Origin of the sequence: Vitiosangium sp. GDMCC 1.1324 (genome assembly GCF_003044305.1) — a bacterium.
GTDB lineage: Bacteria > Myxococcota > Myxococcia > Myxococcales > Myxococcaceae > Archangium.
The window spans coordinates 110589-225931 of the sequence record NZ_PZOX01000019.1 but is presented as its reverse complement, the minus strand read 5'-3'; the positions used below and the strand labels follow the sequence as shown (position 1 = coordinate 225931).

75 protein-coding genes, 1 tRNA gene and 2 pseudogenes (2 of these 78 cut by a window edge) are annotated in these 115343 nt (G+C 67.2%); 30 read left to right on the top strand and 48 right to left on the bottom strand.

The features are described from left to right. The 6 genes from DAT35_RS41620 to DAT35_RS41595 form a co-directional block, all read left to right on the top strand. Positions 1 to 1011, top strand: partial view of a 6-phosphofructokinase gene (locus tag DAT35_RS41620; protein WP_108074854.1) — the 3' portion only. The gene continues 87 nt to the left of window position 1, outside the view; 1011 of the gene's 1098 nt are visible here — the last part of the coding sequence; its start codon lies beyond the left edge, outside the window; it ends in the stop codon at positions 1009 to 1011. Positions 1012 to 1168: 157 nt separating this feature from the next. Then, on the top strand, positions 1169 to 2761 hold the full coding sequence (locus DAT35_RS41615; RefSeq protein WP_108074853.1) for an efflux transporter outer membrane subunit: 1593 nt from the start codon (positions 1169 to 1171) through the stop codon (positions 2759 to 2761). Between the two features lie 10 nt (positions 2762 to 2771). Then, the gene (locus DAT35_RS41610) at positions 2772 to 3809 is read left to right on the top strand and encodes an HlyD family secretion protein (RefSeq protein WP_108074852.1); all 1038 of its coding nucleotides are present in this window, start codon (positions 2772 to 2774) and stop codon (positions 3807 to 3809) included. Positions 3810 to 3833: 24 nt separating this feature from the next. Then, positions 3834 to 6635 carry a ribosome-associated ATPase/putative transporter RbbA gene (gene rbbA / locus DAT35_RS41605; protein ID WP_108074851.1) on the top strand — a complete coding sequence of 934 codons (2802 nt, stop codon included), beginning with the start codon at positions 3834 to 3836 and terminating at the stop codon, positions 6633 to 6635. A gap of 2 nt (positions 6636 to 6637) precedes the next feature. Then, a complete protein-coding gene (locus tag DAT35_RS41600; protein ID WP_108074850.1) occupies positions 6638 to 7762 on the top strand; it encodes an ABC transporter permease in 1125 nt (374 codons plus the stop codon). 156 nt (positions 7763 to 7918) lie between these two features. Then, positions 7919 to 9613 carry a S8 family serine peptidase gene (locus DAT35_RS41595; protein ID WP_108074849.1) on the top strand — a complete coding sequence of 565 codons (1695 nt, stop codon included), beginning with the start codon at positions 7919 to 7921 and terminating at the stop codon, positions 9611 to 9613. Between the two features lie 8 nt (positions 9614 to 9621). On the opposite strand, the gene DAT35_RS41590 is transcribed toward DAT35_RS41595, so the two are convergent. After that, a complete protein-coding gene (locus DAT35_RS41590; protein WP_233262019.1) occupies positions 9622 to 10818 on the bottom strand; it encodes an amidohydrolase family protein in 1197 nt (398 codons plus the stop codon). Between the two features lie 127 nt (positions 10819 to 10945). Here DAT35_RS41590 and DAT35_RS41585 point away from each other — a divergent pair, with 127 nt between their 5' ends. Genes DAT35_RS41585 through DAT35_RS41555 form a run of 7 tightly spaced genes read left to right on the top strand, consistent with a single transcriptional unit; the run spans position 10946 to position 24368 of the window. Further along, a complete protein-coding gene (locus DAT35_RS41585) occupies positions 10946 to 11368 on the top strand; it encodes a hypothetical protein (RefSeq protein ID WP_108074847.1) in 423 nt (140 codons plus the stop codon). Positions 11369 to 11395: 27 nt separating this feature from the next. Continuing rightward, the gene (locus tag DAT35_RS41580; RefSeq protein ID WP_369946322.1) at positions 11396 to 13630 is read left to right on the top strand and encodes a TOMM precursor leader peptide-binding protein; all 2235 of its coding nucleotides are present in this window, start codon (positions 11396 to 11398) and stop codon (positions 13628 to 13630) included. 14 nt (positions 13631 to 13644) lie between these two features. Next, on the top strand, positions 13645 to 15045 hold the full coding sequence (locus tag DAT35_RS41575; protein WP_108074845.1) for a SagB family peptide dehydrogenase: 1401 nt from the start codon (positions 13645 to 13647) through the stop codon (positions 15043 to 15045). Between the two features lie 35 nt (positions 15046 to 15080). Next, positions 15081 to 18938 (top strand): serine/threonine-protein kinase PknK, encoded by a 3858-nt coding sequence (locus DAT35_RS41570; protein WP_108074844.1) that lies wholly within the window; start codon positions 15081 to 15083, stop codon positions 18936 to 18938. After that, positions 18935 to 21781 (top strand): type 2 lanthipeptide synthetase LanM, encoded by a 2847-nt coding sequence (gene lanM / locus DAT35_RS41565; protein WP_108074843.1) that lies wholly within the window; start codon positions 18935 to 18937, stop codon positions 21779 to 21781. The genes DAT35_RS41570 and lanM overlap by 4 nt, the downstream gene beginning before the upstream one ends. A gap of 15 nt (positions 21782 to 21796) precedes the next feature. Further along, complete coding sequence (locus tag DAT35_RS41560; RefSeq protein WP_108074842.1) at positions 21797 to 23020, top strand: YcaO-like family protein; 1224 nt, start codon at positions 21797 to 21799, stop codon at positions 23018 to 23020. 31 nt (positions 23021 to 23051) lie between these two features. After that, entirely contained in the window at positions 23052 to 24368 is a 1317-nt protein-coding gene (locus tag DAT35_RS41555) for a TfuA-like protein (RefSeq protein WP_108074841.1), read from the top strand. 2 nt (positions 24369 to 24370) lie between these two features. On the opposite strand, the gene DAT35_RS41550 is transcribed toward DAT35_RS41555, so the two are convergent. From DAT35_RS41550 to DAT35_RS41470, 18 genes are all read right to left on the bottom strand, one after another. Next, positions 24371 to 25630, bottom strand: coding sequence for an NAD(P)/FAD-dependent oxidoreductase (locus tag DAT35_RS41550; RefSeq protein ID WP_199243157.1), 1260 nt, complete (start codon positions 25628 to 25630; stop codon positions 24371 to 24373). Positions 25631 to 25685: 55 nt separating this feature from the next. Beyond that, the gene (locus DAT35_RS41545; protein WP_108074839.1) at positions 25686 to 28280 is read right to left on the bottom strand and encodes a contractile injection system tape measure protein; all 2595 of its coding nucleotides are present in this window, start codon (positions 28278 to 28280) and stop codon (positions 25686 to 25688) included. After that, the gene (locus DAT35_RS41540) at positions 28277 to 29818 is read right to left on the bottom strand and encodes a hypothetical protein (RefSeq protein ID WP_108074838.1); all 1542 of its coding nucleotides are present in this window, start codon (positions 29816 to 29818) and stop codon (positions 28277 to 28279) included. Before DAT35_RS41540 ends, DAT35_RS41545 begins: the two co-directional genes overlap by 4 nt. A gap of 4 nt (positions 29819 to 29822) precedes the next feature. Further along, the gene (locus DAT35_RS41535) at positions 29823 to 31808 is read right to left on the bottom strand and encodes a hypothetical protein (RefSeq protein WP_108074837.1); all 1986 of its coding nucleotides are present in this window, start codon (positions 31806 to 31808) and stop codon (positions 29823 to 29825) included. A 16-nt stretch (positions 31809 to 31824) separates the two neighbouring features. Then, a complete protein-coding gene (locus DAT35_RS41530) occupies positions 31825 to 34359 on the bottom strand; it encodes a tail fiber domain-containing protein (protein WP_108074836.1) in 2535 nt (844 codons plus the stop codon). A 28-nt stretch (positions 34360 to 34387) separates the two neighbouring features. Next, the gene (locus tag DAT35_RS41525; RefSeq protein ID WP_108074835.1) at positions 34388 to 38437 is read right to left on the bottom strand and encodes a baseplate J/gp47 family protein; all 4050 of its coding nucleotides are present in this window, start codon (positions 38435 to 38437) and stop codon (positions 34388 to 34390) included. A gap of 24 nt (positions 38438 to 38461) precedes the next feature. Then, a complete protein-coding gene (locus tag DAT35_RS41520) occupies positions 38462 to 38896 on the bottom strand; it encodes a hypothetical protein (protein WP_108074834.1) in 435 nt (144 codons plus the stop codon). Positions 38897 to 38904: 8 nt separating this feature from the next. Beyond that, on the bottom strand, positions 38905 to 39321 hold the full coding sequence (locus DAT35_RS41515) for a GPW/gp25 family protein (RefSeq protein WP_108074833.1): 417 nt from the start codon (positions 39319 to 39321) through the stop codon (positions 38905 to 38907). After that, positions 39311 to 39496, bottom strand: a complete 186-nt coding sequence (locus DAT35_RS41510; protein WP_108074832.1) for a hypothetical protein — start codon at positions 39494 to 39496, stop codon at positions 39311 to 39313. The genes DAT35_RS41515 and DAT35_RS41510 overlap by 11 nt, the downstream gene beginning before the upstream one ends. Continuing rightward, positions 39493 to 41133 carry a type VI secretion system tip protein VgrG gene (gene vgrG, locus DAT35_RS41505; RefSeq protein ID WP_108074831.1) on the bottom strand — a complete coding sequence of 547 codons (1641 nt, stop codon included), beginning with the start codon at positions 41131 to 41133 and terminating at the stop codon, positions 39493 to 39495. Before vgrG ends, DAT35_RS41510 begins: the two co-directional genes overlap by 4 nt. Before the next feature lie 5 nt (positions 41134 to 41138). Beyond that, positions 41139 to 41834, bottom strand: a complete 696-nt coding sequence (locus tag DAT35_RS41500) for a hypothetical protein (RefSeq protein ID WP_199243156.1) — start codon at positions 41832 to 41834, stop codon at positions 41139 to 41141. Positions 41835 to 41836: 2 nt separating this feature from the next. Beyond that, complete coding sequence (locus tag DAT35_RS60190; RefSeq protein WP_199243155.1) at positions 41837 to 42007, bottom strand: DUF5908 family protein; 171 nt, start codon at positions 42005 to 42007, stop codon at positions 41837 to 41839. Between the two features lie 2 nt (positions 42008 to 42009). Continuing rightward, complete coding sequence (locus tag DAT35_RS41495) at positions 42010 to 42483, bottom strand: phage tail protein (protein ID WP_199243154.1); 474 nt, start codon at positions 42481 to 42483, stop codon at positions 42010 to 42012. A gap of 91 nt (positions 42484 to 42574) precedes the next feature. Beyond that, entirely contained in the window at positions 42575 to 43024 is a 450-nt protein-coding gene (locus tag DAT35_RS41490; RefSeq protein WP_108074829.1) for a phage tail protein, read from the bottom strand. Positions 43025 to 43035: 11 nt separating this feature from the next. Continuing rightward, positions 43036 to 43509 carry a phage tail protein gene (locus tag DAT35_RS41485; protein ID WP_108074828.1) on the bottom strand — a complete coding sequence of 158 codons (474 nt, stop codon included), beginning with the start codon at positions 43507 to 43509 and terminating at the stop codon, positions 43036 to 43038. Between the two features lie 46 nt (positions 43510 to 43555). Continuing rightward, entirely contained in the window at positions 43556 to 45184 is a 1629-nt protein-coding gene (locus DAT35_RS41480; protein WP_108074827.1) for a phage tail sheath C-terminal domain-containing protein, read from the bottom strand. A 12-nt stretch (positions 45185 to 45196) separates the two neighbouring features. After that, positions 45197 to 46045, bottom strand: a complete 849-nt coding sequence (locus tag DAT35_RS41475) for a hypothetical protein (RefSeq protein WP_108074826.1) — start codon at positions 46043 to 46045, stop codon at positions 45197 to 45199. Continuing rightward, the gene (locus DAT35_RS41470) at positions 46042 to 46656 is read right to left on the bottom strand and encodes a DUF4255 domain-containing protein (RefSeq protein ID WP_158502109.1); all 615 of its coding nucleotides are present in this window, start codon (positions 46654 to 46656) and stop codon (positions 46042 to 46044) included. Before DAT35_RS41470 ends, DAT35_RS41475 begins: the two co-directional genes overlap by 4 nt. Positions 46657 to 47094: 438 nt before the next feature. Between DAT35_RS41470 and DAT35_RS41465 the strand changes: the two genes are divergently transcribed. The 3 genes from DAT35_RS41465 to DAT35_RS58470 are packed head-to-tail and all read left to right on the top strand — an operon-like array spanning position 47095 to position 50180. Further along, positions 47095 to 48447, top strand: a complete 1353-nt coding sequence (locus DAT35_RS41465; RefSeq protein ID WP_108074824.1) for an ATP-binding protein — start codon at positions 47095 to 47097, stop codon at positions 48445 to 48447. Between the two features lie 27 nt (positions 48448 to 48474). Further along, entirely contained in the window at positions 48475 to 49869 is a 1395-nt protein-coding gene (locus DAT35_RS41460; protein WP_108074823.1) for a DUF4157 domain-containing protein, read from the top strand. Then, on the top strand, positions 49866 to 50180 hold the full coding sequence (locus DAT35_RS58470; protein ID WP_146210096.1) for a hypothetical protein: 315 nt from the start codon (positions 49866 to 49868) through the stop codon (positions 50178 to 50180). Before DAT35_RS41460 ends, DAT35_RS58470 begins: the two co-directional genes overlap by 4 nt. A gap of 1 nt (position 50181) precedes the next feature. Here the strand turns inward: DAT35_RS58470 and DAT35_RS41450 are convergent, their stop codons facing one another. Both DAT35_RS41450 and DAT35_RS41445 read right to left on the bottom strand, forming a co-directional pair. After that, the gene (locus tag DAT35_RS41450; RefSeq protein WP_108074821.1) at positions 50182 to 50805 is read right to left on the bottom strand and encodes a hypothetical protein; all 624 of its coding nucleotides are present in this window, start codon (positions 50803 to 50805) and stop codon (positions 50182 to 50184) included. Then, positions 50802 to 55379, bottom strand: coding sequence for a DUF4157 domain-containing protein (locus DAT35_RS41445; protein ID WP_108074820.1), 4578 nt, complete (start codon positions 55377 to 55379; stop codon positions 50802 to 50804). Before DAT35_RS41445 ends, DAT35_RS41450 begins: the two co-directional genes overlap by 4 nt. 170 nt (positions 55380 to 55549) lie before the next feature. Here DAT35_RS41445 and DAT35_RS41440 point away from each other — a divergent pair, with 170 nt between their 5' ends. Then, on the top strand, positions 55550 to 62746 hold the full coding sequence (locus DAT35_RS41440) for a DUF4157 domain-containing protein (RefSeq protein ID WP_108074819.1): 7197 nt from the start codon (positions 55550 to 55552) through the stop codon (positions 62744 to 62746). Between the two features lie 8 nt (positions 62747 to 62754). Further along, a complete protein-coding gene (locus DAT35_RS41435; RefSeq protein WP_108074818.1) occupies positions 62755 to 63435 on the top strand; it encodes a hypothetical protein in 681 nt (226 codons plus the stop codon). Between the two features lie 126 nt (positions 63436 to 63561). On the opposite strand, the gene DAT35_RS41430 is transcribed toward DAT35_RS41435, so the two are convergent. The 3 genes from DAT35_RS41430 to DAT35_RS41420 are packed head-to-tail and all read right to left on the bottom strand — an operon-like array spanning position 63562 to position 69223. Next, on the bottom strand, positions 63562 to 64998 hold the full coding sequence (locus DAT35_RS41430) for an efflux transporter outer membrane subunit (protein ID WP_108074817.1): 1437 nt from the start codon (positions 64996 to 64998) through the stop codon (positions 63562 to 63564). Continuing rightward, positions 64991 to 68143, bottom strand: a complete 3153-nt coding sequence (locus DAT35_RS41425; protein ID WP_108074816.1) for an efflux RND transporter permease subunit — start codon at positions 68141 to 68143, stop codon at positions 64991 to 64993. The genes DAT35_RS41430 and DAT35_RS41425 overlap by 8 nt, the downstream gene beginning before the upstream one ends. 30 nt (positions 68144 to 68173) lie before the next feature. Continuing rightward, entirely contained in the window at positions 68174 to 69223 is a 1050-nt protein-coding gene (locus tag DAT35_RS41420) for an efflux RND transporter periplasmic adaptor subunit (RefSeq protein WP_304466082.1), read from the bottom strand. 370 nt (positions 69224 to 69593) lie between these two features. Here DAT35_RS41420 and DAT35_RS41415 point away from each other — a divergent pair, with 370 nt between their 5' ends. Together DAT35_RS41415 and DAT35_RS41410 are read left to right on the top strand one after the other, a co-directional pair. Beyond that, the gene (locus DAT35_RS41415) at positions 69594 to 70211 is read left to right on the top strand and encodes a TetR/AcrR family transcriptional regulator (protein ID WP_108074814.1); all 618 of its coding nucleotides are present in this window, start codon (positions 69594 to 69596) and stop codon (positions 70209 to 70211) included. 132 nt (positions 70212 to 70343) lie between these two features. Then, a pseudogene (locus tag DAT35_RS41410) lies at positions 70344 to 71509 on the top strand (IS3 family transposase); the annotation flags it as partial. A gap of 112 nt (positions 71510 to 71621) precedes the next feature. Here DAT35_RS41410 and drmC read toward each other — a convergent pair. From drmC to DAT35_RS41350, 11 genes are all read right to left on the bottom strand, one after another. Then, entirely contained in the window at positions 71622 to 72383 is a 762-nt protein-coding gene (drmC, locus tag DAT35_RS41405) for a DISARM system phospholipase D-like protein DrmC (protein ID WP_108074813.1), read from the bottom strand. Next, positions 72383 to 74224 carry a DUF1998 domain-containing protein gene (drmB, locus tag DAT35_RS41400; protein WP_108074812.1) on the bottom strand — a complete coding sequence of 614 codons (1842 nt, stop codon included), beginning with the start codon at positions 74222 to 74224 and terminating at the stop codon, positions 72383 to 72385. The genes drmC and drmB overlap by 1 nt, the downstream gene beginning before the upstream one ends. Beyond that, positions 74221 to 78231, bottom strand: coding sequence for a DISARM system helicase DrmA (drmA, locus tag DAT35_RS41395; RefSeq protein ID WP_108074811.1), 4011 nt, complete (start codon positions 78229 to 78231; stop codon positions 74221 to 74223). Before drmA ends, drmB begins: the two co-directional genes overlap by 4 nt. A gap of 18 nt (positions 78232 to 78249) precedes the next feature. After that, positions 78250 to 79200 (bottom strand): O-methyltransferase, encoded by a 951-nt coding sequence (locus DAT35_RS41390; protein ID WP_146210095.1) that lies wholly within the window; start codon positions 79198 to 79200, stop codon positions 78250 to 78252. Positions 79201 to 79202: 2 nt separating this feature from the next. Beyond that, the gene (locus tag DAT35_RS41385) at positions 79203 to 80660 is read right to left on the bottom strand and encodes an ATP-binding protein (protein WP_108074809.1); all 1458 of its coding nucleotides are present in this window, start codon (positions 80658 to 80660) and stop codon (positions 79203 to 79205) included. Further along, positions 80657 to 84820: a type IIL restriction-modification enzyme MmeI gene (locus DAT35_RS41380; protein ID WP_108074808.1), complete on the bottom strand. Its 4164-nt coding sequence runs from the start codon at positions 84818 to 84820 to the stop codon at positions 80657 to 80659. The genes DAT35_RS41385 and DAT35_RS41380 overlap by 4 nt, the downstream gene beginning before the upstream one ends. Next, positions 84817 to 88005, bottom strand: a complete 3189-nt coding sequence (gene drmD, locus DAT35_RS41375) for a DISARM system SNF2-like helicase DrmD (RefSeq protein ID WP_233262017.1) — start codon at positions 88003 to 88005, stop codon at positions 84817 to 84819. Before drmD ends, DAT35_RS41380 begins: the two co-directional genes overlap by 4 nt. After that, a complete protein-coding gene (locus DAT35_RS41370; protein WP_108074806.1) occupies positions 87924 to 88364 on the bottom strand; it encodes a very short patch repair endonuclease in 441 nt (146 codons plus the stop codon). The genes drmD and DAT35_RS41370 overlap by 82 nt, the downstream gene beginning before the upstream one ends. Beyond that, complete coding sequence (locus DAT35_RS41365; RefSeq protein ID WP_108074805.1) at positions 88343 to 89536, bottom strand: DNA cytosine methyltransferase; 1194 nt, start codon at positions 89534 to 89536, stop codon at positions 88343 to 88345. The genes DAT35_RS41370 and DAT35_RS41365 overlap by 22 nt, the downstream gene beginning before the upstream one ends. Before the next feature lie 13 nt (positions 89537 to 89549). Then, positions 89550 to 89744 carry a helix-turn-helix domain-containing protein gene (locus tag DAT35_RS41360; RefSeq protein ID WP_108074804.1) on the bottom strand — a complete coding sequence of 65 codons (195 nt, stop codon included), beginning with the start codon at positions 89742 to 89744 and terminating at the stop codon, positions 89550 to 89552. A gap of 428 nt (positions 89745 to 90172) precedes the next feature. Beyond that, the gene (locus DAT35_RS41350; protein ID WP_108074802.1) at positions 90173 to 90424 is read right to left on the bottom strand and encodes a hypothetical protein; all 252 of its coding nucleotides are present in this window, start codon (positions 90422 to 90424) and stop codon (positions 90173 to 90175) included. Between the two features lie 167 nt (positions 90425 to 90591). On the opposite strand from DAT35_RS41350, the pseudogene DAT35_RS41345 reads away from it, so the two are divergent. The 3 genes and pseudogenes from DAT35_RS41345 to DAT35_RS41335 form a co-directional block, all read left to right on the top strand. Beyond that, positions 90592 to 91757, top strand: a pseudogene (locus DAT35_RS41345) (IS3 family transposase); the annotation flags it as partial. Positions 91758 to 91992: 235 nt separating this feature from the next. Then, on the top strand, positions 91993 to 92376 hold the full coding sequence (locus DAT35_RS41340; RefSeq protein WP_199243153.1) for a helix-turn-helix domain-containing protein: 384 nt from the start codon (positions 91993 to 91995) through the stop codon (positions 92374 to 92376). Next, complete coding sequence (locus DAT35_RS41335; RefSeq protein WP_108074800.1) at positions 92376 to 93560, top strand: tyrosine-type recombinase/integrase; 1185 nt, start codon at positions 92376 to 92378, stop codon at positions 93558 to 93560. Before DAT35_RS41340 ends, DAT35_RS41335 begins: the two co-directional genes overlap by 1 nt. Before the next feature lie 76 nt (positions 93561 to 93636). Here the strand turns inward: DAT35_RS41335 and DAT35_RS41330 are convergent. The 6 genes from DAT35_RS41330 to DAT35_RS41305 all read right to left on the bottom strand — a co-directional run bounded on the left by DAT35_RS41330 (position 93637) and on the right by DAT35_RS41305 (position 100358). Then, positions 93637 to 93718, bottom strand: a tRNA-Leu gene (locus DAT35_RS41330). A gap of 94 nt (positions 93719 to 93812) precedes the next feature. Further along, on the bottom strand, positions 93813 to 94280 hold the full coding sequence (gene secG / locus DAT35_RS41325) for a preprotein translocase subunit SecG (protein ID WP_108074799.1): 468 nt from the start codon (positions 94278 to 94280) through the stop codon (positions 93813 to 93815). Between the two features lie 81 nt (positions 94281 to 94361). Beyond that, complete coding sequence (gene tpiA, locus DAT35_RS41320; RefSeq protein WP_108074798.1) at positions 94362 to 95135, bottom strand: triose-phosphate isomerase; 774 nt, start codon at positions 95133 to 95135, stop codon at positions 94362 to 94364. Positions 95136 to 95169: 34 nt separating this feature from the next. Next, a complete protein-coding gene (gene pgk / locus DAT35_RS41315; protein WP_108074797.1) occupies positions 95170 to 96357 on the bottom strand; it encodes a phosphoglycerate kinase in 1188 nt (395 codons plus the stop codon). 40 nt (positions 96358 to 96397) lie between these two features. Then, entirely contained in the window at positions 96398 to 97408 is a 1011-nt protein-coding gene (gap, locus tag DAT35_RS41310; RefSeq protein WP_108074796.1) for a type I glyceraldehyde-3-phosphate dehydrogenase, read from the bottom strand. Between the two features lie 106 nt (positions 97409 to 97514). Beyond that, the gene (locus DAT35_RS41305; RefSeq protein ID WP_233262016.1) at positions 97515 to 100358 is read right to left on the bottom strand and encodes an N-acetylmuramoyl-L-alanine amidase; all 2844 of its coding nucleotides are present in this window, start codon (positions 100356 to 100358) and stop codon (positions 97515 to 97517) included. A gap of 84 nt (positions 100359 to 100442) precedes the next feature. On the opposite strand from DAT35_RS41305, the gene DAT35_RS41300 reads away from it, so the two are divergent. After that, positions 100443 to 101120, top strand: coding sequence for a diacylglycerol kinase family protein (locus tag DAT35_RS41300; RefSeq protein ID WP_108074795.1), 678 nt, complete (start codon positions 100443 to 100445; stop codon positions 101118 to 101120). 133 nt (positions 101121 to 101253) lie between these two features. Here the strand turns inward: DAT35_RS41300 and DAT35_RS41295 are convergent, their stop codons facing one another. Further along, a complete protein-coding gene (locus DAT35_RS41295) occupies positions 101254 to 101454 on the bottom strand; it encodes a hypothetical protein (RefSeq protein WP_108074895.1) in 201 nt (66 codons plus the stop codon). 325 nt (positions 101455 to 101779) lie between these two features. On the opposite strand from DAT35_RS41295, the gene DAT35_RS41290 reads away from it, so the two are divergent. The 3 genes from DAT35_RS41290 (at position 101780) to DAT35_RS41280 (ending at position 105046) form a co-directional block, all read left to right on the top strand. Then, positions 101780 to 103375, top strand: a complete 1596-nt coding sequence (locus DAT35_RS41290) for an NAD(P)/FAD-dependent oxidoreductase (protein ID WP_108074794.1) — start codon at positions 101780 to 101782, stop codon at positions 103373 to 103375. A gap of 19 nt (positions 103376 to 103394) precedes the next feature. Next, complete coding sequence (locus DAT35_RS41285) at positions 103395 to 103766, top strand: hypothetical protein (protein WP_108074793.1); 372 nt, start codon at positions 103395 to 103397, stop codon at positions 103764 to 103766. Positions 103767 to 103906: 140 nt separating this feature from the next. Then, the gene (locus tag DAT35_RS41280) at positions 103907 to 105046 is read left to right on the top strand and encodes a class I SAM-dependent rRNA methyltransferase (RefSeq protein ID WP_199243152.1); all 1140 of its coding nucleotides are present in this window, start codon (positions 103907 to 103909) and stop codon (positions 105044 to 105046) included. 4 nt (positions 105047 to 105050) lie between these two features. Here DAT35_RS41280 and DAT35_RS41275 read toward each other — a convergent pair whose 3' ends face one another. Next, on the bottom strand, positions 105051 to 105665 hold the full coding sequence (locus DAT35_RS41275; protein ID WP_108074791.1) for an START domain-containing protein: 615 nt from the start codon (positions 105663 to 105665) through the stop codon (positions 105051 to 105053). Between the two features lie 45 nt (positions 105666 to 105710). On the opposite strand from DAT35_RS41275, the gene DAT35_RS41270 reads away from it, so the two are divergent. Both DAT35_RS41270 and DAT35_RS41265 read left to right on the top strand, forming a co-directional pair. Next, positions 105711 to 107207 (top strand): 3'-5' exoribonuclease YhaM family protein, encoded by a 1497-nt coding sequence (locus tag DAT35_RS41270; RefSeq protein WP_199243151.1) that lies wholly within the window; start codon positions 105711 to 105713, stop codon positions 107205 to 107207. 1 nt (position 107208) lies between these two features. Beyond that, entirely contained in the window at positions 107209 to 109176 is a 1968-nt protein-coding gene (locus DAT35_RS41265) for an HD domain-containing phosphohydrolase (protein ID WP_108074789.1), read from the top strand. A gap of 6 nt (positions 109177 to 109182) precedes the next feature. On the opposite strand, the gene DAT35_RS41260 is transcribed toward DAT35_RS41265, so the two are convergent. From DAT35_RS41260 to metG, 3 genes are read right to left on the bottom strand one after another with little or no spacing between them, the layout of a single operon-like run. Further along, positions 109183 to 109956: a TatD family hydrolase gene (locus DAT35_RS41260; RefSeq protein WP_108074788.1), complete on the bottom strand. Its 774-nt coding sequence runs from the start codon at positions 109954 to 109956 to the stop codon at positions 109183 to 109185. After that, a complete protein-coding gene (locus tag DAT35_RS41255) occupies positions 109953 to 110933 on the bottom strand; it encodes a HEAT repeat domain-containing protein (protein WP_108074894.1) in 981 nt (326 codons plus the stop codon). The genes DAT35_RS41260 and DAT35_RS41255 overlap by 4 nt, the downstream gene beginning before the upstream one ends. A 2-nt stretch (positions 110934 to 110935) precedes the next feature. Then, entirely contained in the window at positions 110936 to 113050 is a 2115-nt protein-coding gene (metG, locus tag DAT35_RS41250) for a methionine--tRNA ligase (protein ID WP_108074787.1), read from the bottom strand. Positions 113051 to 113165: 115 nt separating this feature from the next. On the opposite strand from metG, the gene DAT35_RS41245 reads away from it, so the two are divergent. Next, positions 113166 to 113981 carry an NRDE family protein gene (locus DAT35_RS41245; RefSeq protein ID WP_108074786.1) on the top strand — a complete coding sequence of 272 codons (816 nt, stop codon included), beginning with the start codon at positions 113166 to 113168 and terminating at the stop codon, positions 113979 to 113981. 65 nt (positions 113982 to 114046) lie between these two features. On the opposite strand, the gene DAT35_RS41240 is transcribed toward DAT35_RS41245, so the two are convergent. Continuing rightward, entirely contained in the window at positions 114047 to 114397 is a 351-nt protein-coding gene (locus DAT35_RS41240) for a DUF1428 domain-containing protein (protein WP_108074785.1), read from the bottom strand. A 275-nt stretch (positions 114398 to 114672) separates the two neighbouring features. After that, on the bottom strand, positions 114673 to 115343 hold the 3' portion of the coding sequence (locus DAT35_RS41235; protein WP_158502108.1) for a CYTH domain-containing protein. It continues 160 nt past the right edge of the window; the window shows 671 of its 831 coding nt (coding positions 161-831); its start codon lies beyond the right edge, outside the window; its stop codon occupies positions 114673 to 114675.

The following is a 115343-nucleotide window of genomic DNA, read 5'->3' as shown; positions in this document are numbered from 1 at the left end:
ACCCTGGCCGCGATTGAACGCGGCTGGGAGGTCTACGGCGTCCGCCACGCCTACCTCGGCCTCCTCGATACCAGCGAGCTCACCCCACTGACCCGCGAGTCCGTGCGCGGTATCACGCACCTGGGCGGCAGCATCCTGGGTACCGCCAGCAAGGGCAACCCCTTCGAGTACCCCATCCAGACACCGGAGGGCGTCCGGATCACCGATGTCTCCGATAAGGTGGTCGAGAACTTCCGCGCCAGGCAATTCGACGCACTCATCTGCATCGGCGGAGACGGCTCGATGCGCCTCGCGCAGAAGCTCATCCAGAAGGGCATCCCCATCGTGGGAGTGCCGAAGACGATCGACAACGACATCTCGGGCACGGTGGCAACGTTCGGCTTCGACACCGCGGTGAGCACGGCAACCGACGCCATTGACAAGCTGCACTCCACCGCCGAGTCGCACGAGCGCGTGATGGTCGTCGAAGTGATGGGCCGGTACGCGGGCTGGATTGCGCTGGCCTCGGGCGTCGCCGGGACCGCCGATGTCATCCTGATGCCGGAGATCCCCTTCGACCTCGACAAGGTCTGCGAGAAGGTCATGCAGCGCGAGCGTGCCGGCCGCCACTTCTCCATCGTGGTGGTGGCCGAGGGCGCCAAACCCAAGGGTGGAGAGTTGATGGTTCGCGGCCCCAAGATGGCCGGCCGTGATGTCCTGCTCGGCGGTGTCGGCCAGTACGTCGCCGACGAAATCGCGCACAGGACGGGCAAGCAGACGCGGAGCCTGGTGCTCGGGCACCTGCAGCGCGGCGGCGGCCCCACGACCTTCGATCGCCTCATCGCCTTGCGCTTCGGCGCCGCGGCGGTGCGCACCCTCGCGGAGGGTCAGGTCAACGTGATGGTCGTGCTCGACCCTCCGACGGTGAGGACCATCCCCCTCGCCTCGGCCATCGAACGGATGAGGGCCGTGCCGCTCGACAGCGACACCGTGCTCACCGCGCGCGCGTTGGGAATCAACCTGGGCGACTGAGCTCTTGTACGACGGACGATATCCCTCTCGTCCGTCAGACGGAGATCCCTATACCGGAGCAAACACCGTGGGCCGGATTGTGGCGTGATTCGGCGAGTCGCACTTCCTCTCCCGCTCCGACACACCCAGATTACCGCCCTACATTGAGGTGGTTCGAATGCGGGAGACAAACAGCACCAGGCAAGGGATGCGTCCAGGGCTTCCGCCCCTGGTCGGCGCATTGCCGCTGCTCGGCGTCCTATCGGCGCTCTCCGGGTGCACGGTAGGTCCCAATTTCACGAAACCCACGGCGACGGCGCCTCAAGAGTGGCGCACCCACAATGACCCGCAGCTCTCGACGCAGGCCGCGGTCAACAGCGAGTGGTGGAAGACGTTCGACGATCCAGTACTCGACCGCCTGGTCGAGCTCTCCTACCGGCAGAACCTGCCGCTGCAGATCGCAGGTCTGAGGATTGTGGAGGCCCGCGCCCAGTTGGGCATCGTCACCGGTCAGCAGTTTCCCCAATTGCAGGTGGCCACCGGCAGCGCAACCGCGGTGGGGCTCAGCGAGCACGCCGCCAATACCTCCGGCATCGATCGTCGCTATCTGGATTATCAGCTGGGTTTCGACGCGATATGGGAACTGGACTTCTGGGGCAAGTACCGGCGAGGAGTAGAGGCGGGAACCGCCAACCTGCTCGCATCGGTGGCGGATTACCAGTCCGCCCTCGTCTCGCTCACGGCGGAAGTCGCGCGAGTCTACGTCGTGGTCCGGACGTACGAAGTACTCATCGAGCAAGCCCAGCAGAACGTCAGACTTCAGGAGGAGGGACTCCAGATCGCCGAGTCGCGTTTCCGCAATGGTGCCACTTCGGAGCTCGATGCGACCCAGGCCGCGACTCTGTTGGAGAGCACCCGGGCCTCCATTCCCAAGCTGCAGATCGGGCTGGACCAGGCCCGCAACGCCTTGAGCACGCTCCTGGGCCAGCCACCGGGCGCCGTCGAGGCATTGTTGGCGGGACCCAAGCAGATTCCGCTGGCGCCCGCGCAGGTGGCCGTCGGCATGCCGGCCGAGCTGCTGCGGCGGCGTCCGGATGTCCGCAGCGCCGAACTGTTTGCCGCCGCCCAGTGTGCCCGCATTGGTATCGCCGAAGCGGAGCTCTATCCGAGCTTCACGCTCACGGGCACCATCGGGCTCGAGGCGAGCACCAGCGGCTCTCCCTCCGCCAATCTCTTTTCTCTCGGCAGCCTGGTCTATTCCGCTGGCGCTCGGATCATCTGGCCCTTCCTGAACTACGGCCGCCTGAAGAACGGTGTGCGTGTCGAGGACGCGCGGTTCCAGCAATTGCTCGTCAACTACCGCAACACGGTACTCAGGGCGGCCCAGGATGTGGAGGACGCACTGACGGGCTTCGTCAATTCCCAGAAGGCCGGGGCGTTCGAGCAAGCCTCCGTCAAGGCCGCCCAGCGGTCGGTGGAGATTGCCCTGGTGCAGTACAGAGAAGGCGCCGTGGATTACCAACGCGTGCTGGATGCGCAACGTTCGCTCCTGCAAGAGCAGACCAACCTGACCCAGACGAACTCATCCATCGCCACGAACCTGGTCGCCCTATACAAGGCCCTGGGCGGGGGCTGGGAGGTGAGCCAGGGCCAGCCGATCGTCCCGGAACAGATGCAACACGAGATGGACGATCGGACCGACTGGGGCGACATGCTGTCCAAGCCGCGGAAACCAGAAACAACGAAGAGCCCCACACCGGAGAATCACTAGGGAGCCCGCCATGCCCAAGAAGATCCCAAAGAAGACGTTCAAGTGGATCATTGGGTTGATCGCCCTCGCGGTCATCGCGTTCGTCGGCTTCCGGATTTGGAAGACGAAGCAATCCGCGCTGCCGGAGGGGATCGTCTCGGGCAACGGCCGCATCGAGGCGAAGCTCGTCGACATCGCCGCCAAGGAGCCCCTGCGCGTGAAGGAAGTCCGCGTGAACGAAGGCGACCTCGTCAAGCCAGACCAGGTGCTGGTGCGGTTGGACACCACCACGCTGGAGGCCAACCTGAAAGAAGCCAACGAGAGCGTCGCGGCCGCGCAGGAACGCATGGCGGCGGCCAACGCGACGATCGCCAAGCAGCAGGCCGACATTGCGCTCGCCACCACCGAGCTCGAACGCTCCCGAAAGTTGGTCAAGGAAGGTGCCGGCTCGCAGCGAGAGTTGGACGTTCGAACGAGGACGCTGGCGACAACCAAGGCCAGCCTGGACGAAGCGGAGGCAGCGCTGAAGACCGCCTTCCAGGAGGTCGAAGTCGCGCGAGCCAACGCGGCGACGATCAAGACGCGCATCGCCGATGCGACGCTCAAGTCTCCCGTGGTTGGCAGAGTGCTCTACCGTCTCGCCGAGCCCGGCGAGGTTCTCGCGCCCGGCGGCAAGGCGCTGACGCTCGTGAACCTGGAAGACGTCTACATGGAGATATTTGTCGCGGCCAACGAGGCCGCCAGCATGAAGATCGGCTCCGAAGCGCGAATCACCGTCGACTACGAGCCCAACCGCGCGCTCCCCGCGTTTGTCAGCTTCGTGTCCCCGGAAGCGCAATTCACTCCCAAGCAGGTCGAGACGAAGAGCGAGCGAGAAAAGCTGATGTTCCGGGTGAAGATCCAGATCCCCAAGGAGCTGGCCAGCCGCTACGTCGAGCAAATCAAAACGGGCATCCGCGGCGTCGGTTATGTCAAGGTGGACCCATCCGCCGCCTGGCCGGCCAAACTGCAGAATCTCGTCTCGCCCCCACCCCAATCCGAGTCTGGACCCCAGTCTGGCTCCCGGTAGTTCGTGACCAGGGAGAGCTCATCCATGGTCGCATCTGCGTCTCCAGAATCGTCGGACAGGTTCGGCGGCAAGCCAGTCGTTTCCATCAAGGCCGTGACGCACCGCTATGGGAGCGTCGTCGCGCTCGACAGCATCTCGCTCGATATTCCCAGCGGCATCATGGTGGGCGTCGTGGGTCCTGATGGCGTCGGCAAGTCGACGCTCCTGGCCCTGGTCGCTGGCTCCAAGAAGATGCAGCAGGGAACGGTGACCGTCCTGGATGGGGACATCGCCGACGTCCGGCACCGGCGCGCGGTGGGCCCTCGGATCGCGTACATGCCCCAGGGACTGGGCAAGAACCTCTACCTGGAGCTCAGCGTCCACGACAATGTCGATTTCATGGCCCGGCTCTTCGGGCTGTCAGCCGAGGAACGGGAGGTCCGCATCAAGGAGCTGCTCCAGGCCACGGGACTGAGCAGATTCGCGGATCGCCCCGCTGGCAAGCTCTCGGGCGGAATGAAGCAGAAGGTGGGGCTCTGCGGCGCGTTGGTCCACGACCCGGATCTTCTCATTCTCGACGAGCCCACCACGGGCGTCGATCCGCTCTCCAGGCGGCAATTCTGGACCCTCATTGACGAGATTCGCGCGGGCCGCCCCGGAATGAGCGTCGTCATCTCCACGGCCTACATGGACGAGGCGCAGCAGTGGGACTGGATCGTGGCAATGGACGCGGGACGCGTGCTGTCGACCGGGACCCCCGCGGAGCTGATGGAGCGGACGGGGACGAAGGATCTGGAGAAATGCTTCATCGCGCTGCTACCCGAGGAGAAGCGCAAGGGCCATAAGGAGCTCACCATCCCGCCCCGTCCACCGAGCAGGGGGGACCTGGCCATCGAAGCGCACGGTCTGACCCGCCGCTTCGGCACCTTCACGGCCGTCGACCACGTCACCCTGTCGATCGAGCGCGGAGAGATCTTCGGCTTCCTGGGCTCCAACGGATGCGGCAAGTCCACGACCATGAAGATGCTGACCGGGCTTCTGCCTCCCACGGAAGGGACGGCGAAACTCTTCGGCAGCTCCGTCGAGGCCGGAAGCATGGAGGTGCGCAAGAACCTCGGATACATGACGCAGGCGTTCTCGCTCTACGGCGAGCTGAGCGTCCAACAGAACCTGGTCCTGCATGCCCGGCTCTACCATCTCCCTCCCGAGAAGGCGAAGGCGCGCATCGAGGAGTTGGTAGAAAGATTCGGACTGGGCGCGCATGTGGACGCGTTGGCCGAGGATCTGCCAATGGGTTTGCGCCAGCGGCTTTCGCTGGCCGTCGCGGTCCTCCACGAGCCGCAGATCCTGATCCTGGACGAACCCACGTCGGGAGTCGATCCGGTGGCCCGGGACAGCTTCTGGGAGCTGCTCATCGACCTGTCGCGCAAGCAGGGCGTCACCATCTTCGTGACGACGCACTTCATGAACGAAGGCATGCGCTGCGACCGCATCTCCCTCATGAACGCGGGAAAGGTGTTGGCGTGTGATACACCCCAGAAGCTGATCGAGGCACGGAATGCCGACAGCCTGGAGACCGCCTTCATCGCCTACATGGAAGACGCTGCTGCCGCCGACGCCGCGCCAAGCGCCGAAAGCAAGGAGCAGACTCCCGCCCAGGCGCCCGCGGCCGGAAAGCCCGCGCCCCCGCCAGCGCACCCGGACCGGGCCTCACTCCGGCTGCGTATCGGCCGGATGCTCGCATACACCCACAATGAGACCATGCAGATCCTTCGCGACCCGATCCGACTGGCCTTTGCCTTCATCGGGTCGGCGCTCCTGATGCTCGTTTTTGGCTTCGGAATCACGACCGACGTCGAACACATTCGCTATACCACGCTCGACCTCGACCAGTCGCCCGAGAGCCGCGCGTATCTCGAGCAGTTCGCCGCGGCGAACCGCTATTTTGCTCAGACTCCGCCAGCCCTATCCGCCGACGAGGCGCTCAAGCGGCTCCAGTCAGATGAGTCCTCGGTGGTGCTGGAGATTCCGCCTCGTTTCGGTCTGGATTTCCGCCGGGGCTCCGGGCCCGAGGTGCTGGCACAGGTGGATGGCGCCATGACCTTCCGTGGCGATACCGTCGAGCAATATGTCCAGGGAGTGCACAACGAGTTGCTGCAGGATCCCGCCAGCGGTCTTCAGACGGCCAATCCTCAAAAGTATACGGCCAATCTCCAAGAACGCTTCATGTACAATCCGACGTTCGAAAGTGTCTACTCCATCGTGCCGAGTGTCCCGGCACTGCTGCTGCTGCTGATACCGGCGATTCTCATGACGGTCAGCATCGTGCGCGAAAAGGAACTGGGCTCGATCATCAACTTCTATGTCACGCCCACGGGGAAGCTGGAGTACCTGATCGGAAAACAGCTGCCCTACATCGCCATCGGCATGGCCAACTTCATCATCCTGACCGCCCTGGCGCTGATCGTCTTCCGTGTTCCAATCAAGGGCAACTTCTTGATGTTGCTGATCTGCACGCTGTTCTACGTCGCGGCGACGACCGGTATTGGAATGGTGACCTCGACGTTTACCGGCAGCCAGGTCGCGGCCGTTTTCGTCACGGCGATTCTCACCATTGTGCCGACCATTCAGTTCTCTGGTTTGTTGCAGCCCGTCTCCACACTGCAGGGTGGCGCCGCTGTCGTCGGTTCGATCTGGCCGGCCTCCTACTATATGCACTCCAGTCTGGGCGCATTTACGAAGGGGCTTGGGGCTGGCCTCATGCTGAGGGATATCGCCTTCCTGGCCGCTTGTGTCCCCATTCTCCTGGGGATCAGTATCATCGGCTTGAGAAAGCAGGAGAAATAGGGGTGAAATCGCTGCTGAACATCCTGTGGCTTGGGCTCAAGGAGCTTCGCAGCCTTCTGAGCGACATCGTGATGGTCGTGTTCGTCATCTATGCGTTCACCCTGGCCATCTATGTGCAGGCGACAGGGACCTCGAGCGAAGTGAACAACGCGTCGATCGCTTTCGTGGACGAGGACGGGTCCGCGTTGTCCAAGGAACTGTTCAACGCCTTCTATCCGCCCCGTTTCAAGCTGCCCGAGTTGATCTCCGCCGGGGACGTCCAAGGCGACATGGATAGAGGCCGGTTCATGTTCGTCGTCGTGATTCCGCCCCGCTTCGAGCACGACCTTCGCGCGGGGCGCAACCCGGATCTCCAGGTGAACATCGACGCGACCGCCATGCAGCAGGCGGGCATTGGTGCCGGCTACATCCGGAACATCATCACCGACCGGGTCAGCTCCTTCCTCAAGCGCACGGAGGAGTCGGGGCCAAAGCCAATCAATCTGGTCATCCGCAAGATGTTCAACCCCAATGGCATCTCCTCCTGGTTCAAGAGCGTCGTCGCCATCATCAATCAGATCACCCTGCTGACGGTGGTTCTGACGGGCGCCGCGGTCATCCGCGAACGCGAACACGGAACGTTGGAGCACCTGCTCGTGATGCCGCTGACCTCCTTCGAGATCGCGATGGCGAAGGTATGGGCCAACGGCCTCGTGATTCTCGTCGCGACCGCGGCTTCGCTGCTCCTGGTCGTGGACATGGTGCTGAAGGTGCCGTTCGCCGGCTCGGTGGTGCTGTGGTTCGTCGGTGTCGTGCTCTATCTGTTCTTCGCCACGGCACTCGGGATCTTCCTGGGGACGATTTCACGGTCGATGGCGCAGTTCGCGCTGTTGATCATCCTCGTGGTCCTCGTGCTGATGCTTCTTTCGGGGGGGAGCACGCCCGTCGAGAGTCAGCCGAAATGGCTGCAGTACCTCACATATCTCTTGCCTGCCCGGCAGTTCGTCAGCTTTTCGCAGGTCATCATCTATCGCGGAGGGGGGCTGAGTGCGGTCTGGCGTCAGTTCCTGATGGTGAGCGCGGTGGGTGTTGGGTTCTTCGTCTACAGTCTGGCGCTCTTCCGGAAGTCCATCGCGGTGACCAAATAGGCCGCTCGGCCTGGCCCTCCGCCCTCCCCGCGGCGAGGCCCTGCCGCGCCTCCTGGTGGGAATCCCCGTTGGGGTGATAGCGTCCGGCTCCCGCGTGGATGTTTGAAAATGGGAGAGGCGCGAAGTTCCACGCAGTGCGCCCCCGGGGAAATCCGAATGGTCGCCGAGAAGAGGCCCTCACGCGTGCGCACGGGCACGACGAATGCCGTGAGGCGTGTGCCCAAGGCCGCAGCCAACACGCTCGTCCAGGAGTCGTCCCCCATCAATGTCACGCTGGTGTTGCGCCGACGCGCACCACTGCCGTCCGTCGAGTCACTGGGCAAGCGGCTCCCGGCGAAGCGGCGCCACCTGTCCGCCCAGGAGGTTGCCTCCCGGTTCGGTGCCCTGCCCGAGGACCTGGACCGATTGCGGACGTTGGTGGCCACCGAGCCCGACGTGCAGCTGAGCCACGTCAACCTGCCCGGTAGCGCCGTGCAGCTGGTGGGGCCGGCCCCCGCCCTCGGCCGCATCCGCAAGAAGCTCGGGAACCGGGTGCGGGGAGGCTTCGGGCTCGATGCGCTCTCCTCGGACTCCCCCTCCTCCCCTCCGACGAGCGAGGGCTCCCCACCCCGCCCGCGCTCGGTCCGTCCCATCATGCTGTTCGACCTGCAGCACGGCCGTAGGTTCACCGCCCCCGAGGTCGCCAGGCTGTACGAGTTCCCGCCCTACGACGGGGAAGGCCAATGCATCGGGCTGATCGAGCTCGGAGGCGGCTTCCTGAGCCAAGACATGGTGGTGTACTTCAAGGATCTCGGCATCCCCCTTCCCCGTATCACCTGCGTGGGCGACAACCACCGCAGCCTCATCCCCTTCGCCAACGTGGAAGTCACCATGGACGTGCAGATCGTCGGAGCGATCTGCCCCAAGGCGAACATCGTCGTCTACAACTCCCAGGACGTCTCCATCCAGGGCTACTTCAACGCCCTCTCCATGGCCCTGACGGACGAGGAGAACCGGCCCTCGGTCCTCTCGGTGAGCTGGTCGTTCCCGGAGATCGAGGGGCTGGGACCCACGCCCGAGGAGGCCCACCTCGTCGAGGAGCTGCTCACCATCGCGGCCCTCATGGGCATCACCGTCTGCTCGTCCAATGGCGATCAGGGCGGCAGCATTCCCCTCGTCCCGCCGTATGCGATGCCCGACCCGAACGGCTACACCACGGGCTTTCTCTCACCGGCCGCCAGCTTCGCGGCGAGCAGCCCGCTCGTGCTGGCGTGTGGCGGCACCTCCCTGGAGAACGTGAAGGGCCGCCGCATCCTGAACGAGATCGTCTGGAACCGGCTCTCCGAGCGCCTGAACTTCACGGCGGGCTTCATGAACGGGCCCTACTCCATGGCCACCGGCGGCGGCATCAGCCATCTGTTCGGGATCCCCAGGTACCAGCGGCTGGCAGACGTCCCTCCCGCCGTCAGCCGCTCCTGGGACAATTTCAAGCTCAGTCCTCCCCGGCTCTTCCCGGGGCGCGGCACTCCCGACGTCGCCGCCAACTCGGACCTGAACACGGGCTACAGGTTCTACTACCAGGGCCAATGGAACGTGGGAGGTGGCACCAGCGCCGCCGCGCCCATGTGGGCCGCGTTGATCCTCCTCATCAACCAGGGCCTGTCCCAGCGCAACGGCCGAGAGATCCGCACGGGGTGGCTCAACCCGCTGCTCTACCACCTCCGGCTCGCCAGGAAGCAGGACGTCGTGCGCACCATCACCCAGGGGAACAACGGGGCCTACTCGGCCCACCCGGACGCCGCCTGGAACGCCTGCACCGGGTTGGGCTCTCCGCGCGGCATGAACCTGGCCCGCGCGCTGGGAGCGCTCTGAGTCGTGGCTCACCCGTCGATGCCGTAGAAGCGACAGCCGTTGTCCCAGAGGACACGCCGCGCCACCCGGGGGGACAGCCGCCGCGCGAGGAGGGTGGCGTCGCTGTCCACCTGGGACGCATGATCCAGGTGGGGGAAGTCCGAGCCGTAGATGACGCACCCCTCACCGTAGGTGTCGATGATCTGCTCGATGGCCGGCTCCGTCGGCTCGCAGGCGATGAAGCACTGCCGGCGGAAGTAGTCCGACGGGCGCATCCGCACGTGCTCCCGCACGTCCCAGCCGTTGTGCTCGTACTCGTTGTCGAGGTGCCACAACCAGAAAGGCAGCCAGCCACTGCCCCCTTCCAGGAAGGCCACGCGCAGCCGGGGGTGACGCTCCAACACGCCCCCCTCGATGAGCGACAGCAGGGCGAACATCTGCTCCACCGGGTGGGCGGTGGCATGGAGCGCGAAGTGCGATCGGAAGCGGTCATCCCCCGCGGTGGGCAGCCGCGAGTGGGGGCCGCCATGCAGGCCCACCGCGATCCCCAACTCCTCGCACCGCGTCCAGAAGCGCTCGTGTACGGGATCGCCGAGCAGGCGCCCTCCCTGCGGATTCGGACGCAGCGTCACCGCCTTCCAGCCCCAGCTGGCGACGCGCTCCAGCTCGGCCACCATCGCCTCCGGATCATGCCGGCAGAGCGCCCCCACCGGGACGAGCACTCCCTCGCCCCGGACGCAGTAGTCGCGCAGCCAGTCGTTGTAGGCGCGCATCAGCGCCACCGCGAGCCGGGGCTCCATTCCGTCCACCGCCAGCACCAGCAACCCGATGGACGGGTAGAGGAAAGCCCGCTCCACTCCCATCCCGCGCAGCGTCTCGACATAGGCCGGGGCGCTGAACCCCTCCGCCAGCAGCGGTAGCTGACGGATGAAGGACTCGAGCGAGGCCTGTTGCCAGGCCCGCCGCATCACCGGAGTCATGAGCAGTTCCCCGCCCAACTCCAGTTGCGTCAACTCGGGGCCAGCGTTCGCCAGCGCCCGGTCCACCACGTCCGGGGCGATCCCCTCCCGCTGACAGGCCAGATACAAACGGGCCCGCCGGCTCGTCGTGGTCGCCCAGTCTTCCTTCGGCTCCTCCCGCTGCCGGTACGTGGGAGCCAGGGACCGGAGCGCGGGCTCGAGGTATCTCGCCCAAAGGTCATGCGGCTCGTTGACATGAACATCCACGTCCACAATACGAAATCGCCTGGTCATTGCTCGAACACCGCCCTGGCGAGTCGCTCGCCCAAGTCAATTTACTCATCCGGATGATGCTGGTAGAAACCCCAAAAAGTTGCGGGAGGGGTGTCAGATCATGGCGGCCAAGTCCAAGCGACCAGCGAAGAAGTCGGCCAAGAAGCAGCGGACCGCTGCACCGGCCAGGAACACCCGGAAGCCAGCAGCCCGGAAGAAGCAGCCGGCCGCCCCCCGTCGGCAGACCGCGCTGGCGCAAGCCGAGCACTCCGTGGATCAGTGGGTGGAGATGTGGCCCAAGCTGGTGGCACGGGCGTGGTCGGATGAGCAGTTCATGACACGGCTGGTACGCGAGCCCGACCAGGTCGCCCGCGAGCTCAACCTGCCCGTCTTCAGGAACTTTCATATCGATGTCTCCGTGGGCACCCAGCCGCCCACCCTCGTGCTCAACATCCCGCCCAAACCCAGCGACCTGACGGACCCGGAGAACGTGGCCAAGGACGCGGTCGAGCGGAAGACCTGCAGCAACACCTGCACCTATTGAGTCACGTCGCCGGGCCGGGAGGTCAGCATCCTGCGTGTCCCCATCCTCAAGGCGCACCTGAGGGTCGAGCACGTCGAGCCCCAGGGCGTGTTCCTCGTCAGCGAGGACGAGCTGTTATGGCTGGGCGGGGCCATCTATAGCGACCTGCTCCCCCTGCTGCGGCAGGAGCGCCGACGCACGGCGGAGGAGCTCGTCGCGGCGCTGGCCCCTCGGCACGAGGCGGCCCGGGTGTACTACGCACTGGATCGGCTCGAGCAGAGCGGCTGTCTGGCGGAGCTGGAGCCCGGCGAGCCACCGGCCCGCGCCGCCCTCTGGCATTCGCTGGGGACGGACCCTCGCCGGGCCGAGGCCCTGCTGGCGGAGGCAGAGGTAGAGGTGCTCGGACTGGGGGATGTGCCCCTCGAGCCGGTGCGCGAGGCGCTGCGCGCGGAGGGCCTCCGGGTGAATGGGCGCGGAGGTTCCCTTCGGGTGGTGGTGGTGGACGACTACCTGCGCGAACCGCTGGCCGCGCTCAACGCGGAGGCGCTGCGCTCCTCACGCCCCTGGGTGCTGCTGCGGCCCATCGGCCGGGTCGTCTGGTTGGGGCCCCGCTTCGTCCCCGGCCACTCCGCATGCTGGGGGTGTCTGGCCCAGCGGCTGCGCCACAACCGCCCGCTCGAGGCGCTCCTGCGGCAGCGGCGCTCCGGCGCGGAGGTGCTCTCCGTTCCCCAGGTTGCCTCCGAGGGCTCGGTGCGCGCGGCGGCCCACCTGCTGGCCTCCGCGGTGGCCCGGGGGCTGGCCACGGGCGAGGACGGGCTCCGTGACACCCTGGTGACCGTGGACGCCTTCGGCTTCCAGATGGAGCGCCACGCGGTGGTACGCCGCCCTCAGTGTCCCGTCTGCGGAGAGCCGGGGATGGTGGCCACGCACCAGGAGCGCCCGCCACGCCTGGAGTCCCGCCGGAAGGTGTTCCTCGCCGATGGGGGCCACCGCCTCGTTCCCCCAGAGGAGACGGTGCGGCGCTACCAGCACCACGTCAGTCCGCTCACCGGCGTCGTCCAACGGCTGGAGCAGCTCCCCGGCCACGGCGAGCCCACCCCCGTGGTGGACAGCGGGCCCAACCTGTCGCGCTCCGGGGGAAGTCTCCAGTTCTTCCGGCGGATGCTCCGGGGCCGCAGCGCCGGCAAGGGGATGACGCTCGTCCAGGCGCGCGCCAGCGGCCTGGGTGAGGCCCTCGAGCGCTACTGCGGTCTCTTCCAGGGTGACGAGGCCCGGCGCCCCGGCACGTACCGCGGCCTGGGCGACGAGGCGATCCACCCGCATGGACTGATGGGCTTCAGCGAGCGGCAGTACCGACAGCGAGAGCACTCCAACCCCACCTGCGCCCCACGCGCGTGGGTGCCCCACCCATTCGATGAGAAGCGGCAGGTGGAATGGTCCCCCGCATGGTCCCTCACCCATGGCGTCCGGCGGTGGGTGCCCACGGCGTTCTGCTACTACGGCTACGTCCAGGAGGGGCCCGTCTTCTGTGTGGCGGACTCCAACGGGTGCGCCGCCGGCAACGGGCTCGAGGAGGCCATCCTGCAAGGCTTCCTCGAGCTGGCCGAGCGCGATGCGGTGGCCCTCTGGTGGTACAACCGAGCGCGCCGGCCCCAGGTGGACCTCGAGCGCTTCGACGAGCCCTACTTCCGCCAGCTCTCGCGCCACTATCGGGCGCTCGGGCGGGAGCTGTGGGTCCTGGAGCTCACCACGGATCTCGACATCCCCACCTTCGCGGCCGTCTCCCGGGAACTGGCGGGACCGCGCGAACGCCTCATCTTCGGCTTCGGCGCCCACCTGGAGCCCCGGCTGGGCATCGCGCGGGCGCTCTCGGAGATGAACCAGTTCCTGCCGCACCTCGCCCCCGAGGCCGCGAACGCCCCCGTGGACCCCGAGCTCACCCGATGGCTCGAGACCTCCACCCTGGCCGCTCACCCCTACCTCGCCCCGGACGGGAGCCCGCCCCGGGTCATCGGCGCGCACCACGCCCGGTGGAGCGAGGATCTGCGAGAGGACGTGGAGTCCTGCGTCGAGAAGGCACGGCGGCTCGGCCTGGAGACCCTGGTGGTGGACCAGACGCGGCCCGACGTGGGGTTGTCGGTCGTCAAGGTCATCGTCCCCGGGCTGCGCCACATGTGGCCGCGCTTCGGCCCTGGCCGGCTGTATGACGTACCCGTGCGGCTGGGTTGGATCGCTCGGCCTACCCCGGAGGAAGAGCTCAACCCCCTGGACGTCTTCTTCTGAGGGTGGAGGGCCCCATGTCACCGCGTGCTCCCAAAACCCGACTCCTGCTCACCCTCGCGCCCGGCGCCAGCACCCACGAGCCCTCCCTGGGGCGACTCCCCAAGGCGGTGTCCCGGGCGTTGAAGCGGCTGGCCTCCGGTGGTGTTACCGAGGAGACCCTGGAGCGGATTGCGCTGGAGGGGGGTGTGGAAGCGGCGGCGCGGCTACACGTGGTGCTCGCGCGGCTGTCCCAACGGGGTCTCCTCCACTTCGTGGTGCGGGGCAAGACGGGAGAGCTGGCTCGGCTCACTCCCACCCGTCCCCTCCTCGCATTCGCTCCGTGCGCGCCCTCCCCCAAACGCCTGCTGCGCCTGTCCCGCTTCGCCCTCCTGCGCAGGGACGGGGACGGACTCGTGCTGGAGAGCCCGCGAGCCCACGCCCGGGTCGCCCTCGCCGGTCCGGCACTCCCCCTGGTGGCCGCGCTGGCAGCGCCCCTCACCTCCCGCGAGGCCGCGGCCCGTCTTCCCTCGCCAGAGCGCCCGGCCGCCAGGAGCCTGGTGGACATCCTCTTCCGCGCCGGGCTGCTCGTGGAGACGGAAGAGGATGGATCCACCATCGAGGAGCGCGACCCCGGGCTCGCCCTCTGGGAGTTCCATGATCTGCTGTTCCACACCCGGACCCGCCGCCCGTCGCCCGGCCAACCCCACGGGGCCACCTACCGCCTCGCGGACACGGTGGCCCCACTCCCGGTGGTGGCCCCTGTCACCGGCCCGTTGGTGGCACTGCGCCGGCCGGACCTGGAGCGACTGCGCCGGGAGGATCCACCCCTGGCCGAGGTGATGGAGCGCCGCCGCTCCATCCGTGAGTCAGGGGACGATCCGCTCACGCTGGACCAGCTCTCCGAGCTGCTCTACCGCTGCGCCCGTCTGCGCGAGGTGCTCCCCGGAGAGCGCGACCCCGTCTCCCGCCGCCCCCATCCGTCCGGCGGCGCCCGCTACCCGCTGGAGCTCTACCTCACCGTGAGCGCCTGCCACGGCCTGGAGCCAGGCCTGTATCGCTATGAGCCGGCCAGCCACCAGTTGGAGCGACGCAGCGGGATGACGCGCGCAGTGGAAGAGTTGCTCGACGCCCACCGACCCGGCGCCAACACGCCCCAGGTGCTCCTCACCCTGGCGGCCCGCTTCCCGCGGGTCTCCTGGAAGTACCAATCGATCGCCTACGCCCTGGTGCTCAAGGAGGCCGGGGTGCTGCTCCAGTCCCTGTCGTTGGCGGCCACGGCCCTGGGGCTCGCCGCCTGCGTGCTGGGCCACGGAGATGTCGAGGCCTTCGAACGGGCCGCGGGCACCGACGGCCACGTGGAGTCCTCTGTAGCGGAGCTGGCGTTGGGCAGCCTCCCCACGAGAGGTCCGCTGGGAAACCCGGGGGCGCACACGTAGTATCCGGCTCCATCGAAGCAGCAGCGGAGGGAACGATGGATTCCAGCAAGCACAAGACCAGTTCCATCTCCGGACAGGGCCTCGCCCCGGAGGAGACCATCCCCCCGGGGACCCTGCTCGGGCGCTACGAGGTGCTCCGGCACGTGGGCGCTGGCGGCATGGGAGTCGTCTACCAGGCGCGCGACACCGAGCGCGGCAACGTCGTGGCCCTCAAGACACTGCATCGCATCGAGCCCGGTGCCCTGCTGCGGTTGAAGAACGAGTTCCGCCACATCGCCAACGTCTCCCACCGCAACCTCGTCTCCCTGCACGAGCTGTTCTCCGTGGATGACCAGTGGTTCTTCACCATGGAGTACGTCGAGGGAGAAAACCTCTGGAGCGTGCTGCAGCGGGGCGGGCCGGTGTTGGACGCCGCTCGCGCCCAGGAGGCCTCCTCCGGTGCCACGGTCACCGTGGGCTCGCACGGCACGTCCGGCAGGCCCAGTACCACCGACGCCACCGTCACCTCGGCCCTCCAGGACACGCCGCCGCCGGTGCAGGCCACCTCGGTGAGCGCCCCCTCCCGTGAGCTGTGGATTCCCCAGCCGCGGCTGCCCATCGACGAGCTCCGGCGCATCTTCCAGGAGCTGGCGCTGGGCATCCAGGCGCTCCATTCCGCCCGGAAGCTCCACTGCGACATCAAACCGCGCAACGTGATGGTGGCCCAGGACGGGCGGGTGGTGCTGCTGGACTTCGGGCTCTCGAGCGACCGGGCGCAGCCCTCCGCGGCCGAGCTGGCCGGCACACCGGCGTACATCTCGCCCGAGCAGGTGCTGGGACAGCCCGCCTCCGAGTCCAGCGACTGGTACGCCTTCGGGGTGATGCTCTATGAGGCTCTCACGGGCCGGCGGGCCTTCGTCAGCGCCCGCTCCCTGCTGGACAAGTCTCACCTGGAGCGGCCCGCGTTCCCCACCTCGCCCAACGTGCCCGAGCCACTGCGCGAGCTCTGCCTGGAACTGCTCGTGCGCGACCCGGAGGCACGCCCCGACGGCGCCACGGTGCTGGCACGCCTGGGAGTCGCCGCCACGGCCCCGGAGGCGCGCTGGGAGCGGAGCGAGGCGTTGGTCGGCCGCGAGCCCCACCTCGCCGTCCTGCACGAGTCCTGGCGGTCCATGCGCGAGGGACGCATGGTGGTGGTCCACGTCCATGGCCTCTCGGGCATGGGAAAGACAGCGCTGGTGCACCGCTTCGTCGAGGAGCTGGGGCAACGCGAGCGCGCCGTGGTGCTGAGCGGCCGCTGCTACGAGCGCGAGGCGGTGCCCTACAAGGCCTTCGACACCCTGGTGGATTCGCTCACGCACCACCTGCGCTCCCTGCCCTGGCAGGACGTGAAGGCGCTGCTGCCCGCGGATGCCTCGGAGCTCGTGCGCATCTTCCCGGTGCTCCACCGGGTGGAGGCCTTTGCCCAGCTCGAGCCCAGCCGGCTCGAGTCGGTGCGGGACCGGACCGAGCTGCGGCGGCGCGCGTTCCGGGCCTTCAAGCTGCTGCTGGCCCGGCTCGCGCAGCGCGCGCCGCTCGCCCTGTATATCGACGACCTGCAGTGGGGCGACGACGACAGCATCGCGGCCCTGGGCGAGCTGCTGGAGCCCCAGGACGCGCCGGCGCTGCTGCTGGTGTGCGGCTACCGCACCGGTGAAGGGGCGGCGGTGCGCCTGCTGGCCGACCACCAGCGCCAGAGCGCCCTCACGGGCAGCTCCGTGAGCGTCCGCGAGGTGGAGGTGGGGCCGCTGTCCGAGGCCGATGCGCGCCGGCTGGCGGCCCTCCTGAGCGGCCTGGAGGAGACGGCACCGCGGGTGGAGCGCATCGCCCGGGAGGCCCAGGGCAGCCCTTTCTTCGTCGAGCAGTTGGTGCGCTACACGGGCGCCACGGGCAACACGCCAGAGGACCCGACCGACGTCACCCTGGAGCGGCTGGTGCGAGCCCGCGTGAAACAGCTCCCCGAGGGCGCCCAGCGCCTGCTGGAGATGGTGGCCGTGGCAGGCCAGCCGGTGGCCCAGGGCCTCGCCTCGCGCGCCGCGGCGCTCCAGGGCGATCCCCATGCCCCCTGGACGATGCTGCGCGCGGCCCACCTGATCCGCACCCGGGGCGGGCGCCAGGGCGACGAGGTGGAGTGCTACCACGATCGCATCCGCGAGGCCGTCCATGGGGACCTGACGGCCGGGTCGCTTCAGGAACACCACCTGCAGTGGGCCACCCTGATGGAGTCCTCGGAACAGGCGGATCCGGAGCGGCTGGCCCGTCACTTCCGGGGCGCCGGGGTGCGAGACAAGGCCGGACGCTACGCGGCCCGGGCGGCGGAACGCGCCGCGAGCGCCCTGGCCTTCGGACGCGCCGCGGAGCTCTATGGCGAGGCCCTGGAATGCCTGCCCGGTGACTCCACCTTGAAGGAGAAGCGAGCGGACGCGCTGGTGAACGCGGGGCGGGGCGCCGAGGCCGCGCCGCTCTACCTGGAGGTGGCCGCGAGCGCCGCGCCCGAGTCGGTGCACGGCCTGCGGCAACGCGCCGCCTTCCAGTACCTGGCGGCGGGCATCATCCCGGAGGGTGTCCAGGTGCTCAAGCCGCTCCTGGCCGAGCTGGGGCTCTCCTACCCCGAGACACCGCGCAAGGCGCTCGCGGGACTCATCGCGCGCATGCTCCGGCTGCGGCTGGGCGGCATGCGCTTCAAGGAGCGCCCGCTGGAGCAGATTCCCCCCCAGCACCTGGTGAAGCTGGACACGGTCTGGGCCGCAGGCAGGGGCCTGGCCTCGTCGGACGTGATGCGCGGTGCCTACTTCTCGGTGCACGCCATGCAGCTGGCGCTCGAGGCGGGCGACCCCCGGCGCATCGCACGCAGCCTGCTGGGCATGGGCGTGACCACCCTGGCCCGCGGCAGCGACCGCGAGGTCGAGCGCGGCGCCCGGCTGATCTCCCAGGCGGAGCGGATGTGCCAGGGACTGGGTGACCCGCACATGCTCGGGCTGATCGGCGTGGTGCGCGGCACGGCGGAGATGGCGCTCGGGCGGTGGCGCGGCGCGCACGGCCTGCTGGTGGAGGCGGCCCGCGTCCTGGAAGAGAACTGCAACGGCGTGGCCTGGGAGCTCAGCCAGGCCTACTCCACCGACGTGAACTGCCTGGTGATGCTGGGTGAGCTGAACGAGGCGGCCCTGCGCGGCAACCGCTGGCTGCGCGTCTCGCGGCAGAACGGCGATCGCTTCGGCGCGGTGTGGCTCGGGCTGAACCTCGCCACGGTGCGACTGGCCATGGAGGGCCCTGCGGTGGCGCTGGAGCAACTGCGCGAGGCGATGAGCGGCTGGCACTCGGAGGGAATCACCGCGCAGCACGTGTACAACATGCTGGCGACCGCCCGGTGCGAGCTGTTCCAGGGAGAGGTGGCAGCGGCCTGGAAGACCTTCGAGGACACCTGGAAGCGGGCCGAGCGCGCCCAGGCGCTGAGCTGGCAGTTCATCCGCGTCATGGCCACGCAACTGCGCGCCGGAACGGCGGTGGCGCTGGCCCGGACGCGACCCGCCGAGCGCAAGCGGCTGCTCGAGGTGGCCCGGGGTGACGCCCGGTGGATGGAGAAGACGGGCCGCCCTCCCGCGCGAGCCGCGGCACAGCTCGTCACGGCCGCGGTAGACGCCACCGAGGGCCGCCAGGAGCAGGCGGTGCGGGCGCTGGATGCGGCCATCTCCCTCTTCAACGAGGCGGAGATGGCGCTGCACGTCGCCTGCGCCCGGCGCCGCAAGGGCGAGCTGCTCGGTGGGAGCGAGGGACAGGCGCTGGTGGCTTCCTCCGATGAGGCGATGCGGGCCCGCGGCGTGCGAGATCCCCTCCGCTGGACGGCCAGCCTCACCCCCGGCTTCTCCGATGCATGAGGACCGCCTCGCTCGCTTCCCGGCTGCGGCGTCTGGCCTCCCGAGCGGCCCCGCTCGGCGCGGACCCGGGCTGGGTGCACGAGCTGACCCAGCTGCTGGAGGGAGCGGAGCGCGTCACGAGCGCGGCCTCCGGCACCTGGAATGCCTCCCCCGCCGAGGCGGCGCTCGCTCCGCTGCTGGCGGCCGCTGAGGCGGCGCTGAACGGAGAGCTGGCCCGTGCTGGCGCCGCCGTCCTTCCCTCCGCGCGCCGGGACCTGGTGGGACTGCTCTCCCGCCGGCTGGTGGCCGCCTGCGTCCGGGTGTTGGCACTGGAGCATCAGGCGCGGGAAGAGACCTCGGCCCTGTGGAGTAACGCCGTCCCATCGCCCGGCGCCCACCCGGAAGAGTGGGTGGAGCGCCTCGAGCACTTCCCCGTCCTGGCCTGGCTCATGGGACGCATCCTCCTGGGCTGGCGCGCGCACGTGCGGGAACTGCTCCAGCGCTGGAAGGAGGATCGCGCGCTGCTCACCCGTGCGCTCTTCGGGGGCACGCCTCCTGGGGCACTGGCCGGGGTGCTCGGGGATGCAGGCGACGTGCACGCCGGTGGCCGCGCGGTGACGCTGCTGCGCTTCGAGAACGGCCGCATCGCCGTCTACAAGCCCAGGGATCTGCGCATCACCCGCGCGGTGCTGGAGCTGTGCGGCTTCCTCAACACCTCCGGGTTGCCGCTGCCACTGCATGTGCGCGCGGTGGTCGCTCGCGAGCACCACTGTTGGGAGGAGTTCATCCCGGCGGCACCCTGCCACACGCCCGCCGAGGTGGAGCGCTTCTACTTCCGCGTGGGGATGCTCGCCCGCCTGATGCAGCTGCTGGAGGCAACGGACCTGTGGGCCGACAACCTGGTGGCCGCGGGCGAGCACCCGGTGCTCGTGGACCTGGAGACGGTGCTGCAACCGAGGTTGCCACCGCGGCCCGGGCCCCTGGCGGAACGCGAGGCGGAGGACTGGCTGCGCGAGTCGGTGGCGCCCCTCGGGCTGTTCTCGGCGCCGACGCCCATCGCCCCCGGAGTACCGGCACAGGATCTGGGGGCCATGGCCTCCGCGCGCACCTTCGTGACCCCCCGCCGGAGCGCGCCCCGCCTCGAGGCACTCTCGGGCGGGGTCCAGCCCAGCCACGAGGGCTACCTGCTCTGGAACCACCCGGAGCACGTGCCCACGCTGGCGGGCGAGCCCGTCCCCATCGAGTCCCAGCTGGAGCCGCTCCTGGAGGGCTACCGCGCCATGCACACGGCGCTGCGCCGACAGCGCGAGACGCTCCTCGAGGCAGGGAGCCCGCTCATGCGCATGGCGGGGCTGCCGGTCCGCTACATCCACCGCACGACGTGGACGTGCCATCGGTTGCTGCAAGCCGGGTTGGCGCCCTCGCTGCTGGTGGACCGGACGAAGCGCGAGGCCCTGCTGGCGGACGCGCCGCGGGCGGCCGAGGCCCACCCGAAGCCCGCGTCGGAGCGAGCGGTGACCCTGGCGGAGGTGGACGCCGTGAGGGCGCTGGACATCCCCTATCTGCGCTGTCGTACCGACGCACGCGCACTGCTGGACGCGGACGGGCGGGTGCTGGACGAGGGCTTCTTCCACGGCAGCGCACTGGAGCGCGCCCGCCAGCGGCTGCTCGAGCTGGACACCTTCGCACTCGCGCGGCACGAGGCAATGCTGTGCTCCACCCTGGCCTGTGGCCACCCCGCCGCCAGGCCGATCGGACGAACCGCGAAGGTGGTGCACGAAGGGTCACCGGACTGGCTGGCCGAGGCGGTGGCGGTGGGAGACCTCCTGCTGGAGGAGGGCCTCGGCGCGGGAGGGAGCCTGCGCTGGGTAGGGCGTGAGTACGAGCCCCTCCACGCGCTCTGGAGGATGGCGGTGCTCCCACCGGACCTGCTCACCGGCACGGCGGGAATCGCGGTGGTGCTGGCGGAGCTGCACGCGGCGAGTGGCCAGGTCCGGTTCCGCGAGGCGGCGCTGGGAGCGCTGGAAGCCACCCGGCTGGCGGTGACGCAATCGGAGCACGCCCCCTGGGAGGACAAGCCCCGAGAGGTAGGCGGGTTTCGTGGAACAGGAGCGCACCTGTATGCGCTGCACCGCTGCGCCGTCACCCTGGGGATGCCGGAGTTGATGGAGAAGGCCCGGAGCCTCGCCGCCGCCCTGCCCCTGGAGCGCATCGGAGCCCGGGCCCCGCTCGACCTGATCACGGGCGCACCGGGGCTGTTGCTCGTGCTCACCGCCTCCGGGCTCGTACCGGCCGCGAGGGTGCTGGCGGCGGCCCTGGCACCGCGACCGAGCGAGACTCCGCCCTCCTCGATCCCCATAGACTCCCCCTTGCAGTGCCTCCCGCCTCCCGCGAGTGGCTGGGCCCTGTGCGCGGCACGACTGCAAGCGGCCGGCGCACCCGTCCCCTGGTCTCCATTCGCCCCGCCCCCGCCCACCACCTCTGGCGCACTCCTCGCCCTGATTGCCCTGGGACAGGGCGACGGGCTCCGAGCGCGGGTGCTCCACGCACTGGAGGGGGCTGCGTCTGGCTCCACCTCCGCGCGCCTGGACGGACTGGAGCTGGCCCTGGTGGCCGACTCGAGCACCGGTGAGCCCATCTGGCGGGAGCACGCGGAACGACTCGGACGGAGCCTGCTCGCCGAGCACCGCGCCGAGGGGCGCTGGTTTCCGGATCGGCTGGTGGCGGATGCGCAGGAACCGTCCGCCCTGTGGGGACTGGGCGCGGTGGCTCATGCACTCCTGCGGCTGCACACGCCCGGGAGGTGGCCCTCCCTGCGGCTGCTCGAAGCGGGCGGGTCATTCATGGATGCCGGGACGAGATGATATAGCCCTGCGGCGATGTGGACGTTCCAGCCCAGCCCGAAGATCGGACCGCTCTCGTCCCGCGTCGTTCCCGCCGAGGAAACGGAGCGTCGTGTCCTCGCCGTTCGCTCCCGCGTCCCCATCACACGGCTCTCGGATCTGACACCGCTCGATCCGATTCGCCTGCCCGTGTTCACGGCCGTCACGCCGCTGGCCCGAGATCTGACGACCCACCTGGGCAAGGGCAGCGATGCGGTGAGCGCCCGCGTGAGCGCCCTGATGGAGGCGGTGGAACGGGTCTCCGCCGAGAGCGCGCCCCGGGGCTCCACGCGGCGCGCCCGCTTCACCCGGCTCTCGCGAGAGAAGTCCGCACGGCCCATCGATCCCACGACGCTCCAGCTTCCCACCGACAGCTGCTACGCGCCCGATGGCGTATTCACCTGGATCCAGAGCCACGAGCTGCTCTCCGATGCCCGCGTGCTCATGGCGGCGGATCTCGTGCTGAACCCTCCCTCGGAGGGCGTGCTGCGGGAGGTGGACACGAACGGCCTCGCCTCGGGAAACACGCTGCTCGAGGCAGTCGTGCACGGGCTGTGCGAGGTCATCGAGCGCGACATCCAGAGCCAGCTCGACTTCACGGCTGCTTTCGGCGATGCGGAGACCCCGTTGCCGCCCCTGGTGACGGTCGAGCCCACGAGCCTTCCCGCCTCGGCACGTGCGTGGCTGGAGCGGCTCACGCGGGCGGGACTCGAGGTGCTCGTCCAGGACGTGACCCACGAGCTCGGGGTGGCCAGCTTCCGGACGGTCATCCTCGATGACGACTACCCATCGACGGATGGCCCCCTTCCGATGCTGTTCAACGGATGGGGGAGTGCGCCACACGCGGAGCTCGCGCTCCTGCGCTCCATCACGGAGGCGGTGCAGTCACGACTCGGGTTCATCCAGGGGGCGAGGGACTCGTTCAACGTCCGTCTCGAAGGCTCCCATGCCGCGAGCCGGGCCCACCGGCGCCGCGAACTCGCACCAGGGCGCACGGCCTCCTTCTCGAGCACGCCGTCGTTCGAGTCCTCGGACCTGCTCGCGGATCTGGAGTTCCTCCTGCGGCGGCTCCAGACCTCGGGGTTCGAGCAGGTAATCGTGACGGACCTGACGCGCGAGGACCTCGGGATTCCCGTCGTGCGCGTGCGCGTGCCGGGACTGTCGTGCTTCACCGTGAACCGGCGCCGGGTGGACTGGCGGTGCCTGCGCCATCTGCTGTGACGCTCTGCCCTCGCACGAGTCCCTGGACGCCATGCCCCCCCTCCCGGTGACACCCGCCCCCATCATCCATCTCGGGCCGAGCCTGCCGCGCCGCGAGGCGGAGACGTTGCTGCCGGGCGGCGACTTTCGCCCTCCGGTCCGGCGTGGAGACCTCTATCGCGAGCGCGCGCAGGGCGGCTCGGTCTTCGTGATCATCGATGGCGTCTTCTACCAGGAGCACGCGATCTCCCCCCGGGAGCTCATCGACGTGCTGCGGGATGGTGCGTGGGTGGTGGGGGCCTCCAGCATGGGGGCACTGCGCGCGGCCGAATGCTGGCCGGCGGGGATGGTGGGTGTCGGCGCTATCTACCGGCTCTTCCGCCGGGGGCGGCTGACCTCGGACGACGAGGTGGCCGTGGTGTTCGACCCGGACGGTGAGCGCCCCGCCTCGCTCGCGCTGGTGAACGTGCGCCATGCGGTGGCCCGAGCGCTGCGCCGGGGGCACCTCACGCGCCCCAAGGCGGAAGCGCTCGTGCGCGCGGCGGAGGAGACGTTCTACGCGGAGCGGACATGGCGGACGCTGCTGACACGCGCGGGACTCGGCAGGGAGAAGCGGCTCGAGCAACTGCTCGCGGGATGGGACCTCAAGGGCGATGATGCGCGGCGCGTGCTGCGGTATGTCGCGCGCCAGTTGGCGGCCCACCCTGCCCTCGCCCACCGTCCCCGGCGCGGCGACACGGACTTCGCTACCTCGGAGTACACGCGCGAGCGGAGCCATGACGCGCTCGCCGGACTGGACCCCTCCGAAGCCCGACGAACCCTCGCTCGCTGGCACCTGGTGAGCGGACGCTACACCCGCCATGCGCTGGCGATCGCCTCGACCAGTCCCGAGGTGGGGCTCCTGGAGCGAATCCAGAAGAAGGACCCCGCCGCCAGGCTCCTCTCCGTCTCGCTGTTGCAACAGGAGCCGGGGGCACCGATGCGCTTCGTTCCTTCGGAAGCGGAGCAACAGGGATTGACGTCCCTGCTCTCGTTGCGACTCGCGCAGCGTGAGCTGTGGGCCGTGTTCATGGCCCACGAGACACTGTTCGCGGACTGGTTGTGGCAACAGCTCCACCTCTCGGGAGAGCTCGACGCGGAGCTCTTCCGCTGGCGGGCGATTCACGAAGCGGCCTCGCGGGCACGGGCGTTGGGACTCGCGGCGAGACCTCGCGACCGGTATCTGGCGCGAGAGGAGATGGCCCATGCGCACGGCTTCGACACCTGGGGACGGATGGAGCGCTCTGCTTGGATGAAACCCTGGTGGTCCTTCTTCCTCGACTACGCCGAGACGCGCGCGCTCTCCAGGCGGATGCGCGACGCCTTGTAGCCTCACCGCCGCCTGCTCGCGGCGCGCCTCCGGGGCTCAGGGCGTGCCGCGGGCAAGGGCTCGCTGAGCTCCTTCAGGGTATGCAGTCCGCCCAGGCCTGAAATGAGGTGGATGAAGTCCTGCCGAGCGGACATCTGACGGAGGGGATCGACCAATTCCTGCGCGTGCGCCCAGTAGACTTCCTTGTCCTTGCTGGCGTCGTAGAAGTAGTGGACGAACGAGAAGACCACGTCGAGGAATTGGCGGTAGATGGCCTCGTAGCGCTGACGCATGCGCTCCTCATCCTTCGGGTGCCTCAGGAGGTGATCGAGAACGGTGGCCGCCAGACTGCCCCCGTTCATGGCGAGGAAGACGCCGGTGGAGAACAACGGATCCACGAAGCCGGCGGCATCTCCGACGAGCAGGAAGCCGGGGCCGTGGAAGCGCCGGCATCGGTAGGACCAGTCGCGCATGGAGTGGAAGGCGGCCACGCGCTGAGCCGGTGCGAGCATGCGCCGAGCCTCCACCGACTGCTCGATCCTGTCGAGCAGGAGCTGGCCGAGCCGGCCCTCGTGGGCGCGCGCGTTCTCGTGCGGGGTGACCCAGCCCACGCTCTGCGTGCCATCGTGCAGGGGAATAAGCCACAGCCACCCATCGGGCAGGTTCTCCACGAGGATGTTGCCGGCATCCCTGCCTTCGTAGAGGCGCGCGCCGGAGAAGTAGGTCCACACGGCCAGGTTCTTGAGGTCCTCGTCCCACTCAATGAGGTCGAGCGCGCGACCGAGCAGGTGCGACTGCCCGCTCGCGTCGATCACGAAGCGGGCGCGCGCCTCGCGCGGGGGCTCGCCACCCGAGGCAGCGTAGCGGACGCCCACACAGCGCCCGTCCTCGAAGAGGAACTCACTCACCTTCGTCTCCTCGAGCACGGTGGCCCCCAGGGCCCGCGCGTGCTTGAGGAGCATGCTGTCGAACTCGGAGCGGCAGACCTGGAACGTGTAGGCGAAGGGACCGGCCTCGCCGAAGTAGACGGACCACGGCTCGCGGTGGCGGCCCCAGAGCAGCGTCACGCCGTACTTCCTGGTGAAGCCCTGCTGGAGCGCTTTCTCGTACAGCCCGAGTTCCTTGAGGACCGGCATGATGCCCGGAACGAGCGATTCACCGATGTGGTAGCGGGGAAACTTCTCGCGCTCGATGAGCAGCACCCGATAGCCGCGCCTGGCGAGCAGCCCCCCCACCGTCGAACCACCGGGGCCACCGCCGACGACGACGACATCCCAGGACATAGAATCCATCTCCACCCCTCCCGTGAGACACACGGCTCCGTTGGACTCAGCGCCCTCACCACTCCACGCAGAGCGGCGCCTCCATCCAAGGCAGCTTCACCCAGCCCATCCCCCAGGGAAAGCGGTCGAGCACCACGTCATAGGGCGCACGCGCCACCCGCAGGAGCCATGTACCATCGCGGGTGCTCAACACCCCCTTCCGAAGCAGGAACGAGCCCCGAAACCCGGCGATCGACATCTCCTTCAGGATCGGGGCGTTCGCGATCACCGCCGCGAGCAGGTTCGCACACTCCTCTGCCTCGACCTCCGTGACGGGAGGACCGAATTCGAAGACCTCGGCCAGCCGCAGCCCACAGAGCACCTTGGCCAGCGGGAGCTGGAACTCCGGCGGCGAGCCATCTTCCGTGACCAGGTACTGCAACAGGCCGACGGCACGGTGTTGAGCGCTCCGGTCCTTGAACTGCTTGTCCGCCGTCAACTCCAGGCGCTCGAACGCGTGGCCGAGGAAGGGCCAGAGAATGACCAGCCCGGCGTTCTCCACATATATCTCGTCGGATTCACTGTAGGTCAGGTCGAGGGACGGCGCCTTGTTCGCCACCTTCAGCATCGCCTCGGACGTCACGCTCTGGACCAGCCTTCGCGCCTCGCCGAGGGCCTCCGCTGGCAGGCTCGCTGCTGCCGCGTGCTCCAGTTCCTCGAGGATGCGCCGAAGCGCACGTTGGGACGGCCTCTGCGAGGCGAGGGCCCGGCGCAGCAATCGCAGAAACCCGGCCCCCGTCTCGGCGGCACTCGGGCCGTGCTCGCGGGCTAGTTGGTCCAGGTCCCTCCACGCCTTGAAGATGGAGTCGCCATGTGCTGTCCCACCAGGGACCGCCGCCCGGAGCTCCTCGAAAAGCGCCACGATGGGGATTCCCCACCGCTCGAGCCGCTCCTGAATGGCTTCGGTTTCCTCCGCGAGGAGTGCCTCGCCCTCTCCCGTACGCTCGCCCCGCTCAGCGCCGCTGCCCTCTCCTTCCACCTCCGCGAGTTGCTCCTGGACCAGCCTTCGCCCCGTACGCTCGCCCTGCTCTGCGCCGCTGCCCTGTCCTTCCACCTCCGCGAGTTGCTCCTGGACCAGCCTTCGCGCCTCGCCGAGAGTCTCCGCTGGCAGGCTCGCTGCTGCCGCGTGCTCCAGTTCCCCGAGGATGCGCCAGAGCGCGCGTTGGGACAGCCTCTGCGAGGCGAGGACCTGGCGCAGCAATCGCAGAAACCCGGCCCCCGTCTCGGCGGCACTCGGGCCGTGCTCGCGGGCTTGCTGGTCCAGGTCCCTCCATACCTTGAAGACGGAGTCGCCATGTGCTGTCCCACCAGGAGGGACCGCCGCCCGGAGCTCCTCGAAAAGCGCCACGATGGGGATTCCCCACCGCTCGAGCCGCTCCTGAATGGCTTCGGTTTCTTCCGCGCGGAGTGCCTCGCCCGCTCCCGTACGCTCGCCCCGCTCAGCGCCGCTGCCCTGTCCTTCCACCTCCGCGAGTTGCTCCTGGACCAGCCTTCGCCCCGTACGCTCGACCTGCTCAGCACCGCTGCCCTGCCCTTCCACCTCCGCGAGTTGCTCCTGGACCAGCCTTCGTCCCGTACGCTCGACCTGCTCAGCACCGCTGCCCTGTCCTTCCACCTCCGCGAGTTGCTCCTGGACCAGCCTTCGCGCCTCGCCGAGGGCCTCCGCTGGCAGGCCTATCGCCGTCTCCGCTCCATCGCGATGAAAGACCGAGTCGCTCGCGGGAACCTCTCCCCGGAGCTCCCGATAGAGACTCTGCACGACCATCCCGAGCGGATCGGGCCGGCCATCCAGATTCACGCCTCGGTTCGCGTGCAGCCCCGTGAGCAGAGACCTGTAGGTCACGCCCAACTCGAGCGCGAGGTGCGCCAGCGCTCCCCGCCAGAAACTCACAGGCCCGCCGCTCCAGCTCTCCTCAATGCAGGCCGCCCGCAGCGCGGCCAGCCAGACAGCGTTCCTGAAACGAGCCGGTTCGATCCCAGCAACCGCCCGGCCCGCCTGTAGCAAGGCATCGAGTTCCACCGATCGCTCCGAGGGGCTGATCGATGAAGACGCGGCGAGAGCGGCGAAAAGCGCCGACAGCCGTTCACCCTCGCAGTGAAGGATGATTCGTGAAAGGTCGGCTCGCTCACGAGCCAGCGTCCGCACCACCGCTACCAGTGGGCGCGTGGCACGCCGGAGCAGGAGTCCCAGGGTCTCGTCCACCAGTTTCGGCTTCGATGCGTCCGCCCACCACGGGAGGCTGCCTGTATGGGCAAAGAATGCCACCAACTCCAGCTGAGAAAGTGTCTCGGGGTCGTCGCCCGACAGGGCAGTCGCCTCGTCTTCCTTCTGGATCTGCACTGCCAGCGCTTTGCGCAGGAGCGGCTCCAGCTTCTCGATCAGCTCGCGTTCCAGGTTCTCGTGGCTGACTTCTCCGACGTCCACCACCAACGACTCGATACGATGGAGGCGATCCTGAGCACCAATCTCCGTACAACAACGGTCGATGAGGCCCTCGATGCTCTGGCTCTGGATACGGCTGAGCTCCGATTGCAGGGGCCACGCCAAGCGCTCGTCCCGGAGGGTTACCTCCAGGACCAGCCGACGAATCCGATGGCGGGGAGCGCTCACGGCTGCGTGGCCGGAATCACTCGACTCGCCTGCCACGCGACCCCGGTGCGGGCCTTGATGGCCATGACGTGCAGGGTGCCATCAACCGGCAGCGGAGTGATTTCGACGAGGGGCTCGAGCGGGGGCAGGGTCGCGAGGTCCGTATCCGGAGGCACCAGGGGCGGATCACGCGTGAGGACGAAGTCCATTCCGATTCGGAGCTGCGCGAGGCCCCGGTTCTGCTGCGGCGCCACCTCGTCCATTCGGTGGAAATAAGCCGGCAGGCCGAGCAGGGTTGGCTCGCCGGTCCGGCGGAAGGTGTAGAAGACGCCGGCTTGGCCGCCCGACACAAGAAGCGTGCCGCGCGTACCGTCTACCGGCGAAAGCGTCAGTCCAAGCCCGAGCGCCGGATCCGGTCGCGACAGGGCCACCACCGCCTGCGCGAGCTGCAACGCGGACTGGAGGGGCATCTTGGAGGGATGGCTCTTGCGCGCCTGGATCACCACGACGCTGTCCTCGTGGAGCTGCCCGACCATGAGCGTCAGTTTGCCACCGTTGCCCTGCTTCGAATCGCCCTGCTGCGCATAGCCGCTCTGGACCTGCCAGGGCACGGGCCGCGGAGGCCTGCGCACCCGGACATCGTGCTCCGGGACGTCCAACGAGGCGGGAACGTGGAGAGTGATCGCATCATCCGCTCCGAGCAGATTGTCGATATCGAAGTCTGCGTCGCCGAGCGTCCGGACATAGGCGCTGTACACGACACTCTGCTGGCTGCCCTCGATCGAGATGCCAACGGGGCCCACGGGGTCGACGAGCGGCGAGCCATCAATCGACACCGCGAGCACCGGATTGGCACGAACCGAGAGCGGCAGCGTCACCTCGAGATACTCGCTCAGGTTGGGTCGATTTTCGGAGGGCTCGAACGTCTTCGTGACGTGGATCCGGATTTGGGTGTCCTCCTGGATGGCATTCGTTTCGAGGGTGATGTTGCCGCCGACCTCCACATGCAGCGGCTCCGTGAAGACCAGGGCTCCTGCCGCATTGGTATAAACGAGCTGATAGTCCGCCTCGGCCTGGGCGCCCTCGATGGTGACCTGGGCCGTGCTCCCGTAATCGATGATGGGAGGAAACAAGGGCTGTGAGGTGTTCGGGTCACGAATCCAGGCATTGAGCTTCGTGTTGAGTCCGACCTTCACCTCTACTTGCTGATGAAGGAAGGCTTGACGCCCCGGCCGCTCCTTCCCCGATGCATCGATCTTGGAGCCGCGGAACCGGAAGATCCTGTTCACGGTGATGAGCGGGCCGTTGAGGACGCTCTCCCCGCCATTCCCTACCACGAAGTAAGGAGCCCCCACCGGGACATTGCCTTCGAACAGCTCGTACCGGACGTCCACCTGGCCGGGGTTGATGTCGAACACGGAGGGATGGTTGAAGAGCACGGTGAGTTGCTCACCCTGCACCACCACGTCCTGGACAGGATAGGTCTCGCCGAGCCCCAGCATGTCGATGAGCCGGTCCCGGGCGCTTCGTACACGGATGTGTCGCTCGATGGGTATCATGGTGTTACGAGCCGAGCTCCTCCAAACCCACGTTGAACCTCTCGGCCGAGTACGCTCTCAGCTCCTCCAGCCAGCCCAGGTAGGCCGCCTGGAAGAGCTCGAACTCGGCGTTCGCCATCCAGCGAATGTACGGTGTCAGGTGAGCCGGCGTCTCCATGCGGACGGCCTGCTCGACGAGCCTCTTGGCTTCTTCATTGGACTCTGCGTCCTTCTTGAAGCGCCCCCTCTCCGCGAAGACGAAGCTCAGCTGGAGGGAGTAGGGATCCCTGCTCGCCGCGGCCGCGAGCAGCGGCACGGTCTGCTGGTTGTCGCCTTCCATAGGACGCAGCAGGATATGTTCGATGATGAAGAAGCTCTCGCCGTTCTCCTCGACGAGCCCGAGCTTGAGTCGAAGCCGCTCCTCCAGCCCTGCTCGGTTGTTCTCGCCTGGAGGCACGAAGTAGTTGAACGATGTGCCTCGCGCGCCGCTGAGCCGCGGGTATCGCCGCAGGAACGCCTGCTTTCTCTGGGTGAGCCCCTCGACCGACGAAGTCCCCGGGTCGTCGATTTCCTCGGCGAACCGGGCAAGCAGGTGGTTCAGGAAACGATTCTTCCGCTCCACGTCCCTGTCAGCACCAGTTCCCCCGCTCGCCTCGAGACTCTTGGAGAGAACGTTGCTCTCGTTCTGGGGAGGGAGGATCGCCCCGAAATCCAGGCCGGACTGGGAGAGCGACTGGGTGAAATAGGTTCGCGTCTCGGGGCTGTCGTAGGAGAACAGCTCCTTCACGTGGGCGAGCTGCGCGAGGTAGTTGGCCATGAGCTGATCGAAGAACATCAGATAGGCCTCGAGCTGTCTGGCCTGGGCCTTGCGCTCCGGCGGCGCGGAGGCTGGCAGGCCCAGCTCTCCAACGCCGTAGAGCGCCGGGAGATGGTGCCGGACGGACCAGTACCTGCCGACGTTCCGGTCACGCCCCACTGGCAAGGCCAGGCTGTTCCCACCACCGCTCGATGCGCTCGATGGAGCCAACACAGCCGTCGGCTCTTCGGCGCGAGGGGGAATGACCTTTCCCTCCCGCATCAAGGTGATCGTCGAGCGCTTGATATCCAGCTTGGCGACTTTTCTGGAAGCGACCCGGAAGGAAGACAATACCTTACTCCCATCCTCTCTCACGATCTGGATCTGGTTGACCGCCCTTACCCCCTTGACGTCCATGATCGCATGGATGAGGTCCGAGGTATTGATCGCAATCCGTCGCGTCGCGTTCTCCAGGACTTCATCCGGGATGAAGCCGTGCTCGAGCCGGGGCCCGTCGAAGATCTCATCGAACGATTTCCCGGACTCCAGCATCTTCTCCAGGCTCGAGAAGGGAACGGGCGGTGAGATCTCGTCAGCGAGCTTCCGGATGATCTCGAACCGGATCTGGACGGCATCGTCCATCGGCCCGATCTCCATCGTGGCATCCACCTGGACGAGCTGCGGCTCCAGCACCTCGATCTCCGCGAAGTCCTCGCACAACCCCCGGTTCGCGTGCAGGCGGCGGGCAACGCTCGCCCGGAGCTGGGTGCCATTGTCACCGGCCTCGTCCGTGGCCTCGATGAGGACGTGATAGAGGCCCTTCAGCATCACCGGCTCGGATGGGGACGGCTCGGCCGACAGGCTGAGCTCGTCCCGCTCAGGGTGGTGATAGAGCGTCTCCTCCTCGAGAAGCTCGACCCAGGCGTTCTTGACGCCGTTCACATCGAGGGCCAGCCGGCGGAGATCGGCGGGTGTCACGGGCCGGGAGGTGAGGATCTCCGCTGGAGGATGAAGGCTCTCGTAGGGATCGCCGCCCCCATTGGCGAGGAGGTCGGGGAGCTCGTAGTCGGTTCGATAGCCGAGGTCCGTGAGGGCGTAGCAGAGTTGCTCGAGGAGGGTGATTCCCGGGTCGTGGGCGTTGAAGTCCGTCCACTGTTTGCCGGTCATCCGCTCGAGCTGGCGAATCCCCTCCCTGCGCAGGAATGCGTAGTCCATCGGTCGGCTCCATTGACTAGAGAGGCGGCAGGCTCTTGGAGTCGATCGGCTGCGCCTCCTGGATCAACGCCATGAACTGTGCCTTCGTCGCGCCGGCCTGCACCCACTCGGAGAGATCCTTCACGCCGGCGGGCAGCTTCGCCAACCGGATCGAGGCCACCTTGCCCTCCAGGTCGAACACGATGCGCCGCAGATGCCGCTGTCCGGAGATGTCGGTGTCGGGGCAGATCACGACATGCTTGTTTCGCAGGGTCTCCGAATACGCCGAGTTCCAGTCGACCGCGCCCGGGCTCGTGGTGGCCGCCCAGGTTTTGTCCGGAAGCCCCAGTTTGACGGCCGTATTGGTGTCCTTCTCTCCCTCCACGATCAGCACCCTCTCGGCTTCGACGACCTCGGGCAGGCGGTAGAGCACCGCACGCACGCCCTTGACATTGCCAGTCCAGCCCCCCTTCCCGTCGGGCTGCCGGAAGTGGAATGCCTTGGGCTCGTAGCGAATGACCTGGAAGAGCAGGCTCTTCTTCTCATCCGTATAGTCGTAGGTCTCGACGACCTTGCGTTCAACGGAGCCCCGGCGCTTCGGCTTTTCCTCCATGTCCTTCGGTGGCACGAAAGCTCGCGGCAGCTTCTCCGGCGGCTCGCCGCGCAGCGCCCGGAGCTCCGACCTGAGCTCCCGCAGCGCCTCGACCACCAATGCCTCGAAGCCCCGGATCGTGATTCCCTTGTATCCATTCGGGTCATCACTGACCCAATCCGGGAAGACGGTCTCCACCTCCTGCGCGATCATGCCAATCTGCGTACCGGTCTGATTCCCCTGGGTCTCGGGCGCCTTCCATTTGAAGGTCACACCACGAAGCTTGAGCAGCCTGTCGAGCGCGCCAGTCAACCCGCGAATCTCGTCTTTCAGTCTGTAATCGGAGGAATTACTCCAGGCTCCACCACCAGGCTTCCAGGCGTTCGCCCCCGTGATAGACAATTCACCATTGCCGGTGTTGAACAAAAACCTCCTCGCCGAGCTACCGTCCAGGATCCCCACGTAATTGGTTGCGATAAGCCCGATGAACGCGGAGCTGGGTACAGCGGGCTGAGTCGATGAGTAGTACTGCAAATGTTTCAGCCAGATGCCGGCATTTTCGTCCGCGAAGGTGCCGCGGACTCTCATCTGGCCAGCGACTTCGAAGGTGCACAGGTTCTCGTAACTGGGAGAGCCGACATACACATGACCGGTCGGAGCGACCGTGAGCGCATCGCCCACCCCCGAGATGTTGAGCTGCGCGCGATCATTGAGTTGAAGCCAGGTGAACTTGCCGAGGTTCAATCCATTGGGCGATGGGACCGAGATGCCACCATTGGCCGAGATGGCACCGCTGGCCGTGAGCGCGGCGACGCTGGTGCTCCCCGCTACCGTGAGCGTCTTGGCTGCTGGGACCGTGATGCCACCATTGGCCGTGATGGCGCCCGCGACCGTGACGGCGCCACCCGCCGTGAGGTTCTGCCCCGCCGGAATCGTGAGCCCCCCGTTGGCCGAGATGGCACCCGTGGCCGAGATGGTGCCCCCTACGGTGAGGTTCTGCCCCACCGGAATCGTGAGCCCCCCGTTAGCCGAGATGGCGCCGCTGGCCGTGAACGCGGCGACGCTGGTGCTCCCCGCAACCGAGAGCGTCTTGGTGGATGGGACCGTGAGGCCTCCATCGGCCGAGATGGCGCCCGTGGCCGAGATGGTGCCCCCTACCGCGAGGCTCTGCCCCGCCGGAATCGTGAGTCCCCCGTTGGCCGAGATGGCGCCGCTGGCCGTGAGCGCGGCGACGCTGGTGCTCCCCGCCACCGAGAGCGTCTTGGCTGCTGGGACCGTGATGCCACCATTGGCCGTGATGGCGCCCGTGACCGTGACGGCGCCACTGACCGTGACGGCACCACCCGCCGTGAGGCTCTGCCCCGCCGGAATCGTGAGCCCCCCATTGGCCGAGATGGCACCCGTGGCCGAGATGGTGCCCCCCACCGAGAGGTTCTGCCCCGCCGGAATCGTGACCCCTCCGTTGGCCGAGATGGTGCCGCTGGCCGTGAGCGCGGCGACGCTGGTGCTCCCCGCCACCGAGAGCGTCCTGGCTGCTGGGACCGTGATGCCACCATTGGCCGTGATGGCGCCACTGGCCGTGATCGCGCCACCCGCCGAGAGGTCCTTCCCCACTGGAATCGAGATGCCCTCAGCAGCGATGAGATTGCCGCCTGTCGTGACCGAGCCCGTCGTGCCATCGATGACCAGGCGAGGGACTCCAGTGTCGCCGCCAATGGAGAATCCCTTTCCGCCCAGCGCATTGGTCAGGCTCATCACCCAGGCCGCGCTGGGATCCGAGAGGGACTCGTAGAATTTGATCGCTGATTTGCTGCCGCTCGCCGACGCCTCGATGCTCAGCGGCTCGCCCGACGGCTTGGTGATGCCATCGTCTTTCTGGTTCAGCATCCCGTCGATGAGGTCGGCGAAGTTGCCCTCTGTCGGAATGGCATTCTTGACGAAGTACTTCTTGAGGTCGATCCGGCCCTTCTTGTTGATCATGATGATCTCGTGTCCCTGAAAAGGGCAGTCATCCCACGATGAAATCCAGTTCCACCTTCATGAAGCCGATGCCTGTCATCAGCCTCTCGTCGTATACCGCGTCATGAAGCACGTCGATCACGTGCGTTCGGGCCGCCACGAGGATCTCGTCCGGCTGATCGGTCTCCACGAAATCACTGTTCCAATCGCCCACCCACCCCTCCGGGCGGGGTGCCGGATGAAACGTCTCGCCATCGCTGCTGCGGAAGAGCCTGACCCCGGCGACGTAATCCACATAGGGACGGCGATCGACGAAATCCACGATGCTGTTCGCGTAGATCCTCCCGCCGATCACGATGTCGGCGCCCTCCTCGTAGGCCCACGGCGAGAGGAAGCGGTTGAGTTCGTCGTTGAGTTTCCGCGCGTAATAGTTCTCGTTACCCTCGTCCCTGAAACGGACGCGCAGGCGCACGCGAACGGCCATGTAGCGGGCGTTCCGGACCTTGATCGAGGCAAAGGCAGGGCTCCGCGTCGCGAGGTAGGCCTCGACGTCCGTCAGCAGCTTCGACGGCGCCCTGGGCGCGAAGGGGTCGGAGGGAAGCAGGTTGCGGATGTCGGGGATGACGATGATATCGACTCGACCAGGCTGGTCCGAGCCAGCGGGGATGCACTTGGCCTTATAGACTTCCGGAAAGTGCTCCAGGACCAGCCGCTCGTAATCCCACATCGTGACAGCGCGCTGCTTGTGACGAAGGCGCTCGCCGACGCGCGTGGCCCACATGGCGTCCCCCTCCGCGGTCCGTCCCCCATGGGAGGTGTAGGGCTGGCGCACGCCTGAGATTCCCCGGACCTCCGACGCGAGCCGGGTAATGGTCTCTGGAGGCAGGGGCTCGCGGAAATGGTCCGGCGCGTTGTTGCGATCAACGAAGGTGGCGGAGACCGCCTGGGTGTGCAAGGCAATGGCATCGCAGACGCCCGAAGTGCCTCGCGCCACGGATGCACGTATCCAGTAGAGCTCGCTGGGGAGGCGCGTGTTGGGTTCCGCCTGCACAAGAGCGAATTCGATGATCCCAGAATTGGCGAGGCCACGCGTGGTGTCCAGAAGAACCCGGTCATCCAGGGAGAGCCAGCGGTTTCCGCTCAGATAACTCCAGCGGATGGGCTCCGACTCCAGCTCGGGATTGGCGCTGCCCTCGGCCATCTGGAAGAGAATGGAGACGGTCTGGGGAGCGGCCGTGCCTCGCAGGCCGATATAGAATTCGCCGTCGTTCTCGTAGCGGGGAAGGAAGGGCAGGCCTGCCGACGAGCGCTCGGCCTCGATATCGCTGTGCCCGAACGGGTGGACGTGGAAGATTCGAGCGCCGGGCGCATCCACGGGAGCAGCGTCGAGACGAACCTCCACCGAGGAGGAGTAACCGAGCGTCAGAGTCTTGATCTTCGGCGTGTAGGGCGGGTTGACCTTGTAATCATTGACGTTCTTCACCTGCTGCTTGCTGATGTCGATGGCGAGCTCAAGCGCCTTTCTCGACGCCACGGCGGGATAGGTTCCATGCTGGAAGTCAGGGGCGTTCAGCTCCCATTGCAGATAGCGCCGCCAGCCCGTCAGCTCCTCACCAAACGCCACTGCCGGTTCCATCCCCAGGTCACCCGGCGCGGGGATGACGACGCTGCCGTTACCGCCAATGACGATTTGGGGCGTGCCCGCGGGGAAGAGCGCCGCAGCCGCGGCAAGCTCCGTGACCCTCCCTCGGTCAATCAAGCCGACCTTGGCGGTGAATTTCACGGGCGTGTCCAGCCCATAGTTGGCGTAGTGCGCCTCCAGATCGGCCGGAGCCCCCATCCACTCGAAGTCGAAGGTCAGGCTATCGAGCCGCTTGGTGACGACCTCGGGGTGTCCTATCAACAGGCGTGACCCGACGGAGGGCGTGATGCCGAACGGCTCGAAGGGCTTCTTCGCGCTCAGCACGGCCTCTTCGTTCTGCAGTTGGATGGACTTGAGCCCGCTCACGCCCACCTTGATATGGGCGGCGCTCACGATGAGGCCGCCGAGCTCCCGATAGCGGACCACATACTGCTTGTCCTCGTCGCTCCATATCGGCCGGAGCATCAACCTCAAGGCAGGCCATGTTCTATCGATGGGCTCGAGCTCCGCCGGCAGCGCGCAGATCGGGTCGACACTCGGCCCGATCTCGAGCTTGAACTGAACCCCCAGAGGATCCTCCTCGGGCGCTTCCTCTACGTCCCCGCCGAGCAGCACACTGTACGGGCCGAACGTCACCGCCTTGGCCTGGCATTCGACCCACCCCTTCTGGGTGCTGACCTCCAAGCGCAGGGCGGCCTGCGTCTTCAGAAGCTCCTCGAGCGCGTCCGGGTGGGCCCCCGCCCCGAAGCCCAGGGTGAGCGTGATGGTGCGCGTGCCCTCGCTCAACGAGAGGACGGGGGAGCTGATGGCCCAGCCCAAGACCGCCGCGGGCCGGACATTCTTGTCCATGGGCGGCAGCAGCCCGAAGGGGGCCCACCGCGGAGAGCGCTGCTGCCCTTCGAGCACCGGGCGGGCCCCCGCGAGGGTGACATCCTCGGCCGGAAACAGGTTCAGCCACTTCTCCGTCTCCGCCGACGGCTCACCGATCCGGTTGCGCAGCACCACCTCCAGAATGCTGTAGACGCGCTCCCAGTCCCCGCTCCCGGCAGCCGCACGAAGTTGATCGATGGTCGCCGATTGACCCAGGAAGGGCTGCAGATCCTCGTCGGTGGCCGAGGGGTCTTCCATCACATGCTGGATCAGGGACTCGAGGTTCGTGCCGAGCTTCCTGAGCTGACCTCTGCGAACGTCGCGAACCTTCTCCCTGTGCGCGGCCTCCAGGAGCGCGTCCACACGGTCCCAGCCTGGCCCGGTCATCGGGTCGACCAGTTGCTGAATGACCCGGTGGAAACTCTCCAGGGCCATGAAGAAGTACTCCTCGATCTCCTGGAGCACGTTCCAATATGCCTCGAGACCGAGGTCCTGGCCCCCAACGGATATCTGGCCGACGGCGGACTGGGCGTTCGCGGTGAAGGCCCTCGGGTCATGACCAGCCGGAAGCTGGTACGTGGGATCCCCCCGCTTCCGCTGGCCCGCGAGCTCGAGGACAGCATTGATCTTGTTCCACTGCTGTGTGAGCTGCGCCTCCAGGAATTCCGTTTCCCTGCCCTGCGCGACCGCTTCCTCCAGGGAGACCTCGAGCTCGTCGGCGATCTTCTTCAGGCGCATCAGGTCGCGCAGCTCGCTCAACTCCAGATAGAAACCACTGCTCTCCTTCGTGAGCTGCGTCAGACTATCGAGCTCTATCAGCTTCGCGAAGTCGAGCTCTGTTCCCCCGGGACCTGGGTACGGAGGCAAGGGGTCACCAGGCAACGGATCGCCGAGCGCCATCCGGAGCATCGCGAGCCCCACGACTTCTTTCGGAGAACCCGACGGGAGGTTCTCCCTCGCCTCACGGATCCCCGTCCACTGTCGCTGGACGAGGAGAGCACTCAGCTTCGCGATCTGGGCCCGATTGACGACGAGATCGCGATCCGTCGTATAGATCCGCTCACGTCCGAGGCTGTCTTTCCCCGCGTCGACGGGGCTGCCTTGAGGGACGAGCGCTGCGGTGGAGCCTCGGGCGAGGTCGAGGATCAGGTTCACCCGATCCGGGATGGGCCCCTTCCTGGCCATCTGGAGGACCTGGCGAAAGTAGAACTCGAGGTGCCGCCCGGTCAGGTTGTTGAGTCCAGTCTGGACATTCTGGAAGAGCTTCAGGAACGCGAGGAAAAGGACGAAGTGCGGGCGGAACAGCGCGGGCGAAGCCTCCGGACGGAACAGCGATGGATCATTCAGGAAGGCCGCGACGTCCTTGGGCTCGAGAGAGCCGACGAATCCGCTCCAGTCACCGGCCGGGAGGTTGTCCAGACCGAAATACGTGAGCCCCTTGCCATACTCGCGCGCGAAGGCCACGAGATCCGCGACCGTGCGCTCGTCCACGGCGACATAGCCGGGCTCCAGCGCGGCGATGGCGCGTCCCTTCTGGCTCGTGCCATCACGCGGGGTGAATTCGGGCTCTTCTAGCTTGCTTGCCATGGCGTGCGAGGACCGCTCGACCCCTCAAGTTCCCTTGAAGAGCATGTTGGTCGTGATGAACATCCCATTTCCAGAGTACTGCGTCGTCGGGTCCGGGATGGGCGACCCGGGCCCTGGCGGAGGCTGCTGCGCCGGGCTCTGGACTTCGAACTTCGCGGTGAACTGCTGCCCCTTGAGCAGCACGACTTTGCCGCCGGTCTTCGTCTTCTTGGCCTTCTGATCGCTGGCGAGCGAGTCGATCTTCAACGTCCCGCTGCCCGGGATGCTGTACTGCGGCGTCATGTAGGTGCAGCCCGAAACCGAGACCTTGCCCTCGTCGCCCTCCACACAGATCTTCTTTCCCTTGAACATCGCGGGGCCACTTCCCTCGAGCGTCCCGGGCATGGGCACGACAATCGCCGCCCCGAAGTTGGGCAGGAAATTCACCTTGTCGCCGTCGACGAGAATGAAATCGCTCAAGGGCTCTCTCACACTCCCGGAAGGGAGGCCTCCGTGAGATAGAAGGGAAAGACGATGTTGAAGCGCGAGTTCGTCCCCCGGATGCTGTAGTGGATGCTGATCATGGCGCAGCCCGCCTCGGTGGGGCTCCGGGTGACTACGACCCGCTCCAGATCGATTCGCGCCTCATATTCGATGATGGCGTTCTTGATGAGTCGCTCGACGCCATTGATGAACCGTTGATCCAGCTCCTCGAACAGGTACCTCGACAGGTCGCAGCCGAATGACTCCTCCATCACGCGTTCGCCCGGTGTGGTCCTGAGCAGGATCTGCAGAGCCTGGTGGATGTCCTCGGCACCGGAGACCATCTCCACGCTGCTGCCACCCGCGGCGAACGTCGGCGGAAAGGCCCAGCCCCGGCCCAGGAAGGGAGCCTCAGCGGACATCTGGCCCCCCCTCGGACCTGGCACTGAGCTGCTGCTGTGCCTGCTGCTGCAGCTTCGCCACGAGCGCATAGACCTTGACGAACGGAAGCAGCGTCACGCCCTCCATCACCAGGTTGACCTCGTCCAGCGTCAGGGTGAGGTTGAGTTCCTTCGTGGTTCCTTTTGGCTCGTTCATTTGACCTCTACCTTGCTGCCCTTGATTTCAACGTTCCCTTGCGCGTCGATCTTCAGGTCCTTGGTGCTCTTCAGCACGATACCGTCCTTGTTCAGGATGATGGAGTTGCCGTGCTGGTCGGAGATGGAGATCGCTTCTTCGTCGTCGTCGATGAGGAGTTTGTTCTTCCCGGCCGTCTCGATGAACACGGATGCCTTGTCGCTGTCGACGAAGCCGAGCGTCGTCCCCTTCCTGGTGACGATTCCCTTCAGCTCATTCTCGGCGCTGGGCTCTCCCATGGAGGAGGCGGGAGCGTTCTTCGAGCTGAAGAGCGCGCCGAGGATCACCGGATGCCGCGGATCGTTGTTGAGGAAGCCCACGACGACCTCGTCGGAGGGCTCCGGCCGGAAGAGGAATCCCCGCCCCGCGCCCGCGTCGGGTGAGGCGAGCCGAGCCCAGACGGTCCCCTTCTCCGGGTCAACGGCCGGCAGGATGACCTTGACGCGAAGCTCCTGTGTGTCGTCTTCCTCGAAGTCCGTGATGACGCCGATCTGCAAGCCGCTCACCGCTGGCAGGAGGCCAGCAGCCGGCGCGTCGATAATGTTCTCGGTCTGGCTGAACGTCTCGGGGAGCAGCCCGAATTGCACGTCCGTCCGCCACACGTTCAGATCGACGCGCTGGCGCAGGCCCGTCACCAACGCCTTGCCACTGAAGCGCTTGCCCACCCCCGCGATCTCCATCACATCCAGGGGCTTGATATCGGCGAAGCCCTGCACCCCGACCCTTCCGCGGCAGAGCGCCAGCCGGCTCCTCGCCATCCTCCCGTCCGCCCAGGCCTTGAGCTCCTCGGGAGCCGCGGGCACCGGGTGGGAGAGCGTGTAGGTGCCGTTGCCAATCGCCTTGCCAAGCGTGCTCCCATCGAAGCTCCCGGGGGAGAGCGCGGCGCTCGCTGCCTTGCTGGCCGTGGTGGGCTTCAGTTCCTTGATGTCCCAGGCCACGCTCTCCACATCCTCGTATTGGCTGCCAGCGTCGGCTTCGATCTCGAAGTCGAGGATGTCGGTGATTCCGTACTCGAAGTGGTGCTTGGCCTTGCCAGAGACCTCCATCTTCGCGAGCGAGAGCTTCCCGTCATCGACGACCACGAGCATGCCTTGCGCGTCGGCCCGTGAGAGAATGAAATCCCACGGCGTGGAGTAATATTGCACCATCTCCACGTGCTTCGGCTCGGTGGCGGCGAGGGTTCCAGTCTCGAGGCCCGCATCGCCGACGATCTGCTTGATGATCTCGTCGTCGGACTTCTCGCGAAAGACGGCGCTCTTCCGAGCTCCAGCCAGCTTGATGGCCGCATCCTTCAACCCGACCACCAGGATGGAGCCGCCGTCCCGGCCCACTTCCACGCCCTGCCGTACCACCAGGCCCTTGAAGACGGTCTTGTCCTCCTCCCCTTCATGCCGAAGCTTGATCTCTATCTTCGCCCCTGGCTCGAAGAAGCCGCTGTCGCTGACGCTGAACTGCTGCTTCGCGGCGCTGCCGTCGAACAGGCGCAACTCCGCTCGCGGAATCCGGTTGACCTCCCTGCGAATGTCAATGGATATGACCTCATAGGCCGGATCCATCGCCTTGCCGTCTTTGAGGATGGTGGGGGTCGCTACAGACATGGCGGCTATCCTCGCCCCGAGGCGCCGTCCTCGAAGGTATCGAGTGGCGGGAAGAGGAGTTGCTGTCCAGGAGTCAAGCGCCTGAAGTCATCCAGGCCGTTGAACCGGGCGACATCCAGGTATCTGGCAGACGAACCGTAGATTTCCTTCGTGAGGACAGGCAGCGTGTCCCCGCTACGGACGATACGGGCGTGCGTCAGATCAGGCGACGTGTTGTTGGCCGACTTCGAAAGCCTGACCGCCTCCTCATCCGTGAGGAATTTGACCGCGAGCTCGGCCCGGAGCGGCTTGCCGTCGCGATCGAACACGGTGTACTTGATATCGACCTTCGTGAGCCGGCACGAAAACTTCAGCGAGCCCCATTCCACGATGAGATAATTGGCCTCGTGAATGGACCCATTGTGCGCGTAGGCGACGGTGAGGAACCGCTCCACACGCTCCTCGACGGTCTCCTGGCTGAACACGAAGAGCCCCATCTCGTGTACGCCCGTGCCATCCAGTACGAGCGTCAGCGAGAGCTCGCCTGGATCGCTGCGGGAGAACTGCAACTCCTTCCCCTGCTGTGTCAGTTTGTTGGAGTAGGTCCTTGAATAGGAGGTGGGGTTGAACATCGCCTCGAATTCGAGGTGCGCATTGCGGCGAGCCGCGTCCTTGAAGGCGCTGATCTTGAGCTTCTCGAGCTTGAACAGGTCTAGGGGCACGACTATCTTTCCTTCGAAGCTTTCAGGATCCGGAGGACCTCTCTGACCGCAGCCTCGATGATGGCCTCTTGATCCGCGGCGGAAGGCAGGGCGTCGGCGGTTGGCACGTCCCCGCGCGCTCCTTCCTGCTGTACAACCGCACGGATCACGAGTTCCTTGATCTCGACCGGCATGGTCATATCCTCATGATCTGCATCTGAGAGTAAGCGAGCTCGAGCGTGTCGATTAGCACGCTCTTCTCCGAGGCGTCCAGGTCGGAGGTCGACCATTTGACTGGAAAGGCCTTGATGAAAAGCCATGCCGACACAGGGAGCGCCGACTCGTCGAAAAGGGTAACGAGGACGTTGGAAGGCGCGAACTTGAACAGCGACATGGCCGCATTGAACTCGATGTTCAGGGGCGAGCCGACGACCATGCCACGCTCGAGGATGAGGTTCCCGTACTCGACGCCGACGGGGAGGTGTTGGGTATAGAGGTTCTGCCCACCCTCTGGGAGTGGCGTCGTCTTCACCGTTGCGGTGAGCCCCCTCACCTTCTTGAAGCGGATGTCGATGGGGTTGGGCACCGCGCCCAGGGCGAAGAAGAACACACCGAAGCGGAAGCCGAGGTGAAGCTCGGACTGGGAGGTGAGCGCTGGGATGGGTAACACGGGTTCCTGCCTCCGATCACGCGTCCGTGGGGACGCGCGGGTTGATCATGTGCGGCCCTGAGCTCGTCTGGAGCCAGCGCCGTGAAGTCTCTCAGATCGTGACAACGGAGACTCCCCTCACCTGCAATTCGACCGTATCGATGGCGACCTCGTTGGTGCCGGCGGTGAACGCCGGAGCCTTGAGGTTCACGGGAACAGCCGAGGCAATCCTCCACGAGAGCACCGGCTCCCCTGTCTCGCCGCAGAGGCTGATCTCCATGCTCCTCAAATCCCGCTTCTTCAGCCACTCGTGCAGGAACAGCGGCTGATTGCCCAGGATGGTCCCACGCTTGCATGTGATGGGCTTGAATTTGTCGAAGGAGAAAGTCTGAATCGATTCCCCCTCGAGGAAGCTCAATCCATGCCGGTAGGTCACATGATCATACTCGAGCGTGATGCCCGAGACCTCGGTGAAGTTCATCAAGACCCCATCCACGCTCACGCGGAAGTTGTATACCGCGAGCGGATAGGCCTTCCGTTGAGCTTCCTTGGATAGAGCCATTGAGTGACGCCCTAGGTCTCTTCGATCGTGATGGAGTCCGCCATCAACTCCATGGTCTCGATGGCGGCGTCATTGGAGTTCGCGGTGAAACTCGGCGCGTCGAGCTTGGTCGGGAAGGCGTTGAGGACCTTCCAGCTCACGACGGCTTCACCGTTCTCATCGCAGAGGCGGACGTAGACGTCCTTCTTCTCTACCTGGTTGATCTGGGTCGTGCTGAGCCAGCGATAGAGAGTGGCGATGCTCTGAGTCCTGACGATGCCCTTCTTCAGGCTGATGGTCACGTGGGAGAGCTGCGCCGGCATGTGCATCACCACCGGGCCGGGGGCGCCCCCGGCAGTGGGGCTCTCCTTGTAGGTCGTGGTCTCGCGCTTGATGCTGAGCCCGGTGACCTCGGAAAAGCCAACGGCGACGCCCGCGATCTCGACCCGGTAGTTGTACGCCGGGAGGGGATAGGCGGCTTTGATTTCACTCTTCGAAAGTGCCATGGATTCTGCTCCTTCTGATGGGAGGGGTCACGAGTCGTAGATGGGGCTACGCCTCTTGCAGCTTGTGGCTGAAGCGGATGACGATGAACTCGGCCGGCCTGGATGCGGCAATGCCGATCTCGACATTCATCCGACCCTCGAGGATGTCCTGAGCCGTCATCGTCTTGCCCAGACCGACATTGACGTAATAGGCCGCGTCCGGGGCGGACCCCGCCAGCGCGCCGCGCTCCCAGAGACCATAGAGGAAGCTCTCGATCATCCCCTTGACCTTGAGCCACGTCGTCATGTCGTTGGGCTCGAAGACGGCGAAGCTCGTGGCCTTCTGCGTCGACTCCTCGATCAAGATGAACAGGCGCCGGACCGGGATGTAGCGCCATTCGTTGTCGTTACCCGCCAACGTCCTGGAGCCCCAGACGAGTGTCCCCTTACCGGTGAACGCGCGAATGGCATTGATGGACTTTCCAGCCGTCGGATCGACGTTGAGGTTGTCCTGGTCATCGTTGGTGATCTTGGTGACGGGCCCGATCGCCGAAGCGATGCTGACGTTGGCGGGAGCCTTCCAGACGCCGCGAGTCCGGTCGACGCTGGCGTAGATGCCGGCGACCGCGGCGCTTGGCGGGAGGATGATGCGCTCGGCGGCCAGCCTGGCCTTGATCTGGTTGTAAAGAGCCGTGTTCGTGGACTTGATGGCGGCGAGCGTGTTTCCGGGAATCAGGTCGACATTCCCCGCGACGAGATTGGCGGTGCCGCTGCCAGCCACGGTCAGGCTGAACCCCTTGGGATCATGGGTGTTGTCCGCCTTCCACGTGTTCCAGGCCTCGACGACCGCAGCGCCCGTGGTGGCCCCCTCCTTGACGGTGATGGTGATGCTACGATTGGCAATGGCGAAGGTAGGCGTCGTCGCATCCGCGGTCGCCACGATCTGAGCGGTGGGCGTCGAGCCGATGGAGCCGGAGAAGGTCACCTTGATCGTGTTCGCGGCGAGCTCCTTGCTCCAGGGGGGCGGGGGCAGAAGCGTGACGCCCGTCTCCTCGTAGTCGTAACTCAGGGAGGTCTGGAGGTACGGGTAGTAGGCGGCCCCGTACATCAGGTTGCTCGTGCCAATGGCCTGTCGGAAGGCAGCGACGTCTGTACTCAGGGAGTCCTCGGATTCGCCTTCAGCCATCTGGACATCGAAGATGGCGAAGCGGTCCCCCAGCTTGCGGGACTGGGCCAGGGCGTCCTGGCAAAGCGAGTGATAATCCGCGGCATCGAGGTTGACGGCGTCGGTCAGCACGAGGAGCGTCGGCTCGTCCTCCTTCTCGATGGCGTCGAGCCCGGCCTCGAAGTCATCCTTCGCGGGGGTGTCTCCATAGTTGCCGACCGAGACGATGTAGCAAGCACCGCCGCCATTCTTGAAATAATGGCTCACGGCGTAGTACAGCAGGAACTGGAAACCTTCATCATCGCGCGCCACCTCCCCCACCGTGTCACCACTCGTGGTGATGGTGAAGGTCGCGGGATTGGGGCCTCCGAAAGTCTCCTCATAATCGAGGAGCGTGCTCACCCGGGCGACATGGGGGCCTTTTTCAGTGTACCCGAAGAAGGCCGGGATTGCGGTGGAGACCTCCGCCACCGACGGAGGGAGGGTGGAAATCTCCTCTACATACACGCCAGGGGTCTTGTAGGCAGGCATCGTTCTTCGACCTCAGGGGTTGTGAAACGGGTTCAACCGGTACTTGACGATATAAAACAGCACATCCTGCTGCGGAGCCGTCATCCTCGAGATACACCGCACAGAGGGATTGGGCAGGGAACTCGCCAGACTCTCATCCCCTCGCCGGAGTTCGAGGTTCTTTCTTGGCGCCTCCCGGCAGGTGACGGGCTGATCGGAGAGCATCCGGATGCGGCGCATCCCCGGGTAACGAGCGGCGAGCTGTACGGCAATCGGGTCCGAAGGATCCGGGTTCGTGTCCAGATGCGTGCGGTTCGCGTCGCTGAAAAGCACCACGTCGGACGCCCCGCTGGGCGCGGCATCGATGATGCCGATATCGTCTCCATTCGGCGCCAGATCGGTGATGCAATAGTACGCCCACCGCAGCTGCTTCGCCTGGAAGGAGATGTGGAACGACGCGACCCCGGACCCAGCTCCCTCGAGCTGGAGCTCGACGTTGGCGAACACCCCGGGCTCAAGGGCCGTGCCACCCGAAACGAGCTGCAGCTCGGAAGCCCCCGCGCCCAGACCGGCGTTGGTGAAGAGTGGCGAGCAGTGGGCGTTGATGCCGGTGAGGTCGGAGAAGAAAGGGAAGTCGTCGTTCCGCAGCACGAGGTGAAAACCCAAGGCCGTGTTCGACGGGAGAGGAAGGAAGGGCAGCCCGGTCGATTCGTCGACCGCCGTCAGAACGCGGACGCCATCCGGACTCGGGCGCACGAGACAGCGGTGATTGCGAAGGATGCGTGCCGTCTCGACGCTCGGCTCCAGGGTGAAATCCGAGCATCGAGCATCCGAGTAGAAGGAATGCCTGAGGAAGAGCTCGAGAAGCACGCCGTGCTTCATCGGGAGCTCCGTACCGAAGTCTCGGTCACCGGCGGCACGACCACGCCACTGTCGTCCTGGAAGACGACCATCCGGACCTTGTAGAGGAGCGACGGATGATAGGCAGAACCTAGAATACTCCAGAGGTGGTTCTGCTCCGAAAAGGGCAGGGTCAAGAGCTCCATGGTGAGCTTCTCAATCCTGTCGCTCAATGCCGGCGTGTTCTCGTGGTCCAGCACCCTGTGAGTCAGGAAGAACTGCAGGATGAGGGAGATGTAACGCAAACTTTGCGTGTAGTCCTTGAAGCGGGCGACGAACAGGACATACGCATTCAGATGGATGGAAGGCTGAACCTTCAGTACCGTGCCGTCCGGCAGTGTCCGTCTGTACGGCTCCCCCGACCGTAATGTGTGGTCTTCCTCGACGTTGGCGAGGAGGAGCGAAATGGCGCCCAGCTTGAAGTCGAGCGCATCCACCCGCTCGCTCTCGAGAAAGACGACCTGCCCCTGATCGGAGTCGGCAATACTCGAGCCGGAGACCGTGCTCAGGTAGGTACTGACCGTCTCCTTGAGGACCACCAGCATCTCGCTGAGCATCGGCCCCCCCGGGGTCAATGAACGGCTGTTGAGCACGCGGCGCGTGCTCCCAGGAGCGAGCGCCCAATGGCGGGGAGTAATAATCCCCACCCCACTTCAGACTGTCAAGAAGTATGCGTTTGCCCACTCAGGATGCAATGCCGAGAGCGCCGGCTTCGCGCAAGGGTCTTCCGGGACATGCCGCCATCCTCTTCTCCGCATGCACCTTGGCCTGATGCAGCAATTCCCACCCACCGCGTCACCCGCACAGGACTACTGGATTAGAACCGTGCCACCGAGGCGGCCTGTGGGCGCCCTCACGTCTGGCCACTCCGCAATCCCTTCAATTCGCCAATGTCGCCTGAACCAGTGTGAACAGTTTATTTCTGTTTGGATGGACGGGGCTTTGGCCTGGACGCCCACGTCGGGATGGTGCGACCATGGCAGCGCACTCGCGGACACTGATGATTGCCGCGCTATCGGAATGATCCAGGAATGACGAGCAAGCTCATTGAGAACGCCCGTGACCTCGAGCAAGAGCTGACCTGGTTTCGTCGGATCCTGGAGGCGCGGCTCAAGAATTACTTCAGCGCGGAGCCCAGCAGCGGGAGCCTGCTGGAGATCGAGCCACCCGACCTCAGCAAGTCGACCTCGGAGTATGCCGGGTTCGTGAGGCACTATCATTTTTCCTTCGCCGAGCGTCTCGCCTTCGTGCTCGGCCTGGTCCCCCACATCCGGCCCCAGCTCCTCGACGAGCTCTTTACCCTCAACACGACCACGAATCGGAGGTTTACCGAGTTCGGCGGGGCTCAGCCGAGAGCCGAAGGCGAGTTCTGGCCCACGGGCGAAACGCTGGCCTTCATCCTCGGTGGCAAGGATCTCTCGTTGCGCTTCCTGGCGCAGCTCCTGTTCGAGCCCACGCATTTCTTCTCCAAACACAACATCCTCAAGCTCGCGCCCGCCGCGGGTGACGACGCGCCACAGATGAAGGCTCCCCTCCGGCTCTCGGAGGACGTCTTGAGCATCGTCACCACCGGTCAGCATCGGCAGCCCAGCTTCGGGTCCGGATTTCCCGCTCAGCGCATCGAGACCCGCTTCAATTGGGACGACGTGGTACTGCACCCGGGCACCCGCAAGAGCATCGAGGAAATCCAGACCTGGATCACGCACGGAGAAACGCTGATGGAAGACTGGGGTATGGGCGCCAAGCTCCGCCCCGGCTACCGCAGCCTCTTCTACGGCCCGCCGGGCACGGGAAAGACCCTGATCGCCTGTTTGTTGGGCAAGACCACCGGCCGAGATGTCTACAAAGTGGATATCTCCCTGGTCATGTCGAAGTACATCGGCGAGACGGAGAAGAACCTGGGGAGGGTTTTCGATCAGGCCGAGCACAAGGGCTGGATCCTGTTCTTCGACGAGGCCGACGCGCTCTTCGGCAAGCGGAGTGAAACAAAAGACTCGCACGACCGCTACGCCAACCAGGAGGTCTCGTTCCTGCTGCAGCGGATAGAGACCTTCGATGGGATCGCCATCCTGGCCTCCAACCTGCGCGACAATCTGGACGACGCCTTCACGCGGCGGTTCGAGTCGATCATCTACTTCCCCATTCCACGTCCGGAAGAGCGCATGAAACTGTGGCGACAGGGATTCTCGCCCAAGGCCAGGTTCGCAAACTCCGTGGATCTGGAGAGAATCGCGCGGGAGCACGCGCTCTCTGGGGGGATGATCATGAACGTGATCCGCTATGTCTCGCTTCAGGCCCTGAAGGAGGGCGGCCGTCCCCTCACCCAGGAAGACCTCCTGCTGGGGATCCGGAGAGAGTTCGCGAAGGAGGGAAAGACAGGTTAAAGTCAGCCACGACGAGGAGAGTTCTCCATGGTCATGATGAGCCGGAAAACGCGTCCGTCGGCAGCACAGTCGCCTGCTCCCCAGCCCGTGGTGCAGCATCCGACGCAGGCGCCGCTGGTAGCTCCGCCCTGGCTTCGGATGGACACGTCGCGTCAGACCCGAGCGGCTGTCTCGCCCGAGGTCACCGAGGACAGGTACCGCTACTTCGAACCGCGCTCGCCACCTGGCAGCGCTCTCACGCCGCAGGGGGTTCAGCGCAAGGCGACCGTCAGCTCGCCGGGCGACCCGCATGAGCGCGAGGCAGACGAGATGGCCGCCAGGGTGATGCGGATGGCCGAACCAACGTCCATCCACTCCGCACCTGTCGAGCTCCAGCGCAAGTGCGCGGCATGCGAGGAAGAGGAGAAAACGATCCACACCAAGCGTGCGCCAGCTTCGAATGCCGAAGCGGCGCTGGATACAGGGGCTGCCTTGCGCGCGATCGAGCACGGAGGAGAGCCGCTGCCAGCCTCGCTCCGTTCCTACTTCGAACCTCGATTCGGGCACGACTTCAGCCGGGTGCGCGTCCACATCGATGACGATGCTGCCCAGGCGGTGCAGGCGCGAGCCTATACGGTCGGGCAGGACATCGTGTTCGGCCAGGGTGAGTATGCGCCCGACACCACGGAAGGTAAGCATCTGCTCGCGCATGAGCTGACACACGTCGTGCAGCAGAGTCAGAGTGGTGGGGCCGTACAGCCGGGGCTCGTACAGCGGCAACCAGCCGAAGAACAGTCCCGAGGAGAAGCCAAACCGGGCCCAGCGGCGTGTCCCCCGGACGCGACGGTCGATGCCATCCTGAAAAAATATCAGGACATGGTCGCTGCGGCTCGAAAGGATGGATACAACGTCGCCGCGGACAACCTGGAGCATTTTCTCGTCGGCAGCGGTACGAAACGTGTGCTCTCGGTCGCCTGGTTGCGTAGCTTCAGCTCACTGATTGACGCCGAGAGAAAGAACCAGGAGCGGTTCGAGGACAGCCTTTATGCCATCGCCAAGACCCTGAAGCACGGCGACACGAAGACGTTCACCGACCACTGGGACAAGATGTTCACGGCAAGCCAATTCGAGGAACTCTACTACGCCAGTGGCACCAGCACCATCCGGTCAAAGGGGACGTTCACCCTCAGCTGCATCGAGAACACCATTCGAATCCAGGGGACGGTCAATCATCACTGGTTCGACCCGTATGACTGGCATGCCGGCCTGGGCGCTTACATTCCTGGATTCGGAAACATCTCGGATGAAGACGCACTCATCATTCAGCAGTGCCGCGGCGCGAAGCCTTTCGACATGGAAGCGGATTGGCAGCAGTCCCTGAGCGGCACTGTCGTCATCAACACGTTCTTCAACGATAAAACCTACACATGGACGGGTCCATGACACGAATGCTCGTCACGACGATGCTCGCAGCCGGGCTCCTCTCGAGCTGCAATGACCCCTCCGTCGCCTTCCAGCCGGTATACAGGAGTGGTGATCGACTCGTCGCATCTGCTGCGCCGATGGACCCGCAGATGCATGGGAACGTCATTCACGTGCTACGCTACTACCAGGTGAATTTCCGTGAGGAGGCGAACGGCGCCATCCTCATACCGCGAAGCCTCGCGAACGACCTCGACACCCTGTGGAACTACACGACCAAGGCCCAGGATGAGGAGTGGTTGCGCGAGCATCCTGTCGGAGGAGTACCTTGAGTCAGGTGTCACCTTCTTCGTCGGTGGGCGGAGGGTAGCCGGTGGGCTCCACGCCGTCCTCGTATTCGGCCAGCGGGCCGAAATGAGCTCGCAACCTATCGAGCAGCTCACTGAGGATGGACCGGTTCTTCCAGTAGAGCTCGCGGTTGTCGACCCCTTGGCGAGATGATTCCTGAAACAGCGTGTGCTCCATGCTCAGGCACACCTGCGGTTGCAGCCCCGCTTTGTCGTCGTTCGCCCAGAGCGCGACCTCCGTCGGCTCCCGAACCCACATTCGCTTCGGCTCGCCGTTCTTTTCGGTGCGAACATAGGCGAACAGATCGATCAAGACAGAGACAAGGGAGATCTCCCCTCCGAACCCTTCGACAAACGCGCGCACGTCGTCGAGGGCCAGCGAGCCCGCCGACGGCGCCTCCAGGCGCTGGAGTCGAGGCGTTGGATCGGGCGACACGATCTCGACCCGGGCGATCCTGCCAATGCCCTCCAAGGCCTTGGCGAGCGTGGAAAGGCCGGCCAGGTACCTACCCGGCGATTGCAGCACCTGCGCCTCGAAGCACCAGGTGCCGCCGTACTTCTTGAACCCCCATGTGTCGTGGAGATAGGGGGGCACGCTCGTCTCAGTCATTTCGCTTCTCCCACGGTCGTCCCGGTCACCGGGAACAGCATCCTCGCCGGCCTACCCGCGGCGTCGTTGTAGAGGATCTCCACAAAACCCACGTTGGACTCCGATGTCTGGCCCGTGGCCGGGTCGGGCACAACCGCATTCCGTACACTCCTTGCCACCATTGCACGCACTTCCGGCTCGTTGAGCGCGGTCGGGCCGGCCGCGCGACCGTCCAACCGCACCATCCCGGGAGCATCTCCCGGTCGGCTCTCCTCTCTCAGTTGACCGAGCGCGGACTGCAAGTTCCTCCTCATCTGCTCTTCCTTCAGCGGAGCCCCCGGAGCCCCCTGCAACCGCTTGACCTCCGCGAGCCGCCTGGGTTTTCCGTCTGCAGTCACCGCGTATTCCGGCCGCCGGGTTGTGCCTTCCTCCAGGCCGTGCAGCCTCTGCTCCGTGCCGAAAGACGTACGGCCTTCCAGGATGTCAATGGCCAGGGCCAGCTCGGCCTGCGCCTGGGGCGCATCCGCAGCACCCGCCGCGCGGACACACCGCTCGAGGATCTCTCCCGAGATGCGCTCTCCGTACTTCACCTTCAGTTCGGAGGCCTGCTTGTAACCGGCCTCCAACATGGGGGGCGAATACTTGTTGTTCGAGACCGTGGCCATCAGTCCATGCATCGCCTCGGTGTCCAACGTACCGTAGCTGTCGGCGACCCTCCGGAATTCCCGGAGCACCGCCTCGGGCCGGTTCGCGAATCGCCTCAGCGCCTGCGCGTCCTTGAGCCCGCCCGGACCGACCAGCGAGCGGATCGTGTTGATGTCCAGGAACGTGAGGAGCCTGCGCGTCTGCGCCTCCGTCAACACGTCCCCGGCGCCAATCATCTCCATGCCGCTGCTGACCGCCGACGCGGTGAGCTCCTTCGCCAGATCCGGAGCGATGAAGTCGCGCATCCGCACGTCCAGCGCGGCGATGGCGTCGTTCACCTCCTTCGTGTTCTGCCCCGCTCTCGTGCTGTCCTCCAGGAGCTTGAGCTCCGCGTCCAGGGACTTCGCCAGGGCCTTTCTCGCGTCGTCGCTCTGGTTCTGGAGGAACGAGTCGTACCAGGTGCGCATTTCCGCGCAGCTCGAGGAGCAACGGAAGATCCGCCCGTCCTCCAGCACGAAGATCTCGTGCAGACCGTCCGGCGTCGGGAACCGTGCTCGCACCCGATCCTTGGCTGGCCTCGCGCTCGGATCATTCTCCGCCACCCTTCCCTTCAGCTCCGATTCCGGGATCCGCTCTCCCTCCCGGGCCTTCTCCTTCGGAGCAGCGCCCTCATCGGCCGCCCGCCTGCCCTCGGCCGCCTCGGCGGCCTTCCCCTCCGACTCGCGGATCGCTTTTCGCGCGCGCGCGATCCCGACGAACATGATCGAGTTGTCCCGCAGTGCGCCCAGCAGGATCTCGGCCCGCCGCCGCCTCGCCTCGGAGTGGCTCATTCCCGCCAGCTCCTGATCGGACAGCTCCGCGAGCTGCTGCAGGGCCATGAGATTGCCCCACATGAGCCCGCCCATGTTCACCAGCGTGGACAGTGAGTTGAGCGTCTCCCCGGTCTTGCGCGCGGCCTCGAAGGCCTCGGCCGCCTTCACGAGCCCGGCCAGATCCGCCTCCTTCGCCGCGGCCACGAACGCGTTCCCGCTCCTCATGACCCTCAGCTTGCCAATGTACTGCGCTCCCTGCGCGGCGGCACCGAGGACGGCGAGCGCGTCGCTGACGAACTCGGCATCCACCCGGAGCGTGCCATTGAGGGCCCTCTCGATGATCTTCTCCGCCGCGAGCGCCGCCGCGATGACGGCCGACACCTCCCCGAGACCCGGCACGAACAACCCCAGGACGAGCAGCGCCGAAGCGAGTTCCTGCAGCCGACGCTTGACGACCGCCGTGTTCTCGTCCGCCGTGTTGAGGACGTACTCGGGCAGGTTCCCCGGGAAGTTCGCCGGCATCCGGATGGCGAGCGTTCCCCTTCCAAGCCCACCGTGACTGCCAAGCTCCCTGAAGGCGTTCCTGACGGCGTCTTCGAGCGTCGCTCCGTTCCTGTCGATCGGCGCGCTGTCCGGCCGCGTGAGATCCATGAGCCGCACGCGCTTGCCCTGGGCGACCGGCAGCTCCGACAGGTCGAGGAGCAGCGGATACGTCTCGCCGGTCACCTGGCTCACGAACACCGTTCGCGGCCGATAGTGGAGGCCCACCGTGCCCGTGCGCTTCTCCCGGGCCTGATCGTATCGGAGCTGGAGCTGCTCGACCTCCTTCTCGAGTCGCGCCTTGCGGTACCCCGTCGCCGCGTTCCATTCCGCTTTCTTGGCCTCGAGGCGCTTCCCCAGGAGCTCCACGACGTCGCCCGTCGCCTCCAACCGCGCATCCTGGATCTTCTCCTCGATCCGGGCCTTTTCATCCTCCGTGCGAGCCAGCTCCTTCTGGAGCTGAAGCTCCGCGATCGCGGCCTCGGGCTCACCCAGGACGTCCCTGGCCATGATATCCGCCTTGCGCACCTGAACGATGCGCGTGGCGACGCTCGCCGCCCTCCGCTCCGAGCCCTCAGGCCCACGCGGCGCGGGCTGGGCAATGCAGCGGATCATGAAGTACCCCTCCCGGTTCGGGAACGGGACCTCCTGCTCCGACGAGGGACCTGCCAGCAGATCGGACAGGGCTCCCAGGGAGATTCCCCCAGCAGCAACGAGCGCCGAAACGTCGAGCAGGCTCAGGTTCAGCTCATTGGCGATGTACCGGGTCACCACGTCGACAGCGCTCCCCCCCTCCGCGGCCGAGGCCGGATCCCGGAGCTGCGCTCTCGCCGTCTGCTCCTCCTGGGCGAGCTGCTCCGATAGGTTCTCGGCCCGCCGCTCCGCCGCGCCCAGCGTCCCGACATGCGCGTTCGGGTCCATGGGAGTAGAGCGCGCCTTCTTCTCCTCCTCCCGCAGCACGTCCACCGCTTTCACGAGCCGCGCCGCCGTCACACTCGTCCTCGCCGCCTCCTGCTCCCCCGCCTTCCCCAGGCTGTTCTTCACGAGCTGGGTGATGTCGAACAGCTCCCAGTGATACTGGACGTAGTTCATGTGATAGGCGATCTGCATGAGCGGATCCGCCGTCGTCGCCGCGTAGTCCAGGACCATCCGGTACGTGCCGATCCCGCGTACGACCTCCTGCTGAGGACCCTCGAGCCGCGCTGGAAACGGAGGGTGGGTCGCGCCCTCCCTGCCTTGCTGGTACACGCTGCTCGGATCCAGCGCCCTGTCGGCTGCCGTCTTCCGTTGTTCCTCCGGAGCTTGCGTCTCCTGTGCGCTGCGCCCGCCGTCCGACCCGCCCCCGGGCGCCACCTCCTCGTCACCCGGAGAGATGTCCACCGTCGGCAGATCCGGCATACCGGCCTGCTTCTCCCGCTCCTCGGCCTTGACTCCCCCGACATCCCGAGACGCGAGCGCAACGAGACGCTCCATCATGGCCATCGGCATATCCAGGTAGTACTGGCAGCCGTCCGCGGCCTTCGACGCGTCCGCCCTCCACTCCCATTGCTGCGCCAGGAACTCCGCTTGAATCCGAGACGCCACCGCCGACGACAGGCTCTTGAACCGCCAGCGGATCCAGTTGTCCGCCGTCTCCCGCGCCGAGCTCTCGATATCTCTTATCCCGTCGTGGAACGTCCCCCAGATGACGTATCTCCCGCTGGGATAGCGGGAAGTGTCCTGGGGATAGGCCTTCGCGGAGCCGTCCTGGTACTTCTTCGCGCACGGCAGGGGAGCCCCGGACTTGGACTCCCGCGCGATCCCCGGAGCCGCCTGTACGACATGCGCCAGTTCGTGGGCGATGAGCCGCTGCCCCTCCGTCGTGTCCGGAGCATACTCGCCGCGACCAAACACGATGTTCCGCCCCACCGTGTACGCCCGGGCCTGGACGGCGTCCGCCGCCTCACCATCCACGCGCACGCGCACCCCGTCGAGGTTCCGCCCGAACCGCGGCTCGAAGAACGCCCGCACCTCTTGCGAAAGCGGCTCGCCTCCACGCGCAGCCGCTCGCAATGCGGTCCGCGCGTCCAGCCCGGTCCGCGCCCCCCCGCCATCGTGCGCCTCGGGCGCTCGCCGGATCTCCTTCTCGTCGCTTGTCGCCGACGTGCCCGGAACCACGGGGAACACCGAGTCCCCAGCCCTCGGCTCCGCCATCCGCATCACCTGATCGGCCAGCTCGTCCGCCTGACGCTCCTGCGGGTCCCCGGGCGCGCTCACTGCCATGGTGTGCGAGCCCACCTCTGCCCGCTCGTTTTCCTCTTCTTCTTCTTCGCAAGCCGCGCATTTGCGCTGGATAGAAGAGCCCGCCTCCACGTCGGCCCCTGAAGCCACGTGCCCGATGCGTGACCAGGACGCACCCGAAAAGGACGGCGTGAGCGGCTCGAAGTAGCGCAACCTCTCTTTTTCGGTCAGCTCGGGCGAATCCGTGGATGCGGCGTCATTCGACGTGGCCGGCCGAGACCAGAGCGGGTTCACCGACGGCGCGTTCGCCGGACGCTGCGCCGCAGACTTCGAGGCAGCAGAAGGTGCCACGGACGGCTTGCGATCGTTCGTGAACATGGCGGGGCCCTCCCCGGAGTGGTCGACCCGAGCCTACACACATTCTCGACAAAGCTGGCTCTCATCAAAGCAGATGGATCGCCTCCGACCATCTCCACTAATAATTCAGTGCCACGCGATCGGGAGGGGTATCGTGCTGGCTTCGACTCTCATTGAGAAAGGGCCTCCGCATGACGTTCATGAAGGCGCCCATGCAACGCACGCCCGAGGCTCAACCCAACAAGGGAGGAGCCCCGGTCGCAAAGGGACCCACGCGCTCCGCCTACGGCCCTGCCTCGGAAGGAGCGCACGACGGCCAGGGGGCCCCGGAGCAGCGGATACCGCTGGTTCAGCGCAAGCCCGCCATCAGCTCCCCGGGCGACGCCTCCGAACGTGAAGCGGACGAGATCGCGGAGAAGGTGATGCGAATGAGCGCGCCGAGCTTCTTCGGAGCGGCGTCCACCACCATCGTTCAGCGCCAGGGTGGGGAGCCGCCTCCGCACAGGCCATCTCCGGGCCGCGAGGCAGGGCTCGATTCCGGGACGGCCGTTCGTGAGGCGTCGCGCGGGGGCGAGCCCCTGCCAGAAGAGTTGCGCGCATTCTTCGAGCCACGCTTCGGCCACGACTTCAGCCAGGTGCGCGTGCAAGTCAATGACCAGGCCGCGCAGGCGGTGCAGGCGCGAGCCTATACCGTTGGGCAGAACATCGTGTTCGGCCGAGGGGAGTATGCGCCCGACACGACGGAGGGCAGGGGCCTGCTCGCGCACGAGCTGGCGCACGTGGTGCAACAGCAAGCCGGCCGGGTCGGAGCGACGACGCAGGGGAAGGAAGGCGGGCTCCATGACGAGCCGGCACCGGAGCACGGGGCGGATGTGAAGAGGGCGCGCGCGGCGCGGGGAGACGCCGCCGGTTCGCAGCCGGCTGACGGTCCACTCGTACAGCGTCAGGCTGATCACGGCCGCGAGCCCGCCCAGGCTCATCCCGACGAAGAGTCGCAGCTCGAGCAGGAAGAGCCAAAAGGAGACGAGGCCTCCAACCTCATCGCCGCCATTGAAGCCCTGGGCGCCGAAGAAGGTGGCATGGACGCGCTCCTCGCCGAAGCGGACAAGGCCATGCGCGACACGGGCGCGCCAGGGACGGTCATCCAGCGGAAGACGGGCGACGCGCCCGACGGCGCGCAGACCGCGGCCAACGATTACGATCCCGCCGCCATCGCCAACATGTCGGAAGCCGACTGCAAGCGTCGGCTGCTCGAGATCGTGAATGATCCACGCAGCGTGGCCGACTACCAGAGCGGGAGGCTTACGGGCGATTTCCTCCTGCGCCTCTGCAACAAGTCGAGCGCATTCCTCTGGGCCGACGAACTCAATACGCTCTGCCTCGAGGGGGCGAGTCACCAGCGGGCGATGGCCGCCACGGCCATGACCGAAGGCGGATTCCTCACCCTCCCGATGCTCGAGGGCATCAAGTTCGCCGTCGCCCATCCGAACGATGCGCTCGCCTCGCTCGGCAATACCGCGCTCGCCAAGGTCATCGAAAAGCGCGGGCTCGATCTGCCCGCGGTCCAGCGAACCGTTGATGCGGCGCTCGACAGCATGACCCGGGCTCAGCTCGAGGCCTACCTGGTGCGATTTCCGGACCTCAAGCCCTCCATCGACGCGCGGCTCCGGCTCTATTCCCCACCCTCCGCCAACAAGGACGCGAAGGAAGCGGAAGCGCGCTTCCAGGTCAGCGACACCGCCTTCAAGACCTTCGTGCGAAGCCTGCTGCGAGCGAAGGACACCACCCAGCTCGACGCGCTGCTCGACGGTCCACAGCAACACCGCATGTCGCTCGCGCTCTTCGAGGTCACCGAGACCCCGGAGGAGTATCCCGAGGTCGTCGCGGCCGCACACCGCTGGCTGCGCACCCTCGCGCTCTCGGAGTCGCTGCCGTCACGGCCGGTGGCCGAGCTCGAGGAGCTCGCTGAAGGCCTTGGCAAGGACGGGGTGCGGCGCGTCGATGCGTACCTCAAGCGCACGGCCTCGGAACGATCCTCGGCGCGTTACGGCGAACTCCACGCCTTCGCGGTACGGCTCGCCGCCAGGTTCGGCGGGAGCGTTCTCGCGCCGCCGCCCAAGGTCGAGGCGGGGATCGAGTACTCGCGGGGGACGGGCACCGAAAGCCTCGAGCGCAAGATCGACGTCCTCGTGCTCAAGATGCGGGAGGAGCTGCCGTCTCTCGCGGGCGCCCATGTCACGCACCTCGAGCAGCGCAAAGTGGAGCTGCGCAAGACTCCCGCGGCCGAGATTCCGAACGTGGCCAAACGCCTCGACAGCTCGCTCCTCACGCTCGAGCTGGCGATCAAGCTCCAGGGCATGCTCCCCGAGGAGGATCCGAAGAGTCCCGAGGAAATGGTGACCGCCGTCACCCAGGGCCGAGCCGCGATCGAGCGCGTTCTCTCGCGGCTGGCCACACCGGGCGAGGACGAGGCCCTGGGCCAGTTGCAGAAGGCCCACACGGGCTTCATCCTGGCCTACACCCGGCAGTTCATCCTGAATGCCCAGACCGGCAAGGGCATGCTCCCGGATCTCAAGCAGCCTCCACCGTACCTGGACGAGCTCCTCCAGGGATATGCCCGCGGAGGCAGGATCCACATTGGCGACAGGTCGGCCAAATGGGCCATCTTCCAGACCGAGGTGGACCGGCTCCAGGCCGAGATGAACAAGCTGGGCGAACTCAAGGCCAGGGCCGAGGCGCCGCTCGTCGAGCGTCTCAAGTTCCTGGGCGCCGAGGGCGCGGACATCAGCGCCCAGCTCCAACGCCTCCAGGCGCTCACCACCCTCAGCAATGCCTTCCGCATCGGCGCGGCGCTCATGCACGGGGTGCTCGAGCAGGACGATATCCTCTGGACCGACGTGGCCCACGTCCAGAGGTTGATCAGTCAGGTGATCGACCCGCTCTCCGCCCAGCTCGACGCGGGCGGAATGCCGAAGCAGGACACCCTCCAGAAGGCCGCGGTCGTCGTCGAGGATCTCTTCGACAGCACGGAGAAGCGCCTCAAGAACCTGGCCGAGGCCCACCAGCGCCAGGAGTGGTTCTTCGACATCGCGGCCACGCTGGTGGGCATGGGCGCGATGAGCAAGGCCATGAAGGCCATGAAGGCCGTGCAGTGGTTCTACAGGGGCGGCCGCGCCGCACTGCTCGGCAAACAGGCGCTCAAGTTCGCCATCGGCTCGCTCATCTTCACCACCGCGAGCTCCGCCACCCGGGCGGTGTTCAAGGGCGAGCTGCCAACGGCGGCCGAGTTCGCCAAGCAGGCTGGCGTGGACCTCGCCACCCTCGGCATCCTCCATGGAGTGAGCTTCCTGGTCGGCCTCCGGTTCGGTCGCATCAGCGCAACCCTCTCCGAGGCCGAGCAGCAGGCGGCGCTGCAGAAACTGGGGGTGATGCAGACCGGCGCCACCTTCGCCACGCTCTGGGCCTGGGCGTCCGGCGAGACGATCTGGAACATGAAGCCCGAGGAGCGCACGCTCGAGAACGTCCTCGGCGCGATCGCCAAGACCGGGGCACGCACCGCCCTGGACCTGGCGGCCCTCCACTTCGGCCAGAGGCTCGGGTCCCTCCCCAGGATCGGCGACCCCCAGAAGGTCGAGGCCGCGAAGGCGAAGCTGAACGCCGAGTACGAGCAAGCGCAGCGCGCGGGCCAGCAGGTGGAGACCGAGATCAACAAGTGGAGCAAGGAGGGCAGCGATCCGGCCAAACTCGATCCCCTCCTGAAGAAGGCCGACCGCGTTTTCGCCCAGCTCCGCTCGATCTACGACCGCATGGTCGATGTCGGCATGCTCAAAGCGGAACAGCAGAAGCTGCTCTCCGACGCCACGCTCGCGGAACGGACCCTGCTCCAGAACCTGCGCGAGGCCGCCCGCCTCCAGCTCCAGGAAAAGAGCGAGACGGTGCAGAGCTACCGGGGCGAGGCGCGCAACATCGACCTCTATCTGAAGCGGCTCAAGCAGCAGGGCATCATCACGGACGTCCGGCCCAGGAGCGAGGGCGTCTTCGAGGTCGCCTACACCGACGGCGTCACCCGCTGGTTCTACCCCGAGGGCCAGCAGCCACCGAACGCGGACAAGGTCCTCTACAACAACGAGGTCCCCCCCGCCGAGGTCCAGCAGTTCCCGAGTCTCTCCGAGGGCCTGCGCGGGTTCGTCGCAAGCGGCGAGGTCCGCTTCGTCCAGGGAACGGCGGCACGGGGCGCGGAGCTGCGCTTCAAGGACGGCCGTGCCGTAGTCGTGCTCGGCAAGGAATACACTCCCGCCGAGCTGAACAGAGCCGTCGCGGAGGCACAGCGCCTCTGGGTCGATCCCAAGGCCAGGAAGAACGTCAAGGTCGAGGTCGAGGCCCTCAAGGAGCCCTGGGAGCAGGCCAGGGAGACCTCGGAGAACCTCGGGAAGCTCGAGGCCGAGCAGCCTGGAACATCGGACGCGACGGCACGCGAGTCACTGGCCAGGGAGATCGAGCGGCAAGTGCCCGATCTCACGTTGCTCGAGCAGGTCCAGGCCGGAAAGGCGAAGATCGTCATCACGTTGGTCGTGCCCGGTGGCGGGCCCACGGGCGTCAAGACGATGAACGACAAGCTCATCGGCTACCAGCTCAACTCCACGCTCGTGATCCCCGCGCGCAATTCCGTCCTCGTCGAGGCGTTCGAGGGCCTGCCCTACAACGAGAAGGCCAGCGAGAGCATCCGCATCGTCGAGCAGTCGTACAAAAGCCTCACCATGACCACTACGATTGGTGACGTGGCGCGCCTGCAGCGCCTCATGGCCGAGGGCATGCGCCGGGTCGACCTGGGCATGTTCAGGGTGCTCAAGGACGCCTTCAAGGAGGGCAAGCGAAACTGGACCGCGGAGCTCGAGAAGAACGCGGCCAACAAGGACAGCGAGCAGTACAAGGACGCCAAGAAGCGTGTCGAGAACATCGACAGGGTGCTCGCCGATCTGGAGCGGGCCGGGCCCGAGGGATTCCGCTTCGACATGCAATTCGGCCTCGCCGAGGTCAGGGGCGGCGGTGCGGCCATGGCCTCCGAGCAGACCGCCTATCAAGCCGCGCTCGAGGCCAAGATGAACGCCTCCAAGGCGGCCAGCATGGCGCGCAGTGGGGGGACCGATGGCCAGGCGGCCCAGGAGGCGGCGGGGGGCGACACGCGCGGTCGGGTCTTCGATGAGAAGGCCTTCCTCGGCTTCGCCGCCAGCGCCGCCGCGCTGCGCACCCAGATCATCGCTCGTGGCAACATCCTCACCATCGCGGGCCGGCCCCAGCGGATCTTCGTCGAACAAGCCGGACAGCTGCTGCCCAACGAGCACATCCTGCGCGACGTCCGGAAGGACAAGATCACCAAGGATGAGCTGCCGTCGAACGAGCACGCGCAACTCGAACTCATCAAGAAGTACATGAATCACATCAACGCCTTCGACTTCTTCAAGGGCTTCACCAGCAAGGAGAGCGTTGACGTCCTCCCGGGGAGGATGAAGCAGGCGCAAGCGCTGGCCGACGCCCTGCGCGAGAACAGGCCCGTGGATCCCGCCCAGGTCCAGGCGATGCTGGAGCAGGACGTCACGGGGCAGATCGTGCCGCAGATGGGCACCGCCTCCGAGGCCGCCTTCTACAACCGCGCGCGCACCTCCTCCGAGCGGATCCTCATCAACGCCGACATCATCGATCTCGGCCTCGATGCATTGATGACATACACCCGGCAGATGGAAGCGGTCAGCGCGAAGAACCTCAAGGGAGAGGAACTCTTCCGCGCGTCGAAGGAAGCCACGGATGCGCTGATCGAGTTCAAGCGCCGCGCGTCCGATGAGGTCCAGAAGATCCACGAGCAGTTCCGCCAGCGGGCCATCGCCGACCTCGAGAAGAAGCCGAACAGGACGCCAGAGGAAGACGCCGTGCTCAAGCAACTGCGCCAGGAAACGAACGCGCTCATGTTGCTCGGCGGCGATGAGATCACGCTCTCACTCCATCCAGCGCTGCAGTCCTACATTCCCGAGCTGGTGCAGGCCGTGGCCCGGGCCTGCCGGGGTCGCGTCGCCGTCACCCAGGCACGCACGGCCCCCGAAAAGGCGGGGGACGAGGCCGCCCGTGTCGAAGCACACCAGAAGGCGATGAAGGCGGCCGATCCGGCGGCCAACGTACTCAAGGGCTTCGAGGTCGAGCTGCGCAAGCTCAACCAGATGGTCGGACAGGTCGAGGATGTCGCCCGGAGGCGTTCCGCTCAGGAGATGGTGGACACGCTGGCACTCGACCAGTTCTTCGCCGACGTCGATCCCAAGACGGGAGAGGTCAAGCTGCGTCGCCTCGGCTCCGGCGTGGAGGTTTTGGAGAGCGACCTCAAGGCGCAGATCCAGGAAACCAAGAAGCAGATTCACGACCTCTATGGTGCCCCCCTACCCGCGCTGGCACCACCGAGCCACGGCCATAAGGCCAAGGACGACGAGGACGTGCCGCGCATCAAACCCGTGCCCCGACCTCGGCTCCCGACCTCGACCGGCTCCGTGGACTTCGCCGCCGAGGCTCTCGAGCGGGCGGCGCCCGGGCTCAGCCACGACACCCGCGCGAAGGCGCTCGCCAACCTGCGCCGGCTCCCCACCGATCACGCCAATCGGGTGATCGTCGCCCTCCCTGAGGGCCAGTCGACCGAGCTCGCCACCTGGCTCGCGCGCCCGGGGGTAGGCGAGATGCTCGGAGCCATGAGCCCCGAGTTCGCCGCCGAGCTCCTGCTCACGGACCGCGCCTTCCTCGTCGGCCTCTCGCCCAGGCCCCTGCTCTTCTGGTACCAGAGCGGCTTCCAGAAGGCCGCCGGGGGCGGCAAGGTCTCCGATTTCCTCCGCTTCCTGCGCGACCTGGAGAAATACAGCGGCAACCTGGAGGTCTCCAGTCTCGAGCAGGCGAAGCAGCGCGTCGAATCGTTCTCGCGAACCGGCCCCGCGTTCCCCTACGCTCCACGACAGAGCCTCCAGCCGACGATCTCTTCGCCTGACGCACCTCGCAGCCCCTATCGCATCTCCGGCGAATACCTCATCCAGAAGGGGATTTCCCAGGGCCCGTTCTTCTCCGTGGACCTCGACGGGGGTCTCTGGGTTCTCCAGCAGAGCGACGCTCAGGTCACCCGCGGCTGGTTCTTCGACGGCGCTGGCGAGGCGCCGAAGAAGGACGTCGACATCCGGGGCTCGCTCCAGAAGTTGCGAGAGGCCATCGCCAGTGCGCAGGGCAAGCCCAGGAGCGAGGCGCAGGCGCTCCTGAATCCGCTCGAGCCGCTGTTCAACGAGCTGCTCTTCTTGCGGCGCGTCCGGGATGTGGACCTCAAGGAGGTATATAAGGTTCTCGAGCAGTTCGAGGCGCTGCGGAGGTGAGGCCGTCCATGAGCCTGGAGGTGAGCGACGAGGCATTCGAGGAGAACCTCCACCGGTATTTCGAGGCCGAGGGGCTGCCGCGTGGAGAGGTGCGGCGCCTGCATGACGAGTGGCAACGATTCGCCGCCGACGAGCGTCGCGTCGCGGAGCAGGAGGCGCTCTTTCGCGTCGGCGCGAGCAAGGTCTCCTGGAGGTTCAAGCGAGAGCCCATGCCGCCCGCCTTCGGCCTGGCCTGGTGGGAGGAGCGCTGGGACGCATGCCCCGGGCGTCTCGTTCACGGTGTCCCCATCACCGCGCTCGATCGCGTCAACATGCTCCTCTCGACCGATTCGGGGCTCCAACCCTGTCCGGCGCCCAGACCCTATCGGCCCGACTGGCTGCCCGGGACCTGGCGCTGCAGCGCGCTCTACCTCGATGGACGGACTCCGACGCAGCCCGAATCCGAGCATGAATGGACCCTCCATCCCGACGGCCGGGTGGAGGTGGTGGGCTCCGACCCCTATCGCATCGCGGGCTCCACCTGGCGCGTCCATCTCTCCTTTCCCGGGAATGAGCTGTGGTTCGAGTGGCCGGCGGCCCTCGCCCGCGCGCGCACGCGGGTGATCGTCCTCGAGCACCAGGATGACGAACTCGACCTCCTCCTGCCCGACCAGGGCATCCATCAATCCAGCCGGTGGCGCCGCGTCTGACGCCACGCCGCTTCGAGTCGAGTCTCGTCGAAGGAGGATGTAGTAGTGTAGTTCCCGCTCACGACTCATCTCGGGGGCCCTCGCCCCCTGTCGTCCCTCCAACCGGCTCGACGACACGGCCCCTACCTACCCGCCCGCGCTCGTCCCCGGTGGCAGCGTGCTCGCCAGCCATCCCCCGCCGAGCGCTTTGTAGAGGTTGACGAGGTTGAACATGCGGGAGAGCTGCGCGTCGATGAGCGTCTGCTGGGCGTTGTAGAGGTCCCGCTGAGCCGACAACAGCGTGATGTAACTGTCCACGCCCGCCCGGTAGCGCTGTTCGGACAAGCGGAAGCGCTGCTCCTCCGCCGTCACCCGATCCGTCTGCGCCTTGAGCTGTTCCTCGAAGGAGGCGCGGGCGACGAGGGCATCCGCCACCTCGCGGAATGCCGTCTGGATGGTGGCCTCATAGCGGGCAATCTCGATGGACTTGGAGACCTCCGCCACCTCGAGGTTCGCCCGGAGCCGGCCACCCGTGAAGATGGGCACACGAATCTGGGGCACGAAGCTCCAGACGCCCGCACCGCCGGAGAAGAGCCCGACGAGCTCCGTGCTGGAGAAGCCACCGGAACCCGTCAGGGTGATGGACGGGAAGAACGCGGCACGCGCCGCCCCGATGTTCGCGTTGGCCGCCTTGAGCTGGTGCTCGGCCTGGAGGATGTCGGGCCTGCGCTGCAGCAGGTCCGACGGCAGTCCCGCGGGCAGGTCCGCGAGGAGCTGCTGGTTGGACAGGGGCCGCGGCGCGGGAAGCTCGGCGGGCAGGGGGCGGCCGATGAGGAGCACCAGGGCGTTCTCCGCCTGCGCGTACTGGCGCTTATAGAATTCCAGGGTGAAACGGCTGGCGTGGACCTGGGTCTCCGCCGTGCGCAGATCCAGTTCGGAAGCCCGGCCGAGCTCGTAGCTGCGCCGGGTGATGTCGAAGGAAGCCTGCACCGTCTCGAGTGTCTGGCGGGCGAGGGCCAGCTGTTCGTCGAGCGCACGTTGGGTGAGATAAGCCCGGGCGACCTCCGCCACGAGAGACAGGTGCGCGCTGCGCTGCGCCTCGCCCAGTGCGAGGTACTGCTCCAGTGCCTGGTTGTTGAGACTGCGCACCCGGCCGAAGAAGTCGAGCTCGTAGGCCGTCACGCCCACGCCCACGCTGTAGGCACTGAGCTCCAGGGGCTCGCGCGTCGGGCTCTGGGAGGCGGACATCCGCTGGAGGGTGTCGCTGGCGGTGGCGTTGACCGTGGGGAAGAGGTCCGCGCGCTGGATGTGGTACTGCGCCCGGGCGCGCTCCACGTTCAGCGCGGCGATGCGCAGGCCGCGGTTGTTCTCGAGGGCCAGGGAGATGAGCTCCCGCAGGCGCTCATCCCCGAAGACGTCCCGCCAGCCAATGTCGGCCGCGTGGACGCCCGTCTGCCCCTCGCCGCCCTCCCCTCCTGGAAACGCGGAGGCGACGGGAGCCTCGGGACGCTGGTACTTCGGCGCGAGCGTGCAGCTCGCCAGCAGGACCGCGCTCGCGGTGGCCAGCAGAAAATGCCTAACCATGGACCGTACCTCCGGCGGTGGCAGGTACCTGCGGCGCCGCGGTGGGCGCCCTCGAGAACCTGCGGAGAATGACGACGAAGAACACGGGGACGAGGAAGACGGCCAGCACCGTGCCGGAGACCATTCCGCCGATGACGCCAATGCCGATGGCGTTCTGGCTGCCCGAGCCCGCTCCGCTTGCGAGCGCCAGCGGCAGCACGCCGAGGATGAACGCGAGCGACGTCATGATGATGGGGCGCAAGCGCATACGCACCGCGTCCAGCGCCGCGTCCTTGAGGCTCCGGCCCTGCTCGTACAAATCCTTGGCGAACTCGATGATGAGGATCGCGTTCTTGGCGGACAGGCCAATCGTGGTGAGCAGGCCAACCTGGAAGTACACGTCGTTGCTGAGCCCCCCCATCAGCGCCGCCACCAGCGCGCCGAGGACGCCGAGCGGCACCACCAGCATGACGGACGCGGGGATGGACCAGCTCTCGTAGAGCGCCGCCAGGCAGAGGAACACGACGAGCAGCGAGATGGCGTAGAGCGCCGGCGCCTGGGAGCCCGACAGCCGCTCCTCGTAGGACATGCCCGTCCACTCGTAGCCGATGCCTGGCGGGAGTTGCTGGACGAGCTCCTCCATGGCCCTCATCGCCTCACCGGAGCTGTAGCCCGGCGCGGCCTCGCCGAGAATCTCGACCGAGGGTAGGCCGTTGAAGCGCTCGAGCTTCGGCGAGCCGTAGGTCCACTCGCCCGAGGCGAAGGCCGAGAACGGCACCATCTCTCCGAGCGCGTTGCGCACGTACCAGCGATTGACGTCCTCCGGCTGCATCCGGTAGGGCGCGTCCGCCTGCATAAAGACCTTCTTCACGCGGCCACGGTCGATGAAGTCGTTCACGTACGTGCCGCCCCATGCCGAGGACAGGGTGCTGTTGATGTCGGCCAGCGACAGGCGCAGCGCCGCCGCCTTCTCCTGGTCGATGTCAACGCGGTACTGGGGCGCGTCGTCGAGGCCGTTGGGGCGCACCTTCGCCAGCGCCGGGTGCCGCGCGGCGAGCCCGAGGAGCTGGTTGCGCGCCGCGATGAGCTTGTCGTGGCCAAGTTCGCCCCGGTCCTGCAACTGCAGGTCGAAGCCCGTCGCGTTGCCGAGCTCCTGGACGGCCGGGGGAACGAAGGCGAAGACCATGCCCTCCTTGATCTGGGAGAAGACGCCCATCGCTCGGCCCACCAGCGCCTTGGCCTTCAGCGCGGGCGACTCGCGCTCGCTCCAGTCCTTGAGCTTCACGAAGGCCAGGCCGGCGTTCTGCCCGCGGCCGCCGAAGCTGAAGCCGCCGATGGCCATCACCGACTCGACGGCGTCCTTCTCCTGGGTGAGGTAGTGGTCCGACACCTTCTGGAGGACCTCGGTGGTCTTCTCCAGCGTGGCATTGGGCGGCAGCTGGACCATCGTGAAGACGAAGCCCAGGTCCTCGTCCGGAAGGAAGGCAGTGGGCAGGCGAACGAGCAGCAGGCTCATGACGCCGACAATCGCCACATAGACGAGCATGGAGCGACCCGCGCGTCCCAGCAGCACGCCCACGAGCCCCTGGTACTTGTGGCTGCCGCGCTCGTAGGCACGGTTGAACCAACCGAAGAAGCCGCGCCGCTCGTGGCCATGACCGGCGGCCACCGGCGCGAGGAGCGTGGCGCAGAGGGCCGGCGTGAGCGTCATCGCTACGAGGACCGAGAGCACCATGGAGGAGACGATGGTGATGGAGAACTGCCGGTAGATGACGCCCACCGAGCCGCCGAAGAAGGCCATGGGCACGAACACGGCCGACAGCACCGAGGTGACGCCGACGAGAGCGCCGGTGATCTGCCCCATGGACTTGCGGGCGGCCTCCTTCGGGGACAGGCCCTCCTCACTCATGACGCGCTCGACGTTCTCCACCACCACGATGGCGTCGTCCACGAGCAGGCCGATGGCCAGCACCATGCCGAACATCGTCAGCGTGTTGATGCTGTAGCCGGCCACCGCGAGCACGCCGAACGTGCCGAGCAACACCACCGGCGCCGCGATGGCGGGAATCAGCGTGGCGCGGAAGTTCTGCAGGAAGAGGTACATCACGATGAACACGAGGATGATGGCCTCGATGAGCGTCTTGATGACCTCCTTGATGGACAGCCGCACGAAGGGCGTGGTGTCCATGGGGTACACCACCTGCATTCCGGACGGGAAGAACTTCGCGAGTTCGTCGACGCGAGCGCGAACCGCCGTGGCCACGTCCAGCGCGTTGGCGCCCGTGGCCAGCTTGATGGCCATCGCCGTGGCGGGCTTGCCGTTGTAGTTGCTGGTGGCCGCGAACGACTCACCCGACAGCTCCACGCGCGCCACGTCGCGCAGCCGCACCTGCGAACCGTCCGGGTTGACGCGCAGGAGGATGTCGCGAAACTGCTCCGGCGTCTGCAGACGGCTCTGCGCCGTCACGGTGGCGTTGAGCTGCTGACCCTCGATGGAGGGCGCGCCCCCGAGCTGGCCCGCGGAAACCTGCGCGTTCTGCACCTGGATGGCGGCGCTCACGTCGGCGGGGGTGAGCTTGTAGCTGGTGAGCCGGTCCGGGTTGAGCCAGATGCGCATGGCGTACTGGCCACCAAAGAGCTGCACCTCACCCACGCCGGACACGCGGGCGAGCTGGTCCTGCACGTTGGACGCCACGTAGTCGGCCAGGTCGTAGCGGTTCATGCTGCCGTCGGCCGAGGTGAAGCCGATGATCATCAGGAAGTTGTTGACGGCCTTGTTGACGCGCAGGCCCTGCTTCTGGACCTCCATCGGCAGCAAGGCCATGGCCGTCTGCAGCTTGTTCTGCACCTGGACCTGGGCGATGTCCGGGTCCGTGCCGGCATCGAAGGTCAGGCTGATGGTCACGTTGCCCGCCGAGTCGCTCGACGAGGCCATGTAGCGCAGGTGGTCGAGCCCGTTCATCTTCTGCTCGATGACCTGCGTGACGGTGTCCTCGAGCGTCTTGGCCGAGGCACCGGGGTAGAAGGCGCTGATGCTCACGATGGGCGGAGCAATGGCCGGGTACTGGGCGACGGGCAGGCCCAGAATCGCCAGCGCGCCCCCCAGCATGATGATGATGGCAATGACCCACGCGAAGATGGGTCGGTCAATGAAGAATCTGGCCACGGAAGTTCTCGCGGATGCGGTGAGCTGGGCTCAGCGCGTGGATTGAATGACGGGAGCACTCCCGGCGGCGGGCACGGCGCGTACCTCGCTGCCCGGCCGCACCTTCTGCAGGCCCTCGACGATGACGCGGTCCCCCGCCGCCAGCCCCTCGGTGACGAGCCACTTGTCACCCACGCTCCGCTCCGCCACGAGCGTGCGCGGCTCGACCTTGTTCTCCGCGCCGACGACGAGCGCCGTCGCCTGGCCCTTGGGGTCGCGCGTGATGGCCGCCTGGGGCACGAGCAGCGCGTCCGGGTCCACGCCCTCCTCCAGCCGCGCGCGGACGAACATGCCCGGCAGCAGCCGCTGCTGGGGGTTGGGCACGAGCGCCCGCAGGGTGATGGAGCCCGTGGACGGGTCCACCGTCACGTCGGAGAACTGCAGCATGCCCGGCTCCGGGTACTCGGTGCCGTCCTCCAGGAAGAGCTTCACCTTCGCCTGCGTGGCGTCCGCGCGCTGAAGCCGCCCGCTCTCCAGTTCCCGTCGGAGCCGCAGCACCTCGGCGCTCGACTCGGAGACGTCCATGTAGAGCGGATCGAGCTGCTGCACGGTGGCCATGAGGGTGGCCTGGCCCTGTTGGACGTAGGCGCCCTCGGTCACCTCCGCGCGACCGATGCGGCCCGACACGGGGGCAGTGACGCGGGTGTAGCCCAGATTGATTTGCGCCGTCTGGACGGCGGCCTTCGCCGCGGCGACGTCCGCGAGGGACACCTTCTGCGCTGCGATGGCGTTCTCATACTCCTGCTTGCTGATGGCGCGCGCGGCCAGCAGCTCCGTAGAGCGCTCCGCCAGCAGACGGTTCTGCTCCAAGTTCGCCTCGGCCCGCGCGAGCGTGGCCTTGGCGCTGTCGAGCGCCGCCTGGTAGGGCTGGGGATCGATCTGGAAGAGCACCTGCCCCTCCTTGACGTCGCTGCCCTCGGTGAAGAGCCGCTTGAGCACGATGCCGTTGACGCGGGCGCGCACCTCGGCCACCCGGTACGCGGAGGTCCGGCCCGGCAGTTCCTTGGCGAGCGCCACGGGCGCCGCGGCCAGCTGCACCACTCCCACCTCCACGGGACCGGAAGGACCCGGGCCAGCTGGAGCGCCCGGCTTGTCGCCACATGCCCCAAGAAGCAGGGCTCCGAGAGCGGCCACGCCCAAGCCCCTGACCCGCGGAGTGGGAAAGGGCCAGCGGGCACATTCCCGCTCGGCTGCTCTCATCAAGACCGATTCTGTTTTCACCATCTCTCCCTCGGCCTCGGTCGGAGGGCCCGGCAGGGGGCATCCACGAGGCAACCGACAACAAACTGAACCGTTCAGTTCAGTTGGACGGGAAATAAGTCCGAAGATGGTTCTCGTCAAGACTAAACCGTTCAGTTTACTCTATTCAGAGGAGAGACAGGCGGGCCATGGCGAGTGAGAAAGGCGGAACATGAGGAAGACACCAGCGGAACTCTCGCCGACCAAGCGTGCGCAGATTCTCAGTGGCGCGTCCGCGGTCTTCAGTGACCTGGGGTACGAGCGGGCGAGCGTCGATGCGATTGCCGCCCGTGCCGGAGTCTCCAAGGCGACGATCTACAACCACTTCGAGGACAAGAAGGCGCTGTTCCTCGCATGCCTCTCCGAAGAGGGGCGAGCGCTGGAGGAGCGTCTGCGCGAGGTGCTGGACACGCCGTCGGGCGACCTGGAGCGTGACCTCCAGCTGATTGGAGAGGCCGTGCTGCGCCTGCTCCTCTCACCTGCCACCCTCAAGCGGTACCGCATCTTCGCGGCGCAGGTGGACCGCTTTCCGGAGCTCGGGGTGGCGCTGTTCGAGCATGGCCTGAGGCCCACACAACTGAGGATGACCCGCTACCTGGAGCGGGCCAGCGCGACGGGGGCCTTGAGACTGGAGGACCCCGCGCAGGCCGCCCTGGATTTCCTGGCCCTCTGCCAGGGCGACATCCCCCTCCGGGCACAGCTCGGGGTCCTCGAGAGCCTCACGGACGAGCAGATTCGCGCCAGGGTCGCTCACGCCGCGCGCGTCTTCCTCTGTAGCTACCGCCCGTGAGGGGCGAGGGCGGACGGAGTGTCAGTCGCGCACCACCCGCGCGCCGCGACTGATGATGTCGCAGCCGTGGTATGAGCCTGCCCCGGTTTTGTGGACACACCCAATAAGTCGGCTACACGGGAGGTAGTGTCCATGGAGCGAAGGAAGAGGCGGAGTTTCACCCCGGAGTTCAGGTCCGATGCGGTCCGGCTGGTGCGTGAGGGCGGCAAGAGCCTGCCCCAGGTGGCCAAGGACCTGGACCTGACGGAGTCGGCGCTGCGCAACTGGGTACGCGAGGCAGACGGCGACAAGGGCAAGGAGCCGGCAGGCGCGCTCTCCACGGCCGAGCGGGAGGAACTGGTCAGGCTGCGCAAGGAAGTGCGCCATCTGGAGATGGAGCGTGACTTCCTAAAAAAAGCAGCAGCCTTCTTCGCGAAGGAGACCTCGAAGTGAAATTCGAGTTCATCGAGGCGCAGAAGGCCCATTTTCCCGTGGATTTCATGTGCCAGCAGTTGGGCGTCTCGCGCTCGGGCTACTACGCCTGGAAGCAGCGCCCGGAGTCCGAGCGGCACAAGGCGGACCGGACCCTGGCCGAGGTAGTGACGGCGGTGCACAAGGAGAGCCGCGGCACGTACGGTAGCCCGCGCGTGCATGCCGAGCTGCGTGCCCGTGGGCAGCTGGTGAGCCGCAAGCGCGTGGCCCGCCTCATGCGCCAGCAAGAGCTGGCTGCCCGCCAGAAGCGCCGCTTCGTGCGGACGACGGACTCACGCCACAACCAGCCCGTGGCGCCCAACATCCTTGAGCGCAACTTCTCCCCCGGCCAGCCCGATTGCACCTGGGCCACGGACATTACCTACGTGGGGACGAGGTAGGGCTGGCTCTACCTGGCCGTCGTCATGGACCTCTTCTCACGCAAGGTGGTGGGCTGGTCGATGAGCCAGAACATCGACCGGCACCTGGTGCTCAACGCGCTGGACATGGCGCTCAAGGGACGCCAGCCGCCGCGCGGGCTGCTGCATCACTCGGACCGGGGCAGCCAGTACGCCAGCACCGACTACCAGCAGGCGCTGGCCGCTCGCGGGATTCAATGCAGCATGTCACGCAAGGGCAACTGCTGGGACAACGCCGTGGTGGAGAGCTATTTCAGCACCTTGAAGCAGGAGCTCGTCTACACCGCCGACTTCGCCACGCACGAGCAGGCTCGGCTGGCCCTCTTCGAGTACATCGAGGTCTTCTACAATCGGCAGAGGCGGCACTCGACGCTGGGCTACGTCAGCCCCGTGGATTTTGAGCTTGCGGCCTTACCGCAGAAGTTGGCACCATAACCCTACTGTCCACGTAACCGGGTCAAGCCCAGCCGGGCACTGGCCCACCAGCGCGGGCAACGTGCAACGGCAGGTCGCGCAACAGCTCTCGTCCGGGCGAGCGCGCTCAAGCCCGGTCGATGACCCTAACGTCGATGAGCGCTTGCAGATGATCGCGCAGCGTCTTCGGGACCGGGCCACCGTTGATGAGAACGCCGGCCTCCATGTTCTTCTCGAGGGCGTGACCGGTGAGGTTCGCGCTCGTGATGAAGGTGCGCGCACCGTCGACCACCGCGACCTTCGCGTGGACCTTGCCGTCGACGAAGGGCTCGGGCCTCTCGCGCCACGTGAAGACCTCGGCCGTCGGAATGCTGGCGCGCATCTTCGGGACGAGATCCTTGTCGAGCGTGCCGCCGTGCTCCTTGGACGCCTCAATGAGCACGCGCAGGCGAACGCCACGGCTCGCGGCTTCGTTCATCGCCGTGACGACGCTGTGGACGTCGTAGGCGACGAAGCTCACGAGGAACAGGTCGGTGGTCGCGCTGGCGATCAGGTCGAGCAGCACCTGCTCCGTCCGGCGCGTCGGCACGAAGCGCGTCGTCGGACCGGTCCACACCAGCTCGACGCTCAGCTCGCGCTCGACGCGAAGCCGCGCTTCGGACGCGCCGAGGAGCATGCCCGCGACCTCGTCCCCGCTCGCCTGTTCCTGGCCCCACGCCGCCACAACGCGCGCGACGGCTGCGCGGGCTGCGGGCGTGTCCGCGAGCGTGTTGGCGTTGGGAGCCGCCTTGGGAGCCGCGAGTCCGCGCAGCGCCGACGCGACGGTGCGCACCTTCGATGGAGAGACGAGAGCTACGAGGTCTACGACCGCGTCGAGGAGCGTCTGCATCAGATCCCCGCGAAGAAGGCCGCGTCGGTGACTTGCAGCGTCGGGATGACGAGAGCGCGATCGAGATAGCGGTTGCCGCACTCGCACGACGTCTCGGAGACGAACGAGCAGGCGTGGCACGAGGCGGCGTGCAGCGACGAGTCTGTCCTCGGGCTGTGCTCGGCGCACAGCGGGTCGGAGGCGCAGACCTTCGCGCGGTCGAGCGCCTGCCGCAGCAAGCGCCCGAGGTTTTCGGGCTTGCCAAGGTCGACGAGGCCGCCGAGCGTGCCGTCGGAATCGGCCGCCGCCGTGTAGATCAAGATGCCCGCCTGCGACTTGCCGTCTTCGGTGTCAGCGTAGACGCGCTCGCGGATGCTCGCCGCGTTGTAGCCGCAGTCGAGCGCGAGCTCGCGGATCAGCAGATGCGCGATGGTGTGCAGGAGCGGGAAGCGCATGCCGGGGAACTCGGGATCGGGCTCGAGCCCACGTCGAGCGCGCCAGCCACGGTGTCCCCTGCGCAGCTCGGCTTCCTGCCTCCAGACGCCGGGCCACTTCGCCCAGTCGACGAGCGCTTCCTCCGAGAACTGCAGGAAGATGCCCTCTCCGTGGACCTGCGTGGCCGGGACCCAGTTGGGCGCGGTGCGTCCGATGGGCGCGCGGGGCGCACGCTGCGCTCCACCGCCCTCGTTGGGCGACTCGACGCGGGTGAAGCCGAGCAGCGCGTTCACCTCGCGCAGCCGCTCGAGGAGCAGCACGCGCGAGAGGTGCTTCTCGAAGCCCTTGGGGACGTCCGCCTTCTTGCTCATGAAGTGCGGGTAGTCGGTCGGCGGCGTCGGCGACGTGAGCACGTCCCACTCGGGGCCCTTCAGGTCGAGCTCCTCGTTGCCCACCGTGCCACCGCGATGCGCCTGGATCGCTTCCCACACCTGGTCGCCCGTGAAGGCGTCGATGCCCGGCAACTGCGCCGACTTCTTCAGCGTCTTCACGACGGCCGCCGCTTCGACTGCGCTCTCGACATCCTCGAAGAACGTCCAGCCGTCGGCGACGAGCTGCGCGAGCGGGCTGCCCGTCTGCGGGATGGCGAGCACCGAGAGCGTCACCGGGAACCAGCCGTTCGTCGCGCCGAGCAGGATGGCGCGTGGCACTTCCGCGCAGCCGTCCTCGAAGCGATTGAGGTGCGGGTGCCGCCCACGGCAACCCGGCAGGTTGTCCTTGCCGACCTGCCCGAAGGCCTGCGCCATGCTCTTGGCCGCGCTGCACGTGTCGCAGCGCACCCACAGGTTCTCGGTCTGGAGCGAGGCGCCGCTTTCGAAGAAGCGCAGCGTGCCCTTGCAGGCGATCTGCCCACTGTGAACGAACCAGTGCCACGGGAAGTCGTCGAGGTGGCCCTCGCGGCACGCGAGGAGGAAGCGTGCGGGCACCGCGTCGGCATCGCGCGGCTTCTGGTCACCGCGCGAACCGGTGCATCCTTTGTGGACGAAGCACGTCCTCTCGGGTCGATAGCGGTTCGCCTTCAGCTCGAAGAGGCCCGCGTCGAACGGCGAGAGCAGCCCGCACTTCACACAGCGCATCCAGCGCGGGAACGGCTTCACGGGCACGCCGACGAGCGCCTCGGCCGAGAACGGATCGACGACGTCGCTGTCGTTCAGCGGCGGCATGCGCAGCGACTCGACCTGATCGCCGAGCACGCGGCGCACGTTGGTGAGCAGCCGCGCTTCCTGTATCGGCTGGCAGCGCCCCAGCTCCCAGCGGTCGATGCCCATTGTGACGACGGAAAGGTTCGGGAGATCGATCAGCGCGCCGGGCCCGTAGGTCCACAGGAGCTGGCTCGGGCGGACTTCGCCCACCGGTGTCTTGCTCATGGCGATTCCTCCCCGACCTCTTCAGCCGTCGCCGCGTCGTCGTCGGGTGTGGGGCGAGAGCGCCAGACCGGGTCTTGGTTCGAGCGATCGTCCTCCATCACGAGGTTCAGGCCAGGCTCGACCTCGCGCATCGACATGGGGACGGTCCACGTTGACCACGGCTTGATGCCCGGCGCCTCAAGGAGCGCGTACGCCGTCGGGCCCGCGCCGTACTTCTGGTACACGAGCACGCGCCCGGGCACCGCCGCCTCCTTTGCCCACTCGTCGGCACGGCTCTTCATCTCGGCGGTCGCGAGGTTCTTCTTCGTCGAGTCCTCCGTGACCTCCCACGTCCGCTCCGTGACGGAGTCGACGGTCGAGACCATCTCGGGGCGGCTCGGGCTGTTGAGCGCACCCGCGCCGGGGTTCGGAGCGAACGACTCGAAGCGGTTCCGCATCACGGCGAGCATCGCGCCGGTGAGCCCACGGTCCATCGCGCGCGGCGAGAACGGCGTGACCGACTGCGCCTCGACGTGCTGGTAGAAGGTCGCGTGGTAGTGCTCGAAGGTCTCGTAGTGCGAGAGGTCGCGAGGCCTCGCCCACGTAAGCACCGCCGCGACGAGGCCCGGGAACGCGCGGCCCACGCGGCTCGTCGCCTGGATGTACTCAGCCGTCCCCTTCGGCTGGCCGTTCACGACCATGACACCGAGGCGGTTCACGTCGACGCCGACGGAGAGCATGTTGGTCGCGAGCACCACGTCGATGGGCCGTGGCGCGTCGGGCGCGCGCTGGCTGACGAACTTGTCCTTGGTCGGGTCGAACGCGCCGTCGAAGGGGATCTCGAGCTGGTCGAGGTACTTCGGGATGTCGGCGTTGCTCACGCGCGACGTCAGCTCGGCGATGGTCGAGACGCTCCGTTGCTCGAGCCCGGGTCTCTGCACGAGGCTCATCTTCACGCGGTACGAACGGGTCTGGACGTCGTCTTCCGCGAGGCGCTTCATGCCGCCGAGCTCGCGCAGCGAGTTGAAGTAGCCGACCATCGTCATGTACGGATCGGCGACCGGGCCGAACGCATCGAAGAGCCCCTGCGCCGCCGTGAGGAACGCGGTGTACGTGCGAATGAGCACGGCCGGCCTCGAGCTGCCCGGCGAGCAGATGCCGAGGTACCGCCGCCCCGGCTTGCTCTCGACGGAGCGCTGCACTGAGAAGAAGTCGTCTTCGACGTCGAGCGCCTTCGGCGGGAAGATCGCGAGGCGCCGCATGAAGACGTTGCGCACTTGATCGCCCGCGCGCCGGACCGTCGCCGTCGACGCGACGACCTTCGGGCGCACCTTGGTCTTCCCGATCTGCCACGAGCAGAGGTCGTCGACGGCGGTCTCGTAGAGTCCGACCATCGTTCCGAGCGGACCGCTGATGAGGTGGAACTCATCCTGGATGATGAGGTCGGGCGGGCGCACGCCGCGCACCGGCTTCACCTTCGCAGCGGAATGGGGCTTCTTCGCCTTGTGCCCGGTGCCGCAATCGTGGCCCGGCCAGAGCAGCCCGTGGCGCTCGCACTCCTCGCGCACCTTGCCGAAGAGCGTCCGCACCTCCGCGCGCCACGCCATCATCGCGAACTTGTCGACGGTGGCGATCATCATGGTCGGAGGCCGGTGGTAGATTTCCTCGTCGACGAGCTTCACCGGCAGACCGGGATGCGCGTTGGTGTTCGATTTCGCCTTGCTGAACTCGCAGAGCGAGAGCTTGTCGCCGCAGTAGATGGCCGTGCGCCCCGCGGTCTTGTCGACCTCGATGTCGCGCCCGGGTTGAATCTCCGAGCCACACCACGGGCAGCTCGTGAGCTGCGCGGGCGACGCGATGCCGGCGCGGTTGCGGTCCTTGTCGCGGATGGCCTCAATGGCTTGGTGCGACGCCTCGGTGGTTCCCGGCGTCACCTTGTTGCCCACCCACAGGCCCAGCGTGAACGGCTCCGCGCCCCACTTCGAGACGTCGGCGGCGCGGATGACCTCCATCGCGCAGAGCAGCGTCGCGGCACGCTGGAACTGCTGCAACGTCAACAGGCGCAGCGTGTACCGCATGATGACGGTGAGCCCGCGGCCGCCATCGAGGTTCTCGACGACGCCTTGCAGGCGGCGGATGCCCATCGCGAAGGCGGCGACGCCGAGGTACGCCTCGGTCTTGCCACCGCCCGTGGGGAACCAGAGCAGGTCGGCGAAGGCCTCGGCGGGGCTCGTGCGGTCGGGATGCTTCGGGTCGGCGAGCGACGGGATCGACAGCAGGAGGAACGCGAGCTGGAACGGACGCCACGAGCGGTTCTTCCGCACGTCGACGTCGGCGAAGGTCAGCTCCTCGCCGCGACGACGATTGAGCGCGTAGATGCCTCGCACACGCTGACGGGCCATTGCGCGGTTGGCGAAGCGGAACGCCTCCAGCGCCTTCGGGTCGGCGAGCAGCACCTTCAAGCCCGCGCGCAGGCGTTCGAGCGTAGTCTTGCAGCGGTCCAGCGCCTCGTTGGCCGGGGCGTCGTAGCCCGTGATCTCCGTGCCGACGCGCGCGCGCTGGTCGTCGATCCACGCGGCGTAGTCGTCGACGAGCGTCTTCAGCGCCACTTCGAGTTCGGCTTTGTTGAGGTCGGCGAGCGAGAGCATGTCGAGCCAACCTCGCTCGACCATCTCCTTCATCGCGGGCCGGTCGTCGGGATCGAGGCCGGGCGTCTCAGTAACGGGCACCTCGAAACGCGGGATGACCTCGGTGCGCACGAGCGTGGCGCGCGTCGGATCGTTCGCAGGCGTCTCGGCGTGAACAGCCACGCCGTGCCCCACCGCGAACTCCACGCGACGCCGGTAGATGAGCCCGAGGTGATCGCGCTCCGCGTCGTCCACGACCACGTCGTTGCTCGGGCGCCGCAGGAACACGGGCGTCCCTGCCGCTTCGCCCGAGCCGGTCACGCCGAGCTCGGGCTGGAAGAGCCACGCGCTGTCGCGGTTGGTCTCGGGCTCGAGCTGGCCGTTCACGAGGAACAGCGTGACGAGGCGTTCGCCCTTGGCGTTGGTGCGCACGGCGCCCTGAATGCGGACCTCGTCCTGCTCGGCATCGGGCACCAGCGACTGGATGGGGCCGTCGTTCAGCGTGAGGGTCACGCGGCCGCCTCGCGGGAAACGGCGCCAGACCTTCACCTTGGTCTCTTCGACCTCGCCGGTTTCGCGGTTCTTCCTCGGCCGCGTGTACTCGTGCTCGTCCTTCGGAACACGGGCGTAGCTGCCCCAGCGCGCGGTGACGTCGAGCGTCTTCACGTCGGGCCCGACGCAGAACGTGAGGCCCATGCTCAAGGGCACGAGGGACTGGTTGCTGGTCGTGTCGATCTCGTCTAGCGCGTCGTCCTCGGGCTCGACGCGCCCGCTTGCGCGGTTGAACTCGGCGCCGGGCTCGTGGAGCGGGGCGTCGTTCTCCTGCGCGGAGTCGTCCTCTTCGTCGGCCGCCGCTGCGGGCTCGACCTCGGTGCCCGTCGTCGCGTCGCCCGGCGTGCGCGGAGCGAGCTTGCCGACGAGGTAGCGGTCGCGAACGCTCATGTCGACGACCAGCTCCTCGGGGCCGTTGGCCGGCCCGAGCAGGTCGTCGCGCGTCGCAAGCTCGAGCAGCTTGCGCACGTATGCGGCGTCCTGGAGGAGCGGCACGTCGGCCGACGACGAGACGCCGTCACGCGCGAGCACCGCGGCGAGGTCTTCGGGACGCAGGCGCGAGACCTGTCCCATGGGTAACGTGAGCCCGACGTCGGCGAGCGAGCCCGCCGTCTTCACCACGTGTAGCTTGTCGAAGTAGAGCGTGGTCGACTCTAGGTCGGCCCGGATGCGCAGGATGCGCCCGACGCGCTTCAGGGCTCCCGTCGTGTCCACGACGACGACCCAGTGGCCCCGCGCCAGCGCGCTGAAGCCGGTGCGTTCACCGCCGAGCCGAACGACGAACGGGCCGAGCGACGTCGCCTCCTTGGCGAGCCATGCCTGTGCGTTCGGTGTGGCGGCCGTCGTCATGCGTCGCTCCTCATCTCGCTACAGCTCCACTCGCGAGAAATGCGGGTAGATCCGGTAGAACTTCTTGAACACCTCGAAAGGATCTTCTCCGAGCCCCGACTCGGGCAGGTCGAAGCCAAGTTTCTCGCGGGCATCGCCGTTCGCCTCCATCGTCAGGCGCTCCAACGTGGAGAGCGCGGGGAGATCGATTCGGAGCGGCTGGTCGGGCGGCGAGTAGAACGTCCAGCCCTTCACCAGGGGCTCGACGATCGTGTCGTTCGCTCCGCACACGACGAGCGTCGCCGTGACCATCGGCTGGCCGTCCGCGTAGTGCGTGCTCAGCGCCCACACGACCTTGCGGTCCGCGTGGCTGAGCACCTCCTTCTCGACGGCGAGGAACAGGGCGCGCAGGATGCTCGGGCCGTAGGTGCGCTTCTCCATGCCTGCGGCGGTCAGGTCACTCGGGCAGAGAGCCCCAAGCCGATCCTTGAACTTCTCGAGGCGCCACGCCCACAGCGCCTCGCCGGAGAGCTTCGGGTTCGGTTCTCCCAGCGCGCTCGGTTGGGCGTTCAGGGTGATGCGGAGGATGCTGTTGAGCTTCACCTCGCCGACCGTCCTCGCGAAGCGCCCGATCTGCTCGACGGGCTTCGGCGCCGTGTAGTCGAACCAGATGATCGCGGGTCGGTCGAAGTCATGGGCATCGAGGTAGTCTTCCAGGCTCGAATGCACGCACTCGACCGACGCGGTGGGTCGGTTGAAGAGCTGTCGCTTGTGGACCGCCTCCTCGGCCTCGACGCTCGTCATGCGGTCGATTCCGAGACGCGCATGCACCAGCCGGAAGTCTTCGAGGAACGAGCCTCCGAGGCCGATGTAGTGATGCCCCTCGAGCGCCAAGGCAGGCGCCAAGCGCGTCAACAGCGACAGGAACAGCTCGCGGTCCACGGCCTTGTTCGGCCGCAGCTTGTACGGCACTGAAGAACCGGTGCTCACGTTCAGCTCCTCCGCTTCTTGGAGGGCTTGGCCAGGTCGAGCTGGATCTTGAAGCACTCATCACCGACGGTGCCGGGCTTCACGTCTGGATCGTCGAAGAGCATCTTCGAGACGAGCCGGACCTCCTCGGCGGGCCGCGAGAAGACGATCTTCCTCGACGATGGCTTCTTCTCCTCGGGCTTCGGCAGCACGTTGTTCTTCCGAGGGTTGAACTCGACGACCTCGCTGGCTTCACCTGCCTCGTCGTTGGTGCTCGACTTCTTGGCCGTCTTGCGCGACGCGACAGCCTCGATCGCCTTGCTGAGGGGAAGCGGCTGCGCGTCCTGCCAGTAGCTCTGCTGATCGGAGCGAGGGTGGTTCTTCCAGTCGTTCGTGTACGAGATCCAGACCCTCATCCCCTCCTTCATCTTCACGAGGGACTCAAGCCAGAGCTCCGACGACGCGTCGAGAGCGCGCTTGGTGGTCGTGACCGGCAGCTTCTTCGCGTCCTTCGCGCGGAACTCGATGATGCCGGTGATGACCGAGAACTGTGGGTGGTAGAGCGGGACGAGCGGAAGATCGCCCCAGCCCGTGAGGCGGCTCTTGTCGCCGACGATGACCGCGCGGTCATTGCAGAGGACCGTCCACCCTGCCGTGGCCGACGCGCGCTGCCCCGAGAAGTCCGCGTCGTCGTCATCGTCGTCTCCCTCGGAACGGCGGCTGGTGTTGAGGCCCACGGTGATCGACACGGTCACGTCGCCGGTCGTCTTGCGGAAGACGTAGGGAGCCGGACCGTCCTCGCGCGGCGAAACGAGCACCTCGACGTGAACCGGCGTCACGCTCTGCCCGTTGATTTCGATCTTGAACCCCCACTGGAGGAACATCGTGAAGTGCTGCGAGATCGCCGTGGTCACCTCATTGACGAAGGCGGGGTTCACGAAGTGCCTGGCGATGCCCTCATTCAGCTCGCTGACGTAGATGGTCGTGCCATGCTCCTTGAGGTTTTCGCTCGCCTTGGTCGGTTCCTTGATGGGCAGCGGATCCCAGTTCGTCGCGTCGAGCCACTCGGACGTGATCGGGACTTCGTAGGTGTCGTCGCCGTGGCGAGTCTTCACCAGCGCGTTGCGACCCATCTTGAAGATCGCGCGCTTCATGCCGACGCCGTACATGCCGATCGTCTCGGTGTCGGAATCGCGGTTGTCGTCGGGCTCGCGCCCCATCTTGAACGCGTAGTTCTTCGCGACCTCGCGCGGGATGCCGCCGCAGTTGTCCTCGATGGAGAAATGGTCCTTCGCCAGCGTGATCTTGACCCAGTACTTGCCGTAGTCCGGCTTGCCACCGTTCCCAAGGCGAAGCGCGCCGTCGAGGCAGTTGTCGATGAGGTCGAGGATGGCGTCCTCGAGCTTGATGTCGCGCGTCAGCATCGACACGAAGAACTGCTTCGTCGGGACCGCCTTGGCGGTATCTGTGCTCAGCTTCATCGGCTGGTCCTCCGTGTACTGGCCTTCTTCGCCGGAGCGGCGGCCTTGGTCTTCGAAGTCGTCGCGGGCGCGGGCGCCTCTGCGAGCGCGAGTGCCCCTTGTCCGGCGGGCGCAGTCGTCGCGCGACCCTTCGTCGAGCGAGGCTTCGTCGCAGGTGCCGCCGCCTGCTCTTCCTCGTACCGCTGGCGGTTCAGCTCGCCCAGACGCTGCAGCACCTCGACACGCGCTGCCTCCGACATCGTGAACCGATGCCGGTCATTTTCGGGGAGGTAAGCGACATCGTAAAACCCATGCATCAGATGCAGATCATTCCAGCCGTACGCAGCCACAAGAGTCTCGTCGATGCGACGATGGAGGTCTCGGAGTCGAAGGATTCGTTCGTCGGATTCTTCGACGGTGTGGAAACGCCGATACAGCTTCGTGAGGCCAATCCCATCGGCCCGCATGATGTCGCCGCGCAGCCGCTGATACTCCTCGCCAAGGGTGAACAAGGGCGAGTCGTCGGCCATATGACCAGCCTCGGGCAGAGGATAGGTCTCGAAGGCGTCCGTAGGGCTGTACCGTAGGTCGCTCTTCAGCCTCGACGAGTGCTGCCACGCAAACGCGACGTGGATGCTCGACTGGAGCACCGCGAGGTGCGCAGAACTGTCGAGGGCGAAGACCACGGTTGCGTCGGAGAACACCGAGGAGGTCGGGACGAAGGTGAATGCGACCGTCTTCGTGTGCCGCGTGATCGCGATTACACGGCTTAGCGTCCGCTTCGCAGCCGGAGCTGCAGCCTTACTCTGCTCAAAGAACGAGCGCGCACCGGAGACCCTGTAGAACTCGGGACGGTGGCGCCAGTAGAGCCACCACATCGACATGATGTTGCTGTAAGACTTCTCTTTGCTCTTCTCGAGACGTTCCGGGTACACATGCGTCTTGAGCCACACGTAGGGCTCGCGGTAGGAGGAGGCGCGCTTTTCGGGCCAGTCCCAGAAGTTGATGACCCAGCGACTCGCGTTCTGCTGTGGGTCGGAGTTCAGATCGTCGCCGTTCAGGTAGGGGAAGATGACTTCCGCGTTCCGCGGGTCCGCGGCGAGCATTCGTTGGGCCTCGTCAGGGGGAAGAACAAAGCCCATTCCCAGCACGATCGAGCCCTGAAACGAGATGCCTGCGTTTGCGCGGAGCGGTTTCGGACTCCAGTCCTCATTGCCGGAAAGGAACGCCGACACCGTGGGGACCGTCCTGCCGCAGAGATGTCGACGCCCCAGCCACTCGCCCTTGCAGACGTGGATGCAGCTCGTCACCACGGCAGCTTTCCCCGGCCACGGTTCGTTAGGATACGCGGCGATGATGACCGCCCCGTTTGTCGTCATCCACTCCAAGCCGCCTTGGCGGGTGTCTCCCTCTGCGATGGTCTTGGTGGCCAGGAGTCCGAAGATTCCGCCTCCCCGTAGAAGGCCAAAGGCGCGCCTGAAGAAGTGTGCGACGAGGTCGGTGTTCCCGCTTGCCGGAGGATGGAGCTTCGCAAGGAACGTGTTGTATGCGCCGCCCATCACAGTGCTGATCCGTCGGCCCCCGAGGAAGGGCGGGTTGCCGACGATGGCGTCGAAGCCGGGCGAGTCGCGGTGGAAGACATCCGGGAACTCGAGCGGCCAGTGGAACGGGCGTCGAGGCACGCCGCCCAGGGCGTCCTTCGCGAGGTCCGCATGCGTCCGCTTGGTCAGGGACTCGGTGGCGCGCTCCTCGCCCTTCACGACACGGTCGGCCTCCGACGCTAGGGCCGAGAGCCGCCTTTCGAGCACCTCGCTGCCCTCGGCCGCAAAGACCACGCCGATAAACGCATCGGCGAGCAGCTCGGCGGCCTTGAGCTTCTTCCGCGCATCGGCGTCGAGCGTGGCCATCGCCTCGACGTCGCGGATGTCGCGAATAGGGATCTCGTGCAGCTTGCGCCGTAACTCGACGGCCTCGGCGACCGCGCGCTCGATGGCCTTGCCGAACAGGCGCGCCTGCCGCGTGGCCGAAGGATCGAGCGTCAGCTCCGTGAGCTGCTCAAGGCGGCTGATGCCGAGCAGGCTGTCGCCTCGACGGAGGTTGTGGTCGAGGAAGCCGAAGGGCCGTCCCTTCGAGAGCGTGACCAGCCAGAGCGAGAGCTTCGCCAGCTCGACGGCGAGCGGGTTCAGGTCGACGCCGTAGAGGCAGCGCTCGGCCACGATGCGCCGCGCGTTCTCGGCGCGCACCTCGACGCCGGGCGGCATGCTCTCGACGCTGGTGCGCGGCTCGTGGACCTGCCCAGTGAGGTCGACGACGCGGCCCGCCCCCTCTTCGATGGCCCACGCCTCGACGAGGCGCGCGCTCAGGAAGCGGCACGCCTGCACGAGGAACGCGCCGGAGCCCATCGCCGGGTCGCAGACCTTGAGGTCGAGGAGCTGTTCGGGCGTCTTCAGCTTCCACTCGGCGCGCGGCGCGCCCTTCGCGGGGCCGTCGTAGACGAGCGGCGTGAGCGTCTCTTCGACGATGCGCTCGGTGAGGCTCTTGGGCGTGTAGTGCGTGCCCGTCTCGCGCCGGTCGGCGCCGAGCACCACGACGAACGCGCCCTTCGGGTGGACCAGCGGGTAGCCCCACGGATCGGTGCGGAGCAGCCGCACATAGGGCTGGAGCCGGTCGCGGAGCTTCACGTCGCCGCGACACGCCGACAGCAGGCGCGCACTCTGCTGCGGCTCGACCTTGGCGGCCAGCTCCTTCTCGATGGCCGACTGCGAGCGCTTCGAGCGTTCGACGAGCAGGCTCGTGACGGCTGCCTTGCCGTCGAGGCGCTTGGACTCCAGCTCGCCGAGCGTGACGCGGGCGTCCTTGGCCTGTGCGCCCGCTTCGAGTTCCAACGTCACGTCCTCGACGCGCGCGACGGTGCGTTCGAGCAGACCCTCGTAGACGTGGCCGATCTGCTCGACGTCGAGCGCGCGGTACGAGAGCGTGCGCCCCTCGAAGGTCTGGATGGCTTCGAGCAGCAGCAGCACCGTGCGGTCGTCGATGGGCAGCGGCTCGGCGCGATGCTGGCGCCACGAGGTGCCCTTCAGCCTTCCTTCGAGGAAGGGGAAGCGGTCGGGATCGAAGAGCGAGCCGCCCATCGTGGGCAGGCGCAACGTCGGGTGGTCGATGCCACCGAACACAGCACGGAACACGGCCAGGAGCCGCGACCACGCCGCACGCCGCCGCTCAAGGATCTCGTCGTTCTCGGTGCGAAGCTGCATGCGCAGCGTCGAGACCGCGTAGAACGAGTCGTACCGGGGCTCGCCCAAGAGCAGGAGCCTGCGCTCCTCGGCCGCGAGGAGGAAGACGAGCCGCATCATCACGGTGAGTCCGGCCTCGTAAAGCTCCTGCGGCTTCACGTCGCGGAGCAGTTCGCGGTTGCGGTCCTGATCGGCGCGGTCCAGCGCCTGCACCAGCACCTCGATGGCGCGCCGGACCTGGTCGCCGAGGGCGTCGGTGACCTCATCCTGGTGCTTTAGCGAGCGCTCGAAGAGCGCCGGGAGCCGGTCCTGCTCGGGTGCGAAGAAGCGGCGCACGCCGAGCAGCGACGCGAACGCGCGCAGCGTCGCGGGCTCCTGGCCCCAGATGCGCGCGTACCAGCTCACGAAGGTCGCCACCTGGCCCGTGGGCGCGTGGACCAGCATCCAGCGCTCGCCGTTCGTGACGAGGCCGAAGGGCTTGTTCAGCGCGCGCAGGTGCAGCGCCATGCGGTCGCCCGGCGAGCACGAGAGGCCGCCGAACTTCATCGACGCCGAGATGTCGGTGTCGGGCGGGAACACATGGACGGGCGCGAGGGGCGCGCCGCCTTGAGTCGGGTCGACGAAGACGAGCTCGGGCGTGATGGTCGTGTCGTGTTCCGGCAGGTTGACGACCGACGCGGGCACGGCCTTCCCGGCCTTCAGCAACTGGTCGTCGGCCTCGAGCGCGGTGCGCAGCACCTCGTCGATCCACGCGGCGTGCAGCTTCTCGAGATCGGCGTCGTCGGCGTCGACCGCGTCGCGCCACTCCTCGTAGGCGCTGCGCAGACGCTTAGCGCGCGAGGTGTCCAGTTCCTCAAGCCCCTGGGGGAACACCTCGCGGAGCACCGGCACCGCGAGGAACGGGCCCGAGACCTCAAGCAGGTTCAGCCACTCGTGCTTGGCGCTCACGACTTCCTCCGGCTGGCGAGCGACTCGGGCACCAGGAGGATCACCGAGACGGGGAACGTGTGGTCGACGAGCCCGGTGTGGCGCTCCTCGATGGCGAGGCGCTCGCGTTCGCGCTCCTCGGGGATGCGCCGCAGACGCGCCTCAAGAGCGAGCCGGTCGCGCCGGAGCTGGGTGCGCTCGTCCTCGGAGAAGAGCGAGAGCTGCTTCGGCTCCTCCTTGTTCAGCTCTGCCTCGAGGTTCTTCGCGAGGTCGTCGAGGAGCTGGGTCATGTCCTCGATCTCGCGGCGCTTGCGTGACTCCAGCGTGCCGCCGAGCACCTTGAGGCGGTCCTTCGAACGCGTGCCGACGGCGCTCAGGACGGCCTCCGTGTGCTTCTGGAATCGCGTGCGCAGGGCGTCGAAGAGCGAATCGTCGATGGTGCCCGGCGCCGACGAGTCGAGCCAGTCGCGCAGCTTGGTGATGCCGTCCTCGCGCTTGAAGCCCGCGTCGCGCAGGTAGCCGCCCGTCTCGGTCAACTCCTCGTGGAGGCGATGGTGGTTACCGCCCGTGATGACCAGGCGCGAGACCACGGCGACAGCGGGGCCATTGAGCTTCGCGTCGGGCAGCGTGCGCACAGTGACGCGGTTCAGCTTCTTCACGTCGTCGCGAGCCCACACCTCGGCGCGCAGGAGCCGCAGGCTCATCTGCACGAGCGGGTGGTTCAGGTGGACGAGCACGACGTCGTCGCGCCCCTTAGCGACCTCGTGGTCGAAGGTGATGGGGCGGATGCGCTTCGTGTACGGGTGCTCAAGCCCGTCGAGGCACCGTGACCACGAACCCGCGAGGGCGGGCATCTGGAACACGCGCGCGTCGGGAAGCTCGGGCAGCTTCGCGGGCGTGAGGTCCGGCTTGTCGGTGAGCGCGAGGGCGACGCGCACCACGCGCTCGATGCGGTCGGGCGTGAGGTGCTGCTCGCTGCGCGTCGTCGTGAGCCGCTCGTGGAGCTTGGCGATGCGCTCGCGCAGCTCGCGCTCGGCCTTCACGTACCGGCGGGCGCGTTCGATGCGCTTCTCGGCGAGGCCGGTGTCGAGCTCGCGGCGGCGGCCTTCGAGGAGCGCCGGCAACTGCGGGGCGATGACCGGGTTCACGCTGCCCATGTCGGCGCGCATGGCGTCGAGCTTGCGAAGTGCGCGGAGGATGTCGTCGCCGTGGCCACCGCTCGCGTCGACGGGGTGCCAGATGACGACCTCGCTCTGCTTCTGCCCGTGACGGTCGACGCGGCCGTTCCGCTGCTCCATCACATTCGGGTTGTAGGGGATCTCGACGTGAACCAGCAGGTTGCAGTGGTTCTGCAGGTCGATGCCTTCCGAGGCAGCGTCGGTCGCGAGCAGGATGCGCACAGGCGACTCGCGCGGGTCGGCCTGGAACGCCGCCTTGATGCTCTCTCGCTCCTTCGGGTCCATGCCGCCGAAGAGCAGCGCGAGACGGTCGCCGCCGAAGTCATGGCTGGCGAGGATCTCGTGCAGCCACTTCTGCGTGGCGCGGTACTCGGTGAAGAGGATGACGCGCGCGTCCGACCACGCACCCTTGGGGCGCAGGTTCGCGTCGAGCCAACGAATGAGCGCTTCTGCCTTGGAGTCGGGCCGATGATTCGCTTGCTCGGCCCACGAGCGCAGGCGCCCCAGGAGCCTCTTCTCATCGGCCGAGAGTGGGCGTAAGCGGCGGCTCGCCTCTTCGATGGCCTCGGCCTCGGCGGACTCGCGTGTGTCGTCGTCGGCGTAGTCCTCTTCGGTCTTCGCGATCGCGCGACGGAGGATGCGCTCGTCGAGCCCCGAGCTGCGGCGCGCTTCGCCCTTGCCCTCGATGGTCGCGGAGTGGCGAGCGAGGGTCGACGCGAACGCGGCGGGCGATGACGCGAGCCGCTTGCGCAGGAGCTGGTGGACGAAGTGTGAGGCGGCACCCTCGCGCTCGTCCTGCTTCTCGCGGCTGGCGATGTACTCTTCGAGGAGCTGTCGCGCCTCGCGCTCCTCGGCGGTGTACTCGACGTTCAGCACTTCGAGGCGCCGCACCGGGTAGAGCTTCTTGCCCTTGGTGTCGACGAGGTCGCTCTTGAGGCGACGCACCATCACGCGCGCGAGCTGGTCTTCGGGCGGCAGGATGTTGCGCGAGAAGCGCTGGTCGTCGAGCAGCTCAAGGAGCGCAGTGAACGATTCGGTGTAGCCATCGTGCGGCGTCGCGGTGAGGAAGAGCTTGTGCTGGAAGTGCGGCGCGAGCAGGCGCACGAGGCGCGTGCGCAGGCTCTCGACAGCGTACTTGCCGACGGTGGGCGCGACGTTGTGGGCTTCGTCGACGACGAGCATGTCGAAGCGGCGCGGGAATGTCGGCTGCGGCGGGAGCACGTCGCGCAGAAGCCGGATGCCTTCGCCTTGCTTCGCCCAGTCGATGGAGGCAATGAGCCTCGGGAACGAGGTCCACGGGTTGGCATGCAGGCCGCGCTCGCGGCGTGAGCTCTTCACCGAGTCGGTGTCGACGATGCGGAACTCGAGGCCGAACTTCTCGGCCATCTCGCTGCGCCACTTCTCCTGCAGCGACGACGGGCAGAGCACGAGGATGGTCCGCGCGCGATGGCGCAGGAGCATCTCCTGGATGACGAGGCCTGCCTCGATGGTCTTGCCGAGGCCGACGTCGTCGGCGATCAGCAGATTCGTCCGCGCCATGTCGATCGCGCGAACGAGCGGGTCGAGCTGGTAGTCCTCGATGCTAACGCCGCTGCGAAACGGCGCCTGGAGGTAGCCGCGATCTGCATTCGTCGCCGCCCCCCAGCGCACGGCGTCTAGGAAAGCTTCGAGCTTCGAGGGATCGTCGAGCGCCGAGAGCGTCGGCAAGCCCGCGCGCTCAATGACGTGTGCGCCCGGCTCGAGCTCCCACAGGACCTCGATTTCCTCGCCGAGTGCGTCCTCATCGATCGACGCGAGCTTCACGAGGTTGCGCCTCGGCAGCTCGGGCGAGACCGACGACGCATCGACATCCGAGACGATCCACTGGCGACGCCGCACTTCGACGAGCTGGCCGGGTTCAGGCGCGGTCGAGGACAGCACGGAGGTGTCCGTCGCGAGGTGTGTCGTCATGCTCGGCTCCGCGCTTTGCGCTTCTCGATGATCTTCGCGATCCGCCTCGCGGCCTGCTCGGGCGGCTCGTGGGCCCACACGCGCACAACCTTCCACCCCTCGGTGCGCAGACGCTCGTCGGTGTCACGGTCACGCTCTTGGTTCGCGACGATCTTCGCACGCCAGAACTCGGCGTTCTCCTTCGGCCAGGTCGCGTGCAGCGGGCAGCCGTGCCAGAAGCAGCCATCTACGAAAACGGCGACGCGAAGGCCGCCGAAGACGACGTCGGCGACCCGGCGGGGCTTGGTCAGGACGGGAACATGGATGCGGTAGCGGAGGCCGCGTGCGTGCAGCTCGCGGCGCAGCACCGATTCGGCAGACGTGTTCTTCTGCCGGACGCGCTGCATGCGTCGGCGCACTTCAGGCGTCGACGCTTCTACCCGTACGCTCGCGGCCATTCCGCCCCCCCGCGGTGGTTCGTCGACGGCGAGAGCTGGCCGACGTGTTGATGGTTGGCGCGCGCGACGAAGCTCTCACCGTGCTGCTTCACGTGCTCGATGATGCTCTGCCCAATCACGCGGCCGAGGTCGACGGGCACCGCGTTGCCTATCATGCGGCCGAGCGCCTTGAACTGGATCGGCTGGTCGTCAGGGATGAACGAGTAATCCTTCGGGAACCCCTGGAGCAAGGCGCCCTCGCGCAGCGAGAGGCCTCGAGCCTGAGTGGGGTGTCCGAAGCGACCGTTGCCGAACCCATAGAACTGGGTGGTCAGCGTCGGCGCGGGCTCGTCGTACTTCATGCGGCCGTAGACGGCGGGGTACTTCTTGCCCGTGCTCTTCGTGTGGCACTTGGCGACGAGGTGCTTCGGCCAATCGCGCCAAGTGCCCCCCGGCTTCGAGTGGCGAATGCGCTCGTAGTTCAGATCGGAGAGGCGGGAAGCGGTGTGCAAGCGGTCGTCCTTGTCCGTGCCGCCATGCCTCAGGACCGGCAGATCCTTGATGACGTCTTCGACGGTTCGAGCCTCTGAGACGACGGGCTCACGCAGCTCGATCTCTCCGTGGAGCGACGCGAGGAGGACGGTTCGGTTGCGGCGCTGCGGCAGGCCATACTGCGCGCAGTCGATGACGTCGACCCAAACCTTGTAGCCGAGGCTCTCGAGCGTGCTCTTGAAGTTCTTGAACACCGAGTGCCTCGTCACGGTGGGGACGTTCTCCATCGTGACGATGTCGGGGAGCAACTCCCTGACCAACCGTCCAAAGTGGTTGAGGAGGCTCCATCGCTGATCGTCCTCGACCTTCTCCTCCTTCTGGTAACGGAGGGCGTACGTCGAGAAGGGCTGGCACGGCGCGCAACCCGCGAGAACACGTACCTTGGCATCGCCGAACCACTGGGCGACCGTCGACGCATCGAGCTCGGCGACGTCGGCCTGGTGAAACTCGATTCCTTCGTGGTTGGCCTCGTAGGGGTGCCTGCACGCCTCCTCGAAGTCGACCCCTGCGCGGACCTTCACGCCCGCGCTGATGAGACCGTGGGTGAGTCCGCCCGCTCCGCAGAAGAGATCGACGCACACGACATCGCCATCGGGCCGCTCTGCCCGTCCTCTCGTCGTCGTGGGTGCCTTCTTCGCCATGCCTTCGGTTACCTCACTCGTCGTCTCGCTGCGCGTCAGCGGCCTTTCCGTTGTGGACCCAGTCGTCGACCTCGGACCGCTTGAACTTCCAGAGGCGTCCGATGCGATGTCCTGGCAGTCCTTTCCTCTCGATCCATGCGTACACGGTGTCCTTGCTGATCCCGAGGTACTCGGCGATCTCGCCGACTGAGAGCCATCGATCGTCCATCTTGGGTCTCCCTCTCGGGGCTTCTTGACCGTCGTGTCGGCTTCGGCGCGGCCCGATGATAGCGCCTCTGGGTCCATGAAATCAACGGACTTTGCAGGATCTTGGCCGGTTTCATCGGGTTTCGTGGGATCAGAGCGGGACGAGGCCCCCTCCGAGTCTGCCGCGCGCGCAGGGGCGGCGATCCCGGGGGGGGGCGGAAGGGCCGGCGGCACGCGCGTGTCGTGGGGAGTTATCGCCAGACACGCGACTGGTCGTGGTCTGGGACAGCGACTGAGCGCGCCACGCCGCCCGCTGCTCGGCCCACGTGCCGGCGTGGGCGACCGCGCGGAGGGTCCGCTCGGCCATCGGCTCGGCGCCGTCGACGGCTTCGAGCTCGAGGACGCGGGCTTGGAGGTCGGGCGCGAGCAGGAGCAGGTCGAGCAGCCGGGTCACCTTCGCGGGCGGTCGGAGTAGAGATGCCGCAGCTCGTCGGCCACGTTCTTCTCGAACCTACCGTCCAGCGTGCCGCTAACGTCCATCCGCGTGACGAAGTCCCGGAAGTCGAGCCGCGGGGAGACGTGCCCGAGTAACACCGCGGCAAGGTGGTCGTGGAAGAGCGACGCCAGCTGCCGCTCCGCGCCCCTCACCCGCTCAACGAGCGTTTCACCGTGAGCTAGTAGCCAGGTCCCTTCCTCCATCATCCGTGCACGCTCGGAACGATTGACCGGCGCCCCTACCCCGTCACAGGCTGTGAGGTAACGACGATGGTGTGCACGGTGCTCGCGTACCTCTTCGAGCCGCTCCCGTGTGAGCCTGCCCCGGTTTTGTGGACACACCCAATAAGTCGGCTACACGGGAGGTAGTGTCCATGGAGCGAAGGAAGAGGCGGAGTTTCACCCCGGAGTTCAGGTCCGATGCGGTCCGGCTGGTGCGTGAGGGCGGCAAGAGCCTGCCCCAGGTGGCCAAGGACCTGGACCTGACGGAGTCGGCGCTGCGCAACTGGGTACGCGAGGCAGACGGCGACAAGGGCAAGGAGCCGGCAGGCGCGCTCTCCACGGCCGAGCGGGAGGAACTGGTCAGGCTGCGCAAGGAAGTGCGCCATCTGGAGATGGAGCGTGACTTCCTAAAAAAAGCAGCAGCCTTCTTCGCGAAGGAGACCTCGAAGTGAAATTCGAGTTCATCGAGGCGCAGAAGGCCCATTTTCCCGTGGATTTCATGTGCCAGCAGTTGGGCGTCTCGCGCTCGGGCTACTACGCCTGGAAGCAGCGCCCGGAGTCCGAGCGGCACAAGGCGGACCGGACCCTGGCCGAGGTAGTGACGGCGGTGCACAAGGAGAGCCGCGGCACGTACGGTAGCCCGCGCGTGCATGCCGAGCTGCGTGCCCGTGGGCAGCTGGTGAGCCGCAAGCGCGTGGCCCGCCTCATGCGCCAGCAAGAGCTGGCTGCCCGCCAGAAGCGCCGCTTCGTGCGGACGACGGACTCACGCCACAACCAGCCCGTGGCGCCCAACATCCTTGAGCGCAACTTCTCCCCCGGCCAGCCCGATTGCACCTGGGCCACGGACATTACCTACGTGGGGACGAGGTAGGGCTGGCTCTACCTGGCCGTCGTCATGGACCTCTTCTCACGCAAGGTGGTGGGCTGGTCGATGAGCCAGAACATCGACCGGCACCTGGTGCTCAACGCGCTGGACATGGCGCTCAAGGGACGCCAGCCGCCGCGCGGGCTGCTGCATCACTCGGACCGGGGCAGCCAGTACGCCAGCACCGACTACCAGCAGGCGCTGGCCGCTCGCGGGATTCAATGCAGCATGTCACGCAAGGGCAACTGCTGGGACAACGCCGTGGTGGAGAGCTATTTCAGCACCTTGAAGCAGGAGCTCGTCTACACCGCCGACTTCGCCACGCACGAGCAGGCTCGGCTGGCCCTCTTCGAGTACATCGAGGTCTTCTACAATCGGCAGAGGCGGCACTCGACGCTGGGCTACGTCAGCCCCGTGGATTTTGAGCTTGCGGCCTTACCGCAGAAGTTGGCACCATAACCCTACTGTCCACGTAACCGGGTCAAGCCCAGCCGGGCACTGGCCCACCAGCGCGGGCATACGCCCGGCATGAAGGCCACGCTCTCTTGAGCGAGGAGAGGCCACCTTCCGGAAGGAAGGACTCCTCGCCCATCTGTCCGCCGGTCCCGGCTGCGCAACGCAGCCGCCTTGAGGGACCGACAGTCCGTCAGCAAGGCACCGGTCGTGCCCCGGTGACCACGGGTCTGTCGTGTCGCAACTCGAAGAAGTCGTTCGCTTCATCATCCGTGACGAAGTCCGCCGGGCAGTGCGCGAGGAGGTGCGCGCCGCTCTCGCGGAGGCGCGCGGTGCTGTCCAGCCGGATACCGAATTCCTCACCGTCAAGGACGCGGCCTCCCTCGCCCAGGTGAGCGCCGCCACGGTGCGAGCATGGGTCCAGAGCGGGCACCTCCCCTGCCTCCGAACTGGACGGCTGTGGCGCATCCGCAAGGACCAGCTCCTCAGCTTCCTGGAGCGTGGCCCTTCCCCGGCCGACGCCGCGCTTTCCCTCGAGGAGCGGGCCACCCGCATCCTCGCGCGGCGCGCCGCTGACGCCTCCACCCAAACACCACCCGAAAGAAAGGAGTGTCCCTGATGGGGACCGTGTACCTGCGTGGCAAGACGTACTGGATGGCCTACCGGGACAGCAGCGGCAAGCGCGTCCAGGAGTCGACCGGCCTCACCCGAGAGGATGAGGCGCGCGAGCTGCTCCGCATCGTCGAGCGGAAGGTGGCCGCGAGCCTCACCCACGAGGCGCCGCAGCTCGAGGGTCTCACCGTCCGCCGCTACTTCGAGCGCTGGGTCCGCGAGCGGGAAGAGCGGGGCCTGAGCAGCGCCCGGGACGACCGCACCCGCCTCGAGCGCCACGCCATACCGGACCTCGGCCATCTCCCGCTGACCGAGGTGCGCACGCGCCATGTCCGAGACCTCATCCGCAAGCTCCGCACGCGCATTGGACCGACGAAGAAGCAGCTTGCTCCCCGCACGGTGCGGCACGTGTACGGCTTGCTGCACCGGATGTTCGAGGACGCCCTCGCCGACGAGCTCATCGAGAGCAACCCATGCGTCCTCAAGAAGGGGGACCTCCCCCCGAAGGTGGACAAAAATCCGGAGTGGCGCTCCACCGCGGTCTTCACCCGCGAGGAGGTGGAGACCCTGCTCTCGGATACGCGCCTTCCGGAGGATCGGCGTGTCCTCTACGCACTCCTTTTCCTCACCGGCATGCGCATCGGCGAGGCGGTAGCCCTGCGGTGGAACGCCTGGGACGCCTCGGCCCAGCCGCTGGGACGCCTCCGGGTATCCAGGGCCTTCCACCGCAAGCAGCGGCGGGAGAAGGGCGTGAAGACGGAGCGCCCCCGCGAGGTGCCGGTCCACCCCGTACTCGCCCGCGTCCTCGATGCGTGGCGCCAGGAGGGATGGGAGCGCAAGCAGGGGCGACCGCCCACGGCTGACGACCTCGTCGTGCCCTCCCGGCGTGGAGAGCACCGGCGCGACCCCGTCGTCCACGCGCAGCTCCTGGAGGACCTTGAGCTGCTCGGCCTACGAGGCCGGCGGGTCCACGACACCCGTCGCACCTTCATCAGCCTGGCACTGGCGGACGGGGCGGACCGGGACAAGCTCGCCTGGGTCACGCACGGGCCGAAGGGCGACATCGTGAGCCTCTACACGACGCTGCCCTGGGAGTCGCTCTGCTCGGAGGTGGCGAAGCTGAAGGTGGAGCTCCGGCCTCCGTCGACGCCGCCGGCCGGAGGCGCGCCGCCCTCGGACGAGGCCCCGTAGCTACAATCGAGCTACAATCCGGAGCGGAAAAGAAAAAAGCCCCCAAGTCTCAAGGACTTGGAGGCTCATTTCGGAGTGCCCAGGGCGGGATTCGAACCCGCACACCTTTCGGCGCCACCCCCTCAAGATGGTGTGTCTACCAGTTCCACCACCTGGGCAATTGCGACGCGGCCTCTAGTACCACGAACCGCGCCGACTGCAACCAACTTTTAACGACATCGCCACCCGATTCCTTTCCGGGTGGCAGCCCGCCTACTGAGCGGGAGCCGGAGCCGGAGTCGGCGCCGGAGTCTCGGCCGGACGCGGCTGCTCCATGGTGCTCGGAGCGCCCGGAGCCTGCTGCTGCTGCGCGGGAGCCGCGCCCGTCGAAGGCGCCGCCTCCTGCGGATTCGTCGCGGGAGCCTGCCCAGCCGGAGGCGCCCCAGTGGTGCCCGGCTGCGCCGGAGCCTGCTTCTGCGCCGCCGGCTTCGCCAGCGCGCCCGCCACCGAGGTGCGCATCCCCACGAAGGAGAGGCCCAGCGACGTCAGGAAGAACAGCGCCGCGCAGATGCCCGTCACCTTGCTAAGGAAGGTCGTCGCACCACGTCCACCGAAGGCGCTCGTCGCGGCACCACCACCCAGGGCCGCGCCCATTCCCGCGTCTTTCCCGGGCTGCAAAAGGATGACGAAGATCATGAACACGCACAGCAGGACGTGCACGATCGTCACGAAGGTCAACATGCTCTAACTCTTCTTTCCGGTCCTGGATGAAAGGCCGCGCAGACTAACCGAACGGCCCGGGCGGTGACAATCTTCCTGCGATCACACCCCGCCCTTCACAATCGCCGCGAAATCGCCCGCTTTCAGGCTCGCCCCGCCCACCAGCGCTCCGTCCACATCCGGCTGGCCCAGCAACTCCACCGCGTTGTCCGGCTTCACGCTCCCGCCGTACTGGATGCGCACCTGCTCCGCCGTCCCCTTGTCGTACAGCCGGCCCAGCTGCTCGCGGATGGCCCGATGCACCTCCTGGGCCTGCGCGCTGGTGGCCGTCCGCCCCGTCCCAATCGCCCACACCGGCTCGTACGCCAGGACGAAGCCCGCCACCTCGGCCGCCGGGAAGCCCTTCAGCGCCCCCGCCACCTGCCGCTCCACCACCTCCAGGGTGCGGTTGGCCTCGCGCTCGGCGAGCGTCTCGCCCACGCAGATGATGGGCGTCATCCCCGCGCCCCGCACTGCCCGGGTGCGCTTGTTCACTGTCTCGTCCGTCTCGCCGAAGTACTGCCGGCGCTCGGAGTGGCCCACGATGACGTAGGCGCACCCCACGTCCTTCAGCATCGACGCGGACACCTCGCCGGTGAACGCTCCGCTGGCCTCCCAGTGGCAATTCTGGGCGGCCAGCTTCAGGGAGGAGCCCTCTAGCTCCTTGGCGATCGCATGCAGCGCCACGAAGGATGGCGCCACGGCCACCTCCACCCGGTCTCCCGGGATGGACGCCACCAGGCCCTTGAGCTCCCGCACCAGGGCGAGCCCCTCGGGGATGGTCTTGTTCATCTTCCAGTTGCCGGCGATGAGCTTGCGTCGCGCCTGTGCCGCCATTGAGGACTCCTCCCGTGGTGTTGCGTGCGAAGGACTACTTGGTCTCCAGCGCCTTGACGCCCGGCAGATCGCGGCCCTCGAGGAACTCCAGCGAGGCCCCGCCACCGGTGGACACGTGGCTGAGCTTGTCGGCCAGCCCCATCTCGTTCACCGCCGCGGCGCTGTCTCCGCCGCCCACCACCGTCACCGCGCCCTTGTTGATGGCCATGGACTCGGCCACCGTGCGCGTGCCCGCGGCGTACTTCGGCACCTCGAACATGCCCATGGGGCCGTTCCACACCACCGTCTTCGCGTTGCGGATGTGCTCGGAGAACATGGCCCGCGTCTTCGGGCCGATGTCCAGGCCCATCAGGTTCGCGGGAATGGCCCGATCCGGCACCTCGGTCACCACGCCCTTGTCCGTGGGCTCGGTGCTCGCCACGTGGTCGATGGGCAGCACCAGCGACGTCTTCAGCCGCTGCGCCGCCTCCAGCATGCGCGTGGCCAGCGACAGCTTGTCCTCCTCCACGCGGCTCTTGCCCACTTCAATCCCCTGCGCCTTGAGGAAGGTGTACGCCATGGCGCCACCCACCAGCAGCGCGTCCACCTTGGGCAGCAGGCTCTCGATGACCTTGATCTTGTCGCTCACCTTGGCGCCGCCCAGGATGGCCACGAAGGGCTTGGCCGGGTTCTTCATCACCCCGCCCAGGTACTCCAGCTCCTTGCGCATCAGCAGGCCCGCGCCCTTCTCCTTGACGAAGGGCACCATGCCCGCGGTGGAGGCATGGGCGCGGTGCGCGGTGCCGAAGGCGTCGTTGATGTAGACGTCGGCGAAGGAGGCGAGCTCTCGCGCGAAGGCATCGTCGTTGGCCTCCTCCTCCTTGTGGAAGCGCAGGTTCTCGAGCATGAGCACCTGCCCTTCCTTCAGGTCCTTCACCAGCTTGCGCACGCCGTCACCCACGCAATCGTCGGCGAGGAGGACCTCGTGCTTGGGGCCGAGCAGCTCGCTGAGCCGAGCGGCCACCGGCTCCAGCGAGAGCTTCGGGTCCGGCCCCTTGGGGCGCCCGAGGTGGGAGGCCAGAATCACCTTCCCGCCCATCTCCAGCGCGCGCTTGATGGTCGGCAGCGCCTCGCGGATGCGGGTGTCGTCGGTGATGCGCTTGCCCTCCAGGGGAACGTTGAAGTCCACCCGGATGAAGACGCGCTTGCCGGTGAGCTGCATGTCGTCGATGTAGCGGATCATCTCGGTCCTCCCAATCGGAACGCCCGTTGGTGTTGCCTGATTAGAAGCCCTTGGCCGCGAGGAACTTCGCCGTGTCCACCATGCGGTTGGAGAAGCCCCACTCGTTGTCGTACCAGGCCATCACCTTGAGCAGGTTCCCATCCACGACCATGGTGTTGGTGGAGTCGAAGATGGAGGAGTGCGGGTTGCCGTTGTAGTCGACGGAGACGGTCTGCTCGTCGTTGTACTGGAGGATGCCCTTGAGCGCGCCCTCGGAGGCGGCCTTGAAGGCGGCGTTGACGGCGTCGATGGTGGTGGGCTTGCTGGTCACCACGCTCAGGTCCACCAGGGACACGTTCGGGGTGGGCACGCGCACCGCCAGGCCGTGCATCTTGCCCTTGAGGGCCGGCAGCACCTCACCGATGGCCTTCGCGGCGCCGGTGGAGGAGGGAATCATGTTCAGGGCGGCGGCGCGGGCGCGGCGCAGATCCTTGTGCGTGAGATCCAGGATGCGCTGGTCGTTGGTGTAGCTGTGGATGGTGGTCATCACGCCCTTCTCGATGCCGAAGTTCTCCAGCAGCACCTTGCTCACCGGCGCCAGGCAGTTGGTGGTGCACGAGGCGTTGGAGAGGATGTGGTGCTTCTTCGGATCGTACTGGTCGTGGTTGATGCCGAAGGCGATGGTGAGGTCCGGGCCCTTGGCCGGGGCGGAGATGATGACCTTCTTGGCGCCCGCGCCCAGGTGCTTCTCGGCGCCCTCGCGCTCGGTGAAGCGGCCGGTGCACTCGAGGACGATGTCCGCGCCCAGGGACTTCCAGGGCAGCGCGGTGGGATCCTTCTGGGCGGTGACGGCGATCTCCTTGCCGTCGATGATGATGGCCTTGTCCGTGGCCTTCACGGTGCCCGGCCAGGTGCCGTGCACGGAGTCGTACTTGAAGAGGTGCGCCAGCGCGGCCGGCTCATCGAGGTCGTTGATGGCGACGAAGTCCAGGTTCTCCTTGCGGCTCAGGGCTGCACGAAGAACACAGCGGCCGATGCGACCGAACCCGTTGATGGCAATCTTGGTGGCCATGTTTCAGTCTCCTTGGGAGGTTGGAAAGCTCACAGGCACACGATGGGCCGTAATCCTGCCCACCGTGGGAAAGGGCGGCCGACCGTAGGCATGTGGCGCACGCGAGTCAACGCTCTGTGAACACAGATCGACGGCGCGTGCGCCATAGCTGAACAGTCCACAGCAGCAACAAACACGTAACCGACACGGTTCCGCCGCCTGACCGGCAGCCACAACCCGTCTCGGCCTTGTCGTAGGACTCGGGAATGCGGTCCACCACGTAGGGAGCGGGAGGGGGTGGAGGAGGAGGGGGATCGGCCTTCGTCTGCGCCTCCCACTGATTCGGGCTGCCGGCATCCGGAGGCGGGGGGTCCTCCGTGGGGGGAACGGGAGCCGTGGCCAGCACGCCCGCCCGGGCCAGGAAGGACCCCATGAGCCAGGCCCGCCGGGAGGGACTGACGATGCCCTCGAAGGGCATGCCCAGGAAGAGCACCTGGCCTCCTGGAGTCGAGGCCACGCCCGCGGACTGACTCGTCCCCGAGTAGCCCAGCACCGAGGTGCCGCCCGGCAGCGGGGTCAGCGCGTCCAGCGTGCCCACTGGAAAGGCGCCGAGCGTCCCATTGTCGAGCACCGCCCCAGAGAGTTCCTTCAGCCACCCGTCCGGCAGCCCCTCAACCAGGAGAGAGGAGGCTTCGCCGCTCAGCGAGGCGTGGAGGATGTCGGCCAGGAAGGCCTGGGACGTGGAGTCTCCCGCAGAGAGTGAAGAGGCCACGTGGCTACCGGACAACAGCAGGTGGCCGCCGCCAGTGACAAAGGTGCGCATCAGTTCCTGCTCGGCCGAGCCGGGCCCCGCCCCCCCTACCCCTCCCCGTCCGATGAACCAGTCCAGCACCCGGTAGCCCACGGGCGTGAGGAGGCCCGCGGCGAGCGCCTCGCTGGTGGCTCCGTCGAAAGCCACGGCGTGCCGGGCCACGGCGTCCCCGTGGCGGCGCAGGAAGGTGCCGTCATTCATGGACTCCAGCAGCTCGCGCATGGGAGCTCCCAGATCGTACGCCGAGAGGTCATCCGCGCGAGCCAGCGCCGCGTCGAGGCGCCGGAAGGCGTTGATCACCAGCACCTGGGGCACCCCGCCCTCATCCGGGACGTGCACGCCCACCACATCCGAAGGGAAGGACTCTCCGCCAGCGTTGATGGCTGCCACGCGGAAGTACCTCGTGGAGCCCGGAGCCAGGGCGATGGAGACGGTGGTGCTGTTCTCCTCGGTCCCCTCATCCCAGGCCAGCCCGTCCTCGCTCTGGTAGACGCGGTAGCTGGTGACGGGGGTCGTGGGAGGCACGTTCCCGTCCGGATCCGGCGGCTCGGCCCACTTCACCTCCACCTTGCCACTCCCGGCGTTGCGCGCCACCACCGCCGAGGGCGCCTCGGGAGGCAGCCGCACCGGCACGCCATCGCGTGTGGCGAAGTACTTGATGATGCCGTGCAGGAAGGCGCGCGCGGCAATCCGACGGAAGGCCGGATCCTTGAGTTGCGCGGCATCCTGCGCGTTGTCGTGGTAGGCCACCTCCACCAGCACGGAGGGCATCTCCGGGTTGTGGGTCGGGTTCACCTCTCCCAGGTTGGCCGAGCGCAGCTTGCGCACCCTCCAGGTGGGGTCCACCTCCCGCTGGAGGTCCGCCGTCAGCTCCTCCAACAGCTTCTGCGCGAGCACCTCGCTGCCGGGCACCCCGGTGAAGTTATAGGTGCCGTCCACGGGATTCGGGCCGTAGACATAGGCCTCGGTCCCCCGGACGCCGCCGGTGCTGGAGGCGTTGGTGTGCCAGGCGACATAGACGGCGTCCTCCCCCTCCTCGTGCAGCCAGGCGGCGAAGCGCGGGCGCGAGGAGACGTCGTCGTTGCGCTCATTGGAGAGCGCGTTGACGCCCGAGGGAGCGAACACCGAGGGAGGCGCACCGCTGAACTGGGTGTGGTAGCGCGCACACTCCTCGAAGCGGGGACGCGGCAGGGCCCCGAGCGTCGTGTCACCGATGGCGCCGCTGCCACCGCCGAAGCGCACCGCGTCCAGTGACACGTTGCCGGACTCCGCCGAATCGTTGAGCGCCACCACCGAGGCCGTCTCCGGGTGTTGGCCCGCCCGGAAATAGAAGCGGCCCAGCAGAAGCCACGTCCCGCCGTGGCGGCGCTGGTTCACCCGGAAATGGCTCTCCCCCCCTGCGTGCCGCACCACGTAGTGCGCGTCCGGCACCCGGGCCGAGTACGCGCTGTAGGAGACGTACACGTGGTAGTAGCCGTCGGCCGGAATCGAGGGCGTCCAGGTGGCTCGCGCGGTCGCCGTGGGCGCGGCCGTCATCAGCCGATTGCCCCCGAGCTCGAAGGGCCGCACCGCGTTTCCCATGGGCGCCGGCGGCGGACCCCAGCCCGCCAGAGAAGAGGCGGAGAAGAGCTCCGCGGGTCCCTCCTCCGAATAGCCCGCCCCGCCATTGTTGAGGATGACCATGCGCGGGTTGAGATCCGACTCCCGCACGGGAATCACCGTGGCGCCCGCTCCCATCAGCATGGGCATCAGGTACTGGTTGAGCGTCTCGATGGAGACCAGGTCCTCGACGACGTCGTTGGTGTTGCCACGTTGGGTGGCCCAACGGCCCAGCGGCGAGCTGCGGTAGAAGCCGTGCCCCGGGCTCAGGTAGAGCGTCTTTCCCGACAAGGCACCGGCGCGGATGCGCGTCTGCGGCAGCCCCGAGAGTCCGGAGACCCGACCCGTCCGGTCCTCGCGGCGCACCAGGGAAGGCTCCGAGGGCCGCCAGCGCGTCTCGTGGGGCCGGGGGCCGGGCAGCGGGACATAGACGGCGCCCGGGGGCTCCAGTCCGCAATCATTGGAGAAGTCACCCTCCTCCTGGGCCTGGCTCATGCCCGGCAGGCAGAGCAGCGAGAACAGCACCCAGGCGGTGGTTCGAACGTGAGCAGGAAGGGCCATGAGGGGCCGGACGTTAGGCCCCGGCGCGAGGGCATGCCAATCAAACCGTGAGTGCCTGCCTGCTCTCCCGCTAACCTGTCCGTGATGAGCTCTCCAGCCCTCTCCCCTCTGCCTCCTTCCGAGAAGAAGCAGCCACCGGCCTACTCGTCCCAGGGCGGCTCCGGGATGCTCGCCTCCTTCCGTCACGCGTGGAACGGGCTCATCCACACCGCCGTCCACCAGCGCAACATGCGCGTCCACCTGGTCGCCGCCCTCCTCGTGGGCCTGGTGGGCAGCGGCATTTCCCTCGGGCTCGCCGAGAAGGTGACGCTCATCTTCTGCGTCCTCCTCATCTTCTTCGCGGAGATCCTCAACAGCGCGCTCGAGCACCTGGTGGACCTCGCCACCCGCCACTTCGACGAGAAGGCCCGCCTCACCAAGGACGCGGCCGCCGCGGGCGTGCTGGTGCTCGCCATCGGCACCGTCGTCATCTTCTCCGCCATCCTCGTCCACAACTGGGAGACCGTGGCCAGCAGCGGGCCGCAGATCGCCCGTCAGGTGGCCCTGGGCCTGCCGCTCGCACTCTGCGTGACGGTGCTCGTGCTGCCGCAACCGCGCTCCGCCTGGGTGGACCGGACAGCCTTCATGGGGGGCGCCCTCCTGCTCGCCGTGCTCGCGCTGCGCACCGCCAGCTCCGTCTTCACCGCCATGAACGCCGGTCTGCTCGTCATCGCCGGGGCCGCCGCCCGCCAGCGCCGCCGCGAACGCCAGGGCCACCTGTAGACGGTCCGGCGAAGCGCGGACATAAAAAAACCGGCTCAAGGCCGGTTCCTTTTGCTTGCCACCTAGGGGAGCTCGAGCCCCGGGACCTGCCCGGAACCCGGCTGCCCGCTAGGGACAGCGCCATGGTATCGGGTCAGGCTCCCTGCCGAAAGTCCGGCCGGGCCTCCTGTGTTGGCTGACCAACGTTCTTGTCCACACCCTTGATGTCCTCCGTCACCAGGTCGAGCAGCTCGGTGGCCACGCCGATGATCTGCATGGGGGTGTAGCCGCTGGCGCGCAGCTGGTTGAAGAAGGTACGGGCGAGAAGCTTCGTGCCCTGCTTGTCTGTACTCAAGGACGTGTCCTCCGAAGAGCGGTGGGACCGCGTAATCACTGGCGGCACCATCTTCAACCGGCGTGCCAGCAGTCGCCTTCCAGACGCCTTCCCCATGATTCCCCATGCACATCGGGGTGTTGTGAGAATCAATGGGCTGGCGGGGTTGTCCGGAGATGCGAAGGGGCCTTCGCACCCCTCCCAACGCTCAGGGGGAAGGCATGCGAGGGGTGCATCGTCAAGTTCGCACCCAGTCGCGACTTATGTGTTCAACAGCTTGCATTCAGGGGCTCGGCCAGCGCAGATACGCGCCCCCCTTTCCCCGGCTTCAGGAGAAGAGCAGCGCATGGCGTATCGGGTGAACAACATCGGGCTGTGGTTGGACGAGCCGGAAGAGCTGCTCGGCCAGCGTGCGGCCGAGAAGCTCGGAGTGACTCGCGCGGACCTGGCGTCCGTGCGTGTCGTGCGCTCCGTGTTGGATGCGCGCAAGAAAGGCAGCCCCCGCTACATCTATACGCTGGAGGTGGAACTGGCTCCGGGACGCGCGCCCAAGAAGCTGCCGCCCGACGTCGGTGAGGCGCCGCCTCCTCCCGAGCCCCCGCAGCACGTGAAGCAGCCGGAGCGCATGCCGATCATCATCGGCACCGGACCCGCGGGTCTCTTCTGCGCGCTGGGCCTGCTGGAACGCGGCGTTCGCACCATCCTCATCGAGCGCGGCAAGGAAGTGGTGGCGCGGCGGAAAGATGTGGCGAAGCTGATGCGGGACGGCACGTTGGACCCCGAGAGCAACATGAACTTCGGGGAGGGTGGGGCTGGCGCTTATACGGACGGCAAACTGTCTACGCGCATCAACCATCCGCTGGTGCGCAAGGTGATTGAGACGTTCGCCCGCTGCGGCGCGCCGGACCACATCCTCGTCGAGGGCAAGCCGCACATCGGCTCGGACCTGCTGCCGGGCGCGGTGGCGCAGCTGCGCGACGAGCTCATCGCCGGGGGCTGCCAGGTGCTCTTCGAGCACAAGGTGGAGGACGTGCTCTACCGCGACGGCCGGGTGTCGGGGGTGAAGCTGGCGGACGGACGGACGCTGGAGAGCGATCGGGTGGTGCTGGCCCCGGGTAACTCGGCGCGCGAGCTCTACGAGCGCTTCGCCGCGGACGGACGCGTGGTCATCGAGCCAAAGCCCTTCGCGCTCGGCTTCCGGGCCGAGCACCCGCAGGGGCTCATCAACTCCATCCAGTACGGCAGCGCGGCGAAGAATCCGAAGCTGCCCCCGGCCGACTACAAGCTGGCGGAGAACCTGGACGTGGATGGGGAGGTGCGCGGCGTCTACTCATTCTGCATGTGCCCGGGAGGCATCGTGGTGCCCACGCCCACGCAGGACGGGCTGCAGTGCACCAACGGCATGAGCAACTCGCGGCGCAACGCGAAGTACGCCAACGCGGGCATCGTCGTGACGGTGTCCGTGCAGGACTTCGAGCGCGAGGGCTTCACGGGTCCGCTCGCGGGCCTGGAGTTCCAGCGCCACTGGGAGGGCAAGGCATACGAGCTGGGCGGAGGGAAGTTCTTCGCACCCGCGCAGACGATTCCGGACTACCTGGCCGGGCGCGTGAAGAAGGAGCCGGGCGGGACGAGCTACCGGCCGGGGCTGGCCCATACGGATCTCAACACGCTCTTCCCGGCGAGCCTCACGCAGTCGCTGAAGCAGGCGCTGAAGGCGTTCGACCGGAAGATGCGCGGCTTCATCAGCGACGAGGGCAAGCTCATCGGCATCGAGAGCCGCACCAGCTCGCCGGTGCGCATCACCCGCGGCGAGGACATGCAGTCCGTGTCGATGCGGGGGCTCTACCCCGCGGGCGAGGGCTGTGGTTACGCTGGCGGCATCGTCTCCTCGGCCATTGATGGGTTGCGGGTGGCTGAGCAGATTGCGGCCGAGCTGGCCTGAAACCCGGGAGGGAACCACCATGGGTTACCGCGTACGCACGCCGGAGGGAGAGCTGGGCTACCCCACCCTGTTGGACGTGGAGAAGGCGTACACCCAGGGCCTGGTGGCGCCCGATGACGAGGTGCTCGAGGACGGACACTCCACCTGGCGCAAGGCCTCGAGCATCCCGGCGCTGGCCCGGGCGAGGCCCCCGTCGACGGGTCTCATGGGACGTGCCCAGAAAGCGGGCGTCGTCGCCGCGTTGGTGCTGGGTGCCGCGGCGCTGAGGCTCATCCTGAGCGACTCCTGGAGCCGGCGGGGAGCGGGCATCGTCCTGGCGCTGGCGATGAGCTCGGTGCTCATGTGGCTCACCGTCAGTGCCGCCAGGCGGCCGGCCCCCCGGAAGGACTGAGCCTCCTTCCCCTCTCCCGCTCCCCTGCCCTCCAGGGGAGCACTCCCGCCCTCTCCGCACCCATTCCCCGTCCGCCGCATGTTTTCTCCCACCGGAGGCACATGGCGCGGCACGGGGCACGCGCCGAGGGGAGGACGGCCTTGTTCAATACCTACCTTTCCCGCGAGGCGGCGCGACGGCTCAAGCACGGGGCGCCCTGGGTACGCCGCGAGGACATCGTCTCGATGGAAGGCACCCCCTCCGTGGGAGAGGCCGTGCAGCTCCGGGACGAGGATGGGCACGTGCTGGGGCTCGCGGACGTGGACCTCGAGGCCTCCTACGCGGTGCGCCGGCTGGGGCTTCCGGACGAGTCCGCCGAGGGCCTCATCCCCCGCCATGTGCGCCAGGCCTTCGAGCGCCGCGCCCGCATGGTGGATGACCCGCGCTTCTGCCGCTCCATCAACGATGACGGCGACGCCCTCCCTGGCCTCATCGTGGACCGCTACGACATGCACCTCGTCGTCCAGACGCTCACCCGCGCGATGGACGCCCGGCTGCAGGAGCTCACCCGCGCCCTCGTGGAGGTGTGCGGAGCCGAGTCCGTCCTGCTGCGCAACGACACCTCGCGGCGCCAGCAGCTCGGCCTGCCCCTCCAGCGGCCCCACGCGCTCTACGGCAACCCGCCGCGCTGGAGCCGCGTGCTGGAGCTGGGGGCCCGCTTCACAGTGGACCTCACCTATGGCCCGGGCGTGGGCTACCCGTACGACCAGCGGGAGCTGCGCCGCTTCCTCGCCCGGGTCTCCCAGGGCGCTCGGGTGTTGGACCCGAGCTGCCACGTGGGCGGCCTCTTCGTGCACGCCGGACGCCACGGTGCCCGCGCCATCCTCGCCTTCGACAGCGACGCGGACACGGCGGACCTCGCCCGGGAGAATGGCGAGGCCAACGGGCTGCTGGGGCGCCTGAGGGTGGAGCGGGGGGACGCGCTCGACGTGCTCCGCAGCCTGCACGACACCTTCGACCTGGTGCTGCTGGACACCCCGGAGGCCACCTCCCCGGAGACCTTCATCGAGCAGGTGCGCCTGGGCCTGCGCGTCACCCGTCACGGCGGCAACCTGCTCGTCATGGGTTACCACCCGCCCCTGCCCATCGGACGCTTCGACGACCTGATCGCCGAGGCCTGCGAGCAGGAGGGGCGGATGGGCGTGCGCTTCGCCCGGCTCGGCCTGCCCCCGGACCACCCCACCCTGGTGGGTTTCCCCGGCACCGACTACCTGTCGGGCATCGTCATCGAGGCGAGCTGACGCCCTACTTCTTCGCCGCCGCCGCCTTGCGCACGGCCCGGAGGACATCCGGCACGGACGTCTTGTTCGCCCGGTCGGCGATCCACTTGGGCAGCGAGCCCCCCGGGTCCGTGTAGAGGTAGTAGGTGGCGAAGGTCTTCTTCCCCTCCTCCCGCGGCTCCAGCAGCCAGTAGCCCGTGTTGAGCTTCACCCGCACCACGCCCTCCCGCTCGGGGGGCACCCCCTCGGTGGCCGCGGTCCAGGCCGTCTTCAGGAAGCCCTTCCCGTCCTTCCAGTCCGACTCGTCGACGATGCGGATGACGAAGTCGCGCTTGTCCACCAGCGGGGCGTTCACCACGCAGTGGAAGACGATGACCTTCCCGTCCTGCTCCGAGGACACCACGCGGCTCTCGTCGGTGTAGGGCATGGTCTTCGTGTAGTTGTTGTAGTCACGAATGACCCGCCACACGTCGTGGGGAGGGGCATCCATGAGGCCGGTGGCCTTCACCTCGGACACGGAGCCCCCCTCGGGAGTCCGGGCCAGCACGGTGATGCCGTCGTCACGGGCCACCTGCTTCCAGGCCGGTTCATCGGCGCCAGCCAGCAGGAGAAGCAGGGAGAGTGTGGGAAGAAGGGACATGAACACATCCTAACCGCCTGGGTAGTGGTAGTGTCGCCAGCCGAGATGACGACCGACAATCAGGCCGACAAAGCCCCCCATTCCACCCCCACCGACCCCCAGGAAACGGTGCGCAAGGTGTACGCGAAGGACCTGCGCGAGAAGGACGCCGTCAACACCGTCTTCCGCGTCACGAAGAAGGACCGCATCACTGCCCGCAGCGGCAAGGTGTTCCTCTCCGTGGTCTTCGTCGACAAGAGCGGTGAGATCGACGCCCGCGTCTTCGACAAGGTCGAGGAGCTCGAGCCCACCTTCGCCCCCGGTGACTACGTGCTCGTCCGTGGCAACATCATCGGCTTCCACGGCAAGCCGCAGGTGGTCATCGAGGCCATCGAGAGACTGGACCCGGAGCCGCTCGACCCCAAGGAGTTCGAGCCCCCCGCTCGCGAGGAGCCGCCCGCGCGTGAGGAGCAGCCCGCGGCCAAGGCCGCCGCCCCCGCTCGCGAGGAACGCCGCGAGGGCCGCGAGGAGCGCCGGGAAGAGCAGGCCGCGCCGAAGACGGGCGGCGAGGGCCACGGAGGCGCCCGTGCCGTGGGGCAGATCCGCGAGCTCGTCACCGAGCGCGTGAACGACCCGAACGTGAAGGCGCTGCTGCTGGCCTTCCTGGATGATCCGCAGATCGCCGCGGGCCTGCCGCACGCGCCGGCCGCCAAGGGCATCCACCACGCCTACCGCGGCGGGCTGGCGGACCACCTGCTGTCGGTGATGCGGCTCACCCTCCGGGTGGCGGACCACTACCCCATGGCGGACCGCGACCTGCTGCTCGCCGGTGCCTTCCTCCACGACGTGATGAAGGTCGCGGAGATCTCCCCGGAGAAGGGCTTCGAGTACACCGACGAGGGCAAGCTGGTGGGCCACCTCGTGATGACGGCGCAGAAGATCCGCGAGAAGACGCTCGGCCTGCCCAACTTCCCGCCGCTGCTCGAGCAGCACCTCACCCACATCGTCCTCGCGCACCACGGACGGCTGGAGTACGGCTCGCCCAAGCTGCCGGTGACGCTCGAGGCGCACATCGTCCACGCCCTGGACTCGCTGGACTCGCGCATCGCCTCGTGGGTGGAGGCCATGCAGCGCGACCCCAACGACAAGTGGACGGAGAACCTCAAGCTCTACGACCGCTCGCTGTGGAAGGGCCCGGTGCCCACCGTCCGCGGCCGCGCGCCCGTGGAGGGGGGTGGCCGCAAGAAGTTCAAGGAGAAGAAGCCCAAGGAGCGGCCGGAGAAGAGCGCCGGCGCCCCCACGGGCGAGGCCGCCCCGTCGCAGCGGCCCGAGCGGCCCGAGCGGCAGGAGAAGCAGCGCGAGCCCAGGCCGCCCCGTGAGCCTCGGGAGCAGCGCGAGCCTCGGGAGCCGCGCGAGCCTCGCGAGGCCCGGGAGCCGCGCGAGCCCAAGCCGCCGCGCGAGCCCGTGAACGTTCCCAAGGAGCTCACGTTCAAACCGTTCAGCGTGCTGACGAAGACGGAGCCCGCCTCGAAGCCCGAGGAGGGCTCTGACTCGGAAGGCTGACATGGCGAAGAAACTCGGGGAGCGGCTCGTCGAGGCCGGTCTGGTCACGACGGAGTCCATCCAGAAGGCGCTGGAGCACCAGAAGATCACCGGCCACCGGCTGGGGGACTGTCTGGTGGAGATCGGGCTGATCCAGGAGGCGGCGCTGCTGCGCTTCCTGGCGGCCGAGTTCCAGACGCGCTTCGTCTCCGCGGAGAAGCTGGCCAAGGCCCGCATCCCCACGGAGGTGCTGGACAAGGTGCCGGTGCGGCTGGCGGAGGCGCAGAACGTGCTTCCGCTGGCGATCGATCCGGAGCGCAAGCTGCTGTCGGTGGTGGCGGCCGAACCGCAGAACAAGAAGCTGCTGGATGAGATCGCCCTGGTGACGGGCATGACCGAGGTCTACGCGTACGTGGGCCTGCGCAGCACCATCGCCGCCTCCATCCGCAAGCACTACTACGGGGACACCACGGCCTTCGCCGCGCTGGAGGTGGTGACCGCCCAGGTGCGCACGGACCTGACCACCATGGCCACCGCCTACGAGAGCACCTCGGGGCAGGCCCCCCGGAGCAGCCTCCAGCTCCGGCTCGACACGGACGTGCGCCTGCGGGTACCGCCCCGGCAGGGCACCCAGATACGGCCCAACACGTCGCGCAGCGAGGCCTTCCAGGGCTCGCGCGGGACGGTGACCGACAAGGACTACATCGAGACGCTGAACATCCTGGTGACGATGCAGGAGCGGGACCGCAAGCATCACCGGGGGCACTCGGCGCAGGTGTCGCGACAGGCCTCGGTGGTGGCGCGGCGCCTGGGGATGCCGCCCAAGGACGTGGCGGCGGTGGCCATCGCGGGCTACCTGCACGACCTGGGCAAGCCGGCCGAGCGCCACCTCTGCCTGGCGAACAACGCAATGAACCCGGAATGGCTGGCCGACGCCAAACGCTACGTCCGGGTGCCGGTGAAGCTCTTCGAGTCGGTGCACCTGCCGGTGCAGGTGAACACCATGCTCGCGCAGCTGTACGAGGCCTATGACGGCTCGGGAACGCCGCAGGGGGCCAAGGGCGATGACATCACCCTGGGCGCCCGCATCCTGGCGACGGTGGACAGCTACCTGGAGCTGACGAAGAACCCGGCCAACGCGTACGGCAAGGTGCTGACCAAGGAGCAGGCCATCGAACACCTGCGCGAGCACTCGGGAAAGCTGTACGACCCGCTGGTGGCGGACATCGTCATGCAGGTGCAGAACGGCGAGCTGCTGCGCCACCGCATCGCCAACGACGGGCGGCAGATCCTCGTGGTGGAGCCGGAGGAAGGCACGCGCACGGACCTGCTGGAGTCCGCCCAGAAGCAGGGACTGGTGGTGCACGCGCTGGCGCTGCTGGACGGGGCGTACGACGCGCTGGTGTACCAGGACTGCGACGTGCTGGTGGTGGGGCTGAAGTTCGGGCTTGACGAGGTGCTGGGGCTGCTGCAGGCGTTGCGGACCTCGGCGGAGCACGCGGGCCTGCCCGTGGTGGTGCTCGGAGACCCGGACCCGGGCACGCGCGAGCGGCTGATGATGGGAGGAGCCACGGCGGTGGTACCGCCCACGGAGCCCGACGCGGCGGCGAAGATGGTGCGCGCGCTGTACGACGATCGCATCCAGCACAACGGCCCGGCGCGGGTGGTGCGAGGAAGCCTGGACGAGATGCCGGCCCCGGAGCTGCTCAAGCTGCTGGGCACGGGCAAGAAATCGGGGCGCCTGCACCTGAAGCACCACGCCCACGAGGGATACCTGCACATGGAACAGGGGAAGCTCGTCTACGCCACCGTCGCGGGACAGAACGGCGAGCAGGCCATGCAGACGCTGCTGGGCTTCTCGCAGGCCGACTTCCGCTACGACCCGGACGCGCTGCTGCTGGACGTGCCGCAGATGAGCAAGGACCTGGAAGCCATCGCTCAACTGGCCGCGACACGCCGGCCGTCGATCTCCACGGCCGCCGTGTCGTAGGCCTCGTCACACGGTGAAGCCGAACAGCGCCGCCGCGTTGGCGGTCGTCACTTCGGCCACCTGCTCGAGGGACACGCCCTTGAGCTCGGCGACCTTCTTCGCCGTCTCGACGACGTACGAGGGCTCGTTCTTCTTGCCCCGGTAGGGCACCGGTGCCAGGTACGGGCTGTCCGTCTCCACCATCAGCCGATCCAACGGGGCGAAGCGCACCGCGTCCTGGAGCGCCTCGGTCTTCTTGTAGGTGACCACGCCCGACAGCGACAGCAGGAAGCCCAGGTCCAGGTAGCGCCGGGCCGCGTCGGTGTCCCCGGTGAAGCAGTGGATGACGCCCTGTCGCACGCCCTCCTCCTTCAGGATGGCCTCGCAGTCCCCATGCGCGTCCCGCACGTGCACCACGAGCGGCTTGCCGAGCCGCTTCGCCAGTGCGCACTGCCTGCGGAACACCTGGGCCTGTGCGTCTCGGGGCGAGTGGTCGTAGTAGTAGTCGAGCCCGGCCTCACCCACGGCATGGATCTCCGGGCGGGCACACGTGCGCTCCAGGTGCTCGAGGTCCGCCTCGGTGGCGCGGGCCGCCTCGTGCGGATGGATGCCGAGCGTGGGCGTGAGGAAGTCCGGATGCGCGGCGGCGACCTCGAGGGCGATGCCCCAGTCTCCGGGGCCGTGGAACTGGCCGACGATGACGGCATGCACCAGCCCGGCGGCGCGGGCGCGCTCCAGCGCGGCGGTCACCTGCGCGGAGTCGGCGCGATCGAAATGACAGTGTGAATCAACGAGCCTCATGACATCTCCTGGATGAGCTCGGTGAGCTCGGCACGGGCCTCCGCGGAGAACGCGGGCAACACCGCTCGGACACGGTCCCGGCCCTCGGGAACGCCGAGCACCCACAGGCCCTCGGCGGCATCGAGCCGGTAGTCCTCATGGGCCCCGGGCTCGTCGAGCAGCGCGAGCAGCCACGGCAAGGCCTTCGGATCCCCCAACCGGCCCAGGCCACGCGCCGCCGCTCCCCGGCAGTCGTCCTTGCGATCGGAGAGGATGGCGTACAACCGCTCGAGGGCGCCCGGGGCCTTCACCTCGCCACAGAGCTCCACGGCGAGGGCCCGGTCCTGGGCCCAGAGCCACCGCCGCCGCTCCGAGCGCTTGAGGAGCCAGGTGGCCCCCTCGGGGTCTCCCAGCTTCGCGAGCACTCCGGCCGCCTGGGTGCGGTCGAAGGCGGGCAGCAGCCAGCGGTGGAACAGGCGCTGGACGGCGGGCAAGGCACGCGCATCCCCCAGCTCGGCGAGCGCTCCGAGTGTCCGGAAGCGCAGCAGCTCCTCATCGAGCGCCTCAATGAGCACATCCAGGCCGGCGGGGTGCTTGAGGGTGGCCATGCCGCGAGCGGCCTCGAAGCGGACCTCGAAGACGGGGTCCTCGAGGGCTTGGGCGAGCGTCCCGCGACAGTCGGGCCGGGCGAGGTCGGCGAGACGGCCAGCGGCCTCCACGCGCACGACGCTCTCCTCATCGGCGAGCCGCGAGGCGAGGAAGCCCGGGAGCTCCTCGGCGGAGAGCACCACGGTGGCCATACCCACGGCGGTGCGGCGCACGGCCACCTGCTTGTCGGCGAGCAGCCGGGTGAGCGCCGCGGAGAACTCGGGCGCACGCGAGGTGTCCTCGGCGGCCAGGTGGAAGAGGAGCTCCGCCGCCTCGGAGCGAATCCCGGGGTCCCTCTCCCGCTCGAGGGCGAGGAGGGCCCGGTCCCGTTCGGCCCGCCAGTCCGTCACGTTCACTTCACCTCGGAGCCGGGAGGCATGTCCCCCGGATCCAGCAGGGACAGGTCCTTGCCACCGGGGCCGGCGGTCAAAATCATCCCGCGCGACTCGATGCCCCGCAGCATGCGCGGCTTGAGGTTGGCCACCACCACCACCTTGCGGCCCTGCACCTGCTCGGGCTGGAAGGCCTCGGCGATGCCGGAGCAGATGGTGCGCGGCTGCGCCTCACCCAGGTCCACCGTGAGCTTCAGCAGCTTGTCCGCCTTGGGCACGCGCTCGGCGGCGAGCACCTTGCCCACCTTGAGCACCACCTTGCCGAAGTCCGTGATGTCGATCTCCCCCGGCGCGGCCTCGGCGGGCTTCGCGTCGGCGGCCTTGGCCTCCGCGGGCTTGGGCTCGGCGGCCTTCTTCTCCGCCTTGCCACCCTTCCCTTCCTTCTTGCCCTCCTTGGCCGGCTCGGCGGCGGCGGCGGGCTGGTCGAGGATGGCGTTGACGCGGTCCTCCTCCAGACGCGGCAGGAGCGGCTCGGGGGTGCCCACGGGCCGGCTGCGGTCGAGCAGCGGGTAGCTCGCGGTGGCGAGCGCCTCGAAGGTGAGCGGCGGAGCGTTGAGCTGCGCGAAGAGCTTCTCCGTCACGAGGGGAATGACGGGCGTGAGCAGCGCGCCCAGCAGGTAGGCCACCTCGGCGGCATCGCTCAGGTCGGCGCGAGCGGCCTCGGGGTCGGTCTTCACCTTGGCCCAGGGCGCCGCGTTCTGGAGGAAGCCGTTCGCGGACTGGGAGATCTCCGTGATGATGCGGATGGCGTTGCGGTACTCGAGCTTCTCGAAGGCCTCGCGCACCTCGGGGACGCGGCCGAGCGCGGCCTCCACCAGGGACCTGCCATGGCCCTCCTTCGTCGCGGGAGCGAGCCGCTTCTCCAGCGCACCGCCCGCGAGCATGGACAGGCTGCGGTTGGCCAGGTTGCCGATGTTGTTCACCAGCTCGCCGTTCACGCGGAGACGGAAGTCCTTGAGGCTCAGGTCGAGGTCCTCGACCCCGGGGCCGAGCGAGGCGGCGTAGAAGTAGCGCAGGTAGCTCGGGTCCAGGTGATTCAGGTAGGAGCGCACGGGGATGAGCGTGCCGCGGCTCTTGGACATCTTCTCGCCATTGACGGTGAGGTGGCCGTGCACCTTCACGCTGTCGGGCCGCTTGAGGCCGGCCACCTTGAGCACGGCGGGCCAGAAGAGCGCGTGGAAGTAGACGATGTCCTTGCCGATGAAGTGGATGATGCGGGCGTCGCTGTTCTCGGCCCAGAAGTCCAGGGCGCTGTTGGCCTTGCCCGTCGTCTTCGCCCACTTCTCCGTGGTGGCGATGTACCCGATGGGCGCGTCCAGCCAGACGTAGAAGTACTTGTCCGTCTCGCCCGGGATGGAGAAGCCGAAGTAGGGGCCGTCGCGGCTGATGTCCCAGTCCGCCAGGCCCGACTCGAAGAAGCCCTGGAGCTGGGTGGCGAGGCCGGGGTGGATGAACCCGGGCTTGCGCAGCGTCTCCTGCAGGAAGCCCTCGTGGCGCGACAGCTTGAAGAAGAGATGCGAGGACTTACGGCGCACCGGCGGCGTGCCGCACAGGGCGCACCGGGGCTCGATGAGATCCGTGGGGGCGTAGGCCTTGCCGCACTTCTCGCAGGCGTCACCGTACTGATCGGGAGCCTTGCAGTTGGGACAGGTGCCCTTGATGAAGCGGTCCGGCAGGAAGCGCTTATCCACCTCGCAGTAGGCCTGCTCGATGTCGCGCTTCTCGATGTCGCCGTGCTCTTTCAGCTTGCCGTAGATGTACTCGGCGTAGTGCTTGTTCTCGGGCGAGTTGGTCGAGTGGAAGTAGTCGACACTGACGCCGAGGTCGCGGAAGTCCGCCTGGTGCGAGTCGTACCAGCGGGCGACGAACTCCTCGGGCTTGAGACCCTGCTTCGCGGCGTTGATCTCGATGGGAGTGCCGTGGGTGTCGTCGGCGCAGAAGTAGACGACGTCCTTGCCGCAGGAGCGCAGGAAGCGCACATAGATGTCGGTCTGGACGTACTCGACGGCGTGGCCGATGTGGATGGGGCCGTTGGCGTACGGCAGCGCGCTGGTGACGAGGATTCTCTCCGCCATGGGTTCTCCTGAAGGGGGGCGGACATTAGCCGCTCGGGGGGCTCCGGTCATCGGGAAGTATTGAAAGAGCGTGAGGGATGCACAGGGGCCCCGGAGCTGTTATCGACCCCACACGATGTGCACCATCGCCATCCTCCGCCACGTCCACCCGGACTACCCGCTCGTGCTGGCCGCCAACCGTGATGAGCTGTATGCCCGCCCGGCCGTCGGTCCGCAGGTCCTGTCCTCCTCGCCTCGGGTCGTCGGAGGACGCGACCTGGAGCGCCAGGGCACGTGGATGGGGGTGACGGACGGCGGTCTTTTCGTGGGACTGACGAACCAACGGGGTTCCGCCAACCTGACGCGGGCCCCTCGCTCCAGAGGTGAGGTGGTAATCCGCGCCCTGGAATCCGGCAGCGTGGAGGGGGTCGAGCGCTACCTCGCGGGGCTGGACCCCCGGGAGTACAACCCCTTCAACCTCCTCTACGGGGACGCTGGGAGCCTCCGAGTGGCCTATGCCCGCCCGGACTCGGAGCGGATGCACCAGGAGGACGTACCGCCGGGCGTCCACGTGCTGCCCAACGACGTACTCGACTCCCCGGCCCTGCCCAAGGTGGCGAGGGCCCGGAAGCTGGCGGAAAAGGCCGCCCGGAAGCCCTGGCCGGAGGCCGTGCAGACCCTCCAGGCGATGCTGGCGGACCACCAGCTGCCGGAGCGCGGGCCAGAACTCCTCCCCGAGGAGGAAGGCCTTCCGGAGATCCACGAGCGCATGCGCCAATACCAGGCGCTGTGCATTCACACACCGGGGTATGGGACGCGCTCGTCGGCCATCGTCGCACTGGCCCCCGGCCGGGTGGCGCACTACCTGGCGGCCGATGTCGCCCCGTGCCAGGGGCCCTACCGGGATGTCACGCCCCTACTCGATGAGGCCGCACTGCTTGGCCATGATTGAGTCGCTGGGGGCGAGGGCCCACCGTCCCGGAGTGCTTGGGCGATGCTGTCGATGTGCGGTTCGGCTCAGGAATCGAGCATGACGTCGAACCCGCCGATGATCATCCGCTTGCCGTCGAAAGGCATGCTTCCCATCGCCTTCATGCGCGGATCCTCCATCATCTTCTTGTTGCCCTCGTCACGGGCGGCCTTTGACGGCCATTCGATCCACGAGAAGACCACCGTCTCACCAGATTCTGCCTTCACCGCACCTTTGAAATCGGTGACCTTGCCAGCAGGCACATCGTCGCCCCAACACTCGACGACGCGGGTCGCGCCATATTCCTTGAACAGTGGCAAGGCCTTGGCGGCCATCGCCCGGTAGGCGTCCTTGTTGGCGACAGGCACCGGAGTAACGAATCCATCAATGTAGCTCATGGCGTCTCTCCTTCTTCGTTGGGTCCGCTTCTCGCCTTTTCGGCACCGTCTGCGAGCCCAGCGAGCCATGCCTTGCCCGCCAGCCCCTCCGACAGCGCCTCAAGCCTCACCAGCGCAGGGGCATCAGAGCGGAACCTTTCACCGACACCTTCAGTCTGGCGGCCCACGTCCGCAATGGGTCTGGAGCAGCCTTGACCTTCCGGCCAGGAAGCAGGCGCGCGTCACGCCAGACGTCCCCCAAGGGTGAGGTGCACCTTCTCTCACTCGAGGGCGCATCATCCCATCCGCGCCGGGCGGCGTGGATGCTGTGCGAAGTAGTCGAGCGCGGCCCGCGTCTTCGTCTCCTGGGTGCTCGTCGGGTGGATGCCGTGGCTGTCCAGGTATGACGAGAGAGCGCGCACGGCCTCCTTGGACTGCGAACTGGCGGCGCGGATGGAGACCTCCAATATCTGGCGGCCATCCGGCAGCGTCCACTCCTCGATGCTCAGCGGACCGGGGCCGTGCTTTGGCTCGGCCTTCCACTTGCGCGACTCGACCGGCCCCAGGATGGACAGCGCCTTGAAGTCGATGGGCCTGCCGCTCAGCTCCGCCACCAGCCGCTCCTGCTCGTCGGTGAAGAGCGAGCCCACCCCCTTCTTGCCCTTGTCCACCTCGTCGCTCTTCCCCTGCTTCAGAGGCAGGGTCAGCGAGGCCGAGGGCACGCCCTGCTCGCCCACCTGATCCGTCTCCACCTTGAAGCCTGCTCGGGTGAACCAGTGCGGATCGATGCGGCTGGCATCCACCGGTCGGAGCTTGAGCGTCACATCGTCCGGGCCGTCGTGCACCTGGCGCGTGCGCAACACCACGCCGCGCTGGAACAGGTCCAGTTGGGGTGTGTCGTAGAAGCGAACCCGCGTCCGCTCCGCCTTGCTGTGCGAGAGATGCAGCAGCTTGCGCACCGCGGCCG

Excerpts from the sequence above, each read along its gene's own strand:
- DAT35_RS41615 (WP_108074853.1), top strand. The coding sequence starts at position 1,169 with ATGCGGGAGACAAACAGCACCAGGCAAGGGATGCGTCCAGGGCTTCCG.
- DAT35_RS41610 (WP_108074852.1), top strand. The coding sequence starts at position 2,772 with ATGCCCAAGAAGATCCCAAAGAAGACGTTCAAGTGGATCATTGGGTTG.
- rbbA (WP_108074851.1), top strand. The coding sequence starts at position 3,834 with ATGGTCGCATCTGCGTCTCCAGAATCGTCGGACAGGTTCGGCGGCAAG.
- DAT35_RS41595 (WP_108074849.1), top strand. The coding sequence starts at position 7,919 with ATGGTCGCCGAGAAGAGGCCCTCACGCGTGCGCACGGGCACGACGAAT.
- DAT35_RS41585 (WP_108074847.1), top strand. The coding sequence starts at position 10,946 with ATGGCGGCCAAGTCCAAGCGACCAGCGAAGAAGTCGGCCAAGAAGCAG.
- DAT35_RS41575 (WP_108074845.1), top strand. The coding sequence starts at position 13,645 with ATGTCACCGCGTGCTCCCAAAACCCGACTCCTGCTCACCCTCGCGCCC.
- DAT35_RS41570 (WP_108074844.1), top strand. The coding sequence starts at position 15,081 with ATGGATTCCAGCAAGCACAAGACCAGTTCCATCTCCGGACAGGGCCTC.
- lanM (WP_108074843.1), top strand. The coding sequence starts at position 18,935 with ATGAGGACCGCCTCGCTCGCTTCCCGGCTGCGGCGTCTGGCCTCCCGA.
- DAT35_RS41560 (WP_108074842.1), top strand. The coding sequence starts at position 21,797 with ATGTGGACGTTCCAGCCCAGCCCGAAGATCGGACCGCTCTCGTCCCGC.
- DAT35_RS41555 (WP_108074841.1), top strand. The coding sequence starts at position 23,052 with ATGCCCCCCCTCCCGGTGACACCCGCCCCCATCATCCATCTCGGGCCG.
- DAT35_RS41550 (WP_199243157.1), bottom strand. The coding sequence starts at position 25,630 with ATGTCCTGGGATGTCGTCGTCGTCGGCGGTGGCCCCGGTGGTTCGACG.
- DAT35_RS41540 (WP_108074838.1), bottom strand. The coding sequence starts at position 29,818 with ATGATACCCATCGAGCGACACATCCGTGTACGAAGCGCCCGGGACCGG.
- DAT35_RS41535 (WP_108074837.1), bottom strand. The coding sequence starts at position 31,808 with ATGGACTACGCATTCCTGCGCAGGGAGGGGATTCGCCAGCTCGAGCGG.
- DAT35_RS41530 (WP_108074836.1), bottom strand. The coding sequence starts at position 34,359 with ATGATCAACAAGAAGGGCCGGATCGACCTCAAGAAGTACTTCGTCAAG.
- DAT35_RS41525 (WP_108074835.1), bottom strand. The coding sequence starts at position 38,437 with ATGGCAAGCAAGCTAGAAGAGCCCGAATTCACCCCGCGTGATGGCACG.
- DAT35_RS41515 (WP_108074833.1), bottom strand. The coding sequence starts at position 39,321 with ATGTCCGCTGAGGCTCCCTTCCTGGGCCGGGGCTGGGCCTTTCCGCCG.
- DAT35_RS41510 (WP_108074832.1), bottom strand. The coding sequence starts at position 39,496 with ATGAACGAGCCAAAAGGAACCACGAAGGAACTCAACCTCACCCTGACG.
- vgrG (WP_108074831.1), bottom strand. The coding sequence starts at position 41,133 with ATGTCTGTAGCGACCCCCACCATCCTCAAAGACGGCAAGGCGATGGAT.
- DAT35_RS60190 (WP_199243155.1), bottom strand. The coding sequence starts at position 42,007 with ATGCCGGTCGAGATCAAGGAACTCGTGATCCGTGCGGTTGTACAGCAG.
- DAT35_RS41490 (WP_108074829.1), bottom strand. The coding sequence starts at position 43,024 with ATGGCTCTATCCAAGGAAGCTCAACGGAAGGCCTATCCGCTCGCGGTA.
- DAT35_RS41485 (WP_108074828.1), bottom strand. The coding sequence starts at position 43,509 with ATGGCACTTTCGAAGAGTGAAATCAAAGCCGCCTATCCCCTCCCGGCG.
- DAT35_RS41480 (WP_108074827.1), bottom strand. The coding sequence starts at position 45,184 with ATGCCTGCCTACAAGACCCCTGGCGTGTATGTAGAGGAGATTTCCACC.
- DAT35_RS41475 (WP_108074826.1), bottom strand. The coding sequence starts at position 46,045 with ATGAAGCACGGCGTGCTTCTCGAGCTCTTCCTCAGGCATTCCTTCTAC.
- DAT35_RS41465 (WP_108074824.1), top strand. The coding sequence starts at position 47,095 with ATGACGAGCAAGCTCATTGAGAACGCCCGTGACCTCGAGCAAGAGCTG.
- DAT35_RS41460 (WP_108074823.1), top strand. The coding sequence starts at position 48,475 with ATGGTCATGATGAGCCGGAAAACGCGTCCGTCGGCAGCACAGTCGCCT.
- DAT35_RS58470 (WP_146210096.1), top strand. The coding sequence starts at position 49,866 with ATGACACGAATGCTCGTCACGACGATGCTCGCAGCCGGGCTCCTCTCG.
- DAT35_RS41450 (WP_108074821.1), bottom strand. The coding sequence starts at position 50,805 with ATGACTGAGACGAGCGTGCCCCCCTATCTCCACGACACATGGGGGTTC.
- DAT35_RS41445 (WP_108074820.1), bottom strand. The coding sequence starts at position 55,379 with ATGTTCACGAACGATCGCAAGCCGTCCGTGGCACCTTCTGCTGCCTCG.
- DAT35_RS41440 (WP_108074819.1), top strand. The coding sequence starts at position 55,550 with ATGACGTTCATGAAGGCGCCCATGCAACGCACGCCCGAGGCTCAACCC.
- DAT35_RS41435 (WP_108074818.1), top strand. The coding sequence starts at position 62,755 with ATGAGCCTGGAGGTGAGCGACGAGGCATTCGAGGAGAACCTCCACCGG.
- DAT35_RS41430 (WP_108074817.1), bottom strand. The coding sequence starts at position 64,998 with ATGGTTAGGCATTTTCTGCTGGCCACCGCGAGCGCGGTCCTGCTGGCG.
- DAT35_RS41415 (WP_108074814.1), top strand. The coding sequence starts at position 69,594 with ATGAGGAAGACACCAGCGGAACTCTCGCCGACCAAGCGTGCGCAGATT.
- drmC (WP_108074813.1), bottom strand. The coding sequence starts at position 72,383 with ATGCAGACGCTCCTCGACGCGGTCGTAGACCTCGTAGCTCTCGTCTCT.
- drmB (WP_108074812.1), bottom strand. The coding sequence starts at position 74,224 with ATGAGCAAGACACCGGTGGGCGAAGTCCGCCCGAGCCAGCTCCTGTGG.
- drmA (WP_108074811.1), bottom strand. The coding sequence starts at position 78,231 with ATGACGACGGCCGCCACACCGAACGCACAGGCATGGCTCGCCAAGGAG.
- DAT35_RS41385 (WP_108074809.1), bottom strand. The coding sequence starts at position 80,660 with ATGAAGCTGAGCACAGATACCGCCAAGGCGGTCCCGACGAAGCAGTTC.
- DAT35_RS41370 (WP_108074806.1), bottom strand. The coding sequence starts at position 88,364 with ATGGCCGCGAGCGTACGGGTAGAAGCGTCGACGCCTGAAGTGCGCCGA.
- DAT35_RS41365 (WP_108074805.1), bottom strand. The coding sequence starts at position 89,536 with ATGGCGAAGAAGGCACCCACGACGACGAGAGGACGGGCAGAGCGGCCC.
- DAT35_RS41360 (WP_108074804.1), bottom strand. The coding sequence starts at position 89,744 with ATGGACGATCGATGGCTCTCAGTCGGCGAGATCGCCGAGTACCTCGGG.
- DAT35_RS41350 (WP_108074802.1), bottom strand. The coding sequence starts at position 90,424 with ATGATGGAGGAAGGGACCTGGCTACTAGCTCACGGTGAAACGCTCGTT.
- DAT35_RS41335 (WP_108074800.1), top strand. The coding sequence starts at position 92,376 with ATGGGGACCGTGTACCTGCGTGGCAAGACGTACTGGATGGCCTACCGG.
- secG (WP_108074799.1), bottom strand. The coding sequence starts at position 94,280 with ATGTTGACCTTCGTGACGATCGTGCACGTCCTGCTGTGCGTGTTCATG.
- tpiA (WP_108074798.1), bottom strand. The coding sequence starts at position 95,135 with ATGGCGGCACAGGCGCGACGCAAGCTCATCGCCGGCAACTGGAAGATG.
- pgk (WP_108074797.1), bottom strand. The coding sequence starts at position 96,357 with ATGATCCGCTACATCGACGACATGCAGCTCACCGGCAAGCGCGTCTTC.
- gap (WP_108074796.1), bottom strand. The coding sequence starts at position 97,408 with ATGGCCACCAAGATTGCCATCAACGGGTTCGGTCGCATCGGCCGCTGT.
- DAT35_RS41305 (WP_233262016.1), bottom strand. The coding sequence starts at position 100,358 with ATGGCCCTTCCTGCTCACGTTCGAACCACCGCCTGGGTGCTGTTCTCG.
- DAT35_RS41300 (WP_108074795.1), top strand. The coding sequence starts at position 100,443 with ATGAGCTCTCCAGCCCTCTCCCCTCTGCCTCCTTCCGAGAAGAAGCAG.
- DAT35_RS41290 (WP_108074794.1), top strand. The coding sequence starts at position 101,780 with ATGGCGTATCGGGTGAACAACATCGGGCTGTGGTTGGACGAGCCGGAA.
- DAT35_RS41285 (WP_108074793.1), top strand. The coding sequence starts at position 103,395 with ATGGGTTACCGCGTACGCACGCCGGAGGGAGAGCTGGGCTACCCCACC.
- DAT35_RS41275 (WP_108074791.1), bottom strand. The coding sequence starts at position 105,665 with ATGTCCCTTCTTCCCACACTCTCCCTGCTTCTCCTGCTGGCTGGCGCC.
- DAT35_RS41270 (WP_199243151.1), top strand. The coding sequence starts at position 105,711 with ATGACGACCGACAATCAGGCCGACAAAGCCCCCCATTCCACCCCCACC.
- DAT35_RS41265 (WP_108074789.1), top strand. The coding sequence starts at position 107,209 with ATGGCGAAGAAACTCGGGGAGCGGCTCGTCGAGGCCGGTCTGGTCACG.
- DAT35_RS41260 (WP_108074788.1), bottom strand. The coding sequence starts at position 109,956 with ATGAGGCTCGTTGATTCACACTGTCATTTCGATCGCGCCGACTCCGCG.
- metG (WP_108074787.1), bottom strand. The coding sequence starts at position 113,050 with ATGGCGGAGAGAATCCTCGTCACCAGCGCGCTGCCGTACGCCAACGGC.
- DAT35_RS41245 (WP_108074786.1), top strand. The coding sequence starts at position 113,166 with ATGTGCACCATCGCCATCCTCCGCCACGTCCACCCGGACTACCCGCTC.
- DAT35_RS41240 (WP_108074785.1), bottom strand. The coding sequence starts at position 114,397 with ATGAGCTACATTGATGGATTCGTTACTCCGGTGCCTGTCGCCAACAAG.